The sequence below is a fragment of the Limnohabitans sp. 2KL-17 genome, assembly GCF_003063415.1.
In the GTDB taxonomy this organism is placed as follows: Bacteria; Pseudomonadota; Gammaproteobacteria; order Burkholderiales; family Burkholderiaceae_C; genus Limnohabitans_A.
This window is the reverse complement of sequence record NZ_NESK01000013.1, coordinates 1-102,047: the sequence shown is the minus strand read 5'-3', so window position 1 is coordinate 102,047 and position 102,047 is coordinate 1. Positions and strand designations below refer to the sequence as shown.

The following is a 102,047-nucleotide window of genomic DNA, read 5'->3' as shown; positions in this document are numbered from 1 at the left end:
TTCAGGCACAGCTCCAATGAGGCGAGGGGTCGAATCAAAGCGCGAGAGCAGACAAGAAAAACGGAGAGAAAGGAGCTGCAGGACGACAATTGAACTTATAGTTATCCACAGCCAGCGGACATCAAAGCTGGCTCAAGCCCCTGGTCAAAATTCAATCGGCACAGGTGGTCAATATTAGATCGGCGGCAACAATCTTGATGCTCAACCACCTGATTTAGCAACGCAATGTTCTCAGTTGGCCATGTGGTGCTGGCCCACAAAAAGGCGCACATCCTGCTGGTCACGCTCAACAAACAAGGCCGGGCTGATGAGCACAAGTACATGGACCACTGGATCGACGACACGCACTTTCACTGGCAAAGCCAGAACGCCACCGACCCGACCAGCAAACGCGGCGACAACATCATCCGCCACGCCGCTTTAGGCATCGACATCCACCTCTTTGTGCGCGACACCAAGCTGGCTGTCGGCAAAGCCGCACCCTTCATGTACCACGGCCGGGTGCGCTACCAGTCGCACCAGGGCAGCAGGCCCATGAGCATCGTGTTTGGGCTTGATGCTGCGGTGGGGTATTTTGCAGGGCTCGATTTGCCAAGTCTGCGGCCCTATCGTCCCAATGGTCTTTTAAAATTTCTTCAAAATAGACAATTATTTTATTTTTTGTCCATAATGGAGAAATGTCTAGCAAACCCCCCGTTATTTTTCCCCAAGAGCAAACGCTGCTCACCGCCCTGGGCGAGCGCCTGCGGCTGGCGCGTTTGCGCCGCAAACTGAGCACGGCCGTGGTGGCGCAGCGGGCAGGCATGTCGCGCACTTCGGTCTACAAGGTCGAGGCCGGCGATGCGGGTGCCACTTTGGGCACTTATCTGCGCGTGCTGGCGGTGCTTGGGCTGCAGGCAGATTTCAATGCCTTGGCCGCCGACGACAAAGTGGGGCGCAAGCTGCAGGATTTGGCTTTGGCCCCATCGCCCGCAGCGCGACGCCAGCGCCGCGCCAGCGTGCTGTCCACCGACGCTGCCAACAGCACTTCTGAGGGGCAGCCATGACGGGGCAATTCGATGGGCTAGAGGTCTGGTTGGATTGCGATTTGGGGCCCGCTTGTCTGGTGGGCCACTTGGCGCATGACCGAGGGCAGATTCGCTTTCATTACGACAAAGATTGGCTGAACGATCCGAGAGCTTTTGCACTGGACCCTGATTTGTCTTTGGACGCGCACCCGTTTTTCCCCAAGCCGGAGCTGGGCAACTTTGGCGTGTTTCTCGACTCATCACCCGACCGCTGGGGACAAACGCTGATGAAACGGCGCGAGGCCTTGCTGGCCAAGGACCAAAAGCGTCAGGCCAGAACACTTTATGCGTGGGATTTCCTGATCGGCGTGCAGGACATTACCCGGCAGGGGGCGTTGCGGTTTCGCCCATCTGGCACGCAAGCGTTTTTGGGGAACGATGCTTTTGCAGCGCCACCCGTGACCACGTTGCGCGAACTGGAGCAGGTAGCTTGGCAACTCACTCACAAGCGCATTGACGATCTCGATGCTTTGCGCAAGTGGTTAACAGTGCTTGTGGCACCGGGTTCTTCGCTGGGGGGTGCCCGTCCCAAGGCCAACTTCACAGAGCTGGACGGCTCTCTTTGGATTGGCAAATTTCCGGCGCGTGATGATGACCGTGATGTCGGGGCTTGGGAGTTCGCCACACATCAAATGGCTCAACGTGCAGGCATCGATGTCCCTGCTGCAAAGCTGTTGCGCCTGGGTGGTGAGTTTCATACTTTTTGTGTGCAGCGCTTCGACCGTGTCGGTGGTCAGCGGCGGTTTTATGCATCGGCCATGACGCTGCTGCGCAAGGAGCAAAGCGAGGGCTGCAGTTATCTGGAATTGGCGCAGTTTCTGCGGGCCAGTGGCGATGCATCGACTGTTCAATCAGATCTGTCTCAGCTGTTCAGGCGCGTGGTGTTCAATGTGGCGGTAGGCAATCGGGACGACCATTTGCGCAATCACGGCTTTGTGTTGAGCTCAACGGGCTGGCGTTTGGCACCCGCGTTTGATGTGAACCCGAACATCGACAAAGCCGAGCATGTGCTGAACATTGACGATATGGACAACCGTCCTGACTTGCGCACCGCGTTGAACACGTCCGCGTTTTACGGCCTGACGGCAGCGCAAGGGCGGCACATCGTGGACGAGGTGATGAGTGTCGTGGACACTTGGCGCGACGTAGCCAGCCAAGTCCGCATTTCTCGGGCAGATATCGAACTCACGGCCTCTGCGTTCAGTGCACATGAGGCTCGGCCAAAAGACTGAAGCCCACCCGGCTCTGTGGCCGTTGCGGGCGTGACTTCAGCAGCTCACCCCATCAAATATCAATATTCCCCGCCCGCAGCGCGTTGCTCTCAATGAAGTGGCGGCGTGGTTCAACCTCGTCGCCCATCAGCATGGTGAACACGCGGTCGGCTTCGATGGCGTCGTCGATCTGCACGCGCAGCAGGCGGCGCACGGTCGGGTCCATGGTGGTTTCCCAGAGCTGCGCGGGGTTCATTTCGCCCAAGCCCTTGTAGCGCTGGCGGCTGGTGGTGCGTTCGGCTTCACTGATGAGCCAATGCATGGCCTGTCGGAAGTCGCCCACTTTTTCTTCTTTTTGGCGCTCGCCTTCGCCGCGCAGGGCTTTGGCCCCTTCGCTCAGCAAGCCACGGAAAGTTTCGGCGGCTTCGGCCAGTGCGCCGTAGTCGGCACCGTGCACAAAGTCTTGCGTGATGATGCTGCTCTTGATGTTGCCGTGGTGACGACGGCTGATGCGCAAGATGGGCTTGTCGGTGCGCACATCGAACTCGGCGGCCACTTCGGCGGGGATGCCGGTGGTGTTGAGTTCGCGCAGTTTGGCTTGCAGCGCAGGGGCGCATTCAGCGGCCAGCTCCAGCGTGTCCAGGTTCAGCGACACGCCATCGGCCATGGCGCGCAAGGCTTCGGCATCCATGAAATTGGACAGGCGGGAGATGACCGATTCGGCCACTTGGTGTTTGCGGGCCAAGGCCTCGAGGGTCTCGCCGGCCAGAACTTGCGGCGCATCACCACCGGTGGTGATGCTGGCGTCCTTCAAAGCGATGCGCAGCAGGAAGCCGTCGAGAGCCGGGCCGTCTTTGAGGTACAGCTCTTCTTTGCCGGCCTTGACTTTGTACAACGGTGGCTGGGCAATGTAGATGTGGCCGCGCTCAACCAGGTCGGGCATCTGGCGGTAAAAGAAGGTGAGCAACAAAGTGCGGATGTGGGCGCCGTCAACGTCGGCATCGGTCATGATGATGATGCGGTGGTAGCGCAGTTTGTCGACGTTGAAGTCGTCGGTGCCGCTCTTGCCGGATTCGGCGGTGGCTTTGCCAATGCCGGTGCCCAAGGCCGTGATGAGCGTGACGATTTCGTTGCTGGTCAGCAGTTTTTCGTAGCGGGCTTTTTCGACGTTCAGGATCTTGCCGCGCAGTGGCAGGATGGCCTGGAATTTACGGTCCCGGCCTTGCTTGGCGGAGCCGCCAGCGGAGTCTCCCTCGACGATGTAGATTTCGCACAGCGCCGGGTCTTTTTCTTGGCAGTCGGCCAGTTTGCCGGGCAGGCCCATGCCGTCGAGCACACCTTTGCGGCGCGTCATTTCGCGGGCCTTGCGAGCGGCTTCGCGGGCACGGGCGGCCTCAACGATCTTGCCGCAAATGATCTTGGCGTCGTTGGGGCGCTCTTCCAGGTATTCGGTCAGGGCCTTGGCCACGATGTCTTCCACAGGGGCGCGCACTTCGCTGGACACCAGTTTGTCTTTGGTCTGGCTTGAAAACTTGGGCTCGGGCACTTTCACGCTCAAGACGCAGCACAGGCCTTCGCGCATGTCGTCGCCACTGACTTCAACTTTTTGTTTTTTGGCGATCTCGTTTTTCTCGATGTACTTGCTGATGACACGTGTCATCGCAGCGCGCAGGCCCGTCAGGTGGGTGCCGCCGTCACGCTGTGGAATGTTGTTGGTGAAACACAGCACGTTTTCGTTGTAACCGTCGTTCCACTGCATGGCCACTTCGACCCCGATGCTGGTGCCGGGAATGCCGCCATAGCTGTCGGCAGGGCGCTCGCCATTGGCATGGAAGGCGTTGGGGTGCAACACTTTCTTGTTGGCGTTGATGAAGTCCACGAAACCCTTGACACCGCCAGCGCCGGAAAAGTCATCTGACTTGCCGCTGCGCTCGTCGATCAGGCGAATGCGCACGCCATTGTTCAGGAAGGACAGTTCACGCAGACGTTTGGCCAGAATTTCGTAATGAAAATCGGTGTTCTGGGTGAAGATTTCGGTGTCGGGCAAAAAATGCACTTCGGTGCCGCGCTTGTCGGTGGCACCAGACACGCGCATGGGCGAAATCTCGACGCCGCCCACGGTTTCGAGCAATCGGTTTTGCACAAAGCCTCTGGCAAAGTCGATCTGGTGGACCTTGCCTTCGCGGCGGACTGTGAGGCGCAGCCATTTGCTCAAAGCGTTCACGCAAGAAACGCCCACGCCGTGCAGGCCACCCGAGACCTTGTAGCTGTTCTGGTTGAACTTGCCGCCCGCATGCAGTTCGGTCAGCGCGATCTCAGAGGCACTGCGCTTGGGCTCGTGCTTGTCGTCCATCTTCACGCCGGTGGGAATGCCACGGCCGTTGTCGGTCACCGAGATCGAGTTGTCGCTGTGGATGGTGACAACGATGTCATCGCAGTGGCCGGCCAGTGCTTCATCGATGGAGTTGTCGACCACCTCGAACACCAGATGGTGCAAGCCCGTGCCGTCGGATGTGTCGCCGATGTACATGCCGGGGCGTTTGCGCACGGCTTCCAGGCCTTCCAGAATCTGGATGGAGCCTTCACCGTAGCCTTCGGATGCGCCCACCTGGTGGGCATCAATCTTGGGTTGAGCGGTGGTGAATGCTTCTTCGCTGGGGTTAATTTCGTCGGTCATGGTCAAATTTCTCTGTCGCTTGAATGGCCGAAACCCGCGAGAGGTCGCGGGTTTCGATAAGGTGGGCCTGGCAGGCTTTCGCCTTAAATGCGCATGGGCATCACCACATATTTGAAGTTGTCGTTTTCCGGGATGGTGATCAGTGCCGAGCTGTTGGCATCGGCCAGATCAATGCGGACCATGTCCTGGCCCATGTTGCTGAGCACATCGATGATGTAGGTCACATTGAAGCCGATCTCGATGCTGTCGCCACCGTAGTCGATGTCGAGTTCGTCCACGGCCTCTTCCTGCTCGGCGTTGGTGGATGCCACGCGAAGGGTGCCGGGTTCGAGGTTCAGGCGAACGCCCTTGAATTTATCGCTGGTCAGGATGGCCGTGCGCTGCAAGCAAGAGAGCAGGGCCTGTCGGCCCAAGGTCAGGTTGTTGCTGTGACCCTTGGGGATCACGCGGTTGTAGTCGGGGAACTTGCCTTCGACCAACTTGGTCACGAACTCCATGCCGTCAAAACTGAACTTGGCTTGGTTGTTGGCAAACTGCATCTCAATCGCGCCATCGGCATCGCTGAGCAAGCGCTGCAATTCGAGCACGGTCTTGCGGGGCAGGATGACTTCTTGTTTGGTGGGCACTTCCACATCGAGTGTGGCTGCGGTGAACGCCAGGCGGTGGCCATCGGTGGAGACCAGGCTCAGCCGGTTGCCTTCGGCCACAAACAAAATGCCATTCAGGTAATAACGGATGTCGTGCACGGCCATCGCAAACGACACCTGACCCAGCAATTGCTTGAGGGTTTTTTGCGGCACGCTGAACACGGGGCCGAAGCTGGCGGCTTCTTGAACCAGCGGAAAGTCTTCTGCCGGCAAAGTCTGCAAGGTGAACTTGGACTTGCCGCCTTTCAGGATCAGCTTGGCTTGCGAAGACTCTAGGCTCACTGTTTGGTCAGCAGGCATGGTGCGCAAGATGTCGATGAGTTTGCGGGCACCCACGGTGGTGGTGAAATCACCAGGATCACCTTCCATTTCGGCTGTGGTGCGGATCTGGATTTCCAGATCGCTGGTGGTCAGTTGCACGGCGTGGCCCGTTTTACGGATCAGCACATTGGCCAGCACGGGCAATGTGTGGCGGCGCTCAACAATGCCGGACACGGATTGCAGGACTGACAGCAATTTGTCTTGGGTGGCCTTCAGGACGATCATTTGTCTACCTTTGATGATTTCTCACGCAACAGCCCGGGACCGTGCATAAATTTGACAACAACACGCATTTTCACCGTTTTTTAGCCTCAAAACGGCCGCCAGACGGGTCAAAACACTTAAAACTGGGCCCAAGCACAAGCGCATGCCGTTTCAGCCCTTCAGGGTCTGCTCCAGCACATGCAGCTGCTGGTTGAGTTCTGTCAGTTGCAGCCGTTCAGCGTTGATCTTGCGCACGGCGTGCAGCACGGTGGTGTGGTCACGCCCGCCAAACAATTCGCCGATTTCGGGCAGGCTTTTTTGCGTCATTTCCTTGGCCAGGTACATCGCAATCTGACGCGGCCGGGCGATGCTGGCAGGGCGCTTTTTGCTGTACATGTCGGCGACTTTGATTTTGTAATAGTCGGCCACCGTCTTCTGGATGTTTTCCACGCTGATCTGGCGGTTCTGGATCGACAGCAGGTCGCGCAGGGCATCGCGGGCCAGCTGAATGGAAATTTCTTTTTGGTTGAAGCGTGAATAAGCCAGGATTTTGCGCAGTGCGCCTTCCAGCTCGCGCACGTTGGAACGCACGTTTTTGGCCACAAAAAACGCCACTTCTTCGGGCATTTCGCTACCTTCGCTGATGGCCTTGTTGATCAGGATCGCCACGCGCATTTCGAGTTCGGGCGGCTCCATGGCCACTGTCAAACCGGAATCGAAGCGGGAAACCAAACGCTCGTGGATGTCTGCCAGCCCCTTGGGGTACGTGTCGCTGGTCATCACGATGTGCGACTTTTTGGCCAGCAAGGCTTCAAACGCATTGAAGAATTCTTCCTGGGTCCGGTCTTTGTTGGCAAAGAACTGGACATCATCGATCAGCAGCAAATCAAGCGAATGGTAGTGGTGCTTGAACTCGTCAAATGTCTTGCGCTGGTAGGCTTTAACCACATCCGACACAAATTGTTCAGCGTGGATGTAAAGAACCTTGGATTCGGGGCGATCGGCCAGCAGTTTGTTGCCGATGGCGTGCATCAGGTGGGTCTTGCCCAAACCCACCCCGCCATAGATGAACAAGGGGTTGTACAAGTGCCCGGGCGAACCGGACACATGCATGGCCGCAGCGCGTGCCATGCGGTTGGCAGTACCCTCCACCAGGGTGTCAAAGGTGAGGGCTGTGTTGAGGCGACTGCGAAAGCTGTTGGTGGCCGGTTCTTCCGGCAGATCGATGGGTTCAGGGCCGTTTTCCATCGACGATGGCGTGGACTGGCGTGTAGGTCTGACGACCCCATCCCGAGGAGTGAGCACTAACTCGATTTGAACTGGATGCCCTTGCAGACTTTCGAGCATGGCGGCGAGGCGACCGACATATTGGGCCCGGATCCAGTCCAGTTTGAAGCGGTTGGCCACAAACAAAGTGAGGCGCTGCTGGTCATCCGAGATCTGCGCAGTCAAGGGTTTGATCCAGGTGTTGAACTGCTGCTCGGGCAGCTCGCGGGACAGCTCTTCCAAGCAGGCATGCCACAGACTTTGGCTGGCGTCCATCTGAAATTCCGGGGTGAATCCCTCTGACATTTTGTATTTGTTTTTTTGTGGACAGTTAAGGAAAAAACGGGATTGGAATTGAGCTTATCAAGAGCTTATCCACATGCCGCAATGCAATCTTCGAGTCATCATAAACCACATCGGTTCCGGTTAGAGTCCGGGAACACCCGATGTCATAAAAGTTGCCGAATTTGCCGGTCGTCCGAAAGTTTGCGATAATCTTGGGTTTCGCCCAACGCTGATTCATGGCATTGGGCACAAAGGAAGAGTTATGAAACGCACCTACCAACCATCCAAGACACGTCGCGCCCGTACCCACGGCTTTCTGGTTCGCATGAAAACCCGTGGTGGCCGCGCTGTGATCAATGCACGCCGCGCCAAAGGCCGCAAGCGTCTGGCTGTCTAATGCCTTTTCGACCGTCTTGCTGTGGCCCGACGCCACTGCAGGCGGTTGATTCCAGGGTTTGGCCATCGTGCAGCGTCTGAAAACACGCCCACAATTTCAGGCCGCCCTGGCGGGTGGAACGGTCTCACGCACATCCCATTTTGCGTTACATAGACTGAACTTGACCAACCCAACAGACAAGCCTTCGGCTACAGCTGAACCCTGTGTGCCTGCATCTTCACCGGAGCAAGCATTGTTTGGCCTATTTGACGTCTGGTTGGGTGCCATGGTGCCCAAACGCTGGGCGCGACGGGCCGTGACACGCAATGCCATCAAGCGACAAATTTACAACGTGAGTGAACGCTTTTGCGATCGCCTGCCTATGGCAGCCCATGTGGTGCGGCTTCGCGCCACTTTTGACCGCCAGCAATTCATCAGCGCCACCTCCGAGCCCCTGAAGCTCGCAGTGCGGCAAGAACTGGAACAATTGTTCGAGCGCGCATCCCGGTCTGAGGTTCGCCCATGATCGTCCAGCGCCTGCTCATGGGCATGGTGCGCGGCTACCGCTTGCTGCTCAGCCCTTGGCTGGGATCGTCGTGCCGCTTCGAGCCGACATGTTCGGCTTATGCCTTGCAAGCCCTCGAGCAACACGGTGCCGCCATCGGCAGTTACCTGACGGTTCACCGCTTGGTGCGTTGTGGCCCTTGGTGCAAAGGCGGCCACGACCTCGTTCCCCCACAAGCGCCTCGCTTGTTTTCTGATTTGTTTTCCCCTACTTCGTCAAAGAAGACCCCATGAACGATATCCGCCGCACCATCCTTTGGGTGATTTTTGGTTTCTCCATGGTCCTGTTGTGGGACCAGTGGCAACTTAATAACGGCCACAAAGCCACCTTTTTCCCCAAGCCCGAAGCAGTTGCACCGGCGTCCCCCGCCGCGCCCGCCGCTGTGGTCAGTGCGAATGGTGTACCTACCGCGACGGTCAGCACGCCCGCCTCGCCAGGCCAGGTGCCTTCTGCAGCACCCACGGCTTCAGCCACGCCACGTGAAAAGATCGAAGTGGTCACCGATGTGCTCAAGCTCAGTTTTGACACCGAGGGGGGTTCCCTGGTGCGTTCCGAGTTCACCCGACATGCCGACTTTGTGGACAGCAGCAAGCCTTTTGTCTTTTTGGACCAAAGTGCCAGCCGTGTTTACATGGCCCAGACCGGCCTGATTGGGGGGGATTTTCCGACCCACAAAACGTCCATGAAATTCAGTGGCGAACGCAGCCTCAAAGAAGGTCAAAACGAGCTGAGCTTGCGCTTCGAGTCGGAAGGCACAAACGGGGTCAAACTGATCAAGACCTATACCCTGCAACGCGGCAGCTATGCCATTGGCGTGAAGCACGAAGCGGTCAACACAGGCACAACCCCCGTGTCGCCGCAGCTGTATCTGCAATTGGTGCGCGATGGCAACAAACCCGACGGTGAGTCGGCGTTTTACTCCACTTTCACGGGTCCTGCCGTTTACACAGAAGCCAAGAAATACCAAAAAGTCGAGTTCAGCGACATCGAAAAGAACAAGGCCGAAATCGACAAATCCTCCCCCAATGGCTATGTGGCCATGGTGCAGCATTATTTTGCAACGGCCTGGTTGCTGGCCGATGGCATTCAGCGTGAAAACTTCGTGCGCAAAGTGGACGCCAACCTCTATGCGGTGGGCATGATCACGCCCTTGTCGGACCTGGCGCCCGGCCAGTCGAAGACCGTGAACACACAACTGTTCAGCGGCCCGCAAGAAGAAAAAGTCCTCGAAGCACTGGCCCCTGGCCTGGACTTGGTCAAAGACTACGGTTGGCTGGCCATGCTGTCTAAGCCTTTGTACTGGTTGCTGGACAAGCTGTTCAGCTTCATCCAGAACTGGGGCTGGTCGATCGTGGCGCTGGTGCTGCTGCTCAAGATCGCTTTTTACTGGCTCAATGCCAAGGCCTATTCGAGCATGGCCAAGATGAAAGCCATCAACCCCAAAATCATGGAAATGCGTGAGCGCCTGAAGAGCGATCCACAAAAGATGCAACAGGAGATGATGAAGATCTACCGTGAGGAAAAAGTCAACCCGATGGGCGGCTGCTTCCCGATCATGGTCCAGATCCCCGTCTTCATCGCGTTGTATTGGGTGCTGCTGTCCAGCGTCGAGATGCGCAATGCCCCGTGGGTGGGCTGGATTCACGATTTGTCCGCGCCAGACCCGTACTTTATTTTGCCTGTGGTGATGACACTGACCACCATGCTGCAGACTGCGCTTAACCCCGCACCACCCGATCCGATGCAAGCCAAACTGATGTGGACCATGCCACTGGTGTTCTCGGTGATGTTCTTCTTCTTCCCATCCGGCCTGGTGCTGTACTGGATCACGAACAATATCTTGTCAATCGCGCAGCAGTGGATGATCAACACCCGCATGGGCGTGCCGCCACAGTTCAATCTGCCCTCGTTCAAGTAACGCCTAAAGGGCCGCGCAAGCGGCCTTTTTTTGCTTAGCAACGCGCATTAACCCCATGCTCGCCAGACATCAGGAACCCATCGTCGCCATCGCCACCGCACCCGGTCGCGGCGCTGTCGGCATCGTGCGGGTATCGGGCAAACAGCTGTCCCCTTTGATTTTGGCGCTGTGCGGGCGAAGCCTCAAACCACGCGAGGCCACTTACCTGCCCTTTGCCGATGCCGATGGCAGCGCGATAGACCACGGGCTGGCGCTGCACTTTGTGGCGCCGCACTCGTTCACTGGCGAAGATGTGCTTGAGTTGCAAGCTCACGGCGGGCCGGTGGTGCTGCAACTGCTGGTGGCGCGCTGCCTGCAAGCGGCTGCCGAAATCGATCCCGCCACAAAACTGCCCCGACTGGCCGGCTTGCGCGTGGCACAACCGGGCGAGTTTTCTGAACGCGCCTTTTTGAACGACAAGATCGACCTGGCGCAAGCCGAGGCCATTGCCGACCTGATCGACGCCAGCACCGAAGCCGCCGCACGCAGTGCCAGCCGGTCTTTGGCAGGTGATTTTTCCAAAGAAATCCACTTTCTGCGCGATGCCCTGATCCATCTGCGCATGCTGGTCGAAGCCACCCTGGATTTCCCCGAAGAAGAAATCGACTTCTTGCAAAAAGCCGATGCCCAAGGGCAACTCGCTCGCCTGCAAGCCAGCCTGCTCTCGGTGCTGCAGCGCACCCGCCAAGGTGCGCTGCTTCGCGAGGGCATCAAGGTGGTAATTGCCGGTCAGCCCAATGCGGGCAAAAGCTCTTTGCTCAACGCCCTGGCCGGGGCCGAATTGGCCATCGTCACCCCAATTGCAGGAACAACCCGGGATGTGGTGCAGCAAACCATTCAGATAGAGGGCGTGCCCCTGCACGTCATTGACACTGCCGGGCTGCGCGAAGGCGAAGGTGTCGGCGAGGTCGAACAAATCGGTATCGCACGTGCTTGGGAACAGATTGCAAATGCCGACGCCGTTCTTTTTTTGCACGACCTGACGCGCTTGGGTCAGGCGGGCTACGACAGCACCGACGCCGACATTGCCGCCGCCCTCAAAGCTCGCTTGCCTGCGCGTGTGGCGGTGCTCGACGTGTGGAACAAATCCGACGCGGCCAGCCATGCCGTTGAACGCGCCGGCCTGACCTTGTCGGCCCTGACAGGCGAAGGGCTGCAAGCCTTGCGCCTGCAATTGCTGCAACAAGCGGGTTGGCAGCACGCCAGTGAAGGCCTGTTCATTGCCCGAGAACGCCATGTGCAGGCACTGCAAAGGGTGCGCGAGCACCTGGAAGTGGCCGATGCCCATCTGGCTGCAAAGGCACAAAACCTGGACTTGCTGGCCGAGGAGCTGCGACTCGGACAAAACGCCCTGAACGAGATCACGGGCGAATTCAGCGCCGATGATCTGTTGGGCGTGATTTTTTCGAGCTTTTGCATCGGCAAATGAGCCCCTCAATGGCTTGGATCGGCTCATGGCCAACACCTGCCGCAAGCACCCTGGCTCTTGCGTAACAGACTACAAAAGGTCACATCAGGGACTGTTGTGCTTGTTCATTGGGCACAAGATAATGCGCATGTCGATTGACTTTGCCATGCCCACCCGCCAACCAACCCATCAGCCCAACCTCAGCCCCGAGCAAGACGCCTACCTGCGCGAGCGCTCGGACTGGATGGGCGCGTATCTGGTACTGCATGCCTGGGGCGTGATCGCGCTGGCCATGGCATTTTTTGTGGCCTGGCCCAACCCTTTGAGTTTTATCGTGGCCATCGTGGTCATCGGCGGCAGGCAACTGGGCCTGGCGATTTTGATGCACGATGCGGCGCACCGCGCTTTGTTCAAAAACACCCGGCTCAACGACACGCTGGGCGCTTTTTTGTGCGGCTGGCCTGTGGGTGCGAGTCTCACGTTGTACCGCCCTTACCACCTGAGCCACCACCGCCACACACAACAAAAAGAAGACCCCGACCTGATTTTGTCGGCGCCTTTTCCCATCAGTCGACAAAGTTTCTGGCGCAAGATGCGGCGCGATATTCTGGGCATCACCGGCTACCAGCGCCGCCTTGAATTTTTTCGCACCGAAATGGGGCAAAGCCCAAGCCACCTGCAACGCCTGAAAAATCTGATCGCAGCAGAGAAGTATTTTTTTCTGAGCAATGCGCTCATTCTGGCCATCACGGCGGCGGCTGGTGTGTGGTGGGCTTACTTTGCGCTTTGGCTGCTGCCCTTGCTGACTTGGTACCAGGTGATCACCCGCATCCGCAACATCGCCGAGCATGCGGTGGTGGGCAACGACGATGACCGTTTGCGCAACACCCGCACCACGCTGACCCACTGGGGCATGCGCATGGTGCTTGCACCTTACTGGGTCAATTACCACCTGGAACACCATCTTTTTGTATTCACTCCCTGCTGGAAACTGCCTGTCGCCCACCGCATGCTGATCGAACAAGGCTTTGGCCCGCGGATGGAGTTGGCCAAGGGTTATCTGGAAGTGCTGCGCAAAGCCACGGCCAGACCCGACGATGGCCCGAAAAGTGGACAACCAGGTGGCCAGCCCACAAACCGACGCAAGGGTGCAACGCTGATTTGACGCCGCAAAAACCAGGCGCATGCCGACGCTTCACAAGCGCAACGCACAAGGCGAGCTGTAAGAAGCGGGCACAGCCTCGGAAATTCGTCACGCAAGAGACAGGACCACGGGATAACCATGTACCCGCAAAAAATTTCTCGCTACAGAATGGCCCTGCAATTTTTCATTTTTTGCCCCGGTACAAAATTCAATGGCTGACGAAATCATTCTCGAAACCCGCGGACTTATTAAGGAGTTCAAGGGTTTTGTCGCTGTCAATGGCGTGGACTTGCGTGTCCAACGTGGTCAGATCCACGCGCTGATCGGTCCCAACGGCGCGGGCAAGACCACGGTGTTCAACCTGCTCACCAAATTCCTGATCCCCACCCAAGGTCAGATCCTGTTCAATGGCCACGACATCACCGACGAAAAACCCTCCCAGGTGGCGCGGCGCGGCATCGTTCGGTCCTTTCAGATTTCGGCCACTTTCCCCAATTTGACGGTGCTCGAAAACGTCCGCATTGGTTTACAACGGGCCACGGGGACATCGATGCACTTTTGGCGCTCCGAACGCAGCCTGAACCAACTCAACGACAAAGCCATGGCCTTGCTGGAGCAAGTTGATCTGGGCCCCATGGCGGGCCTGACCGCTGTCGAGTTGCCTTATGGCCGCAAGCGCGCACTGGAAATCGCCACCACACTGGCCATGGAGCCCGAGCTGATGCTGCTCGACGAGCCGACGCAGGGCATGGGCCACGAGGACGTAGACCGCGTCACCCAACTGATCAAAAAAGTCAGTGCCAACCGCACCATCCTGATGGTGGAGCACAACATGAATGTGGTCTCCAGCATTGCCGACACCATCAGCGTGTTGCAACGAGGGCAAGTGATTGCCGAAGGGCCTTACGCAGTGGTTTCGCAAAATCCCCAAGTGCTCGAAGCCTACATGGGCACCACCGACAACGAACTGGAGGGGGCTCATGGCTGAAGCCAACGAATTTCTTCGCATCAGCAATCTGCACTCCTGGTACGGCGAGTCGCACATCCTGCATGGCGTTGACCTGACCGTCAACGAAGGCGAAGTGGTCACGCTGCTGGGGCGCAATGGCGCAGGCCGCACCACCACCGTCAAATCCATCCTTGGTCTGGTGGGGCGTCGCACCGGCTCCATCACCATCAAAGGCCATGAAACCGTGAACTGGGCACCGCACCAGATCGCCAAACTGGGCTTGGGTTATTGCCCTGAAGAGCGGGGTATTTTTTCTGCACTCACTTGCGAAGAAAACCTGTTGCTGCCGCCCGTCATCGGCCCCAATGGCATGTCCGTCAAAGAGATTTACGACATGTTCCCCAACTTGCTGGAGCGCCGCGACAGCCCTGGCACCCGACTTTCTGGTGGTGAACAGCAAATGCTCGCGGTTGGCCGCATCTTGCGTACCGGGGCGCGCTTTTTGTTGTTGGACGAAATTTCCGAAGGCCTGGCGCCGGTCATTGTGCAAGCCCTTGCCCGCATGATCAAAGCCCTCAAGGCCAAAGGCTTCACGATCATCATGGTTGAACAGAACTTCAGGTTTGCCGCCCCCCTGGCAGACCGGTTTTACGTGATGGAGCACGGCCAGATTGTGGAGGGCTTTTCATCGCAAGAGCTGTCCAGCAAGATGGGCATGTTGCATGAGTACCTGGGCGTCTGATACCTATTTTTTAACTGGAGATACAACGATGAAACGCAAACTTCTCTCATTGGCCGCCATGGCCGCCTGCGCTTTCGCGGGCCAAGCACAAGCACAGATCTCTGACGGCATCGTCAAGATTGGCGTGCTCAACGACATGTCGGGTCTGTACTCCGACATCACTGGCCCTGGCTCTTTGAGCGCGGCCAAAATGGCTGTGGAGGACTACATCAAAGCCACCAAGAGCACGCTCAAGGTGGAAGTTGTCGGCGCCGACCACCAGAATAAACCTGATGTGGGCTCCAACATTGCCCGCCAGTGGTACGACACCGACAAGGTCGACATGATCGCTGACGTGCCGACATCGTCGGTCGGTCTGGCCATTGCCAAGCTTTCCAGCGACAAGGGCAAACTGCACGTCAACTCCGGCTCGGCCACTGCCGACCTGAGCGGCAAGGCCTGCAACGCCAACACCATCCACTGGGCTTATGACACCTGGATGCTGGCCAACGGCACAGGCAAAGCGATTGTCAAAAGCGGTGGTGACACTTGGTTCTTCCTGACCGCTGACTATGCTTTCGGCCACGCGCTGGAGCGCGACACCGAAGCTGTGGTGCTCAAAAACGGTGGCAAAGTGGTGGGCAAAGTGCGCACCCCATTCCCGACGCAAGACTTCTCCTCCTTCTTGCTGCAGGCACAGGCTTCCAAAGCCAAGATCATTGGCCTGGCGAACGCCGGTGGTGACACCACCAACTCGATCAAGCAAGCCGCCGAGTTCGGCATCACCAAAGGCGGCCAAAACCTGGCCGGCATGCTGGTCTTCTTGCCCGACGTGCATTCCTTGGGTCTGAACACAGCCCAAGGCCTGATGCTGACCGAAACCTTCTATTGGGACCTGAACGACAACACGCGCGCCTTCACCAAGCGTTTTGCGGCAGCCAACAGCGGCAAATACCCGTCCATGGTGCAAGCCGGTGTTTACTCCAGCGTGATTCATTACCTGAAGGCCGTGGACGCTGCCAAGACAGATGACGGCACCAAGGTCGCCGCCAAGATGAAAGAGCTGCCAACCGATGACCCCTTGTTCGGCAAAGGCTCTGTGCGCGCTGACGGCCGCAAACTCCACCCCGCCTACCTGTTCCAGGTCAAGAAGCCTTCTGAGTCCAAAGGCCCTTACGACTACTACAAGCTGGTGGCGACCATCCCGGCCAACGAAGCTTTCCGCCCCCTGGCTGAGAGCGATTGCCCACTGGTCAAGAAGTAATTTCAACCCTCTGTTCAAGCAAGTCGAAAAATCACAATGGAAATCTTTGGCATTCCCTCCCAAGCCCTGTTCGGGCAATTGCTGATCGGGCTGATCAACGGCTCTTTTTACGCACTGCTTTCGCTGGGTCTGGCCGTGATTTTCGGCTTGCTGAACATCATCAACTTCACCCACGGCGCCCAGTACATGCTGGGCGCTTTTGTGGCGTACCTGTCCCTGACCAAATTGGGGATCAATTACTGGGCCTCGCTCGTCATCACACCGATCCTGGTGGGAGCGACCGGCATGCTGATTGAGCGCACCATGCTCAAACGGCTCTATAAATTGGACCACCTGTATGGCCTGCTGCTGACCTTTGGTTTGGCACTGATCATTCAGGGCTTGTTCCGACACGAATTCGGTTCTTCGGGCATGCCTTATCCGGTGCCAGAGGTTTTCCAGGGCGCCTACAACACCGGCTTCATGTTCCTGCCGAAATACCGTGCCTGGGTCATCGTGGCCTCGCTGGTGGTGTGCCTGTCCACCTGGTATGTGATCGAACGAACCAAGCTTGGCGCTTATTTGCGCGCTGCCACTGAAAACCCCAGTCTGGTGCAGGCGTTCGGCATCAACGTCCCCCGCATGATCACCCTGACCTATGGCTTTGGCGTCGGCCTGGCTGCATTTGCAGGCGTCATGGCCGCCCCGATTTACCAGGTCAACCCCACCATGGGCGCCGACATCATCATCGTGGTGTTCGCCGTGGTGGTGATTGGTGGCATGGGCTCCATCATGGGCGCCATCCTGACTGGTTTTGGTCTGGGCTTGATCGAAGGCCTGACCAAGGTCTTCTACCCCGAGGCTTCCAGCACGGTGATTTTCATCATCATGACCATCGTTCTCCTGATCAAGCCTGCCGGGTTGTTCGGTACCCAGAAGTAAGACCATGACCACTGTCACGACCCCCTCCTTCAAGACCCAGTCTTTCACGCACCAATGGGTGGCATTTGCCATCATGGTGATGGTGCTGGTCATCGCCCCCATCTGGGTCTACCCGATCTTCCTGATGAAGGTCATGTGCTTTGCCTTGTTTGCTTGTGCCTTCAACCTTTTGATCGGTTTTGGCGGCCTGCTGTCATTTGGGCACGCCATGTTTTTAGGCACAGCCGGTTATGCGGCATCGCATGCCGCCAAAGTGTGGGGCTGGAACCCTGAACTGGCGGTGCTTTTTGCCACGGGCTGCTCAGCCTTGTTGGCCTTGCTCACTGGCATGCTGGCCATTCGCAGACAGGGCATTTACTTTGCAATGATCACCCTGGCTTTCTCCCAGATGGTTTTCTTCTTTTACCTGCAGACCCCGTTCACAGGTGGCGAAGACGGCATTCAAAGTGTGCCCAGAGGCAAGCTGTTCGGCATGTTCGATCTGGAACAAAACAGTGCCATGTACATGTTTGTACTGGCCATTTTCCTCATGGGCTTTGCCTTGATCTGGCGAATCGTGCACTCGCCTTTCGGCCAGATCCTCAAGGCCATCCGCGAAAACCAAGACCGTGCGATCTCCTTGGGCTACGACACCGACCAGTACAAGCTGATCGCGTTTGTCATCTCAGGCGCCTTGGCGGGCACGGCAGGCGCCACCAAATCCCTGGTGTTCCAACTCGCCTCGCTGACCGATGTGCACTGGTCCATGTCGGGTGAGGTGGTATTGATGACACTGGTCGGTGGCTTGGGCACTTTGTTCGGCCCGGTGGTGGGCGCTGCCGTGATCGTGAGCATGCAAAACTACTTGTCGCAACTGGGCGCGTGGGTCACCATCATCCAGGGCGCCATCTTTGTGGTCTGTGTGCTGGCTTTCCGACGCGGCATCATTGGCGAGATCGCCAACTGGATCAAAAAACCTCTTTGACACGTGGTCAGGCGCGCAGCGCCTCCAAGCAAAAGGCCTGCTCTTGAGCAGGCCTTTTTGTTGCCGAGCAGGCCTTGCTCAACGCATGAATGTTTTCACATAATCGGCGCCCAGACCCACCGCTTCAAAGTGCGCCCGGTATTTGTCAATGCGGGTAAAAACATCGTCATACCCGGTCGAGTTGCCTTGCGTGTCCACGTACATCAACGCGCCATGCACGGTGAACATCGTGACCATGTCCTGACAATCATCGGGCACCACCAGGGTGTGCGTCTCACCAGGCGGCTCAAACACATAGCTGCCCTCTTCGGCCACCCAGTCATGCTCAAGATAAAGCCACTTGCCGCGCAGCACATGGGCATGCACCTGCCCCGAGTGGCGGTGGCGCTGCAGCAAGCCAGAGCGCTTGACCTTGAGCAAGTGCACGTAAAAACCACCCGTCACATTCAGGTGCAACGGCCTTGACCAAATGCCCGGCGCCACTGGTGCCCAAAGGCGCTCATCTTCGGTTTGTACGTCATGTACCACCATGTCGGGCGCCATGCCCCAGGGTTGGGGTTTGGCGTAAGGAACGCGGTCATCAGCAGCCGCAGGCGGGGTATTGGATTGGGACATCGTGTTTTGCACAGGCTTGGAAAAATACCAGTCTAAAACGGCGCGCAACAGCTGTCAGCGCCAAACGCGACAGCCGCCCTCTGCAATCCAAGCCGCAGCGCGCCAAATCACGGCGTCATCTTTGGCGCTTTCAACCCCGCAACAATTTTTCTTCGGCCAACGCCAATGTCTGTGATTTGCCGGACAGCACCAGGGTGTCACCCGAATGCAGCTCGGTTTCGTCGTTCACTTTTTCCGGCTGGCCGTTGGCCCTGCGCAAATTGACCACCCGCACCCCCATGGCATGAAAGGCCAGATCTTGCACCTGCTTGCCCAGCCAGGGCGATGCCAGGGGCAGGCCCACTGTGGTCAGACGCTCGTGGTCAATTTCGTCCAGCGTATCGTCGTCCGCACCATGGAAATACCCTCTCAACAAGTTGTAGCGGGCATCGCGCTGGTCCTGAACCAGGCGGATCACGCGCCGCATCGGCACGCCCACCAGCGCCAGCGCATGACTGGCCAGCATGAGCGATCCTTCCAGCGCCTCCGGCACCACCTCGGTGGCCCCGGCCAACTGCAGCTTTTCCAGGTTCAGATCGTCCCGCGTTCGCACAATCACCGGCACCTGTGGCGCATGGCCGTGCGTGTGGTCAAGCACTTTCAGGGCGGCAGGTGTGTCCAAATAAGTGATGACGACCGCACTGGCGCGGGCCAAGCCTGCCGCCATCAATGACTGCAGGCGCCCGGCATCGCCAAACACCACCGAATCCCCGGCAGCGGCAGCCTGGCGCACCCGATCAGGGTCAAGGTCAAGTGCCATGTAAGGGATGTTTTCTTTGTCCAGCATGCGCGCCAGGTTCTGGCCGCAGCGGCCATAACCGCAAATGATCACGTGCTTGCTGGTGTTGATCGACTTGCGCGCGATGGTCGTCATTTGCAAGGACTGTTGCAACCACTCGCTGGCCACGACTTTCATCACCAGGCTGTTGCTGTGCATGATGATGAAGGGTGTCGCCATCATCGACAACACCATGCTTGCCAGTACCGGGTTCAACAAGGTGGGCGGAATCAGGTTGCTCTGTGAACCCAGCGTGAGCAACACAAAACCAAACTCGCCCGCCTGGGCCAGGTACAAACCTGTGCGCAGTGCCACCCCGTTCGGCGCACCTGTCATTTTGGCCAGCGCGGCCACCAGAACCAACTTGAACAGGACCGGCAAGGTGGTGAGCAAGAGCACCAGAGGCCAGCGCTCGACCACGATGTGCCAGTCCAGCATCATGCCAATCGTGATGAAGAACAAACCCAGCAGCACATCGTGGAAAGGCCGGATGTCCAACTCCACCTGGTGCTTGTATTCGGTCTCGGAAATCAGCATGCCCGCGATGAACGCGCCCAAGGCCAGACTCAGACCCGCCATTTCGGTGATCCAGGCCAGTCCCAGCGTGACCAAGAGCAGGTTCAGCACAAACAACTCTTCGCTTTTGCGACGCGCCACCAAGGTCAACCACCAACGCATGACGCGCTGGCCGCCGGTCATCAACAAAGTGATCAACACAGTGGCCTTGGCTGCGGCCAGCAACAAGGCCGAAAACATTTCGTCGGCGGGCGCACCCAAGGCGGGGATCATCACAATCAAGGGCACAACCGCCAAATCCTGGAACAGCAACACACCAACCACCCGCTTGCCGTGCTCGGACTCCAGCTCCAGGCGGTCTGCCACCAGCTTGATGACGATGGCGGTGCTGCTCATGGCCATGGCGCTGGACAATGCCAAGGCGGTTTGCCACTCCATGCGCCAAAGCGTAGGCGCCAAGGTGGCCACGAACAAGGAAAATACTGTCACGATCACCAGAGTCAGCAGCACCTGCAGCAAGCCCAGACCAAAAACGTGTTTGCGCATGGAGCGCAATTTGGGCAGGTTGAACTCCAGACCAATCACGAACATCAGAAAAACCACGCCGAACTCGGCCAGGTGATTCACCCCATCGGAGTTTTGCGCCAGCGCCAGCGCATTGGGGCCAATGACCACACCCACCGCCAAGTAACCCAGTATGGGTGGCAGTTTGAGCATGCGGCAACCGACCACACCCAATACGGCGGCCAAAAGATACAGCAAGGTCAGCTCTAAAGCACTCATGCCATCATGGTAACAAGTGCTTGTGACAAGCTGACTTTTCGGCCCACCCAAACCAACGCTGATGTGGGCTTGAACACCCACACCATGGCCATTGAACGGCTGCCCGATAAAATGTCCGCCATGCTCGCCACTTCCGAACACACTTTGCAACTCGCCCGCGAGACCTTGGACATCGAGGCGGACGCCTTGCTTCAACTCAAAAGCCGCCTGGATGCGCGTTTTGTCGACGCGGTCAACATGGTGCTGGGCGCGCAAGGCCGCGTGGTAGTCATGGGCATGGGCAAAAGCGGGCACATTGGGCGAAAAATTGCGGCCACTTTGGCCTCCACCGGCACCCCGGCCATGTTTGTGCACCCCGGCGAAGCCAGCCATGGCGACCTGGGCATGATCCAGGCCATTGATGTTGTGCTGGCCATCTCCAACAGCGGTGAAAGCGATGAATTGCTGGCCATCCTGCCGGTGCTCAAACGCCAGGGCGTGCCTCTGATTGCCTTGACCGGCGGTTTGACATCTTCACTGGCCCGCCACGCGGATGTGTTGCTGGACTGCTCCGTGGCCAAAGAAGCCTGCCCCATGAACCTGGCCCCAACCGCTAGCACCACGGCCCAACTGGCCATGGGCGATGCCCTGGCCGTGGCTTTGCTCGATGCCAGGGGGTTCAAACCCGAAGACTTTGCCCGCTCTCACCCAGGCGGCTCTTTGGGCCGCAGACTGCTGACCCATGTGGCCGATGTCATGCGCAAGGGCGTTGATGTGCCGCAAGTCGGCCCCGATGCCGAATTCACAACCCTCATGCGCGAGATGAGCAACAAAGGACTGGGCGCCACGTCGGTGACCGATGCCAAGGGCCACGTGCTGGGGGTATTCACCGACGGTGACCTGCGCCGCCTGATTGAGCAAGGCGTCGAGTTGCGCGGCCTCAAAGCGTGCGATGTGATGCGAACCAACCCTCGCACCATCCACATGGAAGCACTGGCGGCCGAAGCCGCTGAAATGATGGAGCAATGCCGCATCACCAGCATTCTGGTCATCGACGACAACGGGTGCCTGTGCGGCGCCATCAACACCAACGACCTGATGCGCGCCAAGGTGATCTGACATGCAAACACTGACACCTGCTTTGCACTACCCCCCCGAGTTGCTGCTGCAAGCCCAGGGCATTCGCGTTGCTTTTTTTGACGTGGATGGCGTGCTCACTGACGGCGGGCTGCATTTTTCAGAAGCGGGCGAAACCCTGAAGCGTTTCAACTCCCTGGATGGCCAAGGCCTCAAATTGCTGCAGCAAGCCGGCATCACACCCGTGGTCATCACCGGGCGGGACTCCCCAGCCCTGCGTCTGCGTCTGAAGGCTTTGGGCATCACACATGCGCGTTTTGGCACAGAGGACAAGCGCCCCGCTGCCGAAGAGTTCTTGCAAACCCTGGGTTTCAACTGGTCTCAAAGTGCCGCTATGGGTGATGACTGGCCCGACTTACCCGTCATGCAAAGGGCCGCTTTTGTCTGCGCGCCCGCCAATGCGCACGCCCAAGCCAAAGCATTGGCGCACCACATCACATCGGAACGCGGTGGAGAGGGGGCAGCTCGGGCTTTTTGCGATGTTCTGCTGGTGGCCAGTGGGCATTACGCCCGACTTCTCGCCCTGGTCGGCATTGAGGCAAACGCAGGCCCATCCGCATGAACTTTGCACGCCGGTTGCTCGACAAGTTGAGTGTTTACCTGCCTTTGATCGTGATGGCCTTGCTGGCATCCGGCAGCTGGTGGCTGGTCAGAAGCGTGCCCGAACTGCTGACGCCTTCGGCCAACAAAGCTGTGCGTCAGGACCCGGATTACCGCTTGACAAATTTCTCTGTGAAATCGTTTGACATGAGCGGGCGCATGACGCGCGAAGTTTCAGGCGACAAAGCCCAACATTACCCAGCCAGCGAAACACTGGACATCGACCAAATTCGCATTTACGCCGAAAGCAAGACCGGCAGAGCATTGAATGCGCGATCCAGGCAGGGCATTGCCACGGATGACGGCAAACAGGTCACGTTGATTGGCGATGCCTCCGCCATCCGGCAAGCCTTCGACACAAGCCCCACGCTTGAACTGCGGGGTCAACGCCTGGTGGCGCTGCCTGACGAAGACCGGCTAGTGTCCTCAGACCCGGTTCAAATTACCCGTGGCCGCGATGTGTTTACTGCACAGACCATGGACTTCAATACCAACACAGGCGAGTATTTGCTGAAAGGCCGTGTGCAGGGGACCCTGACCCGCAAACCCTGATGCGCCAACTTTTGCAGCGGCGCACCCATGACGACCCAAGGCTTGACGGTCAATAGCGCATGAAAAAGCCCCGCAACGCAGGGCTTTGTCTGGGTGAGTTGGCCAAGGATCATCAGCCTGGCGCTTGAATCAATAGCCGCCGCCGTAGCCACCACCACCGCCACCGCCTTCACGGCGACCACCACCACCACCACCACCACCACCACCACCACCACCACCACCACCACCACCACCACCTTCACGGCGACCGCCACCGCCGCGGGGTCCAGCACCGTAGGGGCTGCGGAAACCGCCACCTTCACCTCCGCCGCCACCGCCTCCGCCTTCACGGCGACCGCCACCGCCACCGCCATAGCCTCCACCTCCACCTCCTCCTCCACCTCCTCCTCCGCCGCCTTCACGACGCTCGCCACCATAGCCACCACCTCCGCCTCCGAAACCGCCACCGCCAGTTCTGGGTGGGCGGGCTTCCATGGGGCGCGCTTCATTGACCACCACATTGCGGCCGCCCAAAGGCTGGCCATTCATGCCGTGGACGGCGGCTTGGGCTTGATCATCGTTGCCCATTTCCACAAAGCCGAAGCCTTTGGAGCGGCCCGTGTCTCGCTCCATCATGACCTTGGCGCTGGTGACCACACCGAATTCGCCAAAAGCTTGCTCGAGATCGCCGTCGCGAACTGAATATGGCAGGTTGCCGACGTAAAGTTTGTTGCCCATGAAGGGGACTCCTCAAAACACAAAGATAAAAGCGATGGAGCTCCGAAAGCGCATTCGACAAACCTGAAAACATCGGAAGGAAAGCGAAACTGATCTGGTCACCGCAAACATGACTTCGTTGCTTCTGACAATGAAGTTAAATAATTATGCGGGAAAAAGTCAAAAAAAGTTCAAGGGGGATTCCCCCAAAACCCCTCTGAATGTGGCCTGCAGCACACATCTGTTGTTTTACCAACTCACTTCCCGGTCCGGGGTGGCACTGATTTTATGAATGCTTAAATCGGCACCATCGAACTCTTCTTCAGGGCTCAGCTTCAAGCCCATAGTCCATTTCAGGATGCCATAGACAACCACCCCGTTCAGCAGGGCCCAGCTCACGCCCAGGGCGGTGCCGATCAATTGCGCCGACAAATTCACCCCACCCAATCCCCCCAGCGCCTGGGTACCAAACAGGCCTGCTGCAATCCCACCCCACGCACCGCAAATGCCATGCAGTGGCCAAACACCGAGCACATCGTCAATCTTCCATTTGTTCTGGGTCAAAGTGAACATGACCACAAACAAACCACCCGCCACAGCGCCGACCACCAATGCGCCAAATGGGTGCATCAAGTCCGATCCTGCGCACACCGCGACCAAGCCGGCCAAAGGGCCGTTGTGCACAAAGCCCGGGTCGTTCTTGCCGAGCAACAAGGCCACCAATGTGCCGCCCACCATGGCCATCAGGGAGTTGACTGCGACCAGGCCCGAGATTTTGTCGAGCGTCTGGGCACTCATCACGTTGAAGCCGAACCAGCCCACAATCAAAATCCAGGAGCCCAGTGCCAAAAAAGGAATGCTGGATGGCGGGTGAGCCGAGACCACACCGTCTTTTCGATAGCGGTTGTAGCGGGCACCCAAAAGCACCACCGCAGGCAATGCGATCCAGCCGCCCATGGCGTGCACCACGACCGAGCCTGCAAAATCATGAAATTCATCGCCCGTGGCCGCCTTGATCCAGGCCTGCACACCAAAATGCTGGTTCCAGGCGATGCCCTCAAAAAAGGGATAAACAAAACCCACGATCACGGCCGTGGCGATGAGTTGAGGCCAGAACTTGGCCCGCTCTGCAATGCCCCCCGAAATGATGGCAGGAATGGCCGCTGCAAAAGTCAGCAAGAAGAAAAACTTGACCAGGTCATAGCCATTTTTTGCCGCCAACTGCTCAGCGCCCACAAAGAAAGTGGTGCCGTAAGCCACGCTGTAACCCACCACAAAATACACCACCGTGGACACGGAAAAGTCGACCAGGATCTTGACCAAGGCATTGACCTGGTTCTTTTTGCGAACCGTGCCCAGTTCCAAAAAAGCAAACCCGGCGTGCATGGCCAAAACCATGATGCCGCCCAATAAGATAAAAAGCGCATCAGCGCCCTGTTTTAGTGCATCCATGATTGTCTTAAGAGATTATTTGAATTGAATTGGTGCAAAAAGAGGCCAAAAGCCTTTAGCGCACCAATTCAAAGCAAGAAGTAAGCCCAAATTGATGCAAGCCCAAGTTTTGGCTTGCAACCTGTCACTTAAGATCCTCGTTTTAACCACGGTACAGCGCATTCACATGGAAGCATTCCTCGTCTCTACAGGCATCGTGGCGCTGGCCGAAATGGGTGACAAGACCCAACTTTTGTCTTTGGTGCTGGCAGCCCGTTTTCGCAAGCCCTGGCCTATCGTGCTGGGCATTTTGGTGGCCACACTGGCCAACCATGGGCTGGCAGGGGCGGTCGGCAGCTGGGTCACCACCGTGATGGGGCCGATTGCGTTGCGCTGGGTGCTGGGCGCTTCTTTCATCGCCATGGCGGTGTGGATGCTGATCCCCGACAAGTTCGACGACGAAGACGGTGACAGCGCCCCGCGCATGGGGGTGTTCCTGACCACCGTGGTGGCCTTCTTTTTGGCAGAAATGGGCGACAAAACCCAGATCGCCACCGTGATGCTGGCCGCCCAGTACAACGCCTGGTTTGCCGTCGTGGCGGGCACCACGCTGGGCATGATGCTGGCCAACGCGCCGGTGGTCTGGCTGGGCGATGCCATCACCAAGCGCGTGCCGCTGCGCATGGTACACATGGTGTCGGCCGTGATTTTTGCCATTTTGGGCGTGATCGCCCTGTCAGGTTGGGGCAGTTAAAGCCCGCCTGCGACTGCACCCCGGGATCACGCCTGCACGGCAGTTTCAAGCCTGAGGCGTGCGGCGGTAAATGACGTGGTAAATCCCTGCCACCAACACCGCCCCACCCAAAATATTGCCCAGGATTACGGGCAGCAAATTGCCCAGCATGCCGCTCCAGGTGACAGCGGGAAAGCCCGTCAAGCCCCCGTGTTGCAACAACATGGCCAAAGGCATGAGGTACATGTTGGCGATGCTGTGCTCAAAGCCCGCCGCCACAAATGCCATCACCGGCAGCATCACGGCCACCGCCTTGTCGACCACGCTGCGCCCGGCCATGGCCATCCACACGGCCATGCAGACCAGCACATTGCACAACACCCCGCGCAGCAAGGCGGTGACAAAAGGCAGCTCTTGCTTGGCCACGGCGATCTTGACCACCTGCTGGCCAATGGCACCGCCATTCAGCCCCGCATGGCCACTGGCAAACACCAGCACCGCCACCCCGGCGGCACCCACAAAATTGGCCAGGCACACGATGCCCCAGTTGCGCAGCACCTGCCGCGTGCTGACCCGCCCATCGGCCCAGGCCATGACGATCAGGTTGTTGCCGGTGAACAGCTCGGCCCCGGCCACCACCACCATGAACAAACCCATGGCGAACACCAAACCGCCCAGCAGTGCGCTGGTGGCAAAACCCAGCGTCGGATCGGACTTGACGAGCACAAAGAGCATGGCCCCCAAACCAATGAAGGCCCCGGCCAGCACACCCAGCAAAACCAGCGGCACTGTGGCCATGCGGGCCTTGACCTCACCCACCGACTCGATGCGGCGCGCGATTTCGACGGGACTGTAGGCGTCCGAGCCATAAAGGTCTGACATAGTTACTCCTGAAATGGGTTCAATCTCTTCGTCTTATACTTACCCGAAGCGCCGATTTGAACCCGATTGCGGGCGCCGGGACCTGAAGAGTTCCGAAATTCAGCTAAATGGCGTGTGTTTCAACTCACTGAAGCCCGGCCCAGCTGACAGCGAAGCCGGTTTTTTTTTGACACCTGAACACTTTCGATGCTGATCGCCGAGTCCAAAAGCATGTTGTTTGAAGCCCCTTTGCCCTTGCAAAGCGGCGCCTCCATTCGCGCTTATTCACTGAGCTACGAAACCTACGGCACGCTGAATGCCGACAAGTCGAATGCCGTGCTGATCTGCCACGCCCTGAATGCCTCGCACCACGTCGCGGGCGTCTATGCCGACCAAGCCGGCAACGTGGGTTGGTGGGACAACATGATCGGCCCCGGCAAATCCCTGGACACCGAAAAATTCTTTGTGATCGGCGTGAACAACCTGGGGTCGTGCTTTGGCTCGACCGGCCCCATGAACACCCACCCCGACACCGGTCGCGTTTATGGCGCCGACTTCCCGGTCATCACCGTCGAAGACTGGGTCAATGCCCAGGCCCGCTTGCTCGATGCATTGGGCATCGAAAAATTGGCCGCTGTCATGGGCGGCAGCCTCGGCGGCATGCAGGCGCTCTCGTGGACACTGCAATACCCCGAACGCATCCAGCACGCCGTGGTGGTGGCCAGCGCTCCCAACCTGAACGCCGAGAACATCGCCTTCAACGAAGTGGCGCGCCGCGCCATCGTGACCGACCCGGACTTTCACGACGGCCACTTTTACGAGCACGGCGTGGTGCCCAAGCGCGGCCTGCGCATCGCCCGCATGATCGGCCACATCACTTACCTGAGCGACGATGTGATGAACGAAAAGTTCGGTCGCCAGTTGCGCCAGGCCGTGACCGACAACGCCACCGGCTACAAATACTCCACACAAGAAGTCGAATTCCAGATCGAGAGTTACCTGCGTTACCAGGGCGACAAGTTCAGCGAATACTTTGACGCCAACACCTATTTGCTGATCACCCGGGCGCTCGATTACTTCGATCCGGCACGCCAGCACGGTGGCGACTTGTCTGCTGCGCTGGCCCGAGCCACCTGCAAGTTTTTGCTGGTCAGCTTCACCACCGACTGGCGATTTTCGCCATCCCGCAGCCGGGAAATGGTCAAGGCCCTGCTGGACAACCGCCGTGACGTGAGCTATGCCGAGATCGATGCACCGCATGGTCACGATGCCTTCTTGCTGGACGATGCGCGCTACATGAACGTGGTGCGCTCTTACTTTGACAACGTGGCCAGTGCCTTGGACCAAGGAGGCTCAGCATGAGCGACGCTCTGACCATGCAAGCCATAGCCCGCTTGGTGCCGCAAGGTGCCCGCGTGCTCGACCTGGGCTGCGGCGATGGCGCCTTGCTGGCCTACCTGCAAAAGCACAAGGCCTGTACCGGCTACGGCGTCGAACTCGACGATGCCAATGTGCACGCCTGCGTGCAACGCGGCGTGAACGTGATCCAGCTGAACCTGGACGAAGGCCTGAGCTTGTTTGACGACCAGTCGTTTGACGTGGTGCTGCAAATCGACACGCTGCAACACCTGCGCAACGCCGAGACCATGTTGCGCGAGACGGTGCGCGTGGGCCGTGTCGGCATCCTGGCCTTTCCCAATTTTGCGCACTGGTTCAACCGCCTGAGCGTGCTGCAAGGGCGCATGCCGGTGACCCGGCGCCTGCCCTACCAGTGGTACGACACCCCCAACATCCGCGTGGGCACCTATGCCGACTTTGGCGATCTGGCCCGCAAAAACCAGTTGCAGGTGGTAGACGCTTTCGGTCTGCAAAACGGCCAGGAAGTGCGCCTGCTGCCCAACCTGATGGCGGGCACTGCGGTCTACAAGTTGCAGCGCGGCTGACATGCCGCAACAACACACCGGGGTGAATCCACACCCCGAACATGGCCGTTGGCTGATTGCCAACTTGCTGGCCCAGATTTCCTTTGGCCTGCTGGCCATGACACTGTGTCTGCCGTCCATGCAGGAATGGGGCACCATCTTTGACACAAGCCAGGCTGATGTGCAGCTGACTTTCAGCGGCTACTTGGTCGCCTATGGGGTCTTGCAGCTGGTCTATGGCCCCTTGTCAGACCGGCATGGGCGCAAGCCGATCCTGATGCTGGGGCTGGCGGTGGCCGGGCTGGCTTCCCTCATGGCCGCACTGGCCAGCGACATCACCACCCTGACCGTTGCGCGCGTGTTGCAAGGCGCCGGTAGCGCTGCAAGCATGGTGGTCAGCCGCTCGATGGTGCAAGACCTCTTCATCGGGCCAAAACGCACCCGGGTCATGGCCTACATCGGCATGGCGCTTGGCATGTGCCCACCACTGGCCACACTGATCGGCGGCCAGATCCATGTGCGTTGGGGCTGGCAAGTCAACTTTGTATTGCTGGCGGTGCTGGCCTTGCTGCTGTTGCTGGCCGCTTGGTGGGGCCTGCCCCGCTCACCCCAACCGGCGCAAAGTGACAGCCACTGGCTGCACGCCATGCTGAGCGCCTACGCGCGCCTGGCACGCGAGACACGCTTTGTGCTTTATGTGGTGATTCTGGCGGGCAGCACCGCCACGTTTTATGTGTTTCTGGGGGGCGCACCGATCGTGCTCAAGGCTTACGGCATCGGACCCGACCGAATCGGCTGGTTCATCATGGCCGTGCCGCTGTCTTACATTCTGGGCAACTTCATGACCTCGCGCCTGATCCAGCAGATGGGCGAAGCCCGCGTGATGGCCTGGGGCCAGGCCCTGACCCTGACCGGTCTGGTCCTGATGCTCGCCCTGGGTTTGGCGGGGTTCCACACCGCGCTGGCAGTGGCGCTGCCGCTGATGCTGCTGGGCCTAGGCCATGGCTTGATCAACCCGCCTGCGCTCGCGGGCACTGTGGGCGTATTGCCCGCGCTGGCCGGGTCGGCTGCTGCTGTCGCAGGCCTGATGCAACAACTCACCGGGGCCACAGGGGGCTACCTGGTGGGTTTGGTGCCGCACGAAGGCGCTGTCAACCTGGGCTGGATGATGCTGGCCTTTGCACTGGTCGCAGCAGGCGCCCAGTTTTTTTGCACAAACGTTGATCGACAGCAAGGCCTGACACGCTGCAGGCGCACCACAAGCCATGAGGGCACTGTAGGCTTGATGCGATGCTCACCGAACCCCTACCGACCCCGTATGCATTGACCCCTGATGCACCGCCCGCCACAGCACCACCCTCCAACTTGCCAGGCCGGCCATCTGCCCTGTCGCTGCGCAGGGTGGCCATCGACAGTTACCGTGAAAACGTGGCTTACCTGAACCGCAATTGCGCCGTGTACCGCGCCGAAGGCTTTCAGGCACTGTCCAAAATCGAAGTGCGGGCCAACGGCCAACATGTGCTGGCCACGCTCAATGTGGTGGACGATGACAGCATCGTGGCCTGTGGTGAAGTGGGTTTGTCCGAAGACGCCTTTCGGCATTTGGGCATCCCCGATGGTCACGCCGCCTCGGTTGCACAAGCCGAGCCGCCAGCCTCCATGGAGGCGCTGTTTCGCAAGATTCATGGCGAGCGGCTGGACAAGGACGACTTTCACGCCATCGTGCAGGACATTGCCGGGCACCACTATTCCAAAATCGAGCTCACGGCTTTTGTGGTGGCCACCAACCGGGGCGAGATGGACCGCGAAGAAGTCTACTTTCTCACCGAAGCCATGGTCGCAGCAGGCCGCCGGCTGGACTGGCGCGAATCCTTGGTGGTGGACAAGCACTGCATTGGCGGCATTCCCGGCAACCGCACCTCGATGCTGGTGGTGCCCATCCTGGCGGCTTACGGCATCTTGTGCCCCAAAACCTCTTCGCGCGCCATCACCTCGCCCGCAGGCACCGCCGACACGATGGAGGTACTTGCCAACGTGGAGTTGCCGTTTGAAAAATTGTCCGACATTGTGCGCACCCACCGGGGCTGTCTGGCCTGGGGCAGCTCGGCCGATTTGTCTCCGGCCGATGATGTGCTGATCGCGGTGGAGCGGCCCCTGTCGCTGGATTCGCCCGCGCAAATGGTCGCGTCCATCTTGTCCAAAAAAATTGCGGCGGGCGCTACCCATCTGGTGCTGGACATCCCGATCGGCCCCACCGCCAAGGTGCGCTCCATGCCGGACGCACAGCGCCTGCGGCGTCTGTTTGAGTACGTGGCCGCGCGCATGCATTTGTCACTCGAAGTGGTCATCACCGATGGCCGCCAGCCGGTGGGCCAGGGTGTGGGTCCGATGCTGGAAGCACGCGATGTGATGCGGGTGCTCGAAAACGACCCGCGTGCGCCCATGGACTTGCGCCAAAAAGCCTTGCGGCTGGCTGGGCGGCTGATCGAGGCTGACCCCGATGTGCGCGGCGGCGATGGCTTCGCCGTAGCGCGTGACATCCTCGATTCAGGGCGCGCCCTGACCCGCATGCAAGCCATCATCGCGGCGCAAGGCGCACGCCCCTTTGACCACAACAACCCGCCCCTGGGGGCGCTGACCCTGGAGGTTTGCGCCATCACCGATGGGGTGGTGACGGGCATCGACAACCTGCAGATCGCCCGCGTAGCTCGCCTGGCCGGCGCCCCCAAGGTGCAAAGCGCCGGCGTCGACCTGCTGCACAAGTTGGGCGACAGCGTGACCCAAGGCGCGCCGCTGTACCGGGTGCATGCGGCCTACCCGAGCGACCTGGATTTTGCCTCGCAGCTGTGCCGCAAATCGAGTGGCTACACCTTGGGCCAAGCCCACGAAGTGCCGCATGTGTTTGTGGAGTTCTGAGAATCAAGCACCGATGCCAAATACCGCCACCCTGTTGTACTTTGAAGACGAGACGACCGCCGCGTTTCGCTTGGCCGAAGCCACAGGACTGGTGCCACAACAGATCCAGCGCCACCGCTTTCCCGACGGTGAAATCCGGCTGACGCTGCCAGCGCACTTGCCGCCACGCGTGGTGTTGCTGCGCAGCCTGCACACACCCAATGACAAGCTGACTGAGCTTTTGCTGGCGGCCCCCACCGCGCGTGCGCTGGGTGCGAAGCACCTGAGCCTGGTGGCCCCGTACCTGGCCTACATGCGCCAAGACACCGCGTTTGCGCCCGGCGAGGCGGTCAGCCAACGCATCGTGGGCAATTGGTTGGCGTCGCTGTTCGATGCGGTCATCACTGTGGACCCGCATTTGCACCGGGTGACCAGCTTGGCCGAGGCCGTGCCCGCCCGTCAGGTCACCTCGCTGAGCGCAGCACCGTTGCTGGGCGAGTGGATTGCACAACACCGCCCTGGCGCTTTCCTGCTGGGGCCCGACAGCGAGTCGGCGCAATGGGTCAGGCAAGCGGCGGCGGCCCACGACCTGCCACACGCGGTGTGCAACAAAGTGCGCCAAGGTGACCGCGCTGTGCGCATCACGCTGCCCGCATGCGATCTGCGTGGCCAAGCGGTGGTGCTGCTCGACGATGTGGCCAGCAGCGGCCACACCCTGGCTACTGCCGCCGCATTGGCCCTGGCCGCAGGTGCCGCCAGCGTGGACGTGGCCGTGACGCATGCCCTCTTGGCAGGCGATGCGCTGCAACGCATCCACCATGCTGGGGTAGGGGAATTCTGGAGCACCGACAGCGTGGTGCATCCAAGCAATGTGGTGGCGTTGGCGTCTTTGCTGGCGCAAGCCTTGCGGACCTTGTAGTTTCGGGCCGCTCCAGCAAGAACTCAGTGCGTCAGTTCTTGCTCGTGCATCCAGGCCGCATGCTTGGGCGCACGTTTGGTCTGAGCCCACTCATTGAGCATGTCCCACTTGCAGGCGTCCAGCTTGGCGTACATCTCGGGGGTGCCCACATCGGTGGCCAATTCCAGGCGGTGACCGTTGGGATCAAAAAAGTAAATGCTCTTGAAGATGGTGTGGTTGGTGGGCCCCAACACCTCCACGCCATTTGCCTGCAAACGGGCCTTGGCTTCTTCCAGCACCTGCAGGTTGTCGACCTTGAAGGCGATGTGCTGCACCCACTCTGGCGTGTTGGTGTCACGGCCCATTTCCGGCGCATTGGGCAATTCGAAAAAGGCCAGCACGTTGCCGCCCCCTGCGTCCAGAAAGACATGCATGTACGGATCGGGCGCCTTGGTGGAAGGCACCAGGTCTTCGGCAATCGCCAGCACAAAGTCCATGTTCAAGTTTTTGACGTACCAATCAACCGTTTGCTTGGCGTCTTTGCAGCGGTAAGCAACGTGGTGGATTTTGTTCAGCTTCATGGCGGTTTCTCCAGGTAACAAGTGGGTGCAGGGCAGCAGCTTGCCCTGTGGACGCGGTGGCCAATCCGCGAAATGGCCCGGCGTTCAAGCGCTCTGTTGAGCGGCTTGCAGGGCTTCACGCAGCACCTGCAAATCGCCAATGTGGTTGGCCAATAGCAAGATCAAGCGGGCATTCAGCGCTTCGCTTTGTTCGTCGCTCAGGCCGTTGTGGGCATCGATCAGTTTTTCATAAAACTCGTCGCCGGGCGAAAAATCACGGAAAAACCGGCGGCCGGCTTCGTGGAAATTCGGATCTGTTTTCAAAACGGTGTTCATGTCGGTCCTCGCGGGTGTCAGGGTTTGAGAGGGATGCGGGGGCGTTCAGGCCTGGCCGATGGCGCGTGCCAAAGCAGCCTGCACCTTGGCGATGTCCAGTTGGCGCCAGCGGGCCACCACATGCTGGTCGGGGCGCAACAAATAATGGGTGCCGGGGCGGGCGTCGTAGCGCTTGGCCATCCAGCCCTGGTGGTCCACCAGCACCTGAAAACCGGGCACATCGAGCGCCTGGCTGGCCACGATCAAGGTCCCGACAGGCACCACGCCTTGCTGGAGGGCCTGCAGTGCGGCCAAGTCTTTGCCAAGGGGCGCCGCATCCAAAAAGTACAAAGCCTGAAAGCCCTTGCCCACCTGGTCGAGCAGCCAGGCGTCCTGCCCCTCCACCTGCACTGGCGCATCGTCCATGGGCGCGCCCGGCACCATATTGCCTTCAAAGTCATCGGCATCGGGGGTGTTGAGCGCAGAGCCTGTGAGGAACGAGGGCACCGACAAGCGGCCTGAGTTGACCAGCTTGCGTGCAAATGGGTGATGCTTGGCCAGCGCCAGCACCTGGTTGCGAAAGGTCTTGCTGGTGCGGCTCTTGGGGGTGATGAAGTCCGTCGAGCGTGTCGAGTTCATGATGTTCTCGTCGGCGGCAAACTGGCGGTCGTGCGCATAGGTGTCGAGCAAGCGCTCGGACGCCTGGCCTTTGATCACCAGGCCCAGCTTCCACATCAGGTCATCGGCATCCTGAAAGCCCGAGTTGGCGCCACGCGCACCAAAGGGCGAGACCTGGTGCGCCGCATCGCCCGCGAACAGCACGCGGCCGTGGCGAAAGTCGGTCATGCGGCGGCACTGAAAGGTGTAGATGCTGACCCACTCCAGCTCGAAAGGGCGCTCATCGCCCAGCATGGCCTGCAAACGCGGAATGACTTTTTCAGGCTTCTTTTCCTCTTCGGGGTCAGCGTCCCAGCCCAACTGAAAATCAATGCGCCAGACGTTGTTGCTTTGCTTGTGCAGCAGGACGCTTTGGTTGGGATGAAAGGGCGGGTCGAACCAGAACCAGCGCTCTGCCGGGTAGTCGGCCTTCATGATCACATCGGCAATCAGGAACCGGTCCTGGAAGACTCGGCCTTCGATATCCAGCCCCAGATGTCGACGAATCGGGCTGCGTGCGCCATCGGCCACCACGAGCCAGTCGGCCTCGATGTCGAAGATACCTTCGGGCGTTTCCACGGTCAGCGTGGCATGGTCGGCGGCGGGCGTGACGGCGGTCACCTTGTGCTGCCAGCGAATGTCTGCGCCCAGCTCCAAGGCTCGGGCGATCAGCATTTCCTCAATGTGGTACTGCTGCAAATTGATCATGCCGGGGCGCTTGTGGCCCGCATCGGGCACCAGATTGAACTGGTACACCTCCTCTTGCTCCAGGAAGGTTCGGCCAATGTTCCAGCTCACGCCCATGTTGCAGGCTTGATCGGCAATGCCCAACCGGTCCAGGATTTCGAGCGAGCGCTTGGCATAGCAAACAGCGCGCGAGCCAACCGACACGGTCTTGTCATCGTCCAGCACCAGCACCTCCAGCCCCTGCATACGGGCATCGATGGCAGCTGCCAGACCCACAGGTCCTGCCCCAATGACGATCAGAGGCTTTCGCTGCGGCGGTGTCGACATCAGGTCGGCAGCCCCTTTGTAGGGGTAAATCGGGTTGGTATAAGCGCCCATGCTTGCTCTCCGGCCTGAGAAATGCACCGCTTGGGTGCGACAGGCTGTAATTTACTATAGATAAACTTATTTACCTATCCGTAATTGACTAAGTTGCAGGGGTTTTGCTTCACCCGAGACCAAACCCCGTTATTTTCAGCGCACAACGTGAAGTCACGCTATGCTCGAGCCTTGTTTTTTGTATGACAACTTCATGACCCAAAACTTCACACCCGTCTCCAGTGGCGCACGACTTTCAGACCAGGTCGCCGAGCAGTTGGCGACTGAAATCAAGCAGGGCAGGCTCATGCCCGGCGACAAGCTGCCGACCGAGGCCCGCCTGGTCGAGCAATTTGAAGTCAGCCGCACGGTGGTGCGTGAAGCGGTGTCCCGCCTCAAATCTCTGGGTCTGGTCGACTCGCGTCAGGGCAGCGGGGTGTTTGTGAGCCAGCAGCTGCCGTTCGCACCTCTCAACTTTGAAGCCCGCCATGCCGCCTCTCAAGAGGCTGTGGTCCAGATGGTCGAGGTGCGTCGGGCGCTGGAAGCCGAGGTGGCCGCGCTGGCGGCCATGCGGCGCAATGCCAGTGACATTGGTGCCATTCGGCAAGCTGTTACGGCGCTGGATACCGCTGTGAAATCAGGCGGCAATGGCGTGGCCGAAGACGTGAAGTTTCACCGGGCCATTGCGGACGCTGCGCGCAACCCCTTTCTGATTCAGACCCTGGAATACCTGGGCCAGTTTTTGCACGGGGCCACGCAAGTGACCCGGGCCAACGAAGCGCGCCGGGTGGACTTTGCCGCCGAAGTGCAAGGCGAACACCAGGCCATTTTGAAGGCCGTCGAAGCTGGTGACGCCGAAGGGGCCAGGCAAGCAGCGGCCAGACACATGGGCAACGCCATCACCCGCATCCAGAGCGCAGACCCGGCCTTCTGGTTGCAAGAAGGCGAGCGTCTGGCGCAGCCCCTGGTCAAAGGGCTGCGGGTCTGAATCACTCCGCCTTGATGTTGGCCGCCTTGACCACCGCTGCGTAGCGCGAGAGGTCCCGCGCCATGTCGCGGCCAAATTTCTCAGGGCCGCCAGGACTGGCGGTGATGCCCAGGGTGTTCAGGCGATCACGCACCGCCGGGTCGTTCAGCACCGCGTTCAGCTCGGTGTTGAGCTTGTCCACAATCGCCCGGGGCGTTTTGGCAGGGGCCAGCAAGCCCACCCAAGAGTTGATGTCGAAGTCGGCCACACCGTTTTCAATGAAGGTGGGCACATCGGGCAAGGATGGCGCTCTTTGCGCACTGGACACAGCCACGGCATGCAGCTTGCCCGACTTGACGTGCTGTATCGCTCCCGCCACGGCGGTGTACACCAGCGGGATGGAGCCACCCATCACATCGATCATGGCCTGGCCACCGCCTTTGTAGGGGATGTGTGTCAGGTTGGCACCCGTGCGCTGCTTGAGCAATTCGCCCGCAATGTGCGGCGTCCCCCCCGTGCCAGACGTGCCATACGACAGGCCACCCGACTGGGTTTTGGACAGGGCGATCACTTCCTTGAGTGTCTTGGCCGGCACGCCCGGGTGCGAGACCAGAATCAGGATGGCATCACCGATCTTGCCAATCGGGGCAAAGTCTTTGGCGGTGTCAAAACCCACTTTGGGGAAAACGTGCGGGTTGATGACCAGGGTACCGTCAAAGCCCAGCAGCAAGGTGTAACCATCGGGCTCGGCCGCGCTCACCATTTGCGTGCCGATGTTGCCAGAGGCACCGGGTTTGTTGTCCACAATCACCTGCTGGCCCAGACGCTTGGACAGCTGTTCAGCGATCAGTCGGCCGCTGGTGTCCGTCACACCGCCGGGCGCAAAGGGCACCACCAGGCGAATCGGTTTGGCCGGGTAGGCTGTTTGCGCGGCGGCCGTGCTGGCGCCAAGCGCTAGGGCAGCGCACACACCCGCCGTCAGGCTGGTGGTCAACATGTTTTGCAGCCAGTGGCGGCGAGGTGTGGTGGTGAGGTTTTTCATGCTTGTCTCCTTGTGGTGTTGGTCATGTACGGGGGTCGCATTGCGCCGTTTCTGGCATGCCTGCGATGTTGTCATTCGGTTTCAGCGTAGCGCTTCTCAAAAGCCCACACATCCTCAAACCCCATCAGGCGCGTGAGGTCGGCAAAGTCGTACAAGGGCGTGCTGCCCTGCGCCGAAGAGCCGGTGTCCTTGAACTGCTGGTAGACCTGCGTCATGGCCTGCACCCCAGCCAGCAAGGCGGTGACCGGGAAAATGGCGATCTTGTAGCCCAAGGCTTCCAACTCGGGCCGCGTCAATACCGGGGTGCGGCCTTTCTCAACCATGTTGGCCACCAAAGGCACGTCAAAGCTTTGGCCGATGCGGCGCATTTCCTCTTCGGACTCGGGCGATTCGACAAACAGGATGTCGGCCCCCGCCTTGGCATAGGCCTCGGCGCGGCGCAAGGCTTCGTCCAGGCCCAGCGTGGTCCGGGCATCGGTGCGCGCAATGATCAAAAAGTCTTTGGACTCACGCGAATCCACGGCCACACGGATCTTGCGCACCATGTCGGCGACCGGGATCACCCGGCGGCCCGGTGTATGGCCGCATTTTTTGGGAAACTCCTGGTCTTCGAGTTGAATGGCCGCCGCACCTGCTGCTTCGTAACCGCGAATGGTGTGGCGCATATTGAGCAAACCGCCATAACCCGTGTCTGCATCGGCGATCAAGGGCGTGCGTGCCATGCCTGCCATGGCCGTCACGCGGCCCACCATGTCGCTGTATGTGGCCAAGCCCGCATCGGGCAAACCCATGTGCGAGGCCACCGTGCCATAACCGGTCATGTAAAGCGCATCAAAACCGAAGCTGTCGGCCAGGCGCAGGGACACCATGTCGAACACACCGGGGGCCACCACCAGTCCGGGCTGGTTCAAACGCGCACGCAAGGCAGAGGTTTTGGTATTCATGGGGCAAACTTTGGGCAAGAGTGATTAAATCAGCAAGATTCGAATTTTTTCATTTCAGCACAAGAGACCCCCATGAACCTTCACCTGAGCGACAAGCACATCCTGATCACCGGCGGCAGCAAAGGCATTGGCCTGGCGTGCGCCCAGGGCTTTTTGGACGAGGGCGCCCGCGTGACGCTGGTCTCGCGCGACACCGCCAACCTGGCGCGTGCACAGCAGCAACTGCTGGCCGCCTGTCCGGGTGCACGCATCCACACCGTGGCCGCCGACTTGCGGGATGCCGATGCGGCCCTGGCTGCGCTGGATTCATCCGAAGCGGCGCTCGGCCCGGTGGACGTATTGGTCAACTCTGCCGGCGCCGCCAAACGCACACCCGCCCCCGAGTTGACACCAGCGGCATTTGCCGACGCCATGCAGGCCAAGTACTTCACCTACATCCACATGATCACACCGACCATCCACCGCATGGCCGAGCGCGGACAGGGTACTGTGGTCAACGTGGTGGGCAATGGTGGCAAAGTGGCCAGCCCTATCCACCTGCCCGGTGGCGCGGCCAACGCGGCCCTGATGCTGGTGAGTGCCGGCCTGGCCGCAGCCTACGGCCCGCAAGGCATCCGGGTCAATGCGGTCAACCCCGGCTTGACCCTGACCGACCGGCTGCACGAAGGCTTTGCGGCCGATGCCCGCGTCAAAGGCCTCAGCCCTGATGAAGTCATGGCGCAATCGGTGGCCAAAATCCCCTTGGGCCGCATGGCCGAGCCCGAAGAAATTGCCAACGCCGTGCTGTTTTTGGCCTCGTCCAAAGCCAGCTACATCACCGGCATTTGCATGAGCATGGACGGGGCACTCAACCCCATCGTATTTTGATTGGGGCTACACCCATGAGCACCCTGCGCAAACTTGGACTGGCCGCACTGGTCTGTCTGGGCACGTGGGGTGCGACCTGCCATGCCCAAACCAGCCTGGCGCCCTTGGCCACGGTGCCCTCGGTGGATGTGCCGCGTTACATGGGCACCTGGCATGAGATCGCCAAATACCCCAACTGGTTTCAAAAGAAATGCTTCAGCAGCACACAGGCCACTTACAGCCTGCAAGCCGATGGCCGGGTGCAAGTGCTGAACCGTTGCAAAACCGACAAAGGCGAGTGGAGCGAAGCGCTGGGCGCGGCCCGGCAGATCGGTGGCCCGACCTCAGCGCAGCTCAAGGTGCGCTTTGCACCCGAGTGGCTGTCTTTCATTCCGCTGGTGTGGGGCGATTACTGGATCATCGCGCTCGATGCGGACTACCAGTGGGTGGTGGTCAGCGAACCACAACGCGAATACCTTTGGGTTTTATCGCGCACACCGCAAATGCCAGCCGCCACTTACCAAGCCCTGCTGGGCAAGCTTGAAGGCTGGGGCTTTGACCTGAAACGGATCGAGCCCAGCCGCCCCTGAACCGAGGCTTTGCGAGGTTCAGTGTGCCGCTTCGGCCTGGCGCACCTGAGTGGCCTCAGTGGCCATCAACCAACCCTGGTTGGCGGCGTCTTGCGCCAATTGATCGATCAAGGCGCGGGCATCGGCATTGACCATGGCCACGGGCTGCAAGCGCAGGGCGGCGTCACAAAAGTGGTGCACCACCTCGGCCACATCATCGGCATTCAAGGCGGTGGGTTTGTAGACCGGTGTGCAACGCACTTTTTGGCCCAGCGCCCGGTAAAACACTGCCGCCATGTGGGCCGATGCGCCATACACGCTTCGCAGCTGACCCGCTGCGGTCACGCGCAAGGTGTAACCGTATTTGCCCTTGACACACTCGGCCTCGGTGATGTCGCTCAAGTCGAAGTGGTGCACCAGGCTGCCACTGTCATGCTCTGAAATCAGCAACTGCTGATCGGTCAGCAACCACAGACCGCGACCGGCCAACACCACACGGCCCAGCACATAGGCCAGCACACGCTCTGGGGGCTGGATGTGGTCACGCATCTGGTCCACATCGGCTTGCTTGAGCAAGCTGGAACCGTAGGGATTGGCACCCTCAATCAAGAGTTCGCTCAGTTCATTGCCATTTTTCAAAAAGTCCAGCCAAGCCATAGGTGTCTCCAAATAATCTTTCGATGTTCGTGCATGGCGCCGGCCTTAACCCCTTCTGGCGGAGAATGGGCCTACTGTTTGCCGGGTTATTGACGGTGAAATCGGTCAGACCCTTGAGGGTGGCTGAGCCGCCGGACTGCAACGCAAAAAGACCGAGGCATTTCACAGCATTTGCCAGGCCACATGCACTGGACAGGCCACTGAACCAAACTGCGGCTTCTTTTTAATTTTTCAGGCCATGTTCACCCCACCCCCCATTTCATCCGCATTGAACGACTGGGCCTGCGACCCGTTGGACCGCCCCCTGGTCAGCCTGATTGTGCGGGCCGCCTTTCAGATGCTGCACGACTGGGCGCTTCACATGCTGGAACGCCCTCGCAGTTGCGCGCTGGAACAAGCGGCTGTGCGCACCGCCCTGCAAGGCATGGGGGCCTCGCTGGCCTGGGCTTTCGCAGACACCGGTGTGGCTGCACGGGCACGGCAGCGCATGCGCGCGGTCCAAGGCGTCACGGCTGCTGAACCGTCTCCAAGTACATGAGCAACGACACGATGCGGTTGCGCGCCGACCACTCGGCGGTGCGAGGCGAATCGCCGGGCTGGGTCATGGCCCGGGCCTTGAATTCGTTGCCCCACACCGGCATTTCGCGCGACCCGTGCGGCCCGGCATCACCCGACCAGCGGCCATCGATCACCTCCCACATCAACTCCTGCGGGAACTTGCCGCCATTGCGCCGGGCAATCGTGGTCAGGTCAGAAGGAGGCTTGACCAAAAAGGAATGCACGGGTCCATCGCCTTTGCCAGACACACCGTGGCAACTGGCACAGTTGTCCCTGTAGTCGACACGGCCCAGACCCACTGAAGTTTGCGCCCAAGCGGTGGCCGTGATGCTGAGAATGCTGGCGACAACCGCCTGGCTGATGGGATTGTTTTTCATAAGGTCTCCTGTTGATTTGCAAGAGCCATATCATCGAAAAACAAGCCGCTTGGGTCTGTGCGTTTGCGCGCCCAAACCACGCAAAAACACTACCGCATAACGCACCACAGCCTACCGGTTAAGGGGTATTTCAGTTCAGCGTGCCGCCCGCCAGCACCACATCACCCAGCCCCTGTTGCCGGTGCAGCACCAGCAAAGCCAGGGCCTGCTGCACCCCTGCCACCAACAGACTGGCAGGCAAGCTGGGCAAGTTCGGGCCTGCCCAGTGGGCTGCCTGCTCGGGCAGCAAAGGCAAATGCATGAACCCACTGTTCACACCCCGTCCTGCCAGTGCATGCTGCAAGCCGTAAAAAACCTGGTTGCAGACAAAGGTGCCAGCCGTTTGCGACACCGACGCCGGAAACCCCGCGTCCCGCAAACCCGCCACCAGCGCCTTGATGGGCAAGCTGCTGAAATAAGCCGCCGGGCCGCCAGCCACCACCGGCACGTCAATGGGCTGCGCACCGGCGTTGTCGGGGATGCGGGCGTCTTGCACATTGATGGCCACGCGTTCGACTGAAAAATCGCAGCGCCCTTCGGCCTGACCCAGCGCCAGCACGATGTCGGGGCGTTGCGATGCCAAGGCCTGTTGTAAAGCGGGCAGCGCCAGCGCAAAAACGCAGGGCAATTGCACCGCCGTGACCTGCGCGCCGACCATCACCGCACCGTGCAGTGCGCGCGCCACCTCCCACGACGGGTTGAGGCTTTGCCCGTCAAAAGGCTCAAACCCGGTGACCAGGATACGCATCGGCTTGAAAGCTTCAGACGTTGAAGATCGACACCGTCTTGGTGTTCAGGTAAGCATCCAGCGCCTCAGGGCCACCTTCAGAGCCGTAGCCGGAATCCTTCATGCCGCCAAAAGGCAGCTCGGGCCAAGGTGCCGCAGGCTGGTTGACCCACAACATGCCCACTTCCAGGCGCTGGCTGAGCAGGTGCGAGGTCTTGAGCGATTGGGTGAATGCGTAGCCGGCCAGGCCAAAGGGCAGGCGGTTGGCCTCGGCGATGGCGTCTTCGATCTTCTCGAAGCTGCGAATCGCCGCAATGGGGCCAAAAGGCTCGTGGTTGACCACATCGGCATCGAGCGGCACATGCGACAAGACCGTGGGGGCAAAGAAGTGACCTTGTGTGCCGATGCGTTCACCACCGGACAACACCTTGGCGCCTTTGGCGCGGGCGTCCTGCATGATGGCTTGCATGGCCACCAAACGACGCTCGTTGGCCAGCGGACCCATGCTGGTGCCTGCGACCAGGCCATCGCCCACTTTGAGCGAGTCGGCGTGCGCGGCCAACAAGCTGGCAAATTCATCGGCAATCTTGTGGTGCACCAAAAAGCGGGTGGGCGAAATACAGACCTGGCCCGCATTGCGGAACTTGGCGGCGCCTGCCGTCTTGACGGCCAAAGCAATGTCGCCGTCTTCGGCCACGATCACGGGGGCGTGGCCACCGAGCTCCATGGTCACGCGCTTCATGTGCTGCCCGGCCATGGCGGCCAGTTTTTTGCCCACCGGCGTGGAGCCGGTGAAGGTGATCTTGCGGATCAGCGGGTGCGCGATCAAATAACTGGAAATGTCGGCGGGAGTGCCAAACACCAAGCCAATCACGCCTGCGGGCACGCCCGCATCGTGGAAGGCCCGGATCAACTCGGCAGGCGATGCAGGGGTTTCTTCAGGGGCCTTGACGATGATCGAGCAGCCGGTAGCCAGGGCCGCCGCCATCTTGCGCACCGCCTGGTTGATCGGGAAATTCCAGGGCGTGAACGCAGCGACCGGGCCCACGGGCTGCTTGAGCACGTTTTGCTGCACGTTGATGTTGCGCGGCGGCACGATGCGGCCATAAACGCGTCGGCCCTCTTCGGCAAACCACTCGATGATGTCGGCCGACGACATGACCTCAACCTTGGCTTCGGCCAAAGGCTTGCCCTGCTCTAGCGTCAGCAACTCTGCAATCAGCGGAGCGCGTTCGCGCATCAGGGCCGCCGCCTTGCGCATGATGGCGCTGCGCTCGTTGGCAGGCACATCGCGCCACAACTCAAAGCCTTTTTGCGCGGCTTGTGCGGCACGCTCAAGATCAGGCACACCCGCATGGGCGAGTCGGCCGATTTCGATGCCGTTGGCCGGATTGAACACGGGCATGGTGCGGCCACCTTCGGCGTCGCACCACTGGCCGTTGATGAAAAGTTGGGTGTGGGGATAAGTCATGACAGGGTCCTGGCTGATGAACAGTGGGTAAAAAGGGTGGGCCATTGTGGCTTGAATTGCAGTTTGCCATGCCCCGTGCAAGGTCAACAACGGGACACCCAAAGTCCCGATCAGCTTTTGCCCAAGAAGTCTGCGAGGTGGTCCATCAGCACATTCACCCGGTGCGGGATGTAGCGGTTGCTGGGCAAAACCGCGTAAATACCCAAAGGTGGCGCCTCGAAAGGCTGCAGTATTTCCACCACTTCGTGGCGCTGCAAAAAAGGCTCGGCAATGAAGTCGGGCTGTAAAGCGATGCCCATGCCCTGGGCTGCGGCCTGCACCAGCGCCAGCCCGTTGTTGGCCTGGATGCGACCGCGCACCGGAAAAGCCTGCACCTGTCCGTCCAGCTGGAAGGGCCAGGTTGCGCTCTTGGCAGTCATCGAATAGACCAGGCACTCATGGTTGCGCAACTGCTCGGGGTGGGTGGGTGTGCCGTGCTCAGAAAGGTAAGCCGGCGAGGCCAGCGTCAAAAGGCGGCAATGGCCCAGCATGCGCACGATGTCGCCAGGCTGCAAGTCAGCCGTGATGCGGATCGACAGATCAAGGCCCTCCTCGATCAGGTTGGCATGTTGGTCAGAAAAGTCCATTAACAGCTCAATGTGCGGCTGTGCCTTGGCAAAGTCGAGCAAAGCGGGCATCAGGCGCTGCAAGCCAAAACTCAAGGGCAAGCCCAGTCGGATGCGCCCACGCGGCACGGCTTTTTCTTCCTCCAGGCTGGACTCGGCGGCATCGACCAGGTTCAAAATCACCCGGCACTTTTCCAGATAAGCCGCGCCCGCCGGGGTGAGGGTCAGGCTGCGGGTGCTGCGCGTGATGAGCTTGACGCGCAGGTGCTTTTCAAGTGCAGCGATCTGGCGCGTGACCACCGAGCGGGCCACCTGCAGCTGGTCGGCCACGGTGGTGAATGTGCTCGCCTCGGCCACACGCACAAAGATTTGCATTGCATCGAGTTTGTCCATTGTTGCCAATTGTGCAACAAGCATTTGTCCATTTGCTACTTTTTCTGAACAGCACAGGCGCCTAAAGTCCCCCCATTGAAAGTGAAGACACCATGTCCAGCCATCGCCCCGTCCTGTTTGTGCCCCACGGCTCCCCCATGTTTGCCCTGCGCCCCGGCGCGGCAGGTGCGGCCCTGAGCCAGCTCGCGGTAAAGCTGGGCACGCCCCGCGCCATCGTGGTGGTCAGCCCGCACTGGGAAACCGCAGTGCCCACCGTCGGCTTTGCCACCCGGCCCGAGACCCTCCACGACTTCGGCGGCTTTGACCCCCGCCTGTACGACATGCAATACCCCGCGACCGGTTGTCCCGAAGTCGCCGCCCAAGTCATGAACGCTTTGCAAAATGCGGGCTTGCCGGTGGCGCAAGACGCCGGGCACGGGCTGGACCACGGCGCCTGGATTCCGCTGCGCCAGATGTTCCCCGATGCGGACGTGCCGGTGGTGCCTTTGTCGGTGCAAAGCCATCTGGGACCAGAGCACGCTTACCGCGTTGGTCAGGCATTGGCAGCTCTGGCGGCGCAAAACATCCTGATCGTGGCCTCGGGCAACGTGACGCACAACCTGCGCGACTTCATGCTTGTGAGCTCACAAGGGGGCAGCACCCCGACTTATGTGCAGGCATTTGCCGACTGGATCCACACCCACATGACAGCACGCGATGTGCCCGGCCTGCTGGCCTACCGCCAGACCGCTGAAGGCCAGCGCGCTCACCCGACCGACGAACACCTGCTGCCCCTGTTCACCGCCTTGGGCGCTGCGGGCGGTGGCGCGCAGCCAGAGGCGTTTTTTCGGGGCATCAGTGACCATGTGATCGCCATGGACGGCTACACCTTCCACTGAACTTTGCACCAGGAACACCGCATGAGCACCCCCACCACCCTGCATTACACCCGCACCGCCAAAAGCCTGCACTGGCTGATGGCCCTGATGATTTTCGGCCTGCTGGCTTTGGGCTTTTACATGAGCGACCTGCCCTTGTCGCCCGATAAATTGCAGTACTACGCATGGCACAAATGGGCTGGCGTGAGCGTGTTCGCACTGGTCTGGCTGCGCTTGGCTTGGCGCGTCACGCACCGTCCACCGGCACTGCCAGGCAGCATGCCCCGCCACATGCAATGGGCCGCGCACGCCGGTCACGCCCTGTTGTATGTGCTGATGATCGCCATCCCCTTGAGCGGCTGGCTGATGAGTTCGGCCAAAGGCGTGCCAACCGTCTGGTTCGGCGTACTGCCCATCCCCGACCTGCTGGCCAGGGACAAGGAACTGGGCCCCACGCTGGCCGAGTTGCACGAAGCCTTGAACATCGGCTTGCTGCTGCTGATCGCAGGCCATGCGGCGGCCGCGTTTTTTCACCATTTTTTCCACAAAGACGACACGCTGCACCGCATGCTGCCAGGCCGTCCATCTTCCAACCCACAAGAAACCTCATGAACACCCTTTTGAAAACCCTGCTGGCCTTGTCTGCCGGCGCACTGGCTTTACAAGCCCAGGCAGTGCCTTACCAATCCATCGTGCCCGCCAAGAGCAGCGTCAGCTTCAGCTACAAGCAAATGGGTGTGGGCATGGACGGCCGCTTCAAGAAGTTTGCCGCGCAGCTGAGCTTTGACCCGGCCAAAGCCGAGCAGGCCAAGGCCAGCTTTGAAGTGGATCTGACCAGCGTGGACACTGGCTCGGGAGAGGCCGACGACGAGGTGGTGACCAAATCGTGGTTCAACGCTGCGGCCTTCCCCAAAGCCCAGTTTGTGGCCAAACAAATCAAACAAACCGCCCCCAACCAGTACGAAGTGCAAGGCACGCTCAGCATCAAGGGCCTGACCCGCGAGCTGAAGTTCCCCATGAAGCACACCGCACAAGGCAAGGACGGCCTGCTGACCGGCGGCTTCACCATGAAGCGCGCTGACTACACCATCGGCGAAGGCATGTGGGCCAAGTTCGATGTGGTGGCCAACGACATCCAGGTCAATTTCTCACTGGCCACCACGCCAGGCAAATAAGTCCCCAAGCTCAAGCCAAAGCCCAAACCCATTTCTGCACCGCCGCTTTTTCACCCTCGACCATTCTTTTTTACACAGGAACTTTCGCATGACATCTCTGAAAAAACTCGCCACCGCCCTGGCCTTTGCATCGGTGGCCGCAGGCTCGGCTCTGGCCGCCCCCGTGACCTACAAGGTAGATGGCTCGCACACCTTTCCACGGTTTTCCTATTCTCACTTTGGCCTGTCCAACCAACTCAGCAGTTTCAGCAACACCACGGGCAACGTCGTCTTTGACGCTGCTGCGAAAACCGGCTCGGTAGAGATCGTGATCGACATGAAGTCGGTGAACACCGGCTTTGCCGACTTCAACAGCCACATCCAGGGGGAAGACTTTCTGGACACCGCCAAATTCCCCACCGCCACCTTCAAGTCGACCCAGGTGGTGTTTGAAGGCGACAAGCCCAAGGCCATCGAAGGGCTCCTGACCCTCAAAGGCGTGACCAAGCCGGTCACCCTCACGGTGACCCATTTCGTGGCAACCGCACACCCCATGGCAAAAAAGCCGGCCTTGGGCGCCAACGCTTTCACGACCGTCAAGCGCACAGAGTTCAACGCCGGTAAATACGCGCCTTACGTGGGTGACGAAGTGCGCATCGACATCACCATCGAAGCCATCGCGCCTTAAGCCCTGCTGCAGCTGTTTGGTGCAAGGCCACCCCGCGTCTACAACGGGGTGGCCTTTTTTCATGGGTGTGGGCAGCCTACACCTCAAGGTGTAGGCCTTCAGACAGAGGTTAATTAACCGTTGGGTAGCTGGCAAATTGCCATTTTTTTTTTAGCATGGGGGCTCCTTTCATCAAGAAGCCGGTATCAACCCATGCGCCCAGAAACACGCCCCTTTATGGGAATGTGGTCGCAAACAATTGTGGAGACCACGATGTCCTTGTTCAAGAAAATTCTGGTGCCAATCGATGGCAGCAGCACATCCAACAAAGCGCTGGACTATGCGCTCAAAATTGCACAGGCCGACAAAGCCGAAGTTCGCTTCGTCTATTGCATTGACGAGTTGTCACTGATGGTCAACCCTGAGTATTCCGGCGAAATCATCCAGCTGGCTCGGGACACTGGTCACAAAATTTTGCAAGACGGCATGGCGCTCGCCAAGGCGGCCAACGTCAAAGCCGACACAAACCTGATAGACCGGGCCGGACAACGCCTGGGTGAATCAGTGGCCAATGCCGCAGGCGACTGGGGTGCCGATTTGATCGTGCTCGGAACACATGGCCGACGCGGCATTGGCCGCGTCTTGCTGGGCAGTGGCGCAGAACAAGTCATGCGCATGGCCCCCGTGCCCGTACTGATGGTCCGGGGTTCTGACTGAGCGGCCTGGAGCTGCCGATCAATCGATTTTGGCGCCCGAGGCCTTGACCACCTGGGCCATGCGCACGTAGTCCGCCGCCAACAGCTTGCTGAAGTCGGCGTTGCTCATGTCGCGGGGCTCAATGCCTTGCTTGTCCAGGCGGGCCAACACGGCCGGGTCTTTGAGCAACTTGCTCACCGCCGCATTGATGCGGGTGGCCTCTGCGGCCGGAATGGCAGCAGGGCCAAGGAAGCCGAACCAGGAATCAAACTGATAACCCGGCAAGCCGCTCTCGGCGATGGTGGGCAATTCGGGCAGGTATTTGCTGCGCTGAGGCGAGGTCACGCCCAGCAAGCGGATGCGGCTGTCTTTGGCAAATGACAGCGCGCCGATGCTGGCGGCGATCACCGCCTGGGCACGGCCCGACAGCACTTCATTGATGGCTTCGCCCGTGGCCTTGAGGGGCACATGCACCACGTCCGTGCCTGACAGACCCGTGAAATAGGCCATGGCCAAGTGGGTGGCACTGCCTACGCCGGCGCTGGCATAGTTCATCTTGCCGGGGTTGGCCTTGGCGTAACGGATGAATTCGGCCGCTGTTTTGGCCGGCACATCGGGGTGCACCATCAGCACGTAGCTTGCGCTGCCGATGTGCGCCAGGGGTGCAAAGTCTTTTTGCGGGTCATAGGCCAGCTTGGTGTAAAGCGAGCCTGCAATGTTGTGGCTGGCCGCAGCCGCCACCATCACACTGCCATCGGCTTCTGCACGTGCCACATACCCGGTGCCAATGGTGCCGCCCGCGCCTGCGCGGTTTTCCACAATGACCGTTTGGCCCAAGGCTGCGCTCATCTCTTGTGAAATGGCGCGGGCCAGCGTGTCTTGCACGCCCCCAGCCGCAAAAGGCACCACGATGCGCACCGGTTTGGTGGATTGGGCCTGGGCCATGCCCACCGCTGTCAGCAAAGCGGCGCCCAAACTGGACGCCAAAAGTTCACGCCGTTGAATCATTTGAATTTCCTTGAAAATCGACCGAAAAATTTAAACGTCAGGCCACGCACACCCGGTCGGCCAGGCGACGCATGAAGCGCTCACACCAGGCCAGTTGTTCAAGCGTGACCCACTCGTTGGGCTGGTGCGCCTGCGCAATATGGCCTGGGCCGCACACGATGGTGGGCACGCCAGCCTGATGAAACAATGCAGCTTCCGTGCCAAACGAGACCTTGCCCGCGCCGTGGGCCGGGTCGACCTCAGCACAGTCAAAACACAGCTGGGCAATCTCGCTGTCGGCTTCGGTGGCAAAGCCGGGCAGCACCGATTTGAGTTCGTGCGTGATGCCCGTGTCGGGTGCCACCGATTGCATGGCGGGCACCAGGCTCTGGCCAAACGCCTGGGCTTGGGCAAACAAGGCCTCGGGCGAATTCATGTGGTGATGGCGGATTTCCCAGGTCACTTCGCACTGGCGCGGGATGATGTTGAGCGCAGTGCCCCCCGCGATGACGCCGGTGTGGATGGTGGTGTGCGGCACATCGTAAATCGGGTCAAAGGGTCCGTTTTGCACCAATTCGCGGTGCATGGCTTTGAGGTTCGCCACAAACTCGCAAGCGATCTCGACCGCGTTCACGCCCAGGGGCGTGAGCGAGGAATGCGCCTCAAAACCGTGCACAGTGGTTTTATAAGAGTGCTTGCCTTTGTGCGCGATCACCACCTGCATGCCGGTGGGCTCGCCCACGATGCAGCCGGCCGGTTTGAAGCCTTGGGCCTGCATGTCGGCAATCATGCGGCGCACGCCGATGCAGCCCACCTCTTCGTCGTAGCTGAAGGCCAAATGAATCGGCCGCTTGAGCTGGCGTTTGAGCAACTCGGGCACCATCATCAGGCAGGTGGCGCCAAAACCCTTCATGTCGGTGACGCCTCGGCCGAACATCTTGTCGCCCACGATCTCGACCTTGAACGGGTCGGTGTCCCAGGGCTGGCCATCCACCGGCACCACATCGGTGTGGCCCGACAAGACCAGTCCACCGATTTTGGTTTCACCGTCGTGCGCGGGCAATGTGGCCCACAAGTTGGCTTTTTGGCCGCTGTCGTCGTAGGTTCGGCTGCAGCTGATGCCCAGACCGTTCAGGTAGGCCTCGGTCCAGTCCAGCAAAGCCAGGTTGCTGTCACGCGAGACAGTGGCAAAAGCAATCCATTTTTCGATCAGGGGCAGGGCGGCCAGATCGGCTGCCTGCACATTGGCCAAGGCAGCGCTTGAGAGAGGGGCGTTCATAAGAAACTCCGTCAAAAATGGCCTCGAGCGGGTGAAGCCGTATTTGATCTTACAGGGCCTCACCGAGCAAGCCTGCGCACGGCGTCACCTTGCCGACATGCCCACGGGGCATGTCCCCCTAAAGTGGGCGGGTCGTCCACCTCATTACCTGGAGTTTTCATGGCCATTTATGAACTGCGCACTTACAGTGTGATCGTCGGAAAAATGTCTGAAGTCATCGCGCTTTACGGCCAGGAAGGCTGGCCTGCGCTGGCCAAGCACCCGCAAAAATTGGTGGGTTATTTCACGGGCGATGTGGGCGCGCTGAACGAATTGATCCATGTGTGGAAATTTGACGACGACGCCGATCGCCGGGCCTTTTGGGCAGGCGTTTTTTCCGACCCGGCCTTCATGGCGTTTGCGGCCAAAATACGCCCGCTCATGCGCGAGCAAAACAACAAGCTCATGCTGTCCGCCCCCTGGGGACCGCAACCCTGAAGCTGCGCCAGCCAGAACGTTGGTTTTGGCGGCTCACTGGATCAGGTAGCCGCCATCGATGGGCAAAATCACGCCCGTGATGAAACGCGCCGCTGGGCTGGCCAAAAACAGCACCGGGTCGGCCACATCTTCAGGCTGGCCCCAGCGGCCCAAAGGCGTGCGGCTCAAAATCTGGGCCGTGCGTGCTGCATCGTCCTGCAAGGCCTGGGTCAAGGGTGTTGCGATCCAGCCCGGTGCCACCGCGTTCACACGAATACCGTCTGCCGCATAAGCAATGGCCAGTGACTTGGTCAGTTGCGCGACGCCGCCCTTGCTGGCGCTGTAGCCTGGCACCAGACCACCGCCAAAAAAGCTGAGCATTGAGGCGGTGTTGATGATGCACCCCTTGCGGGCCTTGAGCCCCTCGCGCGCAGCAGCGCACACGCGCATGGTGCCGTTCAAGTTGATGTCCACCGTCTGCGCGAACACCTCGGGGTCGAGCTCAGCCTCGCGCCGGATCACCCCGGCACAATTGACCAGCACATCCAGCGCCGGAAACTCACCGACCATTGCGCGCACGTCCACCCCTTGGCGCACATCCAGCACACGAAATGCGATCGGGTGATTGGCAGGCCAAGCTTGCGTCGCCTCGACCTCGGCTGGCGTAGCGCCGGTGGCCGTGACACGGGCCCCCGTAGCGGCAAATGCCCGGGCAATCGCGGCACCAATGCCGCTGGTGCCGCCGGTGATGAAAACTTGCTTGACCATGTCCATGAAATGCTTTCCTTTTTAAAGATCGAGGGCGATCACCCCCCCAGCATGCTTGGCGCGTGAGCAGCACAAAATGATGTTGTGCTGCCGCTGCTTTTACCCGAATAAAAAGTCTCGGTGCTGCACTTCGTCAGATTCTTTCAATCCGCAACTTTTTGCCCGGAGACCTTCACGACCTCGGGCTGAATCTCGACCATGCCGTAAGGCCCGACCAGCTCGCCGGTCAGGTTCTGGCCTTGCACCTGCAGCTTGGCGGCCTGCAGTTGGCCGTCGGCATTGATGAAACTGAAATGCAGCTGGGCGCCGTCGATGCGAGTACCCAGCAAGGGCTGCACTTGCGAGCCCCAGGCCAGGCTACCGCCCAAGCGTTGGTGACGCTGCGTCAGCTGCAGCAGCGCGGGGCCTCGGCGATCCAGGCCTTGCAGCGCCCACTGGCCAGCCGCCACGGCGGGCACGGTCCACAAATAGCCGGTGTGGCTGCCCACGCGGATCACTTGGTCGGGCTCCCAGTCGCCCATCGAAAATGAATTGGACACCACCCGCGTGCCGGGGCGCATTCTCAAAATTATGGGGCGCAGCTGCGCGTTCAGCTCTTCCAGCAGGTACAGGGTGACCACACTGGCTTTAGAAAAGTCTTCCTTGAAGATGTCGCCATGCACGATGCGCACACGGTCTGCCACTCCCGCCCGTTGCGCTGGGCCAGCGCGGCCAGGTCCTTGTTGTATTCAATGCCCCAGGCCCGTGCCCCGAACTGCCGCGCCGCCGCGATCGGAATCTTGCCGTCGCCCGCACCCAGGTCCACCACCTCGTCTTCGGGTGAGACCTGCGCCGCCGTGAGCAGTTGGGTCACCAACTCGTCGCGCGTGGGCAACCACATCACGTCCTTGCCCATTTGCCCCAGCTTGGGGGCGTAATTTTCGGGCGGCAGGCTGCTGCAGGCTTGCAACAGCAACAAGGCCACAAGGGGCCAAAGGCGGGTGAGCTTGGGCATGGAATGGACCGGACAGGGCAAGGATGTTGATAAGTTTTGGAGGGTAACCGGATTTCAGGACCAGGCAAGCATTGGGGTGACTGGGCGTGGCTGGATGGCTGGGGGAGGTGTTCCAGGGGTTGGTGGGTGCGGCTTTTCGCGCAGGTAAGTAGGTGACCGGATAGGACCTACGCGGACACCTTCGCACGAATTCTCTCGAAGGTAATTACTTTAGGGCAACAAGTCATGCAGGCAGACGTTGATTGACTGAGGACTGGACATGCCACCTCCCCCATGATCACCCTGATGCCAAGCCCACTCAAAATTTGTATGATGACCTGATCAACTCAAACCAGGGAACCCCCATGCAACGCAGAAATTGGCTCATGGCCGCTACAGCCTTGGCCATCTCCACACCTTTTATGGCTTCGCCGGCTCTGGCCCAAGCCTGGCCCTCCCGCCCCATCAAGCTGGTGGTGCCGTTTCCGCCCGGTGGCCTGATTGACAACATGGCCCGTTTGGTCGCGCCCAAACTGGCGCTGGAGTTGGGGCAACCCATCGTGATCGACAACAAGCCCGGCGCCGGTGGCAACCTGGGCGCGGCCGAGGCGGCCCGTGCTGCAGCCGATGGCTACACCCTGCTGATGGCGTCGCCCCCTTTGACCATCAGCCCCGCGCTTTACAGCAAGCTGCCCTACAAACCCGAGCAAATTGCCCCGGTGGCCCTGCTGGGCCGTGTGCCCAATGTGCTGATGGTCAACCCGGCTTCGGGCATCAACACGGTGGCCGAACTCACCGCGCTGGCCCAATCCAAGCCGGGCCAGCTCAACTATGCGTCCAACGGGCAGGGCACCTCGCTGCACCTGAGCGCCGAACTGTACAAAAGCCAGTCGGGTGCGTTCGTCACGCACATCCCTTACAGGGGCGCAGCAGCGGGCCTGACAGGTCTGATGGCGGGCGAGGTGAACATGATGTTTGACAACCTGCCCTCGGCCCTGGGCCTGATCAATGGCGGCAAGCTCAAGGCCCTAGCGGTCACCACCCCCCAGCGCAGCAGCGCCTTGCCCAACGTGCCCACCATGGAAGAGGCGGGCATGAAGGGTTACCAGGTGTTTGCCTGGTTTGGCGTGGCCGCGCCTGCAGGCTTGCCTGCCCCGGTACAGCAAAAACTGGAGCAAGCGCTGGAGCGTGTGGCCAACCAGCCCGAGGTGAAAGCCGCCATGCTGAAAACCGGCGCCGAGCCTGCCTGGGCCAACGCCCAAGGCCTGGCCAGCTTCATGCAGGCCGACATGGCGCAATGGAAAAAAGTGGCGGCGTTCGCCAAGATCACCCTGGATTGAGAAAGAACAGACATGACCACGATTGGACTGATTGGTTTGGGCGCCATGGGCTCCGGCATGGCCGCATCGCTGAGGCGGGCCGGGCACAGCGTGCAGGTGTTTGATGTGCGCCTTGAAGTGGCCGAGGCTTTTACCCACGCCGGAGGTACAGCGCACGACTCGTTGGCCTCGCTGGGCGCAGCCTGTGATGTGGTGGTTTCGGTGGTGGTGAATGCCGCGCAAACCGAAGCGGTGTTGTTTGGCGATGGCAGCACGCCAGGTTGCGCCGCCAGCATGAAGCGCGGCAGCGTGTTCGTGATGTGCTCCACCGTCGAACCGAATTGGTCAGTGGCGCTGGAAGCTCGGCTCGAAGCCATGGGCTTGCAGTATGTCGATGCACCGATTTCGGGTGGCGCTGCCAAGGCCGCCTCAGGCCAGATGACCATGATGACCGCGGCCAAACCTGCGGCCTATGCCGTGGCCGAACCGTTTTTGAACGCCATGGCGGCCAAGGTTTACAAGCTGGGCGACAGCGCGGGCGCGGGCAGCAAGGTCAAGATCATCAACCAGTTGCTGGCGGGCGTGCACATTGCCGCTGCCGCCGAGGCCATGGCACTGGGCCTGCGCGAGGGGGTGGATGCCGCCGCCTTGTACGAGGTGATCACCCACAGCGCTGGCAACAGCTGGATGTTTGAAAACCGCATGGCGCATGTGCTGGCAGCCGACTACACGCCGCTCTCCGCTGTGGACATTTTTGTGAAAGATTTGGGGCTGGTGCTGGACATGGCCAGGGCCAGCAAGTTCCCACTGCCGTTGTCGAGCACCGCGCACCAGATGTTCATGCAGGCCAGCACAGCAGGTTTTGCCAAAGAAGACGACAGCGCAGTGATCAAGATTTTCCCGGGCATTGAGCTGCCCAAGCCCGCGCAGTGAGCCAGTTTATGAATGCCATGAACAAGGGTTTGATACTGGGCTGCATTGCCGACGACTTCACCGGTGCCACCGACCTGGCCAACAACCTGGTGCGCGCAGGCATGCGGGTGGTGCAGACCATTGGTGTGCCCGATGCGCCGCTGGCGGCCGATGTGGATGCGGTGGTGGTGGCGCTCAAATCGCGCACCATCCCTGCAGTGGAGGCCATCGCTCAATCGCTGGAGGCCTTGCAGTGGTTGCAGGCGCAAGGCGCACAGCAAATCTATTTCAAATACTGCTCGACCTTCGACAGCACGCCAGACGGCAACATCGGCCCCGTGACCGAAGCGCTGATGGACGCGCTGGGCTGCGACTTCACCATCGCCACGCCGGCTTTTCCGGACAACGGACGCACCGTCTTCAAGGGCTACTTGTTTGCTGGCAACGTGTTGCTGAACGAAAGCGGCATGCAAAACCACCCGCTGACGCCCATGCAGGACGCGAATTTGGTGCGGGTGATGCAGGCGCAAACCAAGCGTCCCGTGGGCCTGATCGATTACAAAACCGTGGCCCAGGGCGAAGCAGCCATCCGCGAACGCATCGCGGCCTTGCGTGCAGAAGGCGTTGGCGTGGCCGTGGTCGACGCCACCAGCAACGCCGACTTGCTCTTGTTGGGTCCAGCTTTGAAAGACATGGCTTTGGTCACCGCCGGCTCAGGCGTGGCCGTCGGCCTGCCCGCCAACTTTGGCTTAAAGCCATCGGTGCAAGCCAGCCAATTGCCCGCTGCAACAGGCTTGCAGGCGGTGGTGTCGGGCAGCTGCTCTTTGGCGACCAACGCGCAAGTCGCTCACTTCAAAGCCACAGGGCGACCCGCGTTGGCGATCAACCCCGCAAGTTTGATGAACGGGCAAAGTGATGCACTGGTACAGCAGGTTCTGGCCTGGGCTGCGCCTCACCTGAAAGATGGCCCGGTGCTGGTTTATTCGACCGCCACGCCCGAAGCCGTTAAGCAAGTGCAAGCGCAACTGGGCGTGGCCGAAGCCGGTGCCTTGGTAGAAGACGCGCTGGCCGCCGTGGCACGGGGTCTGGTGGACTTGGGCGTAAAACAACTGGTGGTCGCGGGCGGCGAAACCTCGGGCGCCTGCGTGCAGGCGCTGGGCATTGCACAACTGCAGATCGGCCCGCAAATCGACCCAGGCGTGCCATGGTGCCATGCACCTTCCGCCGCGGGCAGTGTGCACATCACGCTCAAGTCGGGCAACTTTGGCACCGAGGACTTCTTCACCAAAGCCTTTAAAGTGTTGGCATGAACCTCCTCGAGAACCAGGCCCGCGAAGAAATTTGCCGTGTGGGCCGCAGCCTGTTTGAGCGCGGCCTTGTGCACGCCACGGCGGGCAACGTCAGCGTGCGCTTGGACGATGGCTTTTTGATCACGCCCACCGATGCCTGTCTGGGTTTTCTGGACCCGGCGCGGCTGGCCAAGCTGGACCTGCAAGGCCAGCAAGTCAGCGGCGACAAGGGCAGCAAGACCATCGCCTTGCACCGTCAGATTTACGATGCCGCTTGCGAACACAGTCCCCACACAAGCTGTGTGATTCACACCCACAGCACGCATTGCGTGGCCCTCAGCCTGAACGCCCACGGCCCCGAATTGCTGCCGCCCATCACGCCTTATTTCGTGATGAAAGTGGGCCATGTGCCCCTGGCGCGCTACCACCGCCCGGGCAGTCCCGATGCCGCCAGAGAAGTCGCCGCGCTGATCCGCCAGCATGCTGCAAAGGGCACCCCGATCCGCGCCGTGATGTTGCCGCGCCTGGGGCCCAATGTGTGGCACGACTCGCCTGCAGCGGCCATGGCCACGCTCGAGGAACTGGAAGAAACCGCACGGCTCATGCTGTTGCAACCCGACACCCCACCCCTTCTGGCCAACGACCTGGACGATTTGCGCCAGACCTTTGGCGCCCGCTGGTAAGACCTGAAAGACACCCATGCCCCGCTTTGCTGCCAACCTGTCCATGATGTACCCCGACCTGCCGTTTCTGGAGCGCTTTGAAGCGGCCGCAAAGGACGGTTTCAAAGCGGTGGAATACCTGTTCCCATATGCATTTGCCGCCGAGGAGTTGTCCGCCCGATTGCGTGGCAACGGCTTGCAGCAGGTGTTGTTCAACACGCCCTCTGGCGGCATGGACAGCGCCAGCTTCACCCAGGCTTGGGAAACAGGCAGCCGAGGCACCGCCTGCGCGCCAGGACGCGAGACCGAATTTCGCACTGGTTTTGAACAAGCCCTGATTTATGCCGAGGCCTTGAACTGTCCGCGCATCCATGCCATGGTGGGTTTGCGCGCCAATGGCGCAAGCCCGGATGCAGCCGCTGCCGCAGACGTCACACTCATCGGCAACCTGCAATGGGCCGCTGCTCAAGCTGCCAAAGCCGGGCGCGATGTACTGATCGAGCCCATCAACACCCGCAGCGTGCCGGGCTTTCAACTCAACCGACAAGACCACGCGCACCGCATTGTGCAGGCGGTGGGGGCCACCAATGTGAAAGTGCAGATGGATTTGTTTCACTGCCAGATCGTCGAAGGCGACCTGACGGCCAAGATCGCGCAGTACCTGCCCACAGGCCAGGTCGGGCACTTCCAGATCGCCGAGGTGCCCAACCGCCACGAACCCGGCACGGGCGAGGTGAACTGGACGCACATCTTCCAGACCATTGACAAAGTGAGCGCCGAATGCGGCTGGGAAGGCTGGATCGGCTGCGAATACAACCCGGCCGATGCTTCGGCCGGTGGCACGTCGCGTGGCTTGGGCTGGGTACAAGGCTATTTGTGAGGCTCAGCTTGCGCTGCGCCCCATTCGCATCGATCCCCTGTCATTTTCAAATGACGGCCTTGCGACGGATCTGCAGTGAATGACCCGCACTACCTGATGTGGGCAGCGCTGGCTGCCGGCATGGTCGGCTTGTCCAAAGGGGGCTTGCCCACCATCGGCATGCTGTCGGTGCCGATTCTTTCCCTGTTCATGTCGCCGATCAATGCGGTGGTGATGCTGCTGCCCATTTACATCATCTCCGACATGGTGGGTTTGTGGCTTTACCGAAAAAACTTCAGCGCCATCAATTTGAAAATTCTCATCCCTGCCGGTTTGGGAGGTGTGCTGGTCGGCTGGCTGGCGGCATCGCTGGTATCGGACACCGCTGTCAAGTTGATGGTCGGTCTGATGGGTGTGGGTTTTGTACTCAATGCCTGGATCAAACGCAAAAACGAACAAGCCGCAAGCCCGGCCAATTGGGGGCGGGGTTCACTGTGGGGCGTGATCGCAGGTTTTGCCAGCTTCATCTCGCATGCCGGAGGCCCCCCTTTTCAGGTTTATTTGCTGCCCCAAAAGCTGCCAAAAATCGTGTTTGCGGGCACATCGACGCTGTTTTTTACAGCCATCAACCTGGTCAAACTGGCGCCTTACCATCAGTTACGGCCCTATGACACAGAGCAAATGATGGGCGCCGTGGTGTTGATCCCGTTTGCCCTGATAGGCACCGTTGTGGGGGCCTACCTGACACGCAAAATCGCCGATGAATGGTTTTTTAAAGCGGTGCAAATCGGCTTGCTGGCGATCTCCCTGAAGCTGATCGCTGACGCATTGCAGGCTTGAAAGCCCTTCAGATCAAACCGCACAGGGTCTTGGCATTTTTACAGCGTGGATGTCGGTGGAATGGCGTCGGCAGGCCAGCGCAGGCTTTGTCCTGTGCGCGTTTCAATGGCCAGGCGGTCTTCTTCGCTGTCCACATCCGTGCGGTAGTGGGTGTTGGCTGTGGGCCACCGGAACACACTGTCGGGCTGTGCGGCTTGCCATTGCCGCACACCGATGTGCGCATCACCCGACAAGATTTGCTGGCCAACAGCCCAACTGAACATGACGGGGTTTCCGGGCAAGCCCTGCACGGCAGGTTGCAACATTTGTGTGCCTTCAGGGCGATCGGCAAAGGCGCCCATCAGATCGGCCACGTCCTGCGTGTTGATGAGCGGCTGGTCTGCCAGGGCCACGATCACCGCATCCAAGCCCGATGACAAAGCCTGCAAGCCCACGCGCAAGGAGCTCACATGGCCTGATTCAGTCTGGGGGTTGATCACTGTGCGCGCCCCAAATTGGGCCAAGCAGGCCTCTTGCTGAATGCGTTCGGCGTGGTGACCCAAGACCAACACCACCTCAGCGATGCCCGCATTCGACAAGGCTTGCAGTTGACGCGCCAGCAGGCTGATGCCGTCCAGTTGCAACAAGCATTTGGGGCGATGGCCCATTCGGGCGCCGGCACCTGCGGCCAGCACGATGCCGCCCACACGTTTTGCGGGCACTCGGCTGGGCGTTGGCCCTCCCGTTTCAAACACACTCAATTGACTTCTCCATCGGCCTTGGCTTGTGCACACCTGCGATCATCCCATCCGGCAAAGCCGAATGTCTGTCTGCCATTGTGCCGCCGCCCGCTGCCATGGGGCTCAAAAAATGGGCTCCGCTGTCCCCACTGCGAATGCCGGCCATGGCGACCTTTGCACAAAACCGCTAAAGTATTTTCTTTTGTGTCGCCCTCAGGAGCCCTGTCCCATGAATGCACCTTTACACCGTGAAATGCCCGCTGGTCATCTGGACACCGCCCAAGCCTTGAATGAGGTCTCCCAAGCTTGGGACAGCAGCATCCTGCCCGAGCTGAAAAAGTACATCGAAATCCCGGCCAAGTCGCCCGCATTTGATGCCGAGTGGGCCGCCCATGGCCACATCGAGACGGTGCTGCGCCACGCCGCGCAATGGGTCGAAGCGCAAAAGGTCGAGGGCCTGAAGCTGGAAATCATTCGCCTGCCGGGCCGCACACCCGTGATGTTCTTTGAGGTGGACGCCACCCGCGCTGCCACCGAAGGCTCTGGCCAAACCATCCTGATGTACGGCCACATGGACAAACAGCCCGAGTTCAACGGTTGGCGCAACGACCTGGGCCCCTGGACCCCAGTGTACGAAGACGGCAAGCTGTATGGCCGTGGCGGCGCTGACGATGGCTATGCGGTGTACGCCAGCATTGCGGCTTTGCAGGCCCTCAAAAGCCAGAAGACCCCGCACCCGCGCATCGTGGGCCTGATCGAGACTTGCGAAGAATCAGGCTCGTACGACCTGATGCCTTATGTGGACACCCTGCGCACCCGCTTGGGCGATGTGGGTCTGGTGATTTGCCTGGACAGTGGCGCGGGCAACTACGAGCAGCTGTGGCTGACCACCAGCCTGCGCGGCATGGCCAGTGGCACGCTCAAGGTCGAGGTGCTGACCGAGGGCATCCACTCCGGCGATGCTTCGGGGCTGGTGCCCTCGAGTTTTCGGATCATGCGCCAGGTGCTCGATCGCCTGGAAGACAGTGCCACCGGGCGTTTGTTGCCCGCCAGCTTCCATTGCGAGGTGCCTGCCGAACGCCTGGCACAAGCGCGCGCCACGGCCGCCATATTGGGCGATGAGGTCTACAAGCGCTTCCCCTGGGCGCACTACGATTGCGGCGGCTCGACCAGCTTTGCCTTGCCCACCACCACCGACCCCACACAAGCCCTGCTCAACCGCACCTGGACGCCCACCTTGAGCGTGACCGGCGCAGAAGGTTTTCCGGCCCTGAAAGACGCCGGCAACGTGCTGCGGCCCTACACCGCCTTCAAGCTCAGCCTGCGCCTGCCCCCGCTGGTGGATGCCACACAAGCCGTGGCCGAGATGAAGGCCCTGCTGGAAGACAACGCGCCTTACCAGGCCAAGGTCACCTTTGAAAGCGGTGGCGGTGCCACCGGCTGGAACGCCCCAGGCACGCAGCCCTGGTTCGAACAAGCCCTGAACAGCGCCAGCCAGGCGCACTATGGCGCCCCCGTGGGTTACATCGGCCAAGGCGGCACGATCCCGCTCATGAACATGCTGAGTGCCGGGTTCCCGAAGGCCCAGATGATGGTGTGCGGCGTGCTTGGCCCCAAGAGCAACGCGCACGGACCGAACGAGTTTTTGCATGTCCCCTACGCCAAGAAACTCACCGCCGCCGTGGCCGAAGTCATGGCCCGCATGCCTTGATGGCGATGCAGCGGCTGTCGATTTCACGGCCCACGGTTTCAGCCTTGCCAGGCGAAGCGGGCCAGTTGGCGGTTTTTGATTGGGCTTTGCCAGCTGCACGCCCCTTGGGCACGGTGCTCTTGGTGCACGGCCTGGGCGAACATGCCGGGCGCTACGGCGAATTGGCCGCACATTTGCACGATTGGGGTTTTGCCATTCGGGCTTACGACCAGCAAGGCCATGGCCTGTCTGAAGGCGCACGCGGCGACCTGCTGCGGCCCGGCAGTTTGCAAGCTGATTTGTGCCGTGTGATGGACGATACACGGAGCCGCCCGGCCTTGGCCGATGCGCCACTCATTTTGCTGGGCCACAGCATGGGGGGGCTGGTGGTGGCGCGAACGCTGGCCGAACAAAGGCACTCGGCAGATGCGGCAGTGCTGTCTTCTCCGGCGTTTGGGGCGTTTCCCAATTTGCTGCAGAAAATGCTGCTGGCCACCTTGCCCCGCTGGGTGCCGCATCTGCGGGTGGACAACGGGCTGAAGACCGAGTTTGTGGCGCGTGATCTCGAGGCTGTCAAAGCCTACGAGGCCGACCCATTGGTGCACCGGCGCATTTCAACGGGTTTGGCCGCCTGGATTCTGGACAACGGCGCCCGGGCGTTGGCCGATGCGCCGCAGTGGTCTGTGCCCACATTGCTGCTGTATGCCGGTCAGGACCGGCTGGTCAACGCCCAGGCCAGCGCTGCATTTGCCGAAGCCGCACCGGCTGGCGTGGTGCAAGCCGAGTGCTTTGACGCCATGTACCACGAGATCTTCAATGACCTCTACCGCGTCCAGGTGTTCACCGCGCTCAAGCGCTGGCTGCTTGCACGCTTTTCTGCTTGATCGCCATCCACACCAGCGCCACGCCCGTCAGGGCCACGGGCAAGAGTGAACCGATGTTCAGCCAAGTCCAGCCTTGCGTGGTGACGAGTGCACCCGAAGCAAACGAGGTCACGGCCATGGTGCTGAACACAAAGAAGTTGATGGCGGCCTGACCGCGGTCTTTTTCGGCCGGGGTCCAGGCTTTCATGGCCAAGGTGGTGCTGCCGGTGAACAGGAAGTTCCAGCCCAGGCCCAGCAAGAACAAGGCGATCAGGAACTGGTGCAACTCGACACCCGTCAGGGCAATGGCAATGCAGGCCAGGTTGATGACCACGCCCACACCCATGATGGGCAGCGTGCCGAATTTTTTAATCAGATGGCCCGTGAAAAAACCGGGCGCAAACATGCCGATCACATGCCATTCGAGCACCAACGCGGCATCGTCAAAACTGAAGCCACACACCTGCATGGCCAGTGGGGTGGCGGCCATCAGCAGGTTCATCACGCCGTAACTGAGCGCAGCTGCCGCTGCGGCCACGATGAACACCGGCTGGCGCATGATTTCGGACAAAGGGCGCCCTGCGCTGTCGCCAGGCTTTTTGGCGGGCACGGCCGGGAAACGGATGAAAGCCATGCACACCATGGCCAGCACCGCAACGATGCCCAGCGCCATGTAGGCGCCCAAAAAAGGGGTTTCGTACACAGTGCGGGTCCGCGATGCCAAATTGGGCCCCACGATGGCACCGATCAAGCCCCCCGCCAGCACCAGCGAGACGGCTTTTTCGCGAAAACCGTCAGCGGCCAACTCGGCCGCGGCAAATCGGTACAACTGGCCGTTGGCACTGTAATACCCCGCAATCACCGTGGCCGCGACCAGCAGCCAGAAGTTCTGGCTCCAGGCGGCATAAGCGGCCAGCAATGCCGAAAACATCGCGACCACCAGCCCCAGCTGAAACGACACTTTGCGCCCCCAGCGCGACTGGCTTTTGGCCACCAGGCCGGTCGACAGCGCACCACCCACCACATAGCCCATGACGGGCAAGGTGGCCATCCAACCCAACGGCGCCATGCTCAAGCCCACCAGGCCGTTGATGGCAATGAACGTGACGTTGTTGGTGAAGAAAAGGCCCTGGCAGAGCGTGAGGAGGATGAGGTTGGCGTTCATGCGGGCCAGTGTATCGCCTGATACTTATGAAGCGGTGTCGCCCCGGCTCTTGGCCATGGGCCTGCAAATAGCCCGGCTTGGACAGTGAACCGCTCAAGCGCCCAGCGACAGCGCGGCCAGCACGGCCAGGGGCGCCGTTTCGGCACGCAAAACACGCGGGCCCAGCGTCACGGGCTTGAACCCTGCCGACAAAGCGGCGGCTTCTTCGGCCGGGCTCAGCCCACCCTCAGGCCCGCTGAGCACGGTCACAGGGGCCTGGCCCGCCATCTGCGAGAGGGGCTGTGTGCCTTGTGCCAAAGACAGCACCCAGCGCTCGCCGCCAGCAGCCTGCTTCACCCACTCGTTCAGGGTCACCCCGGCATGCACCACGGGAACCCGGTTGCGCCCGCATTGCTCGGCTGCGGCCACGGCCACACCTTGCCAATGGGCGAGTTTTTTGTCCGCACGCTCTCCCTTGAGCTTGAGCACGCTGCGCTCGGCCACCATCGGGGTGATGCTGGCCACGCCCAACTCGGTGGCTTTTTCGACCAGCCAGTCCATGCGCTCATTGGCGGTGATGCCCGCCAGCAGGTGCACTGGCCGTTGTGCCTCTCGTTCCACCGGGTGGTGCATGCCGACTTCAACATCGACATCGCTGCGGCCCATGCGGGTGACGGTGGCGTCAAACTCCCCGCCTTCGCCATTGAACAGCGTGATGACATCGCCCGGCTGTGTGCGCAGCACCTGCACATGGCGGGCCGCGCCAGGCGGCAGGCTCAGGGCCAGACCGGTGCGCAATGGCTCGGGGCAGTAAAAACGCGGCATGCTCACATGCGCCCGTAAGCCAAGCCGACCTGAGGGGTCGTGCCTTCGATCTCGTCGATCAGCTTGAGCAAAGGACCCAGCTCGCGGTAGCGGTCAGCGGTGGTGCGGATGTAGTGCAAAAAGCGTGGTGCATCGGCCAGGTATTTGGGCTTGCCGTCGCGCAAGGTCAGGCGGGCAAAAATACCCGCCACTTTGAGGTGGCGCTGCAAGCCCATCCACTCGACCGCCCGGTAAAAAGCCCCGAAGTCGCTGTGCCAGTCTTCAAAGTCCATCAAACCGGCCTTGCGGGCTTTTTCCCAATACCGGATGGTGATGTCCAGCACAAAGTCTTCGTCCCAGGTCAGGAAGGCGTCGCGCATCAGGCTGGCCACGTCGTAAGTGATCGGGCCATAGACCGCGTCCTGAAAATCCAGCACCCCCAACTGCCCGCTGCGAGGACCCGTTCCGTGGGGCATCATCAGGTTGCGCGGCATGAAGTCACGGTGCACAAACACGCTGGGGGCGGCCAGGTTGCGCTGCACGATCAGGGCAAAAGCCTTGTCAAAAACCTCCCGGTTCTTGCCTTCCAGCACGACGCCCCTGTGCCGGGCCAGATACCAGTCCGGGAACAAGCCGAGTTCGCGGTTCAACAAAGCTGCGTCGTAGGGCGGCAAAACACCCGTGCGCGAGGCCAGTTGCCACTGAATCAGCGTGTCAACAGCCTGCATGTACAGCCCATGGTTGGCCTGGGGGCGCTCGGGGTCGATGGCAGACATCATGGTGGCATCGCCCAAGTCGCTCAGCAGCATGAAGCCGCAGGCTTCTTGCCAGTCCAGCACCTCGGGCGCATGCAGGCCTGCGGCGTGCATCAGGGCCGCAATCCGGACGAAGGGCTCCGAATTTTCCTTGTCTGGGGGCGCGTCCATGACGATGCGGCTTTCACCTTGCCTGGTGTCCACGCGCAAGTACCGCCTGAAGCTGGCATCGGCCGATGCAATGCGCAAGGTATCTGGCAAAAGCCCCTGCGCCTCACAGTTGTCTGACAGCCATTGATGGAACAAAACCTGACGGGCGGGGTCAGCCCAGCTGACGTCAGAACCCGGCGCCGGAGGGAGGGGGGAGGATAGGGGAAGGTGGCTCATGGATAATCCCATTTTACAAAGCCTGATGCCGCCTTCTTCGGGCAACGACAGGCTGACTCTTTTATTACATTTCCCCTGTGGTCACCCATTTCGCTTCGCCGTCCTTGCTGTCGCCTTCCCTTGCAGGCTTTGCCCCGCGTGCGCTGGCCGTGGTGGCGGTGCTGACCGTCGGCATGGGCTGGGCCCACTCCCAGCCCCTTGGCTTGCCCCTGCGCAGCAGCCCTTTGCTTGAAGAAAATATCTCCACCCGTCAGCAAGCCGAAGGCGCTGTTTTTGTGAACGGCCAACAGATCACCGTCCGTCCGGACATGGACCTGGTGGTGGAGGGGCAGGCCAGCATCCGGCGACCCGGCCTGGCTGTGCGTGCGGACCGGGTGGACTACGACCAGACACAGGATGTGGTGGACGCCTCAGGGCACGTGCGCGTCAGCCGTGAAAGCAGTGTTTTCGTCGGTCCGCGCTTGAGGCTCAAGGTGGACAGCTTCCAGGGCATTTTTGAGAAACCTGATTTTGAGCTTTACAGCAGCGGGGGTTACGGACAAGCGGCAGAAGTCGAGTTTGTAGACAACAAGCGCGCCATCATTCGCCAGGCCAGCTACACAACATGCCGCCGCAAACCGGGCCCGGAATGGTTGCCCGAGTGGCTGCTGAAAGCCACGCAGATGCGCATCGACGAGGAAGAGTCCACCGTCATCGTTGAAGGGGTGGAGTTCCGTTTTCACGACATCCCTGTTTTGACGGCTTCATCGATCAGCTTGCCTTTGACCAACGAGCGCAAATCAGGCTTCCTGCCGCCGCTCTTGAGCATCGACACGGTCAACGGCGTGGAAGTGGCACAACCTTATTACTTTGACATCGCTCCTAACCGCGATGCCACTATGGTCACCCACGTGATGAGCCAGCGCGGCATCGCTGCCGACACCGAATTGCGTTATTTGGAACAAGGCTACAGGGGCCAAGTGCGTTTGAACTTGATGCCCTTCGACAAATTGCGAGATGAGCGCCGGTGGGGCTTGTCCACTCAACACAATGGCAGCATTGACACCGGGCTGGGCAGCGTGGGTCTGGACCTGCGTTTGAACCGGGTCAGTGACAAAAATTATTGGCGGGACTTTCCGCGCTCGGGCCTGCTGCTCACGCAGCGTGTCCTGCCGTCCACGGGGGTTTTGTCCTGGGGGCGCGGCGACTTCAGCATGACCGCGCAAATGCAACGCTGGCAAAACCTGCAAGACCTTGCACCGCCCTATGACAGGGCACCCCAAATCACCATGCGCTATAGCCAATCGAACGCAGAAGGCCTCGATTGGTCAGTGGTGGGTGACACCACGCGCTTTGAGGCCGACTTTTCTCGTGTGCCCAGTCTTGTCAATGCCAAACCGCGCAATGGCGAGCGCAGCTTTGTGCAAGCCCAGGTCAGCCGCCCCTGGATACGCCCCTGGGGATTCTTGACACCCAAATTGCAGCTGCATGCTACGCGCTACCAAATGGACAACACTTTGGACAATGGCGCACTCTCGGTGAACCGTGTCCTGCCCACCTTCAGTTTGGATTCCGGCTTGGTGTTTGAACGCGAAACCCGGTGGTTTGGCCGTGATGTGTTGCAGACACTCGAACCACGTGCCTTTTACGCTCGCACGCCTTTCAAAAATCAGGACATGCTGCCTATTTATGACACTGGCGCCACCGACTTCAACTTGTCCACGATTTTCAGCGAGAACACTTACGTTGGTCATGACAGACTGGTGGACAATAATGCGCTGACGCTGGGCGTGAGCAGCCGCTTTTTTGATGCAGGCAACGGCGCTGAAATGCTCAGGGTGGGTGTGGCACAACGCATCCGATATACAGACCAGCTTGTCGGGCTCGAAAAAAATCAACCGATCGTCTCTGCAGGCTTGAGTGACATTTTGTTCGGCGCCGGTATCCGGTGGGATGACCGCTGGGCATTAGAAGGCACCATCCAGGCCAAAAACCAGACACACGAGATCAACCGAACCACGCTGCAAGGACGCTACAGCCCAAGCCCCTACCGTGTCATCAATGCGGCTTATCGATCCAACAACCAGGTCACCCCCAACTCTGCGTTTTTGGATCTGGGGTGGCAGTGGCCTTTGAGCGACATGGTGGGGAACACCGACCAGCAAGCGGATACCGCCTGGTCGCGCGCGCCCGGTCAGGGCCTTGGCCCGGATCGCTGGTACACGGTCGGCCGGCTCAATTACAGCCTGAAAGAGCGCAGTCTCGTGGACACGTTGCTGGGTCTCGAATACGATGCGGGTTGCTGGCTTGGCCGAATCGCCTTCCAGCGCCTTCAAACCAACATCACCAGCGCCAGCGCCTCGAACGCCACCAGCCGCATCCTTTTTCAACTCGAGTTCATCGGTTTGGCACGCGTAGGCATCAGCCCCTTGAAGAGCCTGAGTGACAACATTCCCCGCTACCAATACCTGCGCGACAGCACGGTTCAACCCAGTCGGTTCCAGCACTATGAATAACCTGATCTCTCCTGCCCGCTCAGCTTTGCTGGCCTCCGTCCTGGGCACCATCGCTTGGCTTGGCGCCTCAGGGGCCTTGGCACAAACCCCGACTGCGGCCATTCGACAGGCTGATTTCATTGTGGCGGTGGTGAACTCCGAGCCCATCACCAACCAGGAAGTGCAGGCATTGCGCCAACGCCTGGCCAAGGAATCGGCCAGCCGAGGCAACAAATCCGAACCGGATGAGCTCACCCGCTTGGCCATAGAGCAACTCATCAACGAGAAAGCGCAGTTGCAGCAAGCAAGGGACGCCGGTATCAAAATTGAAAACGAGGCCATCGATCAAGCCGAACTCAACGTGGCTGCCAGCAACCAGTTGACGCGTGAAGAAATGTACAAACGTCTGGCACAAGACGGCATCTCACTGAGTACGTTTCGTGCGCAACTGCGCACCCAGTTAACGCTCAGCCGCTTGCGTGAGCGTGAGGTTGAAGGCCGTGTGCGTGTCAGCGACCTGGAAGTCGAGCAATTTTTGCGTGAACAGCTGAAGGCACAAGCGGCACAGGTGCCTGCCCAATTGAACTTGGGCATGATCTTGATCGCCGTGCCTGAAAACAGCACAGAACAAGCCATCCAGGCCTTGAGCGCGCGCGCCACCGACATTGCACGCCGCGCCCGCGGCGGCGAAAACTTCGCCGAACTGGCAAAAACTTTTTCTCAAACCGCCGACCGGGGTGCCAATGGCGGTGACATGGGCTTGCGCCCTGCCGACCGCTACCCCGATTTGTTCATTGAAGCCACAAGCAGTCTGAATGCGGGTGAAGTCGCTGCGCCCGTTCGCTCGGCTGCAGGTTTTCACATTCTCAAAGTCATTGAGCGGCGCCAGGCCAACACCCTGCTCGTGACGCAAACCCGGGCCCGCCACATTTTGCTGCGCCCTTCAGCGCAAATGTCGCAAGCCCAAGCCGTAGACCGCCTGACCGAGGTTCGCCAAGCTGTGCTGTCAGGCAAGGCGGATTTCGCCGCCATGGCCCGCGAGATGTCACAGGACGGCAGCGCACAACAAGGCGGCGACCTGGGTTGGGCCAACCCGGGCATGTTTGTGCCCGAGTTCGAACAAGTCATGAACGGCTTGCGCCCAGGCCAAGTGGCAGCTCCGCTGGTATCCCGCTTTGGCGTCCACCTGATCGAAGTCACCGACCGACGCAGCGCACCCATGAGCGATCAGGAACAACGCGCCATGGCTCGCAGCGCCTTGCGCGAAAAGAAGCTGGATGAAGCTTATGCCACTTGGGTTGAAGACATTCGAAGCCGCGCCTATGTCGAGATGCGCGAGCCACCGCAATGAAGCACATTGCACGCAAACGATTTGGCCAGCACTTCCTGACCGATGGCGGCATCATTGGCGCTATTGTGGACGCCATCAAACCGGAAGCGGGTCAAGCCATGGTCGAGATCGGTCCTGGTCTGGCCGCTTTGACCCAGCCCCTGGTGGAGCGTCTGGGCCACCTGACGGTGATCGAACTGGACCGCGACCTGGCTGTGCGCTTGCGCGAGCACCCACACCTGTCGGTGGTGGAGTCGGACGTGCTGAAGGTGGACTTCAGAGCCCTTGCGGCACAGATGCTGGCCAACACAGCAGGCGCTGTGGCTTCAAAGGAAAAAATTCGGGTTGTCGGCAACCTGCCCTACAACATCTCGACCCCCATCCTGTTCCATTTGCTGGCCCAGGTCGATGTGATCGAAGACCAGCACTTCATGCTGCAAAAAGAAGTGATTGACCGCATGGTGGCAAAGCCCTGTACGTCCGATTACAGCCGACTCTCGGTCATGCTGCAGTGGCGCTACGACATGGCCAATGTTTTGTTTGTGCCGCCTGCAAGCTTTGACCCGCCCCCGCGAGTGGACAGCGCCGTGGTGCGCATGGTGCCACTGGCCACACCGCCCCAACTGAATGTCAAAACACTTGAAACCCTGGTGCAGGTGGCCTTCAGCCAGCGCCGCAAGATATTGCGCAACACTTTAGGCAGGTGGCTCGAAGAAAAGGGCTTTGCCGGCAACTTTGACGTGCAGCGCCGGGCTGAAGAAGTACCCGTGGCCGAGTTCGTCGCGCTGGCACAAGCGGTCTGAGCCAGACACACAAGACCTGCTAAGCCATTTCAAAAAGCCACTGGCCCATGAAAAAGCCCGTCACATGGACGGGCTTTTTTACATTCAGGCCCTGCCTCAGCAGCAAGGGGCCTTCAAGAACTTCAGGCGGCTGCGAGCCAGTAACCTGCGTTGAATGGGCTGCTCATGCGCAGCGCCAAGGGCGACACGTCCACCAATTTGTCGGTGGGCATTTTTTCGCCCTCTTCGACCGATTCGCCCATCACAGCGTCCTCGGTTTGTGCCTCATTCGCCCGTCCTGCTTGGCTATTTTGCGCAGAACGGGCTACAGAAAAGAATAGAAGCATCGGAAGGGTATCTTCCTGTCCCCCCAGTAATCTGCCGTATCCCGGAAGATGTCCAGCAATTGCTCGCGGGCTTCCTTGTCGAACTTGGCGTGTGCGGGTATTTGCTCCAGCACCACAATAAAGCCAGGCTGAGGGCCGGACTTGTGCAATGGATCGGTCATGCAGTCGTACAAGGCATCGAAGTTCTTGCCAAAGTGCGAAGGCAGCGTGAATTGCGCACCAATCAGGTCCAGCACATCCTGTTTGCTCTGGGCTTCGGCCAGATTGGCATACAAAAAGTGGTGGCCCAGGTTTTGGGCGGCATCTTGCAAGTCGCTCACGCGGTAAGCGCGGATCGACTGCACGATGTTGGACCGAACACCCTTCAGGGGCGTTTCAAGGTCGTGACGAATCGGCGTGTCCATCTCCGTGGTCTTTCTCTAAGGTCAAAAAATCAAGGCTTGTCGACAATCACGCGAAAACTCGCGTAATGGTCTTGTGTGTAGTAACAGGTCTGTGGATTGCGGGGCACTGGGCCACCGCAAACGATGCGCCGCGCTCCGCGATGCTTTAGGCCAGGTGTTCTGACGGTGTATTCAAGGTAAAACCCCCGCGTTTGACGAGGCAGAAGACGCTCGCGGTTGCCAAAAACCGTACCGTCCTTTTCATAAGGAAAAGGACCGCCCTTGCGGATGAGTTGGTACGTTTCTTGGCCTTCTCGCGGCAAATCTGTCACCTGCAAAGCGGGTGAAGCTTGGGCATCGGTGGCTGGACGGGCTTGCACCGTTAAAGTGCAAATTGATAATGCCAACCCCAAAAGCACTGGTAACCAGCGCTGCAGAGAGGCGATTTGTCGCGCCACCTTCATGAAAACACCTTTCAGAAGTCCCCGGGTTAACCCGAACACTCGAAGGCGCTAGTGTGAGGCAAGCGACATAAAAAAGCAATAGGATGCCCAATAAATAGGCAAAGCTTGTCCGGGCATTCGCTCTTTAAGTGAGCACGAGCTTATGTTTTATGGCTTATCTCGCAGCGTTGGCATCGGCCACCGTCAGGGCCGTCATGTTCACAATCCGTCGCACCGTGGTGCTGGGCGTCAGGATGTGAACCGGCTTGGCAGCACCCAGCAAAACAGGGCCCACAGCGATGTTGCCACCCGCCGCGGTCTTGAGCAGGTTGTAGGCAATATTGGCGGCATCAATGTTCGGCAAAACCAATAAATTCGCATCTCCCAGCAAGCTGCTGTTGGGCATGATGGCTTGGCGTGCGGCCGTGTCGAGTGCCACGTCGCCGTGCATTTCGCCATCCACTTCGAGCCAAGGCGCTTTTTTGCGAAGCAAGTCCAGGACGTCGCGCATTTTGATGGCGCTGGGCTGGTTGGAGGAGCCGAAGTTCGAATGGGACAACAAGGCCGCCTTGGGCTGAATACCAAAACGTCGCATTTCCTCAGCCGCCATGACGGTGAACTCGGCCAATTGCTCGGCTGTGGGGTCGTAATTCACATGGGTGTCGACCATGAAGACCTGACGGCCCGGCAGCATCAAGCCGTTCATGCAGGCAAAGGTATGGACGCCAGCCCGCTTGCCAATGACCTGGTCGATGTAATTCAGGTGCATGGGGTTGGTCCCCCAGGTGCCGCAAATCATGCCGTCCACATCGCCTTTGTGCAGCAACATGGCGCCAATCAGCGACAAACGGCGTCGCATTTCGATCTTGGCGATCTGCTCGGTCACGCCCTTGCGCTCGGTCATGCGGTGGTAGGTCTGCCAGAAATCACGATAGCGGTGGTCCATCTCCACGTTGACCACGTCGTAATCGAGTTCTTCTTTCAGGCGCAGGCCGAATTTTTCAATGCGTTCTGCAATCACGGCAGGGCGGCCAATCAGGGTCGGGCGGGCAAGGCCTTCGTCCACCACGATCTGGGAGGCACGCAAGACGCGTTCTTCCTCGCCTTCGCTGTAGGCGATGCGCTTTTTAAGGGCCCGCTTGGCAGCCGTGAAAATGGGCTTCATCATGGTGCCGGAGGCGTAGACAAAGCCTTGCAACTTTTCGCGGTATGCATCCATGTCCTGAATGGGGCGTGAGGCCACACCGCTTTCGGCGGCGGCTTGCGCCACGGCAGGTGCAATTTTCATCATCAAGCGCGGATCAAACGGCTTGGGAATGAGGTACTCGGGGCCAAACGCCAAAGGTTCGCCCACATAGGCGGCCGCCACAACTTCACTTTGCTCGGCCTGGGCCAGTTCGGCAATGGCGTGCACGGCAGCGATTTCCATCTCCAAAGTGATGGTGGTTGCGCCGCAATCCAGAGCACCCCGAAAAATGTAGGGAAAGCACAGGACGTTGTTGACCTGGTTGGGGTAGTCGGTGCGGCCGGTGGCCATGATGGCGTCGTCGCGCACGGCCTTGACGTCTTCGGGGTCGATTTCGGGGTTGGGGTTGGCCAACGCAAAAATCAGCGGCTTGGAGGCCATGCTCCTGACCATGTCTTGCTTGAGCACACCGCCGGCAGACAAGCCCAGAAACACATCGGCGCCCTCAATCACCTGCGCCAGCGTGCGCTGGTCGGTTTTTTGCACGAACTGGATTTTGTCTTCGTCCATCAACTCGGTGCGGCCTTCGTAAACCACGCCGGCCAGGTCGGTGACCCAGATGTTTTCACGCGGGATGCCCAGCTTGACCAGCAAACCCAAGCAAGCCAGGGCCGCAGCGCCTGCACCCGAGGTGACCAGCTTGATCTTTTTAGGGTCTTTGTTGACGATTTTCAGGCCGTTCAAGATGGCCGCGCCCACCACAATGGCCGTGCCATGCTGGTCGTCGTGGAAGACCGGAATCTTCATGCGCTCACGCAACTTGCGCTCAACGTAAAAACAATCGGGGGCTTTGATGTCTTCAAGGTTGATACCGCCAAAGGTGGGCTCCAGCGCGGCAATGATTTCAACCAGTTTGTCCGGGTCTTTTTCGTTGATCTCGATGTCGAACACATCGATGCCCGAGAACTTCTTGAACAGCACGCCCTTGCCTTCCATGACCGGCTTGCTGGCCAGTGGCCCGATGTCGCCCAGGCCCAACACGGCGGTGCCGTTGGTGACAACACCTACCAAGTTGCCCCGGCTGGTGTATTTGAAGGCCGCAGCCGGGTCTTTGACGATTTCTTCGCACGGCGCCGCGACGCCAGGGGAGTAGGCCAAAGCCAGGTCGTGCTGGTTGACCAGCTGCTTGGTCGGCGCGATGGCTATCTTGCCGGGGGTGGGGAACTCGTGGTATTCGAGTGCGGCTTTGCGCAGCTGTGCGCGTTTTTCTTCGGCTTGGACCTTGTTGGTCATTGTTCTTGCTCCGTTTGGGGGGTGTGCTGTCAAGGGTGCCAGTGATCAGCAGCCAATCTGAATGGAATGTAGGGTGTCGATGTACGGGGTGACAACCGGGTCATAATTCATTGTAGACCCCGGATTAAATGGTTTTGAGGATACCAATACGCCAGGCAAGTGAGTTGGCTTTTGACTTTTGCACACGAATCAGCGCAAATGCTTCCAGGCCTTGTGCTGCAAGACTTGCAGCACGCTTATGGCGCGCGGCCCCGGAATGACTTCAAAAGTGGCGCCGACTTGCAGGAAGCCCGGCCTGTCGACCGCCAAGTAAAACCCGCATCGTCCGCTGAGCACCATGTCCTTGGCCGCCTGCGGATAAGCCATGACGGCATTGAATTTGCCGCAAGGCTCACGGGGCTGTGTCACGCGCAAGGCCACCTCGCCAAACTGCAAGGTGTCACCGATGAACAGGTCTTGTTCGAGGACACCATGCAGGCTGAGATTTTCGCCCAGCAGCCCAGGGGCCAGGTCTTCTTCGAACAGGGTCACGCCCCGGGTCTGGCGCTGTGCCCGCCACCAAGGCAAGTGCTCTGAAGGCATGGCATAAACCGCCTTGCTCAAGCCGCCGTGCACAGTGGGGTCGGCTTGCTCATCGCCAAGCAAGCCCATGACCCCGACTTCGACTGGGCCACTCACAGGGGTTTTGCCTATGGCCGAAGCCATCTTGCGCCCACTGACCATCAAAGGGCGAACCCGGCCGGTCTGGATCGAGAGGAGGGTGCCGCGGTCGGCTTTTGGCATTCGCGGATCGGCTTGGGTCATGCCCCGATCAGGCTTTCATCAGGGCTTCGATCTCGTCGGCCTTGACCGGCACCCCGCGCGTGATCAGCTCGCAACCGGTCTCGGTCACGATGGCGTCGTCTTCGATGCGAATGCCGATGTTGTGGAACTTTTCAGGCACGCCCACAGCAGGACGAATATACAGACCTGGTTCGATCGTCAACACCATGCCTGGCTGAAGAATGCGGCTCGGGCGGTCTTTGATGGTCTCGCCGCTCAAAGGGTCTTTGCGCTCACTGATCTGGCCAACCTGTGAAGGTTCCACGTAACTCCCGCAATCGTGCACATCCATGCCCAACCAGTGGCCTGTGCGGTGCATGTAAAACTGGAAATAGCTGCGGTTGGCAATCACGTCTTGCGCATTGCCCACCTTGTTCTTGTCGAGCAAGCCCACATCGAGCAGGCCCTGCGCCAGCACCGCCACCGTGGCCTCGTGTGGATCGACAAACCGGGCACCCGCCTTGGTCACGGCCACAGCAGCATCTTGTGAAGCAAGCACCAGGTCATACAAGGCGCGTTGCGGACCAGAAAACAAGCCATTGGCCGGGAAAGTGCGGGTGATGTCGCTGGCATAGCCATCGAGCTCGCAACCCGCGTCAATCAACACCAGATCGCCATCTTTGATCAAGGCCGTGTCTGCACGGTAATGCAGCACGCAGGCATTGGCCCCGCCGGCCACGATGGAGCCATAGGCCGGGTACTGCGAGCCGTGTTGACGAAACTCGTGCAACAGCTCGGCATCCAGGTGGAACTCGCGCACTTCTTGCCCGGCGCGCAGCATGGCGGCGCTGCGCTGCATGGCACGGATGTGGGCGCGGGCGCTGATGGCCGAGGCACGGCGCATGGTGCCCTGCTCGTTCGCATCTTTCACCAGGCGCATCTCGTCAAGGATGCTGCACAGATCACGCTGCTGATCGGGGCACAAAGCGCCATAGCGAACGCGCGAACGGACCGACTGCAGCCAGCCGTCCACACGGCCTTCAAGACCTGCATGGATGGCAAACGGGTACCAGACCGTGCTGCGGTTTTCCAGCAACTTGGGCATTTGCGCGGCCATCTCGCCGATCGGGAAGGCCCGGCTCAGGCCCAAAGTGGCGGGTGCGGCATCCGGCCCCAGCCGAATGCCGTCCCAGATTTCTCGCTCCAGATTCTTTGGCTGGCAAAACAATGTGACTTCGCCCTCAGCCGTGATCACCAGCGTGGCATGCGGCTCGGTGAAGCCGGTGAGGTAATAAAAGTAACTGTCGTGCCGGTACAGGTAATGGCTGTCCCGGTTGCGCTGCTGCTCAGGTGCAGTCGGAATGATGGCGATGCCGCCTGTGCCCAGCTGGGCAGCGACGCTGGCACGGCGTTGTGCGTAGATCGTAGGAGAGGTCATTTGAACATTGTAGAAGGGGGCCAATAACCTGTACTGCGGCCGTCAACCGTTCAACTGCGCCAGCCGCTCGGGCGTGCCCACATCGGTCCATTCGCCCGCGTACACCTCGCCCGAAACCTGGCCCTGGTCCATCGCTGCCCGCAGCGGGGGAGCCAGCGCCAGCGCCACGCCCTCGGGATTGCCGGCAGAAAGGCCGCCGTTGGCAAAAAAGGTTTTTTTATACAACGCAATGGTGCTGAAGGTCAGGTTTCGGCCCACCGAGCCTTTGGGCAGGTTGAGCACCTGGCCTGTTGCCGAGAGTCCGAAGTCACCACCCAAGTTGTGCGCCGGGTTGGGCACCAGCCACAAGTGAGCGGTGTGCTGGCTGGCGGCAAAGCGCTGCAGGGCTTCGGGTGCGAAGACAAAGTCGGGTGCGAACACATCGCCCGCCACCACCCAGAAGACTTCGGCCAATTGCGGCAAGGCGCGAACAATGCCGCCAGCGGTCTCCAGCGCTCGGCCAAAGTCCTGGCCTTCGTGCGAATAAGCCAGGTCCACCACCGGCAAACCTGGCCAGTTGGCTTGCACGCCGAAGTGAGCCAAAATTTTTTCACCCAGCCAGGCGGTGTTGATCAACTGACGGGTGAAGCCCCCTCGGGCCAGCGCCTGCATGGGCCACTGCATCAAGGGCTGACCGCGCACTGCCAGCAAGGGCTTGGGCAGGGCGTCGGTCAAGGGGCGCATGCGCTCGCCACGGCCAGCGGCCAGCACCATGGCCTGGGCCAGAGGGGCTGCACTCAAGGCATGGGCCGTGGCTGGGGGATGGAAACGATCGGTCATCCTCTGATGTTGCCACGCCTTGAGGCGCTCCCGAGACACAAAAAGCCCAAGACGAGGTCATAAACTCCATTGGCCGCTCCCGCACACGGAAACCGTCACACCTGCTCAAAAAAGAGACACGCCCATGACACGCCCTGATCAAACGGTCATCGTTGCCGCTCAAAACGCTGCACTTCGGCTGGCCGACCGGCACACCCCCTTCGTCATGAACGATTGGTATGTGGCGGCTTTTGGCGAAGAGGTCCAACAACAATTGCTGGCCCGCACCCTGCTGGGCCGGCGCCTGGTTTTTTTCCGTTCGGCCGATGGTCGTGTTGTGGCCCTGGAAGACCGTTGCCCGCACCGGTCCATGCCTCTTTCGGCCGGTTCGCTGGACCAGGACACCATCGTGTGCGCTTACCACGGCCTGCGGTTCAACACCGAGGGCGACTGCATCGAAGTGCCTTCGCAAGCCACTTGTCCCAAAAACATGGGCATCAAAGCCTACCGAACCCATGAGCGCGGTGCCGTGGTCTGGATTTGGATGGGCGATGCCGAGCAGGCCGACCTGAGCAAACTGCCACCGCAAGACTGGATGGAAGACGCCGAGTGGGAACGCTCGCAAGGCTATCTGGGCTTGCAAGCCAATTACGTGCGCCTGCACGAGAACCTGCTGGACCTGACGCATTTGAGTTTTTCGCACGCCAAAAGCTTTGGCACGCCGGATTACGCCAAAGCCGTTTTTGAAAGCGAAATCGGCGACGGTCAATTCGCCTTGCTGCGCAACGTGGTGCCCACCACCTTGCCCCCCGTGTGGGGCATTCCCACCGGGCTGACGGGGCAAGGCCAAGCTGCCCGCATCGTGCGCTCCGAATTTCGAAGTTTGGGGCTGCACGAGGTGTCGGTGACGTTTTACGATTGTCATTTGCCCGAAAACGAGCGGGCCCTCTTTCGCATCCGCACCGCGCACATGCCCACCCCCGAGACGGCCACCCGCACGCACTACTTCATCGTGCATGGGCGCGATTTTGCGCAGGCTGACGCGGAAACCACGCGCTTCATGCACCAGCAGTTGTTCGTGGCTTTTCAAGAAGATGTGGACGGCCTGGCCCTGCAAGAGCAAGCCCTCGCCAGCACCCCTGCCGAAGATTTGTACGAGTTTTCAGTGGCTGCCGACGCCCCTGCGGTGGCCATGCGTCGCCATGTGCTGGCCCGGCAACAAAAGGAAGCCAAGGCCTGAGAAGCCCCATTCAAGCCCAAGACTGGCCCGCCCCATGCGCCCACCGCTTGGGCAGACGCTCCCCTGGACACAAGCCGCCAACACCTTGAGGTGGGCCTTCTAACTCTCCCTGTGCAGGCCTTGCATGGCAGGCTGCCAGTCGCTACCGCCTGGCAGACAACCGCTAAAATCACGGGTTTTCCAGAATACCTTCCCGAAAGCTGACCCCATGGCCAATCAACAACAAATGGCAAACGCCATCCGCGCCCTTGCAATGGACGCTGTTCAACAAGCCAACTCGGGTCACCCGGGCGCCCCCATGGGCATGGCCGACATGGCGGTTGCCTTGTGGGGCGACCACCTGCAGCACAACCCGAAAAACCCGCACTGGGCCAACCGTGACCGCTTTGTGCTGTCGAACGGCCACGGCTCGATGCTGATTTATTCGGTGCTGCACCTGACGGGCTACAAGCTGCCGATCGAAGAACTCAAGAACTTCCGCACCCTGCACAGCAAAACCGCCGGTCACCCCGAAGTGGGCGTGACGCCTGGCGTGGAAACCACCACCGGCCCGCTGGGTCAAGGCGTCACCAATGCCGTGGGCATGGCGCTGGCCGAAAAAATGCTGGCCGCCGAGTTCAACCAGGCAGGCCACACCATCGTCAACCACCACACTTATGTGTTCCTGGGTGACGGCTGCCTGATGGAGGGCATCAGCCACGAAGCCTGCGCGCTGGCCGGCGCCTGGAAGCTGAACAAGCTGATCGCCCTGTACGACGACAACTGCATCTCGATCGACGGCCAGGTGGCCCCCTGGTTCATTGACAACACGCCCCAGCGCTTTGCCGCTTACGGCTGGAACGTGATCGATGCCGTGGACGGCCACGACGCCAGCGCCGTGTCCAAGGCGATAGCCGCTGCCAAACACAGCGCGGACAAGCCCACCCTGATCGTCTGTAAGACCGCCATCGGCAAGGGCTCGCCCAACCGCGCGGGCACTTCCAAGGCCCACGGCGAGCCTCTGGGCGCTGAAGAAATCAAGTTGACACGCGAAGCCCTGGGCTGGACAGCCGAGCCCTTCAAGATCCCCAAAGCGGTTTATGCCGATTGGGACGCCAAGGCTGCAGGCGTGGCCCGCGAGGCCAAGTGGAACACCACTTTTGCCGCTTACAAAGCCGCCTTCCCGGCACAAGCCAAAGAGTTCGTGCGGCGCATGAAGGGCGATCTGCCCAAGAACTTCAACCAGGTGGCGTTTGACGCTGTCGTTGCGGCCCACACCCAGGGCGAAACCGTGGCCAGCCGCAAGGCCAGCCAGCTGGCGCTGGAAGCCTTTACGGCCGCCCTGCCCGAAATGCTGGGCGGCTCTGCCGACCTGACGGGCTCGAACCTGACCAACACCAAGAGCACCCCGGCTTTCCGCGTGGACCTGGCCGGTGACGTGGTCAAAACCGAAAGCGGAAAAATCGGCCGCCACATCAACTACGGCGTGCGCGAATTCGGCATGGCCGCGATCATGAACGGCCTGGCCCTGCACGGCGGCTACATCCCTTACGGCGGCACCTTCCTGACCTTCAGCGACTATTCGCGCAACGCCATCCGCATGGCCGCGCTGATGAAGCAACGCATCATCCATGTGTTCACCCACGACTCCATCGGTCTGGGCGAAGACGGTCCGACCCACCAGTCGATCGAGCACGCCGCCAGCCTGCGCCTGATCCCCGGCCTGGACGTTTGGCGCCCCGCCGACACCGCCGAAACCACCGTGGCATGGGCCGTGGCCCTGCAAAACGCGCACCGCCCCTCGGCCTTGCTGCTCAGCCGCCAGAACCTGGCCTACTCGCCCAAGAGCGATCTCGGCGACATCAGCCGTGGCGCCTATGTGCTGTCCGAGCCAGCACACGTCGGCATCAAGAAGACCCACGGCGTGATCATCGCCACCGGCTCTGAAGTGCAACTGGCCCTGGCCGCGCAAAAGCTGCTGGCCGAACGCAAAATCGGTGTGCGCGTGGTCTCCATGCCCAGCACCAACGTGTTTGACCGTCAGGACACCGAGTACAAGCAAAGTGTGCTGCCCGCAGGCGTTGCCCGCGTGGCGGTCGAAATGGGTTCTACCGACGGCTGGTGGAAATACGGCTGCGCCGCCGTGGTCGGCATCGACACCTACGGCGAGTCGGCCCCCGCCCCTGTTTTGTTCAAGCACTTCGGCTTCACTGCCGAAAACGTGGCCGACACGGTCCACGCTGCACTGCTGAAAGCCTGACAAGGCACAACCGGCTGAAAGGTTTCGGCGCCCGCGGGTGCCGAAACCACGCTCAGGGATCAGGCTCACGCAAGGGTTTTGATTTAAAAACCGGTTACGTAACCGTTTTGTAACTTTTCCCCCAAGGCATTCACCATGACCATCAAGCTTGGCATCAACGGATTCGGTCGCATCGGCCGCCTGGCCCTGCGCGCAGCCCTGAAACACGGCTTCACCGACATCCAGATCATGGGCATCAACGACCCGAAGCCCGCTGATTACCTGGCCTACATGCTCAAGTACGACAGCGTGCACGGCCGATTTGACGGCACAGTGGACTTCACGGAAGACAGCCTGATTGTCAACGGCAAAAAGATCAAGCTTTCGCACGAACGCGATGCACACAACTTGCAGTGGGGCCCGATGGGCGTGGACATCGTGCTCGAGTGCACCGGCCACTACCTGACCGAGCCCACCAGCCAGATGCACATCGTTGCAGGCGCCAAAAAGGTGGTGATCTCGGCGCCTTCCAAAGACAGCATCCCCATGTTTGTGTACGGCGTGAACCACAAGAAATACGCGGGCGAGAGCATCGTGTCGAACGCCAGCTGCACCACCAACTGCCTGGCCCCCGTGGTGAAGGTGCTGAACGACAAATGGGGCATCAAGCGCGGCCTGATGACCACCGTGCACGCCGCCACCGCCAGTCAGATGACCGTGGACGGGTCGTCCCGCAAAGACTGGCGCGGTGGCCGAGGGATTTTGGAAAACATCATCCCCAGCAGCACCGGCGCGGCCAAGGCTGTGGGCGTGGTGATCCCCGAGATCAAGGGCAAGATCACCGGCATGGCCTTTCGGGTGCCCACCTCGGACGTGTCCGTGATTGACCTGACCGTGGAGCTGAACAACGAAGCCAGCTACGCCGAGATCTGCGCCGAAATGAAGGCGCAAAGCGAAGGTGCCTTGAAAGGTGTGCTGGGCTACACCGACGAGAAAGTCGTCTCCACCGATTTCCGTGGCGAATCCTGCGCGAGCGTGTTCGATGCCACCGCCGGCATTGCGCTGGACAAAACCTTCGTCAAGATCGTCGCCTGGTACGACAACGAATGGGGTTACGCCAAGCAGTGCCTGGAGATGGTGCGGGTTGTTTCTAAAAAGAAGTGACCTGCGTCTGAACGGGCAGCGGGTGCCAGCGGCAGACTCAGCTGCCGGCGCCCCGCCAGGGCTCAGAGGCGCTTCGCTTTGCCACATCGCCCCGACGGGGCGCCGGCATCTGAGTCGTGGTGACCACGGACAAAACGGCTTCGGGTACGCCCTCTTGATTGGTGACAGCAGGCCTTGGTTGCGCTTGCGCGCATCAAGCCTTGACCGCTGCAGCTTCCACAAACGCCAACACCGCCTCGAGCATGCGCCGCACATGGGGTTGCACGCCTGCGGCGACTTCGGGCAGGTAATCAAACGGCCATTGTTCCTGCATGTAGGTGCATTGGGTCATTTCCAGTTGCACCGCATGGATGCCCTGCTCGGGCCTGCCGTATTGGCGGGTGATGTGCCCGCCTTTGAATCGGCCATTCAGCACGGCGGTGTAGGGGGCTGCTTGTTTGCCAATGGCCAGCAAGTGCTCGGCCAGAACCGGGCTGCAACTGGCCCCGTTGGCCGTGCCCAGATTCAGGTCGGGCAGGGTGCCCTCGAAAAAACGGGGGACTACTGAGCGAATCGAATGCGCATCCCACAAGGCCGCTGCGCCGTGCGCTGACCGAATGCGTGTGAGCTCTCGCGCCAGCTGCGCATGGTAGGGCTGCCAGATGGCTTCGCGGCGCTGGGCAATCTCTGCTTCATCCGGTTGTTCAGCCGGCTCACGGTACAGCGGTTGGTCGTCAAACAAATCCACCGGGCACAGGCCGGTCACGCTTTGGCCGGGGTAAAGGCTGGCGCCATCGGGTGGCCGGTTCAGGTCGATCACAAAACGCGAATGCGTGGCCACCAGCACCGAGGCACCCAGGGCATCGGCAAAGTCGTACAGACGCTCCAGGTGCCAGTCGGTGTCGGGCACGCGCCGAGCTTCGTCGGTCAGGCGTGACGCCAGCGCGGGCGGCACATGCGTGCCCACATGCGGCATGGAAATCAGCAAGGGACGTGTGCCCTGGCGAAAGCGAAAAGGGGGCTCGGTCGTTTGAAAGTTCATGGTGTGTGTTGCCAGGATGGATGACTTGCAAAAGTGCGGGCGAACATCAATATCGTCAAGGGAATGTTCACGCCACCTGACTCGACAGCGCCATGCCGTCAACAGCCAAACGCCCCTGGCGCACCACGCTGCATGCGGGGCGCTGGCCTAGCCAATAAGCCAGTTCGGACACATCCCCCACCGGCCAAAGCACAAAGTTGGCCGGCCCCCCCACATGGATCTGCCCATGCGTGGCCTGCAAACCCAACGCCTGCGCTGCATGGCGGGTCACGCCCGCCAGCGCCTCGGGCACGGTCAGGCGGAACAAGGTGCAGGCCATGTTGATCATCAGCAACAAGCTCAGGGCGGGCGAGCTGCCGGGGTTGTGGTCGGTGGACACCGCCATGGGCACACCGGCCTCACGCAACGCCGCAATCGGTGGCAAATGGGTGTCGCGCAGGGTGAAGTAAGCACCGGGCAACAGCACGGCAACCGTGCCGGACTGCCGCATGGCGGCAATGCCCTGGGCACTCAAATGCTCGATGTGGTCACACGACAAGGCGCCATAACGCGCGGCCAGGGCCGCACCCCCCATGTCGGACAGCTGCTCGGCATGCAGTTTCACGGGCAAGCCCAGCGCTTTGGCGGCCTCAAAGACTTTTTGTGTTTCAGCCAGTGTGAAACCGATGCTTTCACAAAAAACATCCACGGCATCCACCAGGCCCTCGGCAGCCAGGGCGGGCATCATCTCGTGGCAGACCAAGTCGATGTAATCGCCGCTGCGCCCTGCGTAATCGGGTGGCAAGGCGTGTGCCCCCAAAAAACTGGTGCGCACCGTGACCCCAAAAATCTCGCCCAGTCGCCTGGCCACGCGCAGTTGTTTGCGTTCGTGCGCCAAGCTCAGTCCGTAGCCGGACTTGATCTCGATGGCGCAAACACCTTCAGACAACAGCGCCATCATGCGAGGAACTGCGGCTTCAAACAGTTCGTCTTCGCTGGCTTGGCGTGTGGCCTTGACAGTCGACACGATGCCCCCACCGGCGCGGGCCACCTCTTCGTAACTTGCGCCCGCCAGGCGCATGGCGAATTCGTTGGCACGCAGGCCGCCATAAACCAGGTGCGTGTGGCAATCAACCAGGCCTGGCGTCACCACCGCACCCTTTGCATCGTGCTGCTTGCGCGGCCGATACACCGCTGGCAGTTCGGCGTGAGCGCCCACCCAGACAACCACGCCCTGGTCCACCACGATGGCCGCATGGGGGACTGCGTCAGCACCTGCACCCAAAGCTTCGGGGGCCAAATGCAAGTGGCGCCAAACGCCATCGGCACCAGGCAAGGATGAGGCAGAAAAAGAAAGGGTCATGGTCAATGGTCGTGAAAGGTCAAGGCCAAAAGCACTGCGCCAGGATCTTGGGGAACCAAGCGCCAGGCCAGCGCTGCATCGCACCACCATAGCCCTTGTTGCGTCACCAGATTTTCAGGGCTTTGGCCTTCGAGCAGCCAACGCCCTTGCACCGACAAGAACAAGCCTTGGGTACTGGCGGGCCAATCGGTTGGCGTCCGAACAATCTGCACGCTGGCGCGGCACACGGCACGCCGGGTCATGGTGTTGAAATCGAAACAATCACCGGACAGCAAGCGGGCATGAACAGGGGCTTCTCCAGCAAAGGCAAAGGGTGCCAACGGGGTGTCAAGGCGGTGCTCGATGTGACCGTCTTCGGTCTGCAAATGAACCCCGCCACCCTGCAGCAAAGTGATGACCCTGTCGACGCCAGGAAAAATTGAAAATGGACCATCGCTGGCAATTTGCGCGACACTCACGCGCCAGTCGAAATCGGCCATGCCCGCGCCGACCGGAACACACGCGATCTCGCGTGTGACACCCCCCCCGTTTTTCCAGGGTGTCGCTGGCAGGTCCGGCACAAAAAATCGGTTCAGTGTCATGGTTTCAAACGGTCCACAAAAAAGCCCCCCTATCAGGGCATCCACGCCATCACTTGACCATGGGCAGCTTCAAGCCCTGCTTTTTGGCGGTGGCCACGGCCAGCTCATACCCGGCATCGGCGTGGCGCATCACGCCCGAGCCGCTGTCGTTGACCAGCACGCGCGCCAGGCGCTCGGCGGCGTCATCGCTGCCGTCGGCCACGATGACCATGCCCGCATGTTGCGAATAGCCCATGCCCACACCGCCACCGTGGTGCAGACTGACCCAGCTCGCACCGCCGGCCGTGTTGAGCAAGGCATTGAGCAGCGGCCAATCGCTGACCGCATCGGTGCCGTCTTTCATGGCCTCGGTTTCGCGGTTGGGACTGGCCACTGAACCGGTGTCCAGGTGGTCACGCCCGATGACGATCGGCGCTTTCAATTCGCCCGTGCGCACCATTTCATTGAAAGCCAGACCGGCCAGATGCCGCTCACCCAGACCCAGCCAGCAAATGCGCGCCGGCAAACCCTGGAAGCTGATGCGCTCGCGCGCCATGTCCAGCCAGCGATGGGTGTGCTTGTTGTCCGGAAACAGTTCCTTGATCTTGGCATCGGTTTTGTAAATGTCCTCGGGATCACCCGACAAAGCCACCCAGCGGAACGGCCCCTTGCCTTCGCAGAACATGGGGCGAATGTAGGCGGGTACAAAACCCGGAAAATCAAACGCGTTCTTCACGCCATGGTCGAAGGCCACCTGCCGGATGTTGTTGCCATAGTCGACCGTGGGGATGCCCATGGCCTGAAAGTCCAGCATGGCCTGCACCTGAGTGGCGCAACCCTGTGCTGCGGCTGCGGTCAGGGCCGCGTGCTGCGCCGGGTCGCGTTGCGCGTTTTTCCATTGCGCCACCGTCCAGCCGGACGGCAGGTAACCATTGATCAGGTCGTGCGCCGAGGTCTGATCGGTCACCAAGTCAGGGCGAATGCTACCGGCTTTGACGCGCCGCACCAGCTCAGGCAGGATATCAGCGGCGTTGCCCAGCAAGGCAATCGACACCGCTTCTTTGGCTGCGGTGTGGTGCGCGATCATGGCCAGTGCTTCGTCGATGTCTTTGGCCTGCTTGTCAACGTAGCGGGTGCGCAAACGGAAATCAATGCTGCTTTGCTGGCATTCGATGTTGAGCGAGCAGGCGCCCGCCAGCGTGGCGGCCAGGGGTTGTGCGCCGCCCATGCCACCGAGGCCCGACGTCAAAATCCAGCGGCCTGCCCAGTCGTTGTTGTAGTGCTGACGGCCGGCCTCCACAAAGGTCTCGAATGTGCCCTGCACGATGCCCTGGCTACCGATGTAGATCCAAGAGCCAGCAGTCATCTGCCCATACATGAACAAGCCCTTGCGGTCGAGTTCATTGAAGTGTTCCCAGTTGGCCCATTTGGGTACCAGGTTGGAGTTGGCAATCAGCACGCGCGGTGCATTGGCATGCGTTTTGAAAACCCCCACCGGCTTGCCCGACTGGATCAACAAAGACTCGTCTTCGTTCAGATCTTTCAGCGACGCCAGAATTTGGTCAAAGCACGCCCAATCACGCGCTGCACGGCCTATGCCGCCGTACACCACCAGATGTGTCGGGTTCTCGGCGACCTCGGGGTCGAGGTTGTTTTGCACCATGCGGTAGGCCGCTTCGGTGACCCAGTTCTTGCAGGTGAGTTGGGTGCCGCGCGGTGCGCGCACCACACGGGTCGGGTCCAGGCGGGGGTCGTTGAGAGTGCTCATGGTGGTGTCCTTGGGAATGAACATGAAATGGGGTGGGGTCAGGCAGATTCAGCGTAGGCTCGGCAAGCCGATGCTGGTGCAGGTTTGCAGCAGAGCGCCGCTCTGCACCATGCCAATGGCCGCTTGCATGTCGGGCTGAATGTGCCGGTCGTCTTCCAGGTGGGCAACCTGCGCTCGCAACAAAGCCACGGCTGCAGCCAGGGGCGAACTGGTCTGCAATGGCGCATGAAAGTCGCAGCCCTGGGCCGCGGCCATCCACTCGATGGCGATCACGGCCATGGCGTTGTCAGCCATGGGCAGCAAGCGACGAGCGCCGTGCGCGGCCATCGACACATGGTCTTCCTGGTTGGCCGATGTGGGAATCGAGTCGACACTGGCGGGGTAAGCGCGCTGCTTGTTCTCAGACACCAGCGCAGCGGCCGTGACCTGCGGAATCATGAAGCCCGAATTCAGGCCCGGCTTGGGCGTGAGAAAGGCGGGCAAACCCGACAGTGCAGGGTCAACCAGCATGGCGATGCGGCGTTCGGCCAAAGAGCCGATTTCGCAAATGGCCATGGCAATCATGTCGGCAGCAAAGGCCACAGGCTCGGCGTGGAAGTTACCCCCCGACAAGGCCTCGTCGGTGTCACTGAAAATCAACGGGTTGTCCGACACACCGTTGGCCTCGGTCTCCAGCAACTGGGCCGCGTTGTGCAACACATCGAAGCAGGCGCCCATGACTTGTGGCTGGCAACGCAGGCAATAGGGGTCTTGTACCCGCTCATCGCCTTGCAGGTGCGAGGCGCGAATGGCGCTGCCGCTCAGCAGCTGGCGCAAAGCCTCTGCGGTGACGATCTGGCCACGGTGCTTGCGCAAGCGGTGGATGCGGGCGTCAAAGGGCGCATCCGACCCCTTGGCGGCATCGGTGGCCAAAGCACCGGTGAGCAGCGCCGACTGGAACAGGCGCTCGGCTTCAAACAAACCGGCCAAGGCATTGGCGGTGGAAAACTGCGTGCCATTGAGCAAGGCCAAGCCTTCTTTCGGGCCCAGGGTCACAGGCGCCAGACCCGCGCTGGCCAGCGCCTGCAGGGCAGGCAATCGGCCCTGGGGGGTGTCGGCATCGCCCACGCCAATCATCACTGCCGTCATGTGGGCCAACGGTGCCAGGTCACCCGAAGCCCCCACAGAGCCCTGGCCCGGCACCACCGGGATAATGTTTCGCGCCAGCATCGCCTCAAGCAAGGCCAAGGTGGCCGGGCGAATACCTGATGCGCCTTGTGCCAGGCTGGCGATTTTCAGGGCCATCATCAGGCGTGTAATGGGCACTGGCGTGGCCTCGCCCACGCCTGCGGCATGAGACAGCACGATGTTCCGCTGGAGGGTTTCCAAGTCTTGTACCGGAATGCGCACACTGGCCAATTTGCCAAAGCCGGTGTTGATGCCGTACACAGGCTCGCCCTTGGCCACAATGCGGGCCACTGCATCGGCACTAGCTTGCACGGCACCCGCGCAAGCCGAGTCCAGCTTGGGTGTCGCCCCCCGGTAAATGGCGCACCAGTCGGCCAGGCTCACCTGACCAGGAATAAGTTTCAAAATCAAATTGGGCATATCAAGGGTCTGCAGTTCAAAAAAGGGCTGGGCGAAAAATGCTGTGGTTTCAAGTGGCCACCGGGTTGCCACTGGCGCTGTAGCGGCTGCCCAGGCGGTAGCGGCTGGCCGGGTGCAAGCAACGCACCAGCGTGACCGGGACACCTTTTGTCCAGGTACGGCGGGTCAGCAGCAAGCAGGGTTCGGCCGGGTCCATCTGCAGGCGCAAGGCCTGCTCGGCCGTGGGCAAGACAGCATCGACCACGTGTTCAATTTCATCAAAAGGCACGGTGCGCACCAAAAACTCGGAGGGCTGCTGTTGACTGAAGTCTTGCTGCGCAAAATCAGGCACCACATTCGGGTTCACATAGCGGTCTTCGAGTTGAATGGGCAAACCGTCTTCAAGGTGCACGCAAACCGAATGGAACACCGACTCGCCCGTGCGCACCGCCAGAGCGGCCGCCACCTCAAGGGAGGCAGAAACACGCTCAACCACCAGCATGGTGCAAGCGTAATCGTGGCCACGTTGGCGAATCTCAACCGCCAAGTTGACGATCTGAAGCAAGGTGGACTGTGGTTTTTGTTCGGCCACAAAACTGCCGACGCCCGCCACACGCACGATGCGCCCTTGCGCCACCAGTTCACGCAAGGCCCGGTTGACCGTCATGCGCGAGATGCCAAATTGGGCCACCAGTTCGTGCTCAGTGGGCAAGCGCTCGCCAGCCCGCCAAAATCCATCCTGGATCTTGCTGGCGATGTGGTCCTTGACCTGCTGGAACAAGGCCACATCACCCCCCGCCACACGCATCACTTTGTCAGCTCGGGTTTTAAGGGCAGCGACCGGCGAGGCAGAACGTGTCATCACAATCAATGGCGATCCGACGCCATGGCTTCGGCGCGGATTTCTTCGGTCAATTGCGCCTTCAGGGCCATGAACTCGGGCGAGGTCTTGATCGTGTAGTGCCTGGGGTGTGGAAAGTCCACTGCCAGCTCGGTTTTGATGCGACCCGGGCGCGCGCTGAAAACAGCCACGCGGTTCGCCATGAAGATGGCTTCATCGATGTCGTGCGTGACGAACAACACTGTTTTTTGCGCCGACTCCCAGATACCCAAAAGCAACTCTTGCATCAACACCCGGGTCTGGTTGTCGAGCGCTCCAAAGGGTTCGTCGAGCAACAGGATTTTGGGATCGTTGGCAAGCGCCCGGGCAATCGCCGTGCGTTGCTGCATGCCGCCAGACAGCTGCTTGGGAAAGTGCTGCTCAAAACCGCGCAGCCCGACTTTGGAAATGAAATAATCGGCGCGCTCTTTTTGCGCCTGCTCGGGCAGGCCACGCTCGCGCAAACCAAAGCGGATGTTCTGCTCAATCGTGAGCCAGGGAAACAAGGTGTAACTCTGAAACACCATGCCCCGATCGGCACCCGGGCCCTGCACTTTGGCGCCGTCCAGCAAGACCTGCCCAGTGGTGGGCTGGTCCAGCCCCGCCACGATGCGCAGCAAGGTGGACTTGCCGCAACCCGACGGGCCCAGAATGGTGACGAAATCGTTTTCATGCACTTCAAAATTCACCGGCGTCAGGGCTTGTGTTGCTTGCCCTTTGGGTGAAGTGAAGACGCGTGAAACGTCTTGAATGGACAGTTGGCTGCTCACAGAGAACTCCAGGCAAACAGGCGGCGGTTGAGGGCCTTGAAGGCCAGGTCAGAGACCAAGCCAATCAAGCCGATCACGATGATGCCGAAGATGATCTGGCCGGTGTTCAACAAGGCCTGGCTGTCGGTGATCATGTGGCCAATGCCCGACGACGAGCCGATCAACTCGGCCACGATCACATAGGTCCAGGCCCAGCCCAACACCAGCCGCAAGATTTCGGCAATCTCCGGGGCCGCACCTGGAATCAGCACGCGCTTGACGATGCCCGCAGGGTTAGCGCCCAGTGTGTAAGCCGCTTCGACCAGATCACGTCGGGCTGCGCCCACGCAGACTGCCACCATCAACAGGATTTGGAAAACCGAACCGATGAAGATCACCAGCACCTTTTGCAACTCGCCAATGCCGGCCCACAGAATCAGCAGAGGAATAAAAGCCGAAGCAGGCAAATAGCGGCAAAAAGACACGAAGGGTTCGAGAAAAGCTTCGACCCCTTTGTGCGCCCCCATGGCGATACCCAGGGGCACCGCGACGAGGGTTGCCAAAATGAAGCCCGCGAGCACACGCCAGATGGTCATCGCGATGTCGTGGGTGAAGTTGAACTCGGTGAACAAGAGCAGTGCCTCTTGCACCATGGTCACCGGGCTGGCCAAAAAGGTGGGCGAGACATACCCCCCTAGCGTGAAGAACGCCCAGGCGCCAAAAAACAAAATGAAAAAACCGATGCCCAACAGCCACCGAGACTGCGCGCGCACCGGCTCCAGTGGAGCCAGTGCCCGACGACGTGGCCGCAAGGCCTTGCCAGGGCCTGAAGTCGGATGCGCGCTTGTCATGGGCTTACTTGATGAAGCTGGTGTCAAGCATCACCACGAAATCGGTGGGTGCTTTGCGGATCACGCCGGCTTCCAGCAAGATGACCGAAGCGTCCTTCATGAAGGCTTGCAGTTCACCAGCAAAAAACTTCTGGTTGGCCGCTTTGTCTTGCCAACGCAAAAAAGCCGACGACTTGGCAAAAGCCTCACCAGTTTGCTTGACCGCTGCACCCATGATTTCGTTGGACTTGGCAGCATCGGTCTTGAGCAACTCCAGCGCATCGAAATACGCATTGGCCAGACCTTGTGCGGCCTTGGGGTTGGCCTTGAGCCATTCGGGCGAGCAGCCCACAGTGTCCATGACCATGGGGTAGTCGAGCGTGGTGGCCAAAATCTTGCCGGCTTGCGGGTTGCTGCGCACGGTGGACAAATACGGCTCGTAGGTCATGGCCGCATCAATTTGACCCGCCACAAACGACTGGGCTGCAGCTTGCGGTGACAGCGTGGTGAGCTTGACGTCTTTCATGCTCATGCCGTTTTTGCTCAGCATCCAGGCCAGGCCAAAGAAGGGTGCGGTGCCCGGTGCGTCGACGCCAATGGTCTTGCCCTTGAGATCGGCAAAGTTGTTGATGTTTCCGCGCACAGCGATGCCGTCTGCACCAAAGGATTTGTCCAGTTGGAAGATTTGCACAATCGGCACGCCATTGGTGTTCCAGGCGACATGGGTTTCTACGGTAGTGGCTGCGCACTGGATCGCATTGGAGGCCAGCGCCAGGTGACGGTCTTTCTGGGGAATCATCTTCAGATCAACCTGCAACCCGTGCTTCTTGAACAGCCCGGCCTTGTCGGCCAGGGTCAGGGGGGCAAAACCGGTCCAGCCCGACATGCCCAGGGCCAGCTTGACCTCTTGGGCTTGTGCCTGGAATGCAACGGTGGCCGTGAGGGCACCGGCCAGCATCAGCGATGCCAGTTTGACGTTTGACTTGCGCATGAATGAACTCCTGTGTGTTGAACAAGCCCACACCTTCTGCAGCCAGAGCTGGCGCTCAAAGGCGGGTGCAAAAGCATCGCCGAAATTCTGTTTTGCTGTCTATACAAAATTGGACAATGAGAAAACAGCTGCCAAGCCCAAGAGACAACATCTCTCCCATAATCCTTAAAAACCCTGGAGATGATAGCGTTTGCAACCCGAAAAGCACGGGGAATTACACCATCTTGCTGTCTATACAAATTACTGTTATGGAATTAAAAAACACGGATCAAGGTGGATCGCCGCCCTGGCTGCAAGCCATGGGTGAGCAGTGCACCCAGCCGCCGAGCCTTGTGCGAATAAAGCGATGCGCGCGCACGAGGCTCTGCAAACCAGGCTCTGTGTCAACAGTCCGAGACTTATGCCCGGATCAAGTCGGCCGCTTTTTCGGCCAGCATGATGGTCGGTGCGTTGGTGTTGCCACTGACGATGCAAGGCATAACCGAGGCATCCACCACGCGCAGGCCCTGCACACCGCGCACGCGCAACTGCGCATCCACCACCGCCATGGCGTCTTGCCCCATGCGGCAGGTGCCCACCGGGTGGTAAATGGTGTCAGCGTTCCGGCGAATCCATTGCGTCAGCTGGGCATCGGTCTGCGCTCCGGCAGAGCTGGCCACTTCGTGGCCGTGTGCACTGAGGGCAGGCGACGCCATGATGCGCCTGGCATGGCGAACGCCCGCCAGCATGTTCACCATGTCATTGGCATGGGTTAAAAACTTCGGGTCAATCAACGGCGACGCGTTGGCATCGGTGCTGGCCAGGCGCACCGTGCCCCGGCTTTTCGGCTGGAGCAAGCACACATGCAGGGAATATCCATGGCCCCAGAACGGTGTGCGCCCATGGTTGACCAGTTTGGCCACCACAAAATGCAACTGAATGTCGGCTTGAGTCAGGTCGGGCACGCTCTTCAAAAAACCCCCAGCCTCCGCAAAGTTGGTGGTCAGCAAGCCCTTGCGATGCTGCCGCCACTGCCACATGCCCTGCAAAAATTTCAAGCCGCCCAGGGCGGACACACCAAACAACTCGGTGCTGGGCACATCGGCCACCAGCACCACATCGGGGTGGTCGTGCAGGTTTTCACCCACGCCGGGCAAATCGCATTGCGTGGCAATGCCCATGGCTTGCAGGTGAGCGCCCGGGCCAATGCCCGATCGCATCAGCAAGGCGGGAGACTGGAATGCCCCAGCGCTCAGAATGATCTCGCGCCGTGCCGTCAAGCTCAGTGTCTTTCCGGCTTGTTGCACTTGCACCTGCCGGGCCACGCCGCTTTGCAGCAGGACGCGTTGCGCAGTCACATCGGTCATCACCTGCAGATTGGGCCGCTTGATGTTGGGCGTGAGGTAAGCCTTGGCGGCGCTGAAGCGCTCACCGTTTTTGTGCGTGACCTGGTAAAGCCCCACGCCCTCTTGCCCGGCACCGTTGAAGTCGGGGTTGTGTGCAAAACCCGCTTGCACACCGGCTTCCACAAAACGTTTTGAAAACACATTAGGACTTTGCAAATCGGCCACATTGAGCGGGCCGTTCTGGCCATGCCAGTCATCACACAAGCTTTCGTTGTGCTCGGCCTTGCGAAAGTAGGGCAATACATCCGACCAGGCCCAGCCCGGGTTGCCCATGGCGGCCCATTGGTCGTAGTCTGCTGGCTGACCCCGCACGTAGATCATGGCGTTGGTCGAACTGGAGCCGCCCAGGGTGCGCCCTCGGGGCTGATAGCCTTTGCGCCCCAACAGGCCAACTTGCGGCACGGTTTCAAGCGACTGCAAAACACTGTTGAGCAAGGGCATGGCCGCAATGCCTGCCGGGCAATGGATGAGCGGGCTGGTGTCCGGTGGCCCGGCCTCCAGCAGGGCCACTTGCACCGAAGGGTCTTCACTCAGACGGGCCGCCAACACACAACCAGCAGAGCCTGCGCCGACCACGATGTAGTCAAATTCCAAGTTGCTCATCTCTGCCTTTCGTCGACTTGTATGTCTTTTTGTCATCACCAAAAGGTAAATAACCTTCCTTTTTAGCTCTTTCTAAGACAAGTCTTTAGCGGGTTTCCACGGAGGCTGCCATCAAGCTGCAGCCTTGGAGGACCCCGTCTTCTTTCGGTCAGGCACCGATATAAACCGGTGCGAAGCCACCGCCAGGCGTTCTGAAGTTGGTGGTTTGTCCTTGGTACAAGCGCGCTGCCAGCGATTGCACTTGTCCGTTGTATGCGTAATTGCGCACATCGAACTTGAGCACCTGCGCCGATTCGCCGCCGGATATGGTGCGCTCGCCCGGGGCCACCAAAGCTTGGGCGATGTAGCCACCGGCCAGAATTTCGCCCCAGACCCGGTGAGTCAACTTGTCGCCCCGGTAAGCAGCCTTGCCGCCGTAGCCGGCAAATGGCTTGAAGAAATAATGTTTGCGCTGCGCCCAAAAGCGCTCCGCGTTGGACGGGGTCACCACCTCGGTCTTGGGAATACCCTCCAGCAAAATGGCTTGCGTGGCCAGCGGCACGCCCATGGCCGTCAAGGTGTCGGCCTTGCACAGCAAGGCCAGGTTGCGCTTGTCTGCCATCAAGGCATGGGCTTGCGGGTGAGGCGTCAGCACCACGGCATCCTGCAAATAGGCTTCACGCAGATCGGCGTGTGCGGGCTCAGTGAGCGCAAAGTCGGTCAAACGGTTGTAAACCAGATCGATCGCAGTGTTGTCAAACCAAAGCTTGTTGTCGCGCCAGACAAGCTGCGAAGGATCGGCAATCCATGCCTGGATGCCGTGGCGCCTGAACAAACCCTGAAACAGCAAAAACTCAGGGTACAGGTATTGCTGCTCAGGGGAAGCGTCCACAATGGCCACCGTTTGCAGGGATCGCCCCGGATGGCTCAGTTGCCACTCGTTTTGAAACATCGCCACAAATGCGGATTCCAGAGCGTCGACTTGCGCGCCGGTAGGCACCATGGCTTCAATCTCCGGGCAGCATGCACGCTGCGCCCGCGCCAGCAAAGCATTGAGCAGTGCCCCGCCCGCATTGGTGTTCACCTCGATCAGACCAAAGCCTTGATCATGTTCGTTGCCGTGGACATGAAAGTCATAACCCATGAACACGCTTTTGGCGCGGCTCGGGTGCCGTGCAATCGGGTCCGATCGGGACAGCACTTCTTCGCGATAAGCCGGCAAGGCGACCACCGATTCCAGCGCCGATATCAAACGGGCCATGCGTTGAACTTGCGCTTGTGACAACACCACCGGGCGTGCCGAGAAAAGCGATGGCAGCCGGTCACGCACCAGTTCAAAAAGCGCCGGATTGCCGATGTCGTCCGCCATGGTTTGCGCCAGCGCCTGGTCATCCAGGCTGATGCAAAAGCATTCGCGGTTGAAGTTGTCGGTGTTGATGTGCTGGGGAGTCAATTGGAAAAGGCGGCGATGTGCTGCGTGTCTGGTGTTTTTATGCGGATGGCTCGGATTCGCTGAACCCCACATAGCGCACAAAACTGGCATTGTCTTCACGCACAGATTTGACGCTGTTGGCCACAAAGGCTTCGTCCGGGTAGCCCATGGCAATGCAGATCATGATGTTTTGCTCATCCGGAATGCCGGCATGCTCACGCACCACATGCGATTGCATGATGCCTTGCCCGTTGATCACACAACCCAGGCCTTGCTCCCACGCTGCCAGCACAATGGCATGAGAAAAAGCGCCCAAGTCAAACTGGCTGATGGCCGCCGGCTCCAGGTATTTGTCATAGGTCAGCACCAGCGAGACCGGCGCATCAAATTGTCGAAAGCCCCGCATCACCCAATCCGTTCGACGCGCTTTGTCGTCTCGGGCAATGCCCATGGCTTCAAAGAGTTGCACGGCCACGTCAATTTGGCGCTTGCGGTGCAAGCCTTCATAGGCCTCGCTCATCGGAAAATCACGCTTGGGGGGCACGCCCGCCACCATGTTGTCTGAGTTGCCTTTGCGAATCCGATCCAGCGGTTCACCGGTCACGACATGCACATGCCAGGGCTGTGTGTTCATGGAAGATGGCGCCCACTTGGCGACTTCAATGATGTCATCGATGACCTTGCGTGGCACCGCTTTGGGCAAAAAGCCGCGGATGCTTTTTCGGGCTTTGATCAATTGGCTGAATTGCATGGTGTTGGCTTCAAGAGCTTATGGAACGGGTTATCCAAAAGATACTAGCACCCACCATTGACGCGCCAGTCACCTAAAGCAACTGCACTTTGACTCTTCGAAAACCACATTCAGGGTGTTCGGCAAAACGGGTGTGTGCTGCGTGCGCCAAGGGGAAAGGGTCTGTTTTTAGGGCAGGTCCTTCCACTCAAGCCGTTAGCCATTGTTCAACTTTGCTGCGGGACGGAACGCCCCCTGCGTGAACCACTTTGCCATCCAAAACCACCCCAGGGGTGCTCATGACGCCGAAAGCGGCAATCTGGCGCAACTCCTCCACTTTGCTCAAGCTGATGCTGACCCCTTTTTCTTTGGCAATTTCTTCAATGAGCGCAACCGTGGTTTTGCATTTGGCACAGCCTGTTCCAAGCACTTTGATGTCCATGACAGATCCTTGATTTGAGGTTTAACGGGTTGAGAGGATGTAAGGGCCGATGAATTGGAAGAAATAGCCGATGACCACAATGCCAAGCGTCACAATCCCAAAAAACAGGGCCAGCAGTGGCGGGCGAACGACTTGCTTGAGCAAAATGAGCGAAGGCAGCGACAGTGCTGTCACAGACATCATGAAAGCCAGCGCAGTCCCCAAGCCAACACCGCGAGCCACCATCGCTTCAGCAATGGGCAAAGTACCAAAGATGTCGGCGTACATGGGGACCCCCACTAGGACCGCCAAGGGAACCGACCACCAATGGCTCTGCCCCAAAGTGGCCTCAACCCATTCCTGAGGAATCCAGTTGTGGATGCCTGCGCCAATGCCCACACCCAGCAACACATACAGCCAGACGCGCCGCACGATGTCAGCTACCTGTTCCTTGGCGTAAACAGCCCTTTCGAGTCGGCTCATACTGACTTGTTCGGCCTCCAGAACGGGTGTGGCAAAAACGAAGGCCTCAATGTGGCGCTCCATCCTGGCGCGGCCAATGGCCATGCCCCCCAAGACCGCCAAAGCCACACCCAAGCTCACATAGACGATCGCAACGGTCCAATCAAAGATGCTGGCCAGCAAAATCACCGAAGCCAGGTCCACCAGAGGAGAAGAAATCAGGAACGAAAAAGTCACACCCAAAGGCAGTCCGGCGCCCGTAAACCCAATGAAGAGTGGTATCGAGGAACAAGAGCAAAAGGGCGTGATCGTCCCCAGCAAGGCAGCCAGCAGACTGCCCTTGAACCCCGAGAACTTGCCAAGAATGGCGCGTGTCCGTTCTGGCGGAAAGTAGCTTTGGATGTACGAGATCGAAAAGATCAACACCGACAGGAGGATGAAGATCTTGATGACATCGTAGACAAAGAAATGGACACTCGCCCCCACCGGCGTGCTCAGGCTCAATCCCAAAATGCCTTGCACAAACCACCCGACCCCTGACGAGAGCCATTCCATTCGCAGCAATTGGGCATTGGCCCAACCCAAAGCTGAAATGCCCAACTGGTTGAACCCCACCACCACAGCAGCGACGACCAAGGCCGAGGCAACCCACTTGAAAATGGCGTTGTGAAAAAAAGAGGCTGCGGGGTTCATGGTCTGTACGTGTCTTGACTCAGAAGTCATGCATCTGACTGATGGGACAAGCCCTCTCAACATCACGCCATGACTGCTGCCCAGTCTGAGGCACGGTCGGACTATTTCCATTGATTCATATCAAAGGTGGCGGTGACATGCAGGTTGCGCAGCGGGTGCTGATCGCCAATGCCGAAATCCGCATGGGTATGGACATTTCAGGCAGACAATCCTGGCATGAACAAAAGTGTCCTTTACGCGTTGGGTGCGGCTGCGCTGTTTGGAGCGAGCACCCCATTTGCGAAGCTCTTGGCCGGCGATATGCCGCCTGTGTTGCTGGCTGGGCTTCTCTATTTAGGCAGTGGCATCGGATTGACACTGGCACGGCTTGTCCGTGACGGCGGGCTCAAACCCTCGGGGCTTTCACGTCATGAATGGCCATGGCTTTTGGGTGCTGTTTTCTTTGGCGGCGTGATGGGGCCTGTGGCCCTGATGTTTGGCTTGACCGCCACCAGCGGCGCTACGGCTTCGTTGGTGTTGAACCTGGAAGCCGTGCTGACAGCGTTGATCGCCTGGCTGGTGTTCAAGGAAAATTCCGGACGGCGCATCGTGTGGGGCATGCTGGCCATCGTGGCAGGGGGTGTCGCACTGGGTTGGCAGACAGAAGCATCATTCAAGTTCGGCGCCATGGGGCCTGTACTGGTCAGCGTCGCCTGCTTGTGCTGGGCCATTGACAACAACCTCACCCGCAAAGTGTCGGCATCAGATGCGCTTTTTATTGCAAGCAACAAGGGGCTGATTGCCGGGACTGTGAACACGGCGATGGCTGTCAGCATGGGGGCTGCTTGGCCCAACTTCGCCCTCTTGTCTGCAACGATGGCCGTCGGCTTGCTGGGCTACGGCATCAGTCTTCTGTTGTTTGTTTTGGCATTGCGGGGCTTGGGCGCGGCAAGAACGGGGGCTTACTTTTCAACCGCCCCCTTCATGGGGGCCGCAGTGGCCTTGTTTGTTTTTTCAGAAACGACGTCTGTGGCGTTTTGGGTTGCTACCGTGCTGATGGGCTTGGGCGTGTGGCTGCATCTCACTGAAAACCATGCCCATGAGCACCTGCACGAATGGCTGGAACACGAGCACGAACATGAGCACGATGCGCACCACCAGCACGCCCATGGGGTGGATGCAAGTGACGCCAGCAAACACACTCATCGGCATACACACCTGCCCATCCAGCACAGCCATCCCCATTACCCTGACATTCACCACAGGCACGGGCATTGACTTTTAAGGGGCGTTGAAGCCCATGTGCAGCATAGGCTTGCAGAAATGCATGCATCTGTTGAAGTGGTGCTGTTTGCAACCGCGATGGGAGTCCTCGGCCTTAGCGCCTACTGCCGTTCATTGCACTCGACAAGCTAGTTCGACATAACTTTGGGCGTTGTCACCTTTGAGGAACATCGTGCGGGAAGGATCGAAGTGACGGATCGATGTACTCCCATGGGGCCGCTTGGCTCGCATGTATGTGCAGTTGAGGTTGGAAGGCCGCTGGATCATCGAGCGTTCCAGCGCGAATGGAGAGCAAATCGGGAAGTCGTTCCAGGCGCCCAAACAGGTGGGAGCCGCACTTCGCGCAAAACCCCCGATAGATGCTCTTGCCGCTCGAACCCTTTGACTCGTAATACGTCACTTCGCCTTCAATCGAAAGACCTTGGGAAGGAAAGAAGATGATTGGCGCGGAGGCGCTACCGCTCACCCTTTGGCAATCGCGGCAATGACAATAAAGTTGATACACAGGTTCTGCATCGCTCTTGTACCGAACAGCCCCACAAAGGCAACCACCGTTCATTTCAACTCCTTTGAAAATTGCGGACGATTCAACCATGGCATCTAGCGAATGTCCAGAGAAAAACATGCTTCCGGTCACCCGAAGCTGCCCGCAACAACCGACCCCAAACTTTGCATTTGTATGGCTCCATTTCAGTTTTGACATCATTATTTGTCTACTGAGTTGGGTGAATGCCAGTCATGCTGAGCATTGAACACGGCAGTTCAATTGACTCCTTTGCAGCGGTTACAGTCATTGCTCGTCGTAAGCTGAATTACAGCGATCGGCCATTACCCGCCCTTCGCGGTGACTTACTTATTTCAAGGGCGCAAACAGCAGCTACCATAACTTTCAATGACCTATCGCCTGCATTTACGCCAATGACCAAAAACGAGCTTCTAAACGCTCTACACCACCTCTACGGCAATCTGCTTCTGGGAAACATTCTTCTTGGTTTTTCAGATTCCATTGATTGGAAACTTGTCGGCACCATGATTCATGAAGTACGGTCGCCGAATGTGGCGTTCACGGCGGACCTTGGACCTGTTTTTGGCAGTACAACATCGCTGCGTAAAGATCAGCCAACCATGGTCGATGAATTCCAAAAGATGCTGCGACGATCAGTTGTTGCTGAGAGCTTTGAGGTGCTCGGCCTGTACTGCCGTGAATCTGCCCAGACGGACAAACTTCACGGCTTAACTTGGTATCAGTTTGCTCGGATTCTAAGGAACACTGTGTCACATAAACGCGGGGAGCTGATCAATTGGCCGCCCGAACTTGAGAAGAAAGGAATATCGTCGGTTACCTGGCGGCACCGAACTTTGGATTCAAGTATGGTGGGTAAGCCGCTTCAGATGTATGACGCGGAAATCCTGGCCTTGATAACTGACGAGATTTCCTTCGTTGAGACCTCTCTGAGCTGATGTCTGCTCTGGATCTGATGCTGACTGACAATATTTGTGCGGGAAAAGTAGGAATCTGTCACTTAATTCGGAGTGCGCTTCGACTCCTGCGCAAGAGTTAGTGTCAAACCTCTGGATTTCGCTGAAGGTTCACTGACGCTAATTGTGGAACCCTACATAGGGTTCAGAAGTTCCTGTCAAAAGGCCGGAACCGGTGTCAATGGCTTTTCGAAGTTGGTGTCAGTTTCCTAAAGGGGCCAGATCAGCCAGGCAGACCAACCGCCGATCCGATGACTGGATTCGGCCATAAGTGGGTACTCGTCATCCCTCCTGAAAGATGACGGTTGATTCCACTTTCGGGGGATGGATGCGTTTGGTTCACCGCCCCCCCCTAGAATCAGCCAAATAGCTACTTAGGCCACTACCAATAAAAATGTCAACTCTTGAAATCGTTACTGCTATCAAGGACGTTGTCCTTGCTACTGCAGGCATAGTTACTGCGGTTGTAGCTGTGCTTGGTCTGAAGACTTGGAGTCGACAGTTGCGCGGGACTGCTGACTTCGAGGTCGCCAGGAAACTTGCCAAGGCGACGTACAAGCTGAGGGATGAGATTCAGATCTATCGCAGCCCTTTGATTCGTCCCAGTGAATTTCCAGACGGTCAGAGTGACGACGGATCGACGGACCGCACAAGAACACGTGCAAACGCGTACGGTCACGTTTTCTCCGCGCGCTGGGAGCCGGTCTACGCCGCTTTGCAGGAGTTCGACACCCAAACACTAGAGGTCGAAGCGCTTTGGGGAACATCAGTTCGTACGAAGACCGATGAGCTGAGAAGACTTTTGCGAGTGCTCTGGGCCGCAACTGAGGCATATATTGACAATGAACATTCAGGCGGGGAGCACTTCAAGTCAGACAGAGAGTTCGGGGTGAAGATTAAATCAGAAGTGTTTGCGTCTCCGCAGGCCCAAGACAACGAGCTATCGAAAAAATTTCAGGCGGCAGTTCAGGCCGTAGAAGTCGAGCTCAAGCCGCACCTTAAACGTGGCTAACCAGTCGCTCTAGCTGACTTGCGTCGGCTACTCTCTGCTCGAGGCTCAGTTTCAACGTTGAGCGTTTGCTTTTCCAGTTGGCGTAAGTCCGCAATGGGTCGGTTGCTGCCAGTGGCGGAATTTCTTCAAGCTCTGCTTCCAGCCTAAAGCAGACCAAATACATGGTTGCTGAAAATAGCATCTTCAGTGACGTTCAGCAGAAGTTCTGCACGTTTGCGGAACGTCATTGAAGTTGCTACCCATAGTTTTCTAAGTTATTGATTTTTATAGGCGATCTGAAATTTACGTCACAGCACTTGCTATCAATGCGTCTCTGAAGTTGCTACTTTTCCGATTTTGCGGCACTGAAGTTGCCACTTTTCTAAAAATCCCGCTTTGGTCTTTCTGCGCGCCCAAGGCGACAGTCAAATGGACTGGTTTGCAGCGGGAGCGGTCGCTCGCCGCTGGAAGCGCAGTTCACGGTCTCGGCTCCAATGCGGTCATTGAGCCACCAAGACCTGCAGAAAGGCGAACGACGCGAAGGGGCCGGGAGGACATCCTAGTTCGTGAGCTTGAGAAACGTCTCCGACGTGCTATGAAACAACGCCCGCAGTTCGCCGGCGGATTTCTATTTGGACGCTCTCGGGGGCCGGCGAGGTCGGGGTAAGTTCAAGTGTAAATCTGCATACGCTTTCGTGTTTGGTGATCGCATTTAGAATAAGTTAGTATTCACCCTGGAGTGGCGGGCACGAGGCTGTGCAAACGGCGAATCTAATGACTAACGGGGCAACCTGTTGGGACGATGTCCCTGGTCCTGAACAAGGGCGAATTACTTACTTCTCAATACTCATCCCTCCACCTTTGCCATGCCCCAATTTGACGACATCTGGTTTACCTACAAAGCCCGTATCGCCGCGGAAGTGCGTCTGCGCAACAACGACCTGCACACGCAGGTGTTGCTTATCTGGTATGCGGTCCTGAGCACAGCCGGCTCTATTGTTGCGGTCAGGCATGAGAAGTTCCTCGGTCCAGATACGGACATCTCGATGGCCGTCCTATCCGTCGGCCTACTTGCAATATCGATGCTAGTTGCGAGCCGCGATTTCAAAGGTCGGGCGCTTATGATGCGCGCCAATCATCTCGCGTTAAAGACCCTGTTCGATGAGCTGAAGGCTGGCACCGTCCCCGCAACTGAAAAGCCGCCACGATACGCGAAGCTGCTCCAAGAATGTGAAAACCACACTTCCTATGACTATCGCCATTTTCGCGTTCTCAACAGCACTGGGCTTACGTCGAGAAAGCCGTCAGTGGCGGACTACTTCCTTTTCGGACTGCATTTGTCGCTTCGTGTTGCGGGCATTGGTGTTGTGTACCTCCTTCCTCTCGGCCTCGCATTCGGATGGCAAAGATAAGTGCGGCCAGAGCGTTTCGAGACAAGTTTTCCCCTACCGGGTTAGCAAACACATACTCGAAGCGACTATCCGACAGCCGGGCGGTCGGCTTGGACCGTGTTGATGCGCGAAACTTTGTCTCGCGTCTTTCCTCTGAGATCGCCCTGATTTCGAAGAAAGCGCTGGCAGGGACTTACAAGTACACAAAGTACAAAGAGAAACTAGTTTTGAGGGGCGCGGACAAAGCTCCAAGGCAACTCGCCATTCCTACCATTCGCGACCGTGTGACGCTTCGTGCTCTTTGCGATTACCTGTTTGAGGTCTATCCAGAAGCGAGGCCTGACCTTCCGCAGGTGAAGATTGATGCGCTTAAAGCCGCAGTTGACTCGGGCATATACCCGCACTTCATACGGATCGATCTTCGCGACTTCTATCCGTCCCTTAACCATTCCATTGTGATGTCTCGCACTGGGCGGCGAGCGCGATTGCCAGCGTTTCGTAAGCTCATTACCTGCGCGCTCAGGAATCCAACTGTTGCCGAAAACGCAGCGAGCAGCGCCCAGCCCAGAACAAAGGGAGTGCCCCAGGGCCTGTCAATATCAAACGTACTGGCTGAGATCTTCATGCTGGATGTTGACGCGCGGATCCGGTCGCTCGCACCTTTTTACATCAGGTATGTGGATGACATCATCATCCTCACTGACGTTGACCCAAGTCCGCTATGCAAAGAAGTATTGGGGATTTTGCGCGCGTCCAAGCTTCAGCCACATCCCATCAATGAGCCGGGGTCAAAAAGCCATACTGGATTGACCGCTGATGGATTTAAATATCTGGGGTACTCTGTACTGCCTGATCGCATCTCGGTTAAGTCGACCAACGTGATTTCGTTCGAAAGCTCGTTAGTCGAGACGTTCGTTGAATATCGGCACCGGTTCAGAAACGCTGTGACTACGTCTGAGCGCAATGCTGCTCGTGCCCGCTTTAGGTGGAATCTAAATCTGAAGCTAACGGGATGCATCTACAAGGGACCGCGTTTTGGATGGGTCTTCTACTATTCGCAAATCAACGATCCTGCTGTGCTCTACCGGATCGACAACACAGTCCGGCAGTTGTTCGACAGATTCAAGATCCCTATGCCACCTAACCCTAAGCGAGCGCTGAAAGCATACTTTGAAGCAAAGCGAACTGACAAGACTAGTCACAGATACATTCCTAACTACGATTCGCTGACCGTTCCGGCAGTTTGAAGTGGACCCCGAATTTGGGACAGGTGTTTAAGTGGGACACTATCCAAAAAAAACGGGTTACCAATGACTGAATCAAAAAAACGCAGAGTTCATCCGCCGGAGTTCAAGGCCAAGGTGGGGCTGGAGGCGCTCGGCGGGATGAAGACCATCAATCAAATCGCCCAGGAGTATGG

At 59.7% G+C, this 102,047-nt stretch carries 100 protein-coding genes; 52 read left to right on the top strand and 48 right to left on the bottom strand.

Annotated features, from left to right (window positions below; all coding sequences use genetic code 11):
- Nucleotides 1-246: 246 nt before the first annotated feature.
- The 3 genes from B9Z45_RS08420 to B9Z45_RS08410 are packed head-to-tail and all read left to right on the top strand — an operon-like array spanning nt 247 to nt 2,299.
- Nucleotides 247-774, top strand: a complete 528-nt coding sequence (locus tag B9Z45_RS08420; protein ID WP_233252129.1) for a DUF3427 domain-containing protein — start codon at nt 247-249, stop codon at nt 772-774.
- Nucleotides 759-1,046, top strand: a complete 288-nt coding sequence (locus tag B9Z45_RS08415) for a helix-turn-helix domain-containing protein (protein WP_233252128.1) — start codon at nt 759-761, stop codon at nt 1,044-1,046. The genes B9Z45_RS08420 and B9Z45_RS08415 overlap by 16 nt, the downstream gene beginning before the upstream one ends.
- Nucleotides 1,043-2,299, top strand: coding sequence for a type II toxin-antitoxin system HipA family toxin (locus B9Z45_RS08410; protein ID WP_108406770.1), 1,257 nt, complete (start codon nt 1,043-1,045; stop codon nt 2,297-2,299). Before B9Z45_RS08415 ends, B9Z45_RS08410 begins: the two co-directional genes overlap by 4 nt.
- A 52-nt stretch (nt 2,300-2,351) precedes the next feature.
- Here the strand turns inward: B9Z45_RS08410 and gyrB are convergent, their stop codons facing one another.
- From gyrB to dnaA, 3 genes are all read right to left on the bottom strand, one after another.
- A complete protein-coding gene (gene gyrB, locus B9Z45_RS08405) occupies nt 2,352-4,955 on the bottom strand; it encodes a DNA topoisomerase (ATP-hydrolyzing) subunit B (protein WP_108406769.1) in 2,604 nt (867 codons plus the stop codon).
- An 83-nt stretch (nt 4,956-5,038) separates the two neighbouring features.
- Nucleotides 5,039-6,148: a DNA polymerase III subunit beta gene (dnaN, locus tag B9Z45_RS08400; RefSeq protein WP_108406768.1), complete on the bottom strand. Its 1,110-nt coding sequence runs from the start codon at nt 6,146-6,148 to the stop codon at nt 5,039-5,041.
- Between the two features lie 150 nt (nt 6,149-6,298).
- Entirely contained in the window at nt 6,299-7,699 is a 1,401-nt protein-coding gene (gene dnaA / locus B9Z45_RS08395) for a chromosomal replication initiator protein DnaA (protein WP_199221867.1), read from the bottom strand.
- Nucleotides 7,700-7,940: 241 nt separating this feature from the next.
- Between dnaA and rpmH the strand changes: the two genes are divergently transcribed.
- From rpmH to B9Z45_RS08335, 11 genes are all read left to right on the top strand, one after another.
- Nucleotides 7,941-8,075: a 50S ribosomal protein L34 gene (gene rpmH, locus B9Z45_RS08385; protein ID WP_005798102.1), complete on the top strand. Its 135-nt coding sequence runs from the start codon at nt 7,941-7,943 to the stop codon at nt 8,073-8,075.
- Nucleotides 8,076-8,142: 67 nt separating this feature from the next.
- Complete coding sequence (locus B9Z45_RS08380) at nt 8,143-8,580, top strand: ribonuclease P protein component (protein WP_108406790.1); 438 nt, start codon at nt 8,143-8,145, stop codon at nt 8,578-8,580.
- Entirely contained in the window at nt 8,577-8,852 is a 276-nt protein-coding gene (yidD, locus tag B9Z45_RS08375; protein ID WP_108406766.1) for a membrane protein insertion efficiency factor YidD, read from the top strand. Before B9Z45_RS08380 ends, yidD begins: the two co-directional genes overlap by 4 nt.
- Nucleotides 8,849-10,537 (top strand): membrane protein insertase YidC, encoded by a 1,689-nt coding sequence (gene yidC / locus B9Z45_RS08370; protein ID WP_108406765.1) that lies wholly within the window; start codon nt 8,849-8,851, stop codon nt 10,535-10,537. The genes yidD and yidC overlap by 4 nt, the downstream gene beginning before the upstream one ends.
- Nucleotides 10,538-10,592: 55 nt before the next feature.
- Nucleotides 10,593-12,005: a tRNA uridine-5-carboxymethylaminomethyl(34) synthesis GTPase MnmE gene (gene mnmE, locus B9Z45_RS08365; protein WP_108406764.1), complete on the top strand. Its 1,413-nt coding sequence runs from the start codon at nt 10,593-10,595 to the stop codon at nt 12,003-12,005.
- Between the two features lie 127 nt (nt 12,006-12,132).
- Complete coding sequence (locus tag B9Z45_RS08360) at nt 12,133-13,149, top strand: fatty acid desaturase family protein (RefSeq protein WP_233252127.1); 1,017 nt, start codon at nt 12,133-12,135, stop codon at nt 13,147-13,149.
- A 190-nt stretch (nt 13,150-13,339) separates the two neighbouring features.
- Nucleotides 13,340-14,116, top strand: a complete 777-nt coding sequence (locus tag B9Z45_RS08355; RefSeq protein ID WP_108406763.1) for an ABC transporter ATP-binding protein — start codon at nt 13,340-13,342, stop codon at nt 14,114-14,116.
- A complete protein-coding gene (locus tag B9Z45_RS08350; protein WP_108406762.1) occupies nt 14,109-14,819 on the top strand; it encodes an ABC transporter ATP-binding protein in 711 nt (236 codons plus the stop codon). Before B9Z45_RS08355 ends, B9Z45_RS08350 begins: the two co-directional genes overlap by 8 nt.
- A gap of 28 nt (nt 14,820-14,847) precedes the next feature.
- Nucleotides 14,848-16,062: an ABC transporter substrate-binding protein gene (locus tag B9Z45_RS08345; RefSeq protein WP_108406761.1), complete on the top strand. Its 1,215-nt coding sequence runs from the start codon at nt 14,848-14,850 to the stop codon at nt 16,060-16,062.
- Nucleotides 16,063-16,098: 36 nt separating this feature from the next.
- The gene (locus B9Z45_RS08340; RefSeq protein ID WP_108406760.1) at nt 16,099-16,983 is read left to right on the top strand and encodes a branched-chain amino acid ABC transporter permease; all 885 of its coding nucleotides are present in this window, start codon (nt 16,099-16,101) and stop codon (nt 16,981-16,983) included.
- Nucleotides 16,984-16,987: 4 nt separating this feature from the next.
- Nucleotides 16,988-17,947, top strand: a complete 960-nt coding sequence (locus tag B9Z45_RS08335) for a branched-chain amino acid ABC transporter permease (RefSeq protein ID WP_108406759.1) — start codon at nt 16,988-16,990, stop codon at nt 17,945-17,947.
- Nucleotides 17,948-18,025: 78 nt separating this feature from the next.
- On the opposite strand, the gene B9Z45_RS08330 is transcribed toward B9Z45_RS08335, so the two are convergent.
- Complete coding sequence (locus B9Z45_RS08330; protein WP_108406788.1) at nt 18,026-18,562, bottom strand: 2,4'-dihydroxyacetophenone dioxygenase family protein; 537 nt, start codon at nt 18,560-18,562, stop codon at nt 18,026-18,028.
- A gap of 130 nt (nt 18,563-18,692) precedes the next feature.
- A complete protein-coding gene (locus B9Z45_RS08325; RefSeq protein WP_108406758.1) occupies nt 18,693-20,678 on the bottom strand; it encodes a monovalent cation:proton antiporter family protein in 1,986 nt (661 codons plus the stop codon).
- A gap of 111 nt (nt 20,679-20,789) precedes the next feature.
- Between B9Z45_RS08325 and B9Z45_RS08320 the strand changes: the two genes are divergently transcribed.
- From B9Z45_RS08320 to lptC, 3 genes are read left to right on the top strand one after another with little or no spacing between them, the layout of a single operon-like run.
- Entirely contained in the window at nt 20,790-21,776 is a 987-nt protein-coding gene (locus B9Z45_RS08320; protein WP_108406787.1) for an SIS domain-containing protein, read from the top strand.
- A gap of 1 nt (nt 21,777) precedes the next feature.
- A complete protein-coding gene (locus B9Z45_RS08315) occupies nt 21,778-22,356 on the top strand; it encodes an HAD family hydrolase (protein WP_108406757.1) in 579 nt (192 codons plus the stop codon).
- Nucleotides 22,353-22,946, top strand: a complete 594-nt coding sequence (gene lptC / locus B9Z45_RS08310; protein WP_108406756.1) for an LPS export ABC transporter periplasmic protein LptC — start codon at nt 22,353-22,355, stop codon at nt 22,944-22,946. The genes B9Z45_RS08315 and lptC overlap by 4 nt, the downstream gene beginning before the upstream one ends.
- A gap of 129 nt (nt 22,947-23,075) precedes the next feature.
- Here lptC and B9Z45_RS17535 read toward each other — a convergent pair whose 3' ends face one another.
- Together B9Z45_RS17535 and B9Z45_RS08300 are read right to left on the bottom strand one after the other, a co-directional pair.
- On the bottom strand, nt 23,076-23,663 hold the full coding sequence (locus B9Z45_RS17535) for an RNA-binding protein (RefSeq protein WP_108406755.1): 588 nt from the start codon (nt 23,661-23,663) through the stop codon (nt 23,076-23,078).
- Nucleotides 23,664-23,891: 228 nt separating this feature from the next.
- Nucleotides 23,892-25,094 carry an ammonium transporter gene (locus B9Z45_RS08300; RefSeq protein WP_108406754.1) on the bottom strand — a complete coding sequence of 401 codons (1,203 nt, stop codon included), beginning with the start codon at nt 25,092-25,094 and terminating at the stop codon, nt 23,892-23,894.
- A 166-nt stretch (nt 25,095-25,260) separates the two neighbouring features.
- Here B9Z45_RS08300 and B9Z45_RS08295 point away from each other — a divergent pair, with 166 nt between their 5' ends.
- Nucleotides 25,261-25,827 carry a TMEM165/GDT1 family protein gene (locus tag B9Z45_RS08295; protein WP_108406786.1) on the top strand — a complete coding sequence of 189 codons (567 nt, stop codon included), beginning with the start codon at nt 25,261-25,263 and terminating at the stop codon, nt 25,825-25,827.
- 45 nt (nt 25,828-25,872) lie between these two features.
- On the opposite strand, the gene B9Z45_RS08290 is transcribed toward B9Z45_RS08295, so the two are convergent.
- Nucleotides 25,873-26,688 (bottom strand): formate/nitrite transporter family protein, encoded by an 816-nt coding sequence (locus B9Z45_RS08290; protein ID WP_108406753.1) that lies wholly within the window; start codon nt 26,686-26,688, stop codon nt 25,873-25,875.
- 186 nt (nt 26,689-26,874) lie between these two features.
- On the opposite strand from B9Z45_RS08290, the gene B9Z45_RS08285 reads away from it, so the two are divergent.
- From B9Z45_RS08285 to B9Z45_RS08265, 5 genes are read left to right on the top strand one after another with little or no spacing between them, the layout of a single operon-like run.
- Nucleotides 26,875-28,029 carry a homoserine O-acetyltransferase gene (locus tag B9Z45_RS08285; protein ID WP_108406752.1) on the top strand — a complete coding sequence of 385 codons (1,155 nt, stop codon included), beginning with the start codon at nt 26,875-26,877 and terminating at the stop codon, nt 28,027-28,029.
- Nucleotides 28,026-28,610 (top strand): methionine biosynthesis protein MetW, encoded by a 585-nt coding sequence (metW, locus tag B9Z45_RS08280; RefSeq protein WP_108406751.1) that lies wholly within the window; start codon nt 28,026-28,028, stop codon nt 28,608-28,610. The genes B9Z45_RS08285 and metW overlap by 4 nt, the downstream gene beginning before the upstream one ends.
- 1 nt (nt 28,611) lies before the next feature.
- Nucleotides 28,612-29,916 (top strand): multidrug effflux MFS transporter, encoded by a 1,305-nt coding sequence (locus B9Z45_RS08275; RefSeq protein ID WP_108406750.1) that lies wholly within the window; start codon nt 28,612-28,614, stop codon nt 29,914-29,916.
- Nucleotides 29,917-29,975: 59 nt separating this feature from the next.
- Nucleotides 29,976-31,505, top strand: coding sequence for a thymidine phosphorylase family protein (locus tag B9Z45_RS08270; RefSeq protein ID WP_108406785.1), 1,530 nt, complete (start codon nt 29,976-29,978; stop codon nt 31,503-31,505).
- Nucleotides 31,506-31,518: 13 nt separating this feature from the next.
- Nucleotides 31,519-32,403, top strand: a complete 885-nt coding sequence (locus B9Z45_RS08265; protein ID WP_108406749.1) for a ribose-phosphate diphosphokinase — start codon at nt 31,519-31,521, stop codon at nt 32,401-32,403.
- Nucleotides 32,404-32,426: 23 nt separating this feature from the next.
- On the opposite strand, the gene B9Z45_RS08260 is transcribed toward B9Z45_RS08265, so the two are convergent.
- From B9Z45_RS08260 to B9Z45_RS08250, 3 genes are all read right to left on the bottom strand, one after another.
- Entirely contained in the window at nt 32,427-32,963 is a 537-nt protein-coding gene (locus B9Z45_RS08260; protein WP_108406748.1) for a VOC family protein, read from the bottom strand.
- Between the two features lie 84 nt (nt 32,964-33,047).
- On the bottom strand, nt 33,048-33,278 hold the full coding sequence (locus B9Z45_RS08255) for a DUF2783 domain-containing protein (protein ID WP_108406747.1): 231 nt from the start codon (nt 33,276-33,278) through the stop codon (nt 33,048-33,050).
- 45 nt (nt 33,279-33,323) lie between these two features.
- A complete protein-coding gene (locus B9Z45_RS08250) occupies nt 33,324-34,979 on the bottom strand; it encodes an FAD-dependent oxidoreductase (protein WP_108406746.1) in 1,656 nt (551 codons plus the stop codon).
- A 193-nt stretch (nt 34,980-35,172) separates the two neighbouring features.
- Here B9Z45_RS08250 and B9Z45_RS08245 point away from each other — a divergent pair, with 193 nt between their 5' ends.
- Nucleotides 35,173-35,946 (top strand): FadR/GntR family transcriptional regulator, encoded by a 774-nt coding sequence (locus tag B9Z45_RS08245; RefSeq protein ID WP_108406784.1) that lies wholly within the window; start codon nt 35,173-35,175, stop codon nt 35,944-35,946.
- A gap of 1 nt (nt 35,947) precedes the next feature.
- Here the strand turns inward: B9Z45_RS08245 and B9Z45_RS08240 are convergent, their stop codons facing one another.
- Both B9Z45_RS08240 and B9Z45_RS08235 read right to left on the bottom strand, forming a co-directional pair.
- Nucleotides 35,948-36,967, bottom strand: a complete 1,020-nt coding sequence (locus B9Z45_RS08240; RefSeq protein ID WP_108406783.1) for a tripartite tricarboxylate transporter substrate binding protein — start codon at nt 36,965-36,967, stop codon at nt 35,948-35,950.
- A gap of 71 nt (nt 36,968-37,038) precedes the next feature.
- Entirely contained in the window at nt 37,039-37,911 is an 873-nt protein-coding gene (locus B9Z45_RS08235; protein WP_108406745.1) for an oxaloacetate decarboxylase, read from the bottom strand.
- A 72-nt stretch (nt 37,912-37,983) separates the two neighbouring features.
- On the opposite strand from B9Z45_RS08235, the gene B9Z45_RS08230 reads away from it, so the two are divergent.
- Nucleotides 37,984-38,778, top strand: coding sequence for an SDR family oxidoreductase (locus B9Z45_RS08230; RefSeq protein WP_108406744.1), 795 nt, complete (start codon nt 37,984-37,986; stop codon nt 38,776-38,778).
- Between the two features lie 14 nt (nt 38,779-38,792).
- A complete protein-coding gene (locus B9Z45_RS08225; protein ID WP_108406743.1) occupies nt 38,793-39,347 on the top strand; it encodes a lipocalin family protein in 555 nt (184 codons plus the stop codon).
- A gap of 18 nt (nt 39,348-39,365) precedes the next feature.
- Here the strand turns inward: B9Z45_RS08225 and B9Z45_RS08220 are convergent, their stop codons facing one another.
- Entirely contained in the window at nt 39,366-39,983 is a 618-nt protein-coding gene (locus tag B9Z45_RS08220) for a hypothetical protein (RefSeq protein WP_108406742.1), read from the bottom strand.
- A gap of 238 nt (nt 39,984-40,221) precedes the next feature.
- Here B9Z45_RS08220 and B9Z45_RS08215 point away from each other — a divergent pair, with 238 nt between their 5' ends.
- Nucleotides 40,222-40,521 (top strand): hypothetical protein, encoded by a 300-nt coding sequence (locus B9Z45_RS08215; protein ID WP_108406741.1) that lies wholly within the window; start codon nt 40,222-40,224, stop codon nt 40,519-40,521.
- Here B9Z45_RS08215 and B9Z45_RS08210 read toward each other — a convergent pair.
- The 4 genes from B9Z45_RS08210 to B9Z45_RS08195 form a co-directional block, all read right to left on the bottom strand.
- Nucleotides 40,490-40,918 (bottom strand): c-type cytochrome, encoded by a 429-nt coding sequence (locus tag B9Z45_RS08210; protein ID WP_108406740.1) that lies wholly within the window; start codon nt 40,916-40,918, stop codon nt 40,490-40,492. The two genes, B9Z45_RS08215 and B9Z45_RS08210, sit on opposite strands and share 32 nt — an antisense overlap.
- Nucleotides 40,919-41,048: 130 nt before the next feature.
- Nucleotides 41,049-41,705 carry a pyroglutamyl-peptidase I gene (pcp, locus tag B9Z45_RS08205; RefSeq protein WP_108406739.1) on the bottom strand — a complete coding sequence of 219 codons (657 nt, stop codon included), beginning with the start codon at nt 41,703-41,705 and terminating at the stop codon, nt 41,049-41,051.
- A gap of 13 nt (nt 41,706-41,718) precedes the next feature.
- Nucleotides 41,719-43,155 carry an NAD-dependent succinate-semialdehyde dehydrogenase gene (locus tag B9Z45_RS08200; RefSeq protein WP_108406782.1) on the bottom strand — a complete coding sequence of 479 codons (1,437 nt, stop codon included), beginning with the start codon at nt 43,153-43,155 and terminating at the stop codon, nt 41,719-41,721.
- A gap of 110 nt (nt 43,156-43,265) precedes the next feature.
- Nucleotides 43,266-44,153 (bottom strand): LysR family transcriptional regulator, encoded by an 888-nt coding sequence (locus tag B9Z45_RS08195; RefSeq protein WP_108406738.1) that lies wholly within the window; start codon nt 44,151-44,153, stop codon nt 43,266-43,268.
- A 92-nt stretch (nt 44,154-44,245) separates the two neighbouring features.
- On the opposite strand from B9Z45_RS08195, the gene B9Z45_RS08190 reads away from it, so the two are divergent.
- The 5 genes from B9Z45_RS08190 to B9Z45_RS08170 all read left to right on the top strand — a co-directional run bounded on the left by B9Z45_RS08190 (nt 44,246) and on the right by B9Z45_RS08170 (nt 47,548).
- Nucleotides 44,246-45,031 (top strand): class III extradiol ring-cleavage dioxygenase, encoded by a 786-nt coding sequence (locus B9Z45_RS08190; protein WP_108406737.1) that lies wholly within the window; start codon nt 44,246-44,248, stop codon nt 45,029-45,031.
- A 21-nt stretch (nt 45,032-45,052) separates the two neighbouring features.
- Nucleotides 45,053-45,622, top strand: coding sequence for a cytochrome b (locus tag B9Z45_RS08185; protein WP_108406736.1), 570 nt, complete (start codon nt 45,053-45,055; stop codon nt 45,620-45,622).
- Nucleotides 45,619-46,185, top strand: coding sequence for a YceI family protein (locus B9Z45_RS08180; RefSeq protein ID WP_108406735.1), 567 nt, complete (start codon nt 45,619-45,621; stop codon nt 46,183-46,185). Before B9Z45_RS08185 ends, B9Z45_RS08180 begins: the two co-directional genes overlap by 4 nt.
- A gap of 97 nt (nt 46,186-46,282) precedes the next feature.
- Entirely contained in the window at nt 46,283-46,852 is a 570-nt protein-coding gene (locus B9Z45_RS08175; protein WP_199221868.1) for a YceI family protein, read from the top strand.
- Between the two features lie 252 nt (nt 46,853-47,104).
- Nucleotides 47,105-47,548 carry a universal stress protein gene (locus tag B9Z45_RS08170; RefSeq protein WP_370445820.1) on the top strand — a complete coding sequence of 148 codons (444 nt, stop codon included), beginning with the start codon at nt 47,105-47,107 and terminating at the stop codon, nt 47,546-47,548.
- Nucleotides 47,549-47,566: 18 nt separating this feature from the next.
- Here the strand turns inward: B9Z45_RS08170 and B9Z45_RS08165 are convergent, their stop codons facing one another.
- A complete protein-coding gene (locus tag B9Z45_RS08165; RefSeq protein ID WP_108406733.1) occupies nt 47,567-48,535 on the bottom strand; it encodes a tripartite tricarboxylate transporter substrate binding protein in 969 nt (322 codons plus the stop codon).
- A gap of 37 nt (nt 48,536-48,572) precedes the next feature.
- Entirely contained in the window at nt 48,573-49,793 is a 1,221-nt protein-coding gene (gene argE / locus B9Z45_RS08160; protein WP_108406732.1) for an acetylornithine deacetylase, read from the bottom strand.
- Between the two features lie 159 nt (nt 49,794-49,952).
- Here argE and B9Z45_RS08155 point away from each other — a divergent pair, with 159 nt between their 5' ends.
- Nucleotides 49,953-50,270 carry an NIPSNAP family protein gene (locus B9Z45_RS08155; protein WP_108406731.1) on the top strand — a complete coding sequence of 106 codons (318 nt, stop codon included), beginning with the start codon at nt 49,953-49,955 and terminating at the stop codon, nt 50,268-50,270.
- Nucleotides 50,271-50,303: 33 nt separating this feature from the next.
- On the opposite strand, the gene B9Z45_RS08150 is transcribed toward B9Z45_RS08155, so the two are convergent.
- From B9Z45_RS08150 to B9Z45_RS08140, 3 genes are all read right to left on the bottom strand, one after another.
- The gene (locus tag B9Z45_RS08150; protein ID WP_108406730.1) at nt 50,304-51,023 is read right to left on the bottom strand and encodes an SDR family NAD(P)-dependent oxidoreductase; all 720 of its coding nucleotides are present in this window, start codon (nt 51,021-51,023) and stop codon (nt 50,304-50,306) included.
- A 137-nt stretch (nt 51,024-51,160) separates the two neighbouring features.
- Nucleotides 51,161-51,700, bottom strand: a complete 540-nt coding sequence (locus B9Z45_RS08145) for a hypothetical protein (RefSeq protein WP_146180899.1) — start codon at nt 51,698-51,700, stop codon at nt 51,161-51,163.
- Nucleotides 51,607-52,011 (bottom strand): hypothetical protein, encoded by a 405-nt coding sequence (locus B9Z45_RS08140; RefSeq protein ID WP_108406728.1) that lies wholly within the window; start codon nt 52,009-52,011, stop codon nt 51,607-51,609. The genes B9Z45_RS08145 and B9Z45_RS08140 overlap by 94 nt, the downstream gene beginning before the upstream one ends.
- Nucleotides 52,012-52,355: 344 nt before the next feature.
- Here B9Z45_RS08140 and B9Z45_RS08135 point away from each other — a divergent pair, with 344 nt between their 5' ends.
- The 6 genes from B9Z45_RS08135 (at nt 52,356) to B9Z45_RS08110 (ending at nt 57,871) form a co-directional block, all read left to right on the top strand.
- The gene (locus B9Z45_RS08135) at nt 52,356-53,330 is read left to right on the top strand and encodes a tripartite tricarboxylate transporter substrate binding protein (RefSeq protein ID WP_199221866.1); all 975 of its coding nucleotides are present in this window, start codon (nt 52,356-52,358) and stop codon (nt 53,328-53,330) included.
- A 12-nt stretch (nt 53,331-53,342) separates the two neighbouring features.
- Complete coding sequence (gene ltnD, locus B9Z45_RS08130) at nt 53,343-54,242, top strand: L-threonate dehydrogenase (protein ID WP_108406726.1); 900 nt, start codon at nt 53,343-53,345, stop codon at nt 54,240-54,242.
- Between the two features lie 17 nt (nt 54,243-54,259).
- The gene (gene otnK / locus B9Z45_RS08125; RefSeq protein WP_108406780.1) at nt 54,260-55,531 is read left to right on the top strand and encodes a 3-oxo-tetronate kinase; all 1,272 of its coding nucleotides are present in this window, start codon (nt 54,260-54,262) and stop codon (nt 55,529-55,531) included.
- On the top strand, nt 55,528-56,193 hold the full coding sequence (locus tag B9Z45_RS08120) for an aldolase (RefSeq protein ID WP_108406725.1): 666 nt from the start codon (nt 55,528-55,530) through the stop codon (nt 56,191-56,193). Before otnK ends, B9Z45_RS08120 begins: the two co-directional genes overlap by 4 nt.
- Before the next feature lie 16 nt (nt 56,194-56,209).
- The gene (otnI, locus tag B9Z45_RS08115) at nt 56,210-57,052 is read left to right on the top strand and encodes a 2-oxo-tetronate isomerase (RefSeq protein WP_108406724.1); all 843 of its coding nucleotides are present in this window, start codon (nt 56,210-56,212) and stop codon (nt 57,050-57,052) included.
- Between the two features lie 75 nt (nt 57,053-57,127).
- Nucleotides 57,128-57,871, top strand: a complete 744-nt coding sequence (locus B9Z45_RS08110; RefSeq protein ID WP_233252126.1) for a sulfite exporter TauE/SafE family protein — start codon at nt 57,128-57,130, stop codon at nt 57,869-57,871.
- A gap of 38 nt (nt 57,872-57,909) precedes the next feature.
- Here B9Z45_RS08110 and B9Z45_RS08105 read toward each other — a convergent pair whose 3' ends face one another.
- On the bottom strand, nt 57,910-58,605 hold the full coding sequence (locus B9Z45_RS08105) for an NTP transferase domain-containing protein (protein WP_233252130.1): 696 nt from the start codon (nt 58,603-58,605) through the stop codon (nt 57,910-57,912).
- A 214-nt stretch (nt 58,606-58,819) separates the two neighbouring features.
- Between B9Z45_RS08105 and B9Z45_RS08100 the strand changes: the two genes are divergently transcribed.
- Together B9Z45_RS08100 and B9Z45_RS08095 are read left to right on the top strand one after the other, a co-directional pair.
- Nucleotides 58,820-60,301, top strand: coding sequence for a M20 family metallopeptidase (locus B9Z45_RS08100; RefSeq protein ID WP_108406723.1), 1,482 nt, complete (start codon nt 58,820-58,822; stop codon nt 60,299-60,301).
- Nucleotides 60,301-61,164, top strand: coding sequence for an alpha/beta hydrolase (locus tag B9Z45_RS08095; protein ID WP_108406722.1), 864 nt, complete (start codon nt 60,301-60,303; stop codon nt 61,162-61,164). Before B9Z45_RS08100 ends, B9Z45_RS08095 begins: the two co-directional genes overlap by 1 nt.
- On the opposite strand, the gene B9Z45_RS08090 is transcribed toward B9Z45_RS08095, so the two are convergent.
- The 3 genes from B9Z45_RS08090 to B9Z45_RS08080 form a co-directional block, all read right to left on the bottom strand.
- Nucleotides 61,130-62,308, bottom strand: a complete 1,179-nt coding sequence (locus B9Z45_RS08090; RefSeq protein ID WP_108406721.1) for an MFS transporter — start codon at nt 62,306-62,308, stop codon at nt 61,130-61,132. The genes B9Z45_RS08095 and B9Z45_RS08090 overlap by 35 nt on opposite strands.
- Before the next feature lie 93 nt (nt 62,309-62,401).
- On the bottom strand, nt 62,402-63,112 hold the full coding sequence (locus tag B9Z45_RS08085; protein WP_108406720.1) for a 16S rRNA (uracil(1498)-N(3))-methyltransferase: 711 nt from the start codon (nt 63,110-63,112) through the stop codon (nt 62,402-62,404).
- Between the two features lie 2 nt (nt 63,113-63,114).
- Entirely contained in the window at nt 63,115-64,233 is a 1,119-nt protein-coding gene (locus B9Z45_RS08080; RefSeq protein WP_108406719.1) for an aminoglycoside phosphotransferase family protein, read from the bottom strand.
- Nucleotides 64,234-64,310: 77 nt separating this feature from the next.
- On the opposite strand from B9Z45_RS08080, the gene B9Z45_RS08075 reads away from it, so the two are divergent.
- Genes B9Z45_RS08075 through rsmA form a run of 3 tightly spaced genes read left to right on the top strand, consistent with a single transcriptional unit; the run spans nt 64,311 to nt 68,840 of the window.
- The gene (locus B9Z45_RS08075) at nt 64,311-66,728 is read left to right on the top strand and encodes an LPS-assembly protein LptD (protein WP_233252125.1); all 2,418 of its coding nucleotides are present in this window, start codon (nt 64,311-64,313) and stop codon (nt 66,726-66,728) included.
- Complete coding sequence (locus tag B9Z45_RS08070; protein WP_108406718.1) at nt 66,721-68,058, top strand: peptidylprolyl isomerase; 1,338 nt, start codon at nt 66,721-66,723, stop codon at nt 68,056-68,058. Before B9Z45_RS08075 ends, B9Z45_RS08070 begins: the two co-directional genes overlap by 8 nt.
- Nucleotides 68,055-68,840 carry a 16S rRNA (adenine(1518)-N(6)/adenine(1519)-N(6))-dimethyltransferase RsmA gene (gene rsmA, locus B9Z45_RS08065; RefSeq protein WP_108406717.1) on the top strand — a complete coding sequence of 262 codons (786 nt, stop codon included), beginning with the start codon at nt 68,055-68,057 and terminating at the stop codon, nt 68,838-68,840. The genes B9Z45_RS08070 and rsmA overlap by 4 nt, the downstream gene beginning before the upstream one ends.
- 304 nt (nt 68,841-69,144) lie before the next feature.
- Here the strand turns inward: rsmA and B9Z45_RS08060 are convergent, their stop codons facing one another.
- From B9Z45_RS08060 to B9Z45_RS08035, 6 genes are all read right to left on the bottom strand, one after another.
- A complete protein-coding gene (locus tag B9Z45_RS08060; RefSeq protein ID WP_108406716.1) occupies nt 69,145-69,570 on the bottom strand; it encodes a barstar family protein in 426 nt (141 codons plus the stop codon).
- Between the two features lie 29 nt (nt 69,571-69,599).
- Nucleotides 69,600-70,013, bottom strand: coding sequence for a ribonuclease domain-containing protein (locus B9Z45_RS08055; RefSeq protein WP_108406715.1), 414 nt, complete (start codon nt 70,011-70,013; stop codon nt 69,600-69,602).
- 154 nt (nt 70,014-70,167) lie between these two features.
- The gene (locus tag B9Z45_RS08050) at nt 70,168-72,471 is read right to left on the bottom strand and encodes an NADP-dependent malic enzyme (protein ID WP_108406714.1); all 2,304 of its coding nucleotides are present in this window, start codon (nt 72,469-72,471) and stop codon (nt 70,168-70,170) included.
- A gap of 189 nt (nt 72,472-72,660) precedes the next feature.
- The gene (locus B9Z45_RS08045; RefSeq protein WP_233252124.1) at nt 72,661-73,254 is read right to left on the bottom strand and encodes an MOSC domain-containing protein; all 594 of its coding nucleotides are present in this window, start codon (nt 73,252-73,254) and stop codon (nt 72,661-72,663) included.
- Between the two features lie 28 nt (nt 73,255-73,282).
- On the bottom strand, nt 73,283-74,671 hold the full coding sequence (locus tag B9Z45_RS08040) for an aminopeptidase P N-terminal domain-containing protein (protein ID WP_108406712.1): 1,389 nt from the start codon (nt 74,669-74,671) through the stop codon (nt 73,283-73,285).
- A 42-nt stretch (nt 74,672-74,713) separates the two neighbouring features.
- The gene (locus B9Z45_RS08035) at nt 74,714-75,424 is read right to left on the bottom strand and encodes a nucleotidyltransferase family protein (RefSeq protein ID WP_108406776.1); all 711 of its coding nucleotides are present in this window, start codon (nt 75,422-75,424) and stop codon (nt 74,714-74,716) included.
- Nucleotides 75,425-75,614: 190 nt separating this feature from the next.
- Between B9Z45_RS08035 and B9Z45_RS08030 the strand changes: the two genes are divergently transcribed.
- The 3 genes from B9Z45_RS08030 (at nt 75,615) to gap (ending at nt 80,091) form a co-directional block, all read left to right on the top strand.
- Nucleotides 75,615-76,709: an aromatic ring-hydroxylating dioxygenase subunit alpha gene (locus tag B9Z45_RS08030; protein WP_108406711.1), complete on the top strand. Its 1,095-nt coding sequence runs from the start codon at nt 75,615-75,617 to the stop codon at nt 76,707-76,709.
- Nucleotides 76,710-76,917: 208 nt separating this feature from the next.
- Complete coding sequence (tkt, locus tag B9Z45_RS08025) at nt 76,918-78,948, top strand: transketolase (RefSeq protein ID WP_108406710.1); 2,031 nt, start codon at nt 76,918-76,920, stop codon at nt 78,946-78,948.
- A gap of 135 nt (nt 78,949-79,083) precedes the next feature.
- Nucleotides 79,084-80,091, top strand: coding sequence for a type I glyceraldehyde-3-phosphate dehydrogenase (gene gap, locus B9Z45_RS08020; RefSeq protein WP_108406709.1), 1,008 nt, complete (start codon nt 79,084-79,086; stop codon nt 80,089-80,091).
- 193 nt (nt 80,092-80,284) lie between these two features.
- On the opposite strand, the gene hutG is transcribed toward gap, so the two are convergent.
- The 14 genes from hutG to B9Z45_RS07950 all read right to left on the bottom strand — a co-directional run bounded on the left by hutG (nt 80,285) and on the right by B9Z45_RS07950 (nt 95,503).
- Nucleotides 80,285-81,112, bottom strand: coding sequence for an N-formylglutamate deformylase (gene hutG, locus B9Z45_RS08015; protein WP_108406708.1), 828 nt, complete (start codon nt 81,110-81,112; stop codon nt 80,285-80,287).
- 67 nt (nt 81,113-81,179) lie between these two features.
- A complete protein-coding gene (gene hutI, locus B9Z45_RS08010; protein WP_108406707.1) occupies nt 81,180-82,454 on the bottom strand; it encodes an imidazolonepropionase in 1,275 nt (424 codons plus the stop codon).
- Nucleotides 82,455-82,456: 2 nt separating this feature from the next.
- A complete protein-coding gene (locus B9Z45_RS08005) occupies nt 82,457-83,035 on the bottom strand; it encodes a HutD family protein (RefSeq protein ID WP_108406706.1) in 579 nt (192 codons plus the stop codon).
- A 49-nt stretch (nt 83,036-83,084) separates the two neighbouring features.
- Nucleotides 83,085-84,782, bottom strand: a complete 1,698-nt coding sequence (hutU, locus tag B9Z45_RS08000; protein WP_108406775.1) for a urocanate hydratase — start codon at nt 84,780-84,782, stop codon at nt 83,085-83,087.
- 48 nt (nt 84,783-84,830) lie between these two features.
- Entirely contained in the window at nt 84,831-86,369 is a 1,539-nt protein-coding gene (hutH, locus tag B9Z45_RS07995) for a histidine ammonia-lyase (protein WP_108406705.1), read from the bottom strand.
- Nucleotides 86,370-86,418: 49 nt separating this feature from the next.
- Nucleotides 86,419-87,156, bottom strand: coding sequence for a histidine utilization repressor (gene hutC / locus B9Z45_RS07990; protein ID WP_108406774.1), 738 nt, complete (start codon nt 87,154-87,156; stop codon nt 86,419-86,421).
- A 59-nt stretch (nt 87,157-87,215) separates the two neighbouring features.
- On the bottom strand, nt 87,216-87,998 hold the full coding sequence (locus B9Z45_RS07985; RefSeq protein ID WP_108406704.1) for an ABC transporter ATP-binding protein: 783 nt from the start codon (nt 87,996-87,998) through the stop codon (nt 87,216-87,218).
- On the bottom strand, nt 87,995-88,828 hold the full coding sequence (locus tag B9Z45_RS07980) for an ABC transporter permease (protein WP_108406703.1): 834 nt from the start codon (nt 88,826-88,828) through the stop codon (nt 87,995-87,997). The genes B9Z45_RS07985 and B9Z45_RS07980 overlap by 4 nt, the downstream gene beginning before the upstream one ends.
- Nucleotides 88,829-88,832: 4 nt before the next feature.
- On the bottom strand, nt 88,833-89,798 hold the full coding sequence (locus tag B9Z45_RS07975; protein ID WP_108406702.1) for an ABC transporter substrate-binding protein: 966 nt from the start codon (nt 89,796-89,798) through the stop codon (nt 88,833-88,835).
- A 398-nt stretch (nt 89,799-90,196) separates the two neighbouring features.
- Complete coding sequence (locus B9Z45_RS07970) at nt 90,197-91,786, bottom strand: GMC family oxidoreductase (protein ID WP_108406701.1); 1,590 nt, start codon at nt 91,784-91,786, stop codon at nt 90,197-90,199.
- A 148-nt stretch (nt 91,787-91,934) separates the two neighbouring features.
- Nucleotides 91,935-93,218 carry a hypothetical protein gene (locus B9Z45_RS07965; RefSeq protein WP_108406700.1) on the bottom strand — a complete coding sequence of 428 codons (1,284 nt, stop codon included), beginning with the start codon at nt 93,216-93,218 and terminating at the stop codon, nt 91,935-91,937.
- 37 nt (nt 93,219-93,255) lie between these two features.
- Entirely contained in the window at nt 93,256-93,948 is a 693-nt protein-coding gene (locus tag B9Z45_RS07960; protein WP_108406699.1) for a nitroreductase, read from the bottom strand.
- Between the two features lie 187 nt (nt 93,949-94,135).
- Nucleotides 94,136-94,369 carry a thioredoxin family protein gene (locus B9Z45_RS07955; RefSeq protein ID WP_108406698.1) on the bottom strand — a complete coding sequence of 78 codons (234 nt, stop codon included), beginning with the start codon at nt 94,367-94,369 and terminating at the stop codon, nt 94,136-94,138.
- A gap of 21 nt (nt 94,370-94,390) precedes the next feature.
- Entirely contained in the window at nt 94,391-95,503 is a 1,113-nt protein-coding gene (locus B9Z45_RS07950) for a permease (protein ID WP_108406697.1), read from the bottom strand.
- A 216-nt stretch (nt 95,504-95,719) separates the two neighbouring features.
- On the opposite strand from B9Z45_RS07950, the gene B9Z45_RS07945 reads away from it, so the two are divergent.
- Nucleotides 95,720-96,760 (top strand): DMT family transporter, encoded by a 1,041-nt coding sequence (locus B9Z45_RS07945; protein WP_108406696.1) that lies wholly within the window; start codon nt 95,720-95,722, stop codon nt 96,758-96,760.
- Between the two features lie 160 nt (nt 96,761-96,920).
- Here the strand turns inward: B9Z45_RS07945 and B9Z45_RS07940 are convergent, their stop codons facing one another.
- On the bottom strand, nt 96,921-97,469 hold the full coding sequence (locus tag B9Z45_RS07940) for a GFA family protein (protein ID WP_233252123.1): 549 nt from the start codon (nt 97,467-97,469) through the stop codon (nt 96,921-96,923).
- A gap of 35 nt (nt 97,470-97,504) precedes the next feature.
- Here B9Z45_RS07940 and B9Z45_RS07935 point away from each other — a divergent pair, with 35 nt between their 5' ends.
- The 4 genes from B9Z45_RS07935 (at nt 97,505) to B9Z45_RS07920 (ending at nt 101,874) form a co-directional block, all read left to right on the top strand.
- Entirely contained in the window at nt 97,505-98,227 is a 723-nt protein-coding gene (locus B9Z45_RS07935; RefSeq protein ID WP_146180898.1) for a hypothetical protein, read from the top strand.
- 412 nt (nt 98,228-98,639) lie between these two features.
- Nucleotides 98,640-99,257, top strand: coding sequence for a hypothetical protein (locus B9Z45_RS07930; RefSeq protein ID WP_108406694.1), 618 nt, complete (start codon nt 98,640-98,642; stop codon nt 99,255-99,257).
- 845 nt (nt 99,258-100,102) lie between these two features.
- Nucleotides 100,103-100,648 (top strand): SLATT domain-containing protein, encoded by a 546-nt coding sequence (locus B9Z45_RS07925; protein WP_108406693.1) that lies wholly within the window; start codon nt 100,103-100,105, stop codon nt 100,646-100,648.
- Between the two features lie 89 nt (nt 100,649-100,737).
- Nucleotides 100,738-101,874 (top strand): reverse transcriptase domain-containing protein, encoded by a 1,137-nt coding sequence (locus B9Z45_RS07920; protein ID WP_158270396.1) that lies wholly within the window; start codon nt 100,738-100,740, stop codon nt 101,872-101,874.
- Nucleotides 101,875-102,047 lie beyond the last annotated feature (173 nt).

Coding starts and splice junctions, on each gene's coding strand:
- B9Z45_RS08215 (WP_108406741.1), top strand. CDS start 40,222: ATGTTCACCCCACCCCCCATTTCATCCGCATTGAACGACTGGGCCTGC.
- B9Z45_RS07950 (WP_108406697.1), bottom strand. CDS start 95,503: ATGAACCCCGCAGCCTCTTTTTTTCACAACGCCATTTTCAAGTGGGTT.
- B9Z45_RS08140 (WP_108406728.1), bottom strand. CDS start 52,011: ATGCCCAAGCTCACCCGCCTTTGGCCCCTTGTGGCCTTGTTGCTGTTG.
- B9Z45_RS08195 (WP_108406738.1), bottom strand. CDS start 44,153: ATGGACAAACTCGATGCAATGCAAATCTTTGTGCGTGTGGCCGAGGCG.
- B9Z45_RS08060 (WP_108406716.1), bottom strand. CDS start 69,570: ATGGACACGCCGATTCGTCACGACCTTGAAACGCCCCTGAAGGGTGTT.
- lptC (WP_108406756.1), top strand. CDS start 22,353: ATGAACTTTGCACGCCGGTTGCTCGACAAGTTGAGTGTTTACCTGCCT.
- hutI (WP_108406707.1), bottom strand. CDS start 82,454: ATGACCCTTTCTTTTTCTGCCTCATCCTTGCCTGGTGCCGATGGCGTT.
- pcp (WP_108406739.1), bottom strand. CDS start 41,705: ATGCGTATCCTGGTCACCGGGTTTGAGCCTTTTGACGGGCAAAGCCTC.
- ltnD (WP_108406726.1), top strand. CDS start 53,343: ATGACCACGATTGGACTGATTGGTTTGGGCGCCATGGGCTCCGGCATG.
- B9Z45_RS08285 (WP_108406752.1), top strand. CDS start 26,875: ATGCTGATCGCCGAGTCCAAAAGCATGTTGTTTGAAGCCCCTTTGCCC.
- B9Z45_RS07935 (WP_146180898.1), top strand. CDS start 97,505: ATGCTGAGCATTGAACACGGCAGTTCAATTGACTCCTTTGCAGCGGTT.
- B9Z45_RS08055 (WP_108406715.1), bottom strand. CDS start 70,013: ATGAAGGTGGCGCGACAAATCGCCTCTCTGCAGCGCTGGTTACCAGTG.
- B9Z45_RS08245 (WP_108406784.1), top strand. CDS start 35,173: ATGACCCAAAACTTCACACCCGTCTCCAGTGGCGCACGACTTTCAGAC.
- B9Z45_RS08155 (WP_108406731.1), top strand. CDS start 49,953: ATGGCCATTTATGAACTGCGCACTTACAGTGTGATCGTCGGAAAAATG.
- B9Z45_RS08070 (WP_108406718.1), top strand. CDS start 66,721: ATGAATAACCTGATCTCTCCTGCCCGCTCAGCTTTGCTGGCCTCCGTC.
- B9Z45_RS08255 (WP_108406747.1), bottom strand. CDS start 33,278: ATGAACACCGTTTTGAAAACAGATCCGAATTTCCACGAAGCCGGCCGC.
- rpmH (WP_005798102.1), top strand. CDS start 7,941: ATGAAACGCACCTACCAACCATCCAAGACACGTCGCGCCCGTACCCAC.
- B9Z45_RS08340 (WP_108406760.1), top strand. CDS start 16,099: ATGGAAATCTTTGGCATTCCCTCCCAAGCCCTGTTCGGGCAATTGCTG.
- B9Z45_RS07940 (WP_233252123.1), bottom strand. CDS start 97,469: ATGTCAAAACTGAAATGGAGCCATACAAATGCAAAGTTTGGGGTCGGT.
- B9Z45_RS08090 (WP_108406721.1), bottom strand. CDS start 62,308: ATGAACGCCAACCTCATCCTCCTCACGCTCTGCCAGGGCCTTTTCTTC.
- hutH (WP_108406705.1), bottom strand. CDS start 86,369: ATGCCCAATTTGATTTTGAAACTTATTCCTGGTCAGGTGAGCCTGGCC.
- B9Z45_RS08235 (WP_108406745.1), bottom strand. CDS start 37,911: ATGAATACCAAAACCTCTGCCTTGCGTGCGCGTTTGAACCAGCCCGGA.
- B9Z45_RS08360 (WP_233252127.1), top strand. CDS start 12,133: ATGTCGATTGACTTTGCCATGCCCACCCGCCAACCAACCCATCAGCCC.
- otnI (WP_108406724.1), top strand. CDS start 56,210: ATGCCCCGCTTTGCTGCCAACCTGTCCATGATGTACCCCGACCTGCCG.
- B9Z45_RS07980 (WP_108406703.1), bottom strand. CDS start 88,828: ATGACAAGCGCGCATCCGACTTCAGGCCCTGGCAAGGCCTTGCGGCCA.
- B9Z45_RS08315 (WP_108406757.1), top strand. CDS start 21,778: ATGCAAACACTGACACCTGCTTTGCACTACCCCCCCGAGTTGCTGCTG.
- B9Z45_RS07925 (WP_108406693.1), top strand. CDS start 100,103: ATGCCCCAATTTGACGACATCTGGTTTACCTACAAAGCCCGTATCGCC.
- B9Z45_RS08085 (WP_108406720.1), bottom strand. CDS start 63,112: ATGCCGCGTTTTTACTGCCCCGAGCCATTGCGCACCGGTCTGGCCCTG.
- B9Z45_RS08265 (WP_108406749.1), top strand. CDS start 31,519: ATGCCAAATACCGCCACCCTGTTGTACTTTGAAGACGAGACGACCGCC.
- B9Z45_RS07930 (WP_108406694.1), top strand. CDS start 98,640: ATGTCAACTCTTGAAATCGTTACTGCTATCAAGGACGTTGTCCTTGCT.
- hutG (WP_108406708.1), bottom strand. CDS start 81,112: ATGAACTTTCAAACGACCGAGCCCCCTTTTCGCTTTCGCCAGGGCACA.
- yidD (WP_108406766.1), top strand. CDS start 8,577: ATGATCGTCCAGCGCCTGCTCATGGGCATGGTGCGCGGCTACCGCTTG.
- B9Z45_RS08045 (WP_233252124.1), bottom strand. CDS start 73,254: ATGCCAAAAGCCGACCGCGGCACCCTCCTCTCGATCCAGACCGGCCGG.
- B9Z45_RS08190 (WP_108406737.1), top strand. CDS start 44,246: ATGTCCAGCCATCGCCCCGTCCTGTTTGTGCCCCACGGCTCCCCCATG.
- B9Z45_RS08210 (WP_108406740.1), bottom strand. CDS start 40,918: ATGAAAAACAATCCCATCAGCCAGGCGGTTGTCGCCAGCATTCTCAGC.
- rsmA (WP_108406717.1), top strand. CDS start 68,055: ATGAAGCACATTGCACGCAAACGATTTGGCCAGCACTTCCTGACCGAT.
- B9Z45_RS08030 (WP_108406711.1), top strand. CDS start 75,615: ATGACACGCCCTGATCAAACGGTCATCGTTGCCGCTCAAAACGCTGCA.
- B9Z45_RS08080 (WP_108406719.1), bottom strand. CDS start 64,233: ATGAGCCACCTTCCCCTATCCTCCCCCCTCCCTCCGGCGCCGGGTTCT.
- hutC (WP_108406774.1), bottom strand. CDS start 87,156: ATGCGTGTGGCGGGGGGTGATGTGGCCTTGTTCCAGCAGGTCAAGGAC.
- B9Z45_RS08300 (WP_108406754.1), bottom strand. CDS start 25,094: ATGGATGCACTAAAACAGGGCGCTGATGCGCTTTTTATCTTATTGGGC.
- dnaN (WP_108406768.1), bottom strand. CDS start 6,148: ATGATCGTCCTGAAGGCCACCCAAGACAAATTGCTGTCAGTCCTGCAA.
- B9Z45_RS08095 (WP_108406722.1), top strand. CDS start 60,301: ATGGCGATGCAGCGGCTGTCGATTTCACGGCCCACGGTTTCAGCCTTG.
- B9Z45_RS08040 (WP_108406712.1), bottom strand. CDS start 74,671: ATGACCTCTCCTACGATCTACGCACAACGCCGTGCCAGCGTCGCTGCC.
- B9Z45_RS08165 (WP_108406733.1), bottom strand. CDS start 48,535: ATGATTCAACGGCGTGAACTTTTGGCGTCCAGTTTGGGCGCCGCTTTG.
- B9Z45_RS08330 (WP_108406788.1), bottom strand. CDS start 18,562: ATGTCCCAATCCAATACCCCGCCTGCGGCTGCTGATGACCGCGTTCCT.
- B9Z45_RS08185 (WP_108406736.1), top strand. CDS start 45,053: ATGAGCACCCCCACCACCCTGCATTACACCCGCACCGCCAAAAGCCTG.
- B9Z45_RS08250 (WP_108406746.1), bottom strand. CDS start 34,979: ATGGGCGCTTATACCAACCCGATTTACCCCTACAAAGGGGCTGCCGAC.
- B9Z45_RS08345 (WP_108406761.1), top strand. CDS start 14,848: ATGAAACGCAAACTTCTCTCATTGGCCGCCATGGCCGCCTGCGCTTTC.
- B9Z45_RS08260 (WP_108406748.1), bottom strand. CDS start 32,963: ATGAAGCTGAACAAAATCCACCACGTTGCTTACCGCTGCAAAGACGCC.
- B9Z45_RS07975 (WP_108406702.1), bottom strand. CDS start 89,798: ATGCGCAAGTCAAACGTCAAACTGGCATCGCTGATGCTGGCCGGTGCC.
- B9Z45_RS08120 (WP_108406725.1), top strand. CDS start 55,528: ATGAACCTCCTCGAGAACCAGGCCCGCGAAGAAATTTGCCGTGTGGGC.
- B9Z45_RS08290 (WP_108406753.1), bottom strand. CDS start 26,688: ATGTCAGACCTTTATGGCTCGGACGCCTACAGTCCCGTCGAAATCGCG.
- B9Z45_RS08200 (WP_108406782.1), bottom strand. CDS start 43,155: ATGACTTATCCCCACACCCAACTTTTCATCAACGGCCAGTGGTGCGAC.
- dnaA (WP_199221867.1), bottom strand. CDS start 7,699: ATGTCAGAGGGATTCACCCCGGAATTTCAGATGGACGCCAGCCAAAGT.
- B9Z45_RS08325 (WP_108406758.1), bottom strand. CDS start 20,678: ATGAGTGCTTTAGAGCTGACCTTGCTGTATCTTTTGGCCGCCGTATTG.
- B9Z45_RS17535 (WP_108406755.1), bottom strand. CDS start 23,663: ATGGGCAACAAACTTTACGTCGGCAACCTGCCATATTCAGTTCGCGAC.
- B9Z45_RS07955 (WP_108406698.1), bottom strand. CDS start 94,369: ATGGACATCAAAGTGCTTGGAACAGGCTGTGCCAAATGCAAAACCACG.
- B9Z45_RS08320 (WP_108406787.1), top strand. CDS start 20,790: ATGTCCGCCATGCTCGCCACTTCCGAACACACTTTGCAACTCGCCCGC.
- B9Z45_RS07960 (WP_108406699.1), bottom strand. CDS start 93,948: ATGCAATTCAGCCAATTGATCAAAGCCCGAAAAAGCATCCGCGGCTTT.
- B9Z45_RS08135 (WP_199221866.1), top strand. CDS start 52,356: ATGCAACGCAGAAATTGGCTCATGGCCGCTACAGCCTTGGCCATCTCC.
- tkt (WP_108406710.1), top strand. CDS start 76,918: ATGGCCAATCAACAACAAATGGCAAACGCCATCCGCGCCCTTGCAATG.
- B9Z45_RS08410 (WP_108406770.1), top strand. CDS start 1,043: ATGACGGGGCAATTCGATGGGCTAGAGGTCTGGTTGGATTGCGATTTG.
- B9Z45_RS08150 (WP_108406730.1), bottom strand. CDS start 51,023: ATGGACATGGTCAAGCAAGTTTTCATCACCGGCGGCACCAGCGGCATT.
- mnmE (WP_108406764.1), top strand. CDS start 10,593: ATGCTCGCCAGACATCAGGAACCCATCGTCGCCATCGCCACCGCACCC.
- B9Z45_RS08005 (WP_108406706.1), bottom strand. CDS start 83,035: ATGACACTGAACCGATTTTTTGTGCCGGACCTGCCAGCGACACCCTGG.
- B9Z45_RS07970 (WP_108406701.1), bottom strand. CDS start 91,786: ATGAGCAACTTGGAATTTGACTACATCGTGGTCGGCGCAGGCTCTGCT.
- B9Z45_RS08350 (WP_108406762.1), top strand. CDS start 14,109: ATGGCTGAAGCCAACGAATTTCTTCGCATCAGCAATCTGCACTCCTGG.
- B9Z45_RS08220 (WP_108406742.1), bottom strand. CDS start 39,983: ATGGCTTGGCTGGACTTTTTGAAAAATGGCAATGAACTGAGCGAACTC.
- argE (WP_108406732.1), bottom strand. CDS start 49,793: ATGAACGCCCCTCTCTCAAGCGCTGCCTTGGCCAATGTGCAGGCAGCC.
- otnK (WP_108406780.1), top strand. CDS start 54,260: ATGAACAAGGGTTTGATACTGGGCTGCATTGCCGACGACTTCACCGGT.
- B9Z45_RS08295 (WP_108406786.1), top strand. CDS start 25,261: ATGGAAGCATTCCTCGTCTCTACAGGCATCGTGGCGCTGGCCGAAATG.
- B9Z45_RS08240 (WP_108406783.1), bottom strand. CDS start 36,967: ATGAAAAACCTCACCACCACACCTCGCCGCCACTGGCTGCAAAACATG.
- B9Z45_RS08100 (WP_108406723.1), top strand. CDS start 58,820: ATGAATGCACCTTTACACCGTGAAATGCCCGCTGGTCATCTGGACACC.
- B9Z45_RS08170 (WP_370445820.1), top strand. CDS start 47,105: ATGTCCTTGTTCAAGAAAATTCTGGTGCCAATCGATGGCAGCAGCACA.
- B9Z45_RS08230 (WP_108406744.1), top strand. CDS start 37,984: ATGAACCTTCACCTGAGCGACAAGCACATCCTGATCACCGGCGGCAGC.
- B9Z45_RS08225 (WP_108406743.1), top strand. CDS start 38,793: ATGAGCACCCTGCGCAAACTTGGACTGGCCGCACTGGTCTGTCTGGGC.
- B9Z45_RS08035 (WP_108406776.1), bottom strand. CDS start 75,424: ATGGTGCTGGCCGCTGGCCGTGGCGAGCGCATGCGCCCCTTGACCGAC.
- gap (WP_108406709.1), top strand. CDS start 79,084: ATGACCATCAAGCTTGGCATCAACGGATTCGGTCGCATCGGCCGCCTG.
- B9Z45_RS07945 (WP_108406696.1), top strand. CDS start 95,720: ATGAACAAAAGTGTCCTTTACGCGTTGGGTGCGGCTGCGCTGTTTGGA.
- B9Z45_RS08335 (WP_108406759.1), top strand. CDS start 16,988: ATGACCACTGTCACGACCCCCTCCTTCAAGACCCAGTCTTTCACGCAC.
- hutU (WP_108406775.1), bottom strand. CDS start 84,782: ATGAGCACTCTCAACGACCCCCGCCTGGACCCGACCCGTGTGGTGCGC.
- B9Z45_RS08180 (WP_108406735.1), top strand. CDS start 45,619: ATGAACACCCTTTTGAAAACCCTGCTGGCCTTGTCTGCCGGCGCACTG.
- B9Z45_RS08050 (WP_108406714.1), bottom strand. CDS start 72,471: ATGACCAACAAGGTCCAAGCCGAAGAAAAACGCGCACAGCTGCGCAAA.
- yidC (WP_108406765.1), top strand. CDS start 8,849: ATGAACGATATCCGCCGCACCATCCTTTGGGTGATTTTTGGTTTCTCC.
- metW (WP_108406751.1), top strand. CDS start 28,026: ATGAGCGACGCTCTGACCATGCAAGCCATAGCCCGCTTGGTGCCGCAA.
- B9Z45_RS08355 (WP_108406763.1), top strand. CDS start 13,340: ATGGCTGACGAAATCATTCTCGAAACCCGCGGACTTATTAAGGAGTTC.
- gyrB (WP_108406769.1), bottom strand. CDS start 4,955: ATGACCGACGAAATTAACCCCAGCGAAGAAGCATTCACCACCGCTCAA.
- B9Z45_RS08275 (WP_108406750.1), top strand. CDS start 28,612: ATGCCGCAACAACACACCGGGGTGAATCCACACCCCGAACATGGCCGT.